The organism is Saccharopolyspora thermophila (genome assembly GCF_014646075.1).
Classification (GTDB): Bacteria; Actinomycetota; Actinomycetes; order Mycobacteriales; family Pseudonocardiaceae; genus Saccharopolyspora; species Saccharopolyspora thermophila.
The window spans coordinates 228782-342985 of record NZ_BMMT01000002.1 but is presented as its reverse complement, the minus strand read 5'-3'; the positions used below and the strand labels follow the sequence as shown (position 1 = coordinate 342985).

Annotated in this window: 110 protein-coding genes and 2 riboswitches (2 of these 112 only partly in view); of the genes, 41 read left to right on the top strand and 69 right to left on the bottom strand. The window is 71.3% G+C overall.

Annotated features, from left to right (window positions below):
• Nucleotides 1-1134, top strand: the 3' portion of a protein-coding gene (locus IEY17_RS05025; RefSeq protein ID WP_229679849.1) for an MFS transporter. Its footprint begins 210 nt before the window's first position; 1134 of the gene's 1344 nt are visible here — the last part of the coding sequence; its start codon lies off the left edge, out of view; it ends in the stop codon at nt 1132-1134.
• A 55-nt stretch (nt 1135-1189) separates the two neighbouring features.
• On the opposite strand, the gene IEY17_RS05020 is transcribed toward IEY17_RS05025, so the two are convergent.
• The 4 genes from IEY17_RS05020 to mraZ all read right to left on the bottom strand — a co-directional run bounded on the left by IEY17_RS05020 (nt 1190) and on the right by mraZ (nt 5405).
• The gene (locus IEY17_RS05020; RefSeq protein WP_188985922.1) at nt 1190-3037 is read right to left on the bottom strand and encodes a peptidoglycan D,D-transpeptidase FtsI family protein; all 1848 of its coding nucleotides are present in this window, start codon (nt 3035-3037) and stop codon (nt 1190-1192) included.
• The gene (gene ftsL / locus IEY17_RS05015; RefSeq protein ID WP_188985920.1) at nt 3037-3714 is read right to left on the bottom strand and encodes a cell division protein FtsL; all 678 of its coding nucleotides are present in this window, start codon (nt 3712-3714) and stop codon (nt 3037-3039) included. Before ftsL ends, IEY17_RS05020 begins: the two co-directional genes overlap by 1 nt.
• The gene (rsmH, locus tag IEY17_RS05010; protein WP_188985918.1) at nt 3711-4724 is read right to left on the bottom strand and encodes a 16S rRNA (cytosine(1402)-N(4))-methyltransferase RsmH; all 1014 of its coding nucleotides are present in this window, start codon (nt 4722-4724) and stop codon (nt 3711-3713) included. The genes ftsL and rsmH overlap by 4 nt, the downstream gene beginning before the upstream one ends.
• A gap of 249 nt (nt 4725-4973) precedes the next feature.
• On the bottom strand, nt 4974-5405 hold the full coding sequence (mraZ, locus tag IEY17_RS05005; RefSeq protein WP_188985916.1) for a division/cell wall cluster transcriptional repressor MraZ: 432 nt from the start codon (nt 5403-5405) through the stop codon (nt 4974-4976).
• Nucleotides 5406-5960: 555 nt separating this feature from the next.
• On the opposite strand from mraZ, the gene IEY17_RS05000 reads away from it, so the two are divergent.
• Genes IEY17_RS05000 through IEY17_RS04990 form a run of 3 tightly spaced genes read left to right on the top strand, consistent with a single transcriptional unit; the run spans nt 5961 to nt 10482 of the window.
• The gene (locus IEY17_RS05000; protein ID WP_188985914.1) at nt 5961-6980 is read left to right on the top strand and encodes an AAA family ATPase; all 1020 of its coding nucleotides are present in this window, start codon (nt 5961-5963) and stop codon (nt 6978-6980) included.
• A gap of 2 nt (nt 6981-6982) precedes the next feature.
• Nucleotides 6983-8236, top strand: coding sequence for a DUF58 domain-containing protein (locus tag IEY17_RS04995; RefSeq protein WP_188985912.1), 1254 nt, complete (start codon nt 6983-6985; stop codon nt 8234-8236).
• Nucleotides 8233-10482: a transglutaminase TgpA family protein gene (locus IEY17_RS04990; protein WP_188985910.1), complete on the top strand. Its 2250-nt coding sequence runs from the start codon at nt 8233-8235 to the stop codon at nt 10480-10482. Before IEY17_RS04995 ends, IEY17_RS04990 begins: the two co-directional genes overlap by 4 nt.
• Before the next feature lie 138 nt (nt 10483-10620).
• Here IEY17_RS04990 and IEY17_RS04985 read toward each other — a convergent pair whose 3' ends face one another.
• On the bottom strand, nt 10621-11022 hold the full coding sequence (locus IEY17_RS04985) for a DUF3040 domain-containing protein (RefSeq protein WP_188985908.1): 402 nt from the start codon (nt 11020-11022) through the stop codon (nt 10621-10623).
• A 249-nt stretch (nt 11023-11271) separates the two neighbouring features.
• On the bottom strand, nt 11272-12003 hold the full coding sequence (locus tag IEY17_RS04980; protein ID WP_188985906.1) for a class I SAM-dependent methyltransferase: 732 nt from the start codon (nt 12001-12003) through the stop codon (nt 11272-11274).
• A 189-nt stretch (nt 12004-12192) separates the two neighbouring features.
• Here IEY17_RS04980 and IEY17_RS04975 point away from each other — a divergent pair, with 189 nt between their 5' ends.
• Genes IEY17_RS04975 through IEY17_RS04965 form a run of 3 tightly spaced genes read left to right on the top strand, consistent with a single transcriptional unit; the run spans nt 12193 to nt 14448 of the window.
• Nucleotides 12193-13026 carry a ParA family protein gene (locus tag IEY17_RS04975; protein WP_188985903.1) on the top strand — a complete coding sequence of 278 codons (834 nt, stop codon included), beginning with the start codon at nt 12193-12195 and terminating at the stop codon, nt 13024-13026.
• A complete protein-coding gene (locus IEY17_RS04970) occupies nt 13023-13661 on the top strand; it encodes a LysE family translocator (RefSeq protein ID WP_188985902.1) in 639 nt (212 codons plus the stop codon). The genes IEY17_RS04975 and IEY17_RS04970 overlap by 4 nt, the downstream gene beginning before the upstream one ends.
• A 7-nt stretch (nt 13662-13668) precedes the next feature.
• Nucleotides 13669-14448 carry a DNA-formamidopyrimidine glycosylase family protein gene (locus tag IEY17_RS04965; protein ID WP_188986292.1) on the top strand — a complete coding sequence of 260 codons (780 nt, stop codon included), beginning with the start codon at nt 13669-13671 and terminating at the stop codon, nt 14446-14448.
• A gap of 26 nt (nt 14449-14474) precedes the next feature.
• On the opposite strand, the gene IEY17_RS04960 is transcribed toward IEY17_RS04965, so the two are convergent.
• The 7 genes from IEY17_RS04960 to rimO all read right to left on the bottom strand — a co-directional run bounded on the left by IEY17_RS04960 (nt 14475) and on the right by rimO (nt 21076).
• Nucleotides 14475-15749, bottom strand: a complete 1275-nt coding sequence (locus tag IEY17_RS04960) for a uracil-xanthine permease family protein (RefSeq protein ID WP_188985900.1) — start codon at nt 15747-15749, stop codon at nt 14475-14477.
• A 158-nt stretch (nt 15750-15907) separates the two neighbouring features.
• Complete coding sequence (pspM, locus tag IEY17_RS04955) at nt 15908-16771, bottom strand: phage shock envelope stress response protein PspM (RefSeq protein ID WP_229679848.1); 864 nt, start codon at nt 16769-16771, stop codon at nt 15908-15910.
• A complete protein-coding gene (locus IEY17_RS04950; RefSeq protein WP_188985898.1) occupies nt 16768-17586 on the bottom strand; it encodes a PspA/IM30 family protein in 819 nt (272 codons plus the stop codon). Before IEY17_RS04950 ends, pspM begins: the two co-directional genes overlap by 4 nt.
• A gap of 299 nt (nt 17587-17885) precedes the next feature.
• Complete coding sequence (locus IEY17_RS04945) at nt 17886-18356, bottom strand: helix-turn-helix domain-containing protein (protein WP_188985896.1); 471 nt, start codon at nt 18354-18356, stop codon at nt 17886-17888.
• Nucleotides 18357-18540: 184 nt separating this feature from the next.
• Nucleotides 18541-19005 (bottom strand): CinA family protein, encoded by a 465-nt coding sequence (locus tag IEY17_RS04940; protein WP_188986290.1) that lies wholly within the window; start codon nt 19003-19005, stop codon nt 18541-18543.
• A gap of 23 nt (nt 19006-19028) precedes the next feature.
• The gene (pgsA, locus tag IEY17_RS04935) at nt 19029-19643 is read right to left on the bottom strand and encodes a CDP-diacylglycerol--glycerol-3-phosphate 3-phosphatidyltransferase (protein ID WP_188985894.1); all 615 of its coding nucleotides are present in this window, start codon (nt 19641-19643) and stop codon (nt 19029-19031) included.
• Nucleotides 19640-21076 (bottom strand): 30S ribosomal protein S12 methylthiotransferase RimO, encoded by a 1437-nt coding sequence (gene rimO / locus IEY17_RS04930; protein WP_188985892.1) that lies wholly within the window; start codon nt 21074-21076, stop codon nt 19640-19642. Before rimO ends, pgsA begins: the two co-directional genes overlap by 4 nt.
• A 216-nt stretch (nt 21077-21292) precedes the next feature.
• On the opposite strand from rimO, the gene IEY17_RS04925 reads away from it, so the two are divergent.
• The 3 genes from IEY17_RS04925 to IEY17_RS04915 all read left to right on the top strand — a co-directional run bounded on the left by IEY17_RS04925 (nt 21293) and on the right by IEY17_RS04915 (nt 23891).
• Nucleotides 21293-21808, top strand: a complete 516-nt coding sequence (locus IEY17_RS04925) for an amino-acid N-acetyltransferase (RefSeq protein WP_188985889.1) — start codon at nt 21293-21295, stop codon at nt 21806-21808.
• 158 nt (nt 21809-21966) lie between these two features.
• Entirely contained in the window at nt 21967-22536 is a 570-nt protein-coding gene (locus IEY17_RS04920) for a phospholipase (protein ID WP_188985887.1), read from the top strand.
• A 110-nt stretch (nt 22537-22646) separates the two neighbouring features.
• Nucleotides 22647-23891, top strand: coding sequence for an alpha-hydroxy acid oxidase (locus IEY17_RS04915; protein WP_188985885.1), 1245 nt, complete (start codon nt 22647-22649; stop codon nt 23889-23891).
• A 110-nt stretch (nt 23892-24001) separates the two neighbouring features.
• Here the strand turns inward: IEY17_RS04915 and IEY17_RS04910 are convergent, their stop codons facing one another.
• Together IEY17_RS04910 and IEY17_RS04905 are read right to left on the bottom strand one after the other, a co-directional pair.
• Nucleotides 24002-25276 (bottom strand): sialidase family protein, encoded by a 1275-nt coding sequence (locus IEY17_RS04910; protein ID WP_188985883.1) that lies wholly within the window; start codon nt 25274-25276, stop codon nt 24002-24004.
• A 218-nt stretch (nt 25277-25494) separates the two neighbouring features.
• The gene (locus tag IEY17_RS04905; protein WP_188985881.1) at nt 25495-27954 is read right to left on the bottom strand and encodes a DNA translocase FtsK; all 2460 of its coding nucleotides are present in this window, start codon (nt 27952-27954) and stop codon (nt 25495-25497) included.
• Between the two features lie 213 nt (nt 27955-28167).
• Between IEY17_RS04905 and IEY17_RS04900 the strand changes: the two genes are divergently transcribed.
• The 3 genes from IEY17_RS04900 (at nt 28168) to IEY17_RS04890 (ending at nt 31511) form a co-directional block, all read left to right on the top strand.
• A complete protein-coding gene (locus tag IEY17_RS04900) occupies nt 28168-28923 on the top strand; it encodes a lysophospholipid acyltransferase family protein (RefSeq protein WP_229679878.1) in 756 nt (251 codons plus the stop codon).
• 132 nt (nt 28924-29055) lie between these two features.
• Entirely contained in the window at nt 29056-29715 is a 660-nt protein-coding gene (locus IEY17_RS04895; protein ID WP_188985878.1) for an HNH endonuclease family protein, read from the top strand.
• Nucleotides 29716-29957: 242 nt separating this feature from the next.
• Nucleotides 29958-31511 (top strand): alpha/beta hydrolase, encoded by a 1554-nt coding sequence (locus tag IEY17_RS04890; protein ID WP_188986288.1) that lies wholly within the window; start codon nt 29958-29960, stop codon nt 31509-31511.
• 54 nt (nt 31512-31565) lie between these two features.
• Here IEY17_RS04890 and IEY17_RS04885 read toward each other — a convergent pair whose 3' ends face one another.
• On the bottom strand, nt 31566-33239 hold the full coding sequence (locus tag IEY17_RS04885) for a hypothetical protein (RefSeq protein WP_188985876.1): 1674 nt from the start codon (nt 33237-33239) through the stop codon (nt 31566-31568).
• 290 nt (nt 33240-33529) lie between these two features.
• Nucleotides 33530-35089 carry a class I SAM-dependent DNA methyltransferase gene (locus IEY17_RS04880; protein WP_188985874.1) on the bottom strand — a complete coding sequence of 520 codons (1560 nt, stop codon included), beginning with the start codon at nt 35087-35089 and terminating at the stop codon, nt 33530-33532.
• A 238-nt stretch (nt 35090-35327) separates the two neighbouring features.
• On the opposite strand from IEY17_RS04880, the gene IEY17_RS04875 reads away from it, so the two are divergent.
• From IEY17_RS04875 to IEY17_RS04835, 9 genes are read left to right on the top strand one after another with little or no spacing between them, the layout of a single operon-like run.
• Nucleotides 35328-35654 (top strand): hypothetical protein, encoded by a 327-nt coding sequence (locus IEY17_RS04875; protein ID WP_188985871.1) that lies wholly within the window; start codon nt 35328-35330, stop codon nt 35652-35654.
• A gap of 10 nt (nt 35655-35664) precedes the next feature.
• Nucleotides 35665-36258, top strand: coding sequence for a DUF3558 domain-containing protein (locus IEY17_RS04870; RefSeq protein WP_229679877.1), 594 nt, complete (start codon nt 35665-35667; stop codon nt 36256-36258).
• A 20-nt stretch (nt 36259-36278) separates the two neighbouring features.
• On the top strand, nt 36279-36860 hold the full coding sequence (locus tag IEY17_RS04865; RefSeq protein ID WP_188985867.1) for a DUF3558 domain-containing protein: 582 nt from the start codon (nt 36279-36281) through the stop codon (nt 36858-36860).
• A 20-nt stretch (nt 36861-36880) separates the two neighbouring features.
• The gene (locus IEY17_RS04860) at nt 36881-37462 is read left to right on the top strand and encodes a DUF3558 domain-containing protein (protein ID WP_188985865.1); all 582 of its coding nucleotides are present in this window, start codon (nt 36881-36883) and stop codon (nt 37460-37462) included.
• Between the two features lie 21 nt (nt 37463-37483).
• A complete protein-coding gene (locus IEY17_RS04855; RefSeq protein ID WP_188985863.1) occupies nt 37484-37993 on the top strand; it encodes a hypothetical protein in 510 nt (169 codons plus the stop codon).
• A 33-nt stretch (nt 37994-38026) separates the two neighbouring features.
• Entirely contained in the window at nt 38027-38353 is a 327-nt protein-coding gene (locus tag IEY17_RS04850) for a hypothetical protein (RefSeq protein ID WP_188985861.1), read from the top strand.
• A 10-nt stretch (nt 38354-38363) separates the two neighbouring features.
• A complete protein-coding gene (locus IEY17_RS04845) occupies nt 38364-38954 on the top strand; it encodes a DUF3558 domain-containing protein (protein WP_229679876.1) in 591 nt (196 codons plus the stop codon).
• Nucleotides 38955-38975: 21 nt separating this feature from the next.
• Entirely contained in the window at nt 38976-40268 is a 1293-nt protein-coding gene (locus IEY17_RS04840) for a hypothetical protein (RefSeq protein ID WP_229679847.1), read from the top strand.
• A 2-nt stretch (nt 40269-40270) separates the two neighbouring features.
• A complete protein-coding gene (locus IEY17_RS04835) occupies nt 40271-41095 on the top strand; it encodes an ESX secretion-associated protein EspG (protein WP_188985857.1) in 825 nt (274 codons plus the stop codon).
• A 176-nt stretch (nt 41096-41271) separates the two neighbouring features.
• On the opposite strand, the gene IEY17_RS04830 is transcribed toward IEY17_RS04835, so the two are convergent.
• The gene (locus tag IEY17_RS04830; protein ID WP_188985855.1) at nt 41272-41508 is read right to left on the bottom strand and encodes a hypothetical protein; all 237 of its coding nucleotides are present in this window, start codon (nt 41506-41508) and stop codon (nt 41272-41274) included.
• A gap of 322 nt (nt 41509-41830) precedes the next feature.
• On the opposite strand from IEY17_RS04830, the gene IEY17_RS04825 reads away from it, so the two are divergent.
• The 5 genes from IEY17_RS04825 (at nt 41831) to IEY17_RS25930 (ending at nt 44229) form a co-directional block, all read left to right on the top strand.
• A complete protein-coding gene (locus tag IEY17_RS04825) occupies nt 41831-42691 on the top strand; it encodes a helix-turn-helix domain-containing protein (protein ID WP_188985853.1) in 861 nt (286 codons plus the stop codon).
• Between the two features lie 15 nt (nt 42692-42706).
• The gene (locus IEY17_RS04820; RefSeq protein ID WP_188985851.1) at nt 42707-42904 is read left to right on the top strand and encodes a DUF397 domain-containing protein; all 198 of its coding nucleotides are present in this window, start codon (nt 42707-42709) and stop codon (nt 42902-42904) included.
• A gap of 228 nt (nt 42905-43132) precedes the next feature.
• Nucleotides 43133-43330, top strand: a complete 198-nt coding sequence (locus IEY17_RS04815) for a DUF397 domain-containing protein (RefSeq protein WP_188985849.1) — start codon at nt 43133-43135, stop codon at nt 43328-43330.
• A gap of 11 nt (nt 43331-43341) precedes the next feature.
• Nucleotides 43342-43890 (top strand): DUF5753 domain-containing protein, encoded by a 549-nt coding sequence (locus tag IEY17_RS04810; protein ID WP_188985847.1) that lies wholly within the window; start codon nt 43342-43344, stop codon nt 43888-43890.
• A gap of 15 nt (nt 43891-43905) precedes the next feature.
• Nucleotides 43906-44229, top strand: coding sequence for a DUF397 domain-containing protein (locus IEY17_RS25930; RefSeq protein WP_188985845.1), 324 nt, complete (start codon nt 43906-43908; stop codon nt 44227-44229).
• On the opposite strand, the gene IEY17_RS04800 is transcribed toward IEY17_RS25930, so the two are convergent.
• The 8 genes from IEY17_RS04800 to thyX form a co-directional block, all read right to left on the bottom strand.
• Nucleotides 44126-45556: a restriction endonuclease subunit S gene (locus IEY17_RS04800; protein WP_188985843.1), complete on the bottom strand. Its 1431-nt coding sequence runs from the start codon at nt 45554-45556 to the stop codon at nt 44126-44128. The genes IEY17_RS25930 and IEY17_RS04800 overlap by 104 nt on opposite strands.
• Nucleotides 45553-49125, bottom strand: a complete 3573-nt coding sequence (locus IEY17_RS04795) for a DEAD/DEAH box helicase family protein (protein WP_188985841.1) — start codon at nt 49123-49125, stop codon at nt 45553-45555. The genes IEY17_RS04800 and IEY17_RS04795 overlap by 4 nt, the downstream gene beginning before the upstream one ends.
• A 175-nt stretch (nt 49126-49300) precedes the next feature.
• A complete protein-coding gene (locus IEY17_RS04790; RefSeq protein ID WP_188986314.1) occupies nt 49301-49597 on the bottom strand; it encodes a hypothetical protein in 297 nt (98 codons plus the stop codon).
• Nucleotides 49598-49826: 229 nt separating this feature from the next.
• Complete coding sequence (locus IEY17_RS04785) at nt 49827-51512, bottom strand: ribonuclease J (RefSeq protein WP_188986286.1); 1686 nt, start codon at nt 51510-51512, stop codon at nt 49827-49829.
• Nucleotides 51513-51558: 46 nt separating this feature from the next.
• Nucleotides 51559-52491, bottom strand: coding sequence for a 4-hydroxy-tetrahydrodipicolinate synthase (gene dapA / locus IEY17_RS04780; RefSeq protein WP_188985839.1), 933 nt, complete (start codon nt 52489-52491; stop codon nt 51559-51561).
• A gap of 148 nt (nt 52492-52639) precedes the next feature.
• A complete protein-coding gene (locus IEY17_RS04775) occupies nt 52640-53266 on the bottom strand; it encodes a TIGR03085 family metal-binding protein (protein WP_188985837.1) in 627 nt (208 codons plus the stop codon).
• 37 nt (nt 53267-53303) lie between these two features.
• The gene (locus IEY17_RS04770; RefSeq protein WP_229679846.1) at nt 53304-54758 is read right to left on the bottom strand and encodes a serine/threonine-protein kinase; all 1455 of its coding nucleotides are present in this window, start codon (nt 54756-54758) and stop codon (nt 53304-53306) included.
• Between the two features lie 131 nt (nt 54759-54889).
• Nucleotides 54890-55642, bottom strand: coding sequence for an FAD-dependent thymidylate synthase (thyX, locus tag IEY17_RS04765; protein ID WP_188985835.1), 753 nt, complete (start codon nt 55640-55642; stop codon nt 54890-54892).
• Nucleotides 55643-55805: 163 nt separating this feature from the next.
• Here thyX and IEY17_RS04760 point away from each other — a divergent pair, with 163 nt between their 5' ends.
• On the top strand, nt 55806-56375 hold the full coding sequence (locus IEY17_RS04760; RefSeq protein ID WP_188985833.1) for a toxin-antitoxin system HicB family antitoxin: 570 nt from the start codon (nt 55806-55808) through the stop codon (nt 56373-56375).
• Nucleotides 56376-56390: 15 nt separating this feature from the next.
• Nucleotides 56391-57362 (top strand): DUF4097 family beta strand repeat-containing protein, encoded by a 972-nt coding sequence (locus tag IEY17_RS04755; protein WP_188985831.1) that lies wholly within the window; start codon nt 56391-56393, stop codon nt 57360-57362.
• A 253-nt stretch (nt 57363-57615) separates the two neighbouring features.
• On the opposite strand, the gene IEY17_RS04750 is transcribed toward IEY17_RS04755, so the two are convergent.
• A complete protein-coding gene (locus IEY17_RS04750; protein WP_188985829.1) occupies nt 57616-58833 on the bottom strand; it encodes a winged helix-turn-helix domain-containing protein in 1218 nt (405 codons plus the stop codon).
• A gap of 76 nt (nt 58834-58909) precedes the next feature.
• Here IEY17_RS04750 and IEY17_RS04745 point away from each other — a divergent pair, with 76 nt between their 5' ends.
• Entirely contained in the window at nt 58910-59470 is a 561-nt protein-coding gene (locus tag IEY17_RS04745) for a GNAT family N-acetyltransferase (protein ID WP_188985827.1), read from the top strand.
• A gap of 94 nt (nt 59471-59564) precedes the next feature.
• Nucleotides 59565-60053, top strand: coding sequence for a VTT domain-containing protein (locus IEY17_RS04740; protein WP_229679845.1), 489 nt, complete (start codon nt 59565-59567; stop codon nt 60051-60053).
• Nucleotides 60054-60205: 152 nt separating this feature from the next.
• Here the strand turns inward: IEY17_RS04740 and IEY17_RS04735 are convergent, their stop codons facing one another.
• The 15 genes from IEY17_RS04735 to IEY17_RS04665 form a co-directional block, all read right to left on the bottom strand.
• Nucleotides 60206-60421, bottom strand: a complete 216-nt coding sequence (locus IEY17_RS04735) for a hypothetical protein (protein WP_188985825.1) — start codon at nt 60419-60421, stop codon at nt 60206-60208.
• 19 nt (nt 60422-60440) lie between these two features.
• Nucleotides 60441-60632 carry a hypothetical protein gene (locus IEY17_RS04730; protein ID WP_188986313.1) on the bottom strand — a complete coding sequence of 64 codons (192 nt, stop codon included), beginning with the start codon at nt 60630-60632 and terminating at the stop codon, nt 60441-60443.
• A gap of 73 nt (nt 60633-60705) precedes the next feature.
• Complete coding sequence (locus tag IEY17_RS04725; protein WP_188985823.1) at nt 60706-61941, bottom strand: YeeE/YedE family protein; 1236 nt, start codon at nt 61939-61941, stop codon at nt 60706-60708.
• A gap of 16 nt (nt 61942-61957) precedes the next feature.
• Complete coding sequence (locus tag IEY17_RS04720) at nt 61958-63604, bottom strand: hypothetical protein (protein ID WP_188985821.1); 1647 nt, start codon at nt 63602-63604, stop codon at nt 61958-61960.
• Between the two features lie 74 nt (nt 63605-63678).
• Nucleotides 63679-65499: a selenium-binding family protein gene (locus IEY17_RS04715; RefSeq protein ID WP_229679844.1), complete on the bottom strand. Its 1821-nt coding sequence runs from the start codon at nt 65497-65499 to the stop codon at nt 63679-63681.
• A 592-nt stretch (nt 65500-66091) separates the two neighbouring features.
• The gene (locus IEY17_RS04710) at nt 66092-66568 is read right to left on the bottom strand and encodes a hypothetical protein (RefSeq protein WP_188985819.1); all 477 of its coding nucleotides are present in this window, start codon (nt 66566-66568) and stop codon (nt 66092-66094) included.
• A 1-nt stretch (nt 66569) separates the two neighbouring features.
• Entirely contained in the window at nt 66570-67322 is a 753-nt protein-coding gene (gene dapB / locus IEY17_RS04705; protein WP_188985817.1) for a 4-hydroxy-tetrahydrodipicolinate reductase, read from the bottom strand.
• Between the two features lie 103 nt (nt 67323-67425).
• Complete coding sequence (locus IEY17_RS04700) at nt 67426-68769, bottom strand: M16 family metallopeptidase (protein WP_188985815.1); 1344 nt, start codon at nt 68767-68769, stop codon at nt 67426-67428.
• Nucleotides 68770-68860: 91 nt separating this feature from the next.
• Nucleotides 68861-71113, bottom strand: coding sequence for a polyribonucleotide nucleotidyltransferase (locus tag IEY17_RS04695; RefSeq protein ID WP_188985813.1), 2253 nt, complete (start codon nt 71111-71113; stop codon nt 68861-68863).
• 222 nt (nt 71114-71335) lie between these two features.
• Nucleotides 71336-71605 (bottom strand): 30S ribosomal protein S15, encoded by a 270-nt coding sequence (gene rpsO, locus IEY17_RS04690; RefSeq protein WP_188985811.1) that lies wholly within the window; start codon nt 71603-71605, stop codon nt 71336-71338.
• A 158-nt stretch (nt 71606-71763) separates the two neighbouring features.
• A complete protein-coding gene (thpR, locus tag IEY17_RS04685) occupies nt 71764-72339 on the bottom strand; it encodes an RNA 2',3'-cyclic phosphodiesterase (protein ID WP_188985809.1) in 576 nt (191 codons plus the stop codon).
• A gap of 88 nt (nt 72340-72427) precedes the next feature.
• On the bottom strand, nt 72428-72919 hold the full coding sequence (locus tag IEY17_RS04680; RefSeq protein WP_188985807.1) for a helix-turn-helix domain-containing protein: 492 nt from the start codon (nt 72917-72919) through the stop codon (nt 72428-72430).
• A 170-nt stretch (nt 72920-73089) separates the two neighbouring features.
• Complete coding sequence (locus IEY17_RS04675; protein WP_188985804.1) at nt 73090-74076, bottom strand: bifunctional riboflavin kinase/FAD synthetase; 987 nt, start codon at nt 74074-74076, stop codon at nt 73090-73092.
• Between the two features lie 81 nt (nt 74077-74157).
• Nucleotides 74158-75066: a tRNA pseudouridine(55) synthase TruB gene (gene truB, locus IEY17_RS04670; RefSeq protein ID WP_188985803.1), complete on the bottom strand. Its 909-nt coding sequence runs from the start codon at nt 75064-75066 to the stop codon at nt 74158-74160.
• A gap of 80 nt (nt 75067-75146) precedes the next feature.
• On the bottom strand, nt 75147-76475 hold the full coding sequence (locus IEY17_RS04665) for an MATE family efflux transporter (RefSeq protein WP_188986282.1): 1329 nt from the start codon (nt 76473-76475) through the stop codon (nt 75147-75149).
• A 66-nt stretch (nt 76476-76541) separates the two neighbouring features.
• Between IEY17_RS04665 and IEY17_RS04660 the strand changes: the two genes are divergently transcribed.
• The gene (locus IEY17_RS04660; protein WP_188985801.1) at nt 76542-77069 is read left to right on the top strand and encodes a CGNR zinc finger domain-containing protein; all 528 of its coding nucleotides are present in this window, start codon (nt 76542-76544) and stop codon (nt 77067-77069) included.
• 69 nt (nt 77070-77138) lie between these two features.
• Here IEY17_RS04660 and IEY17_RS04655 read toward each other — a convergent pair whose 3' ends face one another.
• From IEY17_RS04655 to rimP, 7 genes are all read right to left on the bottom strand, one after another.
• Nucleotides 77139-78167, bottom strand: a complete 1029-nt coding sequence (locus IEY17_RS04655; RefSeq protein WP_188985799.1) for a DHH family phosphoesterase — start codon at nt 78165-78167, stop codon at nt 77139-77141.
• 71 nt (nt 78168-78238) lie between these two features.
• Nucleotides 78239-78739 (bottom strand): 30S ribosome-binding factor RbfA, encoded by a 501-nt coding sequence (rbfA, locus tag IEY17_RS04650; RefSeq protein WP_188985797.1) that lies wholly within the window; start codon nt 78737-78739, stop codon nt 78239-78241.
• 101 nt (nt 78740-78840) lie between these two features.
• A complete protein-coding gene (locus tag IEY17_RS04645) occupies nt 78841-79134 on the bottom strand; it encodes a DUF503 domain-containing protein (protein WP_188985795.1) in 294 nt (97 codons plus the stop codon).
• A 67-nt stretch (nt 79135-79201) separates the two neighbouring features.
• Nucleotides 79202-82084, bottom strand: a complete 2883-nt coding sequence (infB, locus tag IEY17_RS04640) for a translation initiation factor IF-2 (RefSeq protein ID WP_229679843.1) — start codon at nt 82082-82084, stop codon at nt 79202-79204.
• 92 nt (nt 82085-82176) lie between these two features.
• Entirely contained in the window at nt 82177-82452 is a 276-nt protein-coding gene (locus IEY17_RS04635; protein ID WP_229679842.1) for a DUF448 domain-containing protein, read from the bottom strand.
• Between the two features lie 149 nt (nt 82453-82601).
• On the bottom strand, nt 82602-83675 hold the full coding sequence (gene nusA, locus IEY17_RS04630) for a transcription termination factor NusA (protein WP_188985789.1): 1074 nt from the start codon (nt 83673-83675) through the stop codon (nt 82602-82604).
• Complete coding sequence (gene rimP / locus IEY17_RS04625) at nt 83672-84229, bottom strand: ribosome maturation factor RimP (RefSeq protein WP_188985787.1); 558 nt, start codon at nt 84227-84229, stop codon at nt 83672-83674. The genes nusA and rimP overlap by 4 nt, the downstream gene beginning before the upstream one ends.
• A 264-nt stretch (nt 84230-84493) precedes the next feature.
• On the opposite strand from rimP, the gene IEY17_RS04620 reads away from it, so the two are divergent.
• Nucleotides 84494-84979, top strand: coding sequence for a hypothetical protein (locus tag IEY17_RS04620; RefSeq protein WP_188985785.1), 486 nt, complete (start codon nt 84494-84496; stop codon nt 84977-84979).
• Nucleotides 84976-85422, top strand: coding sequence for a ferritin-like domain-containing protein (locus tag IEY17_RS04615; RefSeq protein ID WP_188985783.1), 447 nt, complete (start codon nt 84976-84978; stop codon nt 85420-85422). The genes IEY17_RS04620 and IEY17_RS04615 overlap by 4 nt, the downstream gene beginning before the upstream one ends.
• A 69-nt stretch (nt 85423-85491) precedes the next feature.
• Here IEY17_RS04615 and IEY17_RS04610 read toward each other — a convergent pair whose 3' ends face one another.
• Both IEY17_RS04610 and IEY17_RS04605 read right to left on the bottom strand, forming a co-directional pair.
• The gene (locus tag IEY17_RS04610) at nt 85492-86286 is read right to left on the bottom strand and encodes a hypothetical protein (protein WP_229679841.1); all 795 of its coding nucleotides are present in this window, start codon (nt 86284-86286) and stop codon (nt 85492-85494) included.
• Between the two features lie 80 nt (nt 86287-86366).
• Nucleotides 86367-86960 carry an aminotransferase class V-fold PLP-dependent enzyme gene (locus tag IEY17_RS04605; protein ID WP_188985782.1) on the bottom strand — a complete coding sequence of 198 codons (594 nt, stop codon included), beginning with the start codon at nt 86958-86960 and terminating at the stop codon, nt 86367-86369.
• A 57-nt stretch (nt 86961-87017) separates the two neighbouring features.
• Here IEY17_RS04605 and IEY17_RS04600 point away from each other — a divergent pair, with 57 nt between their 5' ends.
• Genes IEY17_RS04600 through IEY17_RS04590 form a run of 3 tightly spaced genes read left to right on the top strand, consistent with a single transcriptional unit; the run spans nt 87018 to nt 89540 of the window.
• Nucleotides 87018-87428, top strand: a complete 411-nt coding sequence (locus tag IEY17_RS04600; protein ID WP_188985780.1) for a secondary thiamine-phosphate synthase enzyme YjbQ — start codon at nt 87018-87020, stop codon at nt 87426-87428.
• A gap of 47 nt (nt 87429-87475) precedes the next feature.
• Nucleotides 87476-88762, top strand: a complete 1287-nt coding sequence (locus IEY17_RS04595; protein ID WP_229679840.1) for an MFS transporter — start codon at nt 87476-87478, stop codon at nt 88760-88762.
• Nucleotides 88763-88793: 31 nt separating this feature from the next.
• On the top strand, nt 88794-89540 hold the full coding sequence (locus IEY17_RS04590) for an HAD family hydrolase (RefSeq protein WP_188985778.1): 747 nt from the start codon (nt 88794-88796) through the stop codon (nt 89538-89540).
• Between the two features lie 86 nt (nt 89541-89626).
• On the opposite strand, the gene IEY17_RS04585 is transcribed toward IEY17_RS04590, so the two are convergent.
• Nucleotides 89627-91372: a proline--tRNA ligase gene (locus tag IEY17_RS04585; protein ID WP_188985776.1), complete on the bottom strand. Its 1746-nt coding sequence runs from the start codon at nt 91370-91372 to the stop codon at nt 89627-89629.
• 293 nt (nt 91373-91665) lie between these two features.
• Between IEY17_RS04585 and IEY17_RS04580 the strand changes: the two genes are divergently transcribed.
• Together IEY17_RS04580 and yaaA are read left to right on the top strand one after the other, a co-directional pair.
• A complete protein-coding gene (locus IEY17_RS04580; protein WP_188985774.1) occupies nt 91666-92964 on the top strand; it encodes a cytochrome P450 in 1299 nt (432 codons plus the stop codon).
• A 167-nt stretch (nt 92965-93131) separates the two neighbouring features.
• A complete protein-coding gene (gene yaaA / locus IEY17_RS04575; protein WP_188985772.1) occupies nt 93132-93875 on the top strand; it encodes a peroxide stress protein YaaA in 744 nt (247 codons plus the stop codon).
• Nucleotides 93876-93949: 74 nt separating this feature from the next.
• Here the strand turns inward: yaaA and cobA are convergent, their stop codons facing one another.
• From cobA to IEY17_RS04555, 4 genes are read right to left on the bottom strand one after another with little or no spacing between them, the layout of a single operon-like run.
• Nucleotides 93950-95164 carry a uroporphyrinogen-III C-methyltransferase gene (gene cobA, locus IEY17_RS04570; RefSeq protein WP_188985770.1) on the bottom strand — a complete coding sequence of 405 codons (1215 nt, stop codon included), beginning with the start codon at nt 95162-95164 and terminating at the stop codon, nt 93950-93952.
• Entirely contained in the window at nt 95145-96050 is a 906-nt protein-coding gene (locus IEY17_RS04565; RefSeq protein WP_188985768.1) for a sirohydrochlorin chelatase, read from the bottom strand. The genes cobA and IEY17_RS04565 overlap by 20 nt, the downstream gene beginning before the upstream one ends.
• Nucleotides 96047-96658, bottom strand: a complete 612-nt coding sequence (locus IEY17_RS04560; protein WP_188986279.1) for a precorrin-8X methylmutase — start codon at nt 96656-96658, stop codon at nt 96047-96049. The genes IEY17_RS04565 and IEY17_RS04560 overlap by 4 nt, the downstream gene beginning before the upstream one ends.
• A gap of 35 nt (nt 96659-96693) precedes the next feature.
• Nucleotides 96694-97746, bottom strand: a complete 1053-nt coding sequence (locus IEY17_RS04555) for a HoxN/HupN/NixA family nickel/cobalt transporter (RefSeq protein ID WP_188985766.1) — start codon at nt 97744-97746, stop codon at nt 96694-96696.
• Between the two features lie 78 nt (nt 97747-97824).
• Nucleotides 97825-97948, bottom strand: a riboswitch (cobalamin riboswitch).
• A 191-nt stretch (nt 97949-98139) separates the two neighbouring features.
• On the opposite strand from IEY17_RS04555, the gene IEY17_RS04550 reads away from it, so the two are divergent.
• Complete coding sequence (locus tag IEY17_RS04550) at nt 98140-98409, top strand: DUF1876 domain-containing protein (protein ID WP_188985764.1); 270 nt, start codon at nt 98140-98142, stop codon at nt 98407-98409.
• 83 nt (nt 98410-98492) lie between these two features.
• On the opposite strand, the gene IEY17_RS04545 is transcribed toward IEY17_RS04550, so the two are convergent.
• The 13 genes from IEY17_RS04545 to IEY17_RS04480 all read right to left on the bottom strand — a co-directional run bounded on the left by IEY17_RS04545 (nt 98493) and on the right by IEY17_RS04480 (nt 113802).
• A complete protein-coding gene (locus IEY17_RS04545) occupies nt 98493-99062 on the bottom strand; it encodes a sensor histidine kinase (protein WP_188985762.1) in 570 nt (189 codons plus the stop codon).
• Nucleotides 99063-99270: 208 nt separating this feature from the next.
• Nucleotides 99271-100704 carry a pyridoxal-dependent decarboxylase gene (locus tag IEY17_RS04540; protein ID WP_188986278.1) on the bottom strand — a complete coding sequence of 478 codons (1434 nt, stop codon included), beginning with the start codon at nt 100702-100704 and terminating at the stop codon, nt 99271-99273.
• An 84-nt stretch (nt 100705-100788) separates the two neighbouring features.
• Nucleotides 100789-100971: a DUF362 domain-containing protein gene (locus tag IEY17_RS04535; RefSeq protein WP_188985760.1), complete on the bottom strand. Its 183-nt coding sequence runs from the start codon at nt 100969-100971 to the stop codon at nt 100789-100791.
• Nucleotides 100961-102718: a precorrin-3B C(17)-methyltransferase gene (gene cobJ / locus IEY17_RS04530; RefSeq protein ID WP_188985758.1), complete on the bottom strand. Its 1758-nt coding sequence runs from the start codon at nt 102716-102718 to the stop codon at nt 100961-100963. The genes IEY17_RS04535 and cobJ overlap by 11 nt, the downstream gene beginning before the upstream one ends.
• A gap of 70 nt (nt 102719-102788) precedes the next feature.
• A complete protein-coding gene (cbiE, locus tag IEY17_RS04525; protein ID WP_188985756.1) occupies nt 102789-103991 on the bottom strand; it encodes a precorrin-6y C5,15-methyltransferase (decarboxylating) subunit CbiE in 1203 nt (400 codons plus the stop codon).
• Complete coding sequence (locus IEY17_RS04520; protein WP_188985754.1) at nt 103976-105139, bottom strand: cobalt-precorrin-5B (C(1))-methyltransferase; 1164 nt, start codon at nt 105137-105139, stop codon at nt 103976-103978. The genes cbiE and IEY17_RS04520 overlap by 16 nt, the downstream gene beginning before the upstream one ends.
• A complete protein-coding gene (gene cobM, locus IEY17_RS04510) occupies nt 105123-106544 on the bottom strand; it encodes a precorrin-4 C(11)-methyltransferase (RefSeq protein WP_229679839.1) in 1422 nt (473 codons plus the stop codon). Before cobM ends, IEY17_RS04520 begins: the two co-directional genes overlap by 17 nt.
• Nucleotides 106538-107275 carry a precorrin-2 C(20)-methyltransferase gene (gene cobI / locus IEY17_RS04505; RefSeq protein ID WP_188985750.1) on the bottom strand — a complete coding sequence of 246 codons (738 nt, stop codon included), beginning with the start codon at nt 107273-107275 and terminating at the stop codon, nt 106538-106540. Before cobI ends, cobM begins: the two co-directional genes overlap by 7 nt.
• On the bottom strand, nt 107272-108624 hold the full coding sequence (locus IEY17_RS04500) for a cobyrinic acid a,c-diamide synthase CobB (protein WP_188985748.1): 1353 nt from the start codon (nt 108622-108624) through the stop codon (nt 107272-107274). The genes cobI and IEY17_RS04500 overlap by 4 nt, the downstream gene beginning before the upstream one ends.
• The gene (gene cobO, locus IEY17_RS04495) at nt 108618-109232 is read right to left on the bottom strand and encodes a cob(I)yrinic acid a,c-diamide adenosyltransferase (protein WP_188985745.1); all 615 of its coding nucleotides are present in this window, start codon (nt 109230-109232) and stop codon (nt 108618-108620) included. Before cobO ends, IEY17_RS04500 begins: the two co-directional genes overlap by 7 nt.
• Before the next feature lie 771 nt (nt 109233-110003).
• Entirely contained in the window at nt 110004-112013 is a 2010-nt protein-coding gene (locus IEY17_RS04490; protein WP_188985743.1) for a putative cobaltochelatase, read from the bottom strand.
• Nucleotides 112014-112068: 55 nt separating this feature from the next.
• Nucleotides 112069-112195: riboswitch (cobalamin riboswitch) on the bottom strand.
• 233 nt (nt 112196-112428) lie between these two features.
• Nucleotides 112429-112896: a GNAT family N-acetyltransferase gene (locus IEY17_RS04485; protein ID WP_229679838.1), complete on the bottom strand. Its 468-nt coding sequence runs from the start codon at nt 112894-112896 to the stop codon at nt 112429-112431.
• Between the two features lie 81 nt (nt 112897-112977).
• The gene (locus tag IEY17_RS04480; RefSeq protein ID WP_188985739.1) at nt 112978-113802 is read right to left on the bottom strand and encodes a S1 family peptidase; all 825 of its coding nucleotides are present in this window, start codon (nt 113800-113802) and stop codon (nt 112978-112980) included.
• Nucleotides 113803-114085: 283 nt separating this feature from the next.
• Between IEY17_RS04480 and IEY17_RS04475 the strand changes: the two genes are divergently transcribed.
• On the top strand, nt 114086-114204 hold the 5' portion of the coding sequence (locus IEY17_RS04475; protein ID WP_188985737.1) for a LysE family translocator. The gene runs 508 nt beyond the window's last position; the window shows 119 of its 627 coding nt (coding positions 1-119); the start codon lies at nt 114086-114088; the stop codon falls past the right edge of the window.

The window sequence follows — 114204 nt, the reverse complement described above, 5'->3', positions numbered from 1 at the left end:
GCGCTCTTCGAGGTGCCCAGCAACCTGATCATGCAGCGCGTCGGCGCCCGCTGGTGGATGTGCCGGATCATGGTCACCTGGGGCCTGATCTCGGCCGCGCTGGCGCTGGTGAACAGCGAGGTCCTGTTCTACGTCCTGCGCTTCCTGCTCGGCGTGGCCGAGGCCGGCTTCTTCCCGGGCGTCATCCTGTTCATCACCTACTGGGTGCCGCACGCCTACCGGGCCCGGTGCAACGCGCTGTTCTACTTCGGCATCCCGCTCGCCTCGGTACTCGGCGGGCCGCTGTCCGGCATGCTGCTGGAACTCGACGGCGTGGGCGGCATCCTGGGCTGGCAGTGGATGTTCGCCGTGGAGGGCCTGATCGCCTGCGTCGTCGGCGTGTGGGCGTTCTTCTACCTGGACAACAAGCCCGCCGACGCGAAGTGGCTGTCGCCGGAGCAGCGCACCGCCCTGCAGTCGGCGGTGGACCAGGAGGCCGCGGCCAAGCAGGCGCACAGCCCGCACCGGTTGTGGTCGGCGCTGGTGGACCCGCGGGTGCTGTACTTCTGCCTGATCTACTTCCTCATCCAGTGCAGCGTCTACGGCATGACCTTCTACCTGCCCACGCAGGTGGCCGAGGCGGTCGGCAGCAAGGTCGGCCTGCTGGTCGGTCTGGTCACGGCCATCCCGTGGACGGTGGCGCTGCTGGTGAACATCGCGGTGTCCACCGGAGCCGACCGGCTCGCGCAGCCCGACAAGCGGTTCGTCGCGGCGGCCTGCGTCGCGGGCGGCTCGGTCGGCATCGCGGCCTCGGCGTACTTCAGCAGCCCGGTCCTGGCGATCGCCGGGCTCGCGGTCGCGGCCGCGGGCTACATCTCGGTCCAGCCGGTGTTCTGGACGTTCCCGGCGGCGTACCTGACGGGCACCGCAGCGGCAGCGGGGACCGGCCTGATCAACTCCCTGGGCAACCTCGGCGGTTTCGTGGCGCCGGTGGCGAAGAACTGGATCGAGACCACCTTCCGCTCGAACACCGCGGGCCTGTACCTGCTGGCGTGCTGCGGCCTCGGCGCGGCGGTGCTGTTCCTCCTACTCGCCCGCTTCCGGGCCCCCGCGGAGCAGATCAGCACCCCGAAGGAAACCGAGGGCGTCGCCTGACGCAGCTGCGGCCCCGGCAAGGTCACCGGGGCTGCTCGGCTCGGTCGAAGGCAGGTCAACCTGCCTGGAGGAGCTGGAACGGAGCCTGCTCCTTGGACAGCGGGATCTGGTAACGCTGGGTCAGAAAGGCCGCGATGTCGTGGAACAGCGGGGCCGCGCTGTAGGCCTCCCTGGTGCCCGACGACGGCGCGTCCAGCATCAGACCCACCACGAACCTCGGGTTGTCCGCGGGAACAATCCCGGCGAACGTGATCCAGTACACCGACTGGCTGTAGCACTTACAGGTCGGGTCGATCTGCTGCGCCGTACCCGTCTTGCCCGAGATCTGGTAGCCCGCCAGCGCCGCATCCGCCCCGGTGCCGCGGTTCGGCTGCGGCGCGTTCTGCACCACCGAGCGCAGCATGTCCCGCACCGTGCGCGCCGTTTCGGGGCTGACCACTCGCACGCCCTCCGGGCGCGGCCGCTCGATCCGGGTGCCGTCCGGCCGGATCTCCGCCGCGATGACCCGCGGTGGCACCCGCACACCGTCGTTGGCGATGGCCTGGTACATGCCCGCCATCTGCAGCACCGTCATCGACAGCCCCTGCCCGATCGGCAGGTTCGCGAACGTCGACCCCGACCACTTCTCCGGCGGCGGCAGGCTGCCGGGGCTCTCGCCGGGCAGCCCGATCCCGGTCCGCTGGCCCAGCCCGAACCTGCGGGCCAGGTCGTAGAACCGCTGCTCGCCGAGCTGCTGCGCGACCATCAGGGTGCCGACGTTGGACGACTTGCCCAGCACCCCGGTGAAGGTGAGCGGGATCGTGCCGTGGTTCCAGGCGTCTCCGACGGTCCGGTCGGCGACCCTGATGCTGCCGGGCACCTGCAGCACCGTGTCCGGCCGCACCAGACCGTCCTCGATCGCGCCCGCAGCGGTGATCACTTTGCCCACCGAACCCGGCTCGTACGGCGTGGTCACCGCCGGGTTGCCGGTGTTCTCGCTCCACGACCCACGCGGGTCGAAGGTCTTGTCGTTGGCCAGCGCGTAGACCTCACCGGTCTTGGCGTCCAGCACCACCGCGCTCGCGCTCTTCGCACCGGCCCTGCGGGCGTAGTCGCCGAGCTTGCGCTGCACCATGAACTGCAGGTCCGAGTCGATGGTCAGTTGCACGTCCGAGCCCGGCACCGCGGGTTCCAGTTCGCGTTCCGTACCCGGGATGACCAGGTCCGAGCCCAGCGCGGTGTCGGACACCCGCTGCCCGTCCCTGCCCGCCAGCACCGAATCCAACGCGCTCTCCAGGTGCATCAGGCCCCGGATGCGCTTCTCGTCCATCCGCCAGTTGGCGACGCCGATGATGTTCGCGCCCAGGTTGCCCGCCGGGTACTCGCGGGTGGCCCGGTACTCGGCGCCGATCTGCGGGTACTTCTCGGTGATCTGCCGCGCCCTGCCGGGATCGATCGGCGGACCGAAGTAGGTGAACTTGGCGTTGCTGAACAGCGCGTTGAGCACGTCCTGCTCGCTGATCACCCCGGGCAGCAGCTGCGCGATGTACCGCGCGATCTCCTGCTTGTACTGGGCGGAGGTGGGTTTTTTCGGGTCCTTGGCGTGCGCCTCGTCGAACTCCCTGGTGAGGTACTGCGGGTTCGCATAGAGCTGCCGGGCCTCGCTGCTGAACGCCAGCACGTTTCCCGAGCGGTCCACGATGGACCCGCGTTCGGCCGGGATGGGTTCCCGGGTGGCGCGCTGCTTCTCGGCCCGCTCGGACAGCGCGCGCGCCTCGAAGCCCTGCAGCTGGATGAGCTTGCCGCCGGTGATCACCAGCGCGATCACCAGCAGCAACCGGCCGACGAGCAGTCGCCGGTTGCTGCCGGCCACGTTGGTGCGCGCGGTGCGGCCCCGGATGAGCCTGGTCGGACGGCGGGCCATCAACGGCGCTCCGGAGCGTCCGCGGCGGGCTGCTCCGGCGCGCGGGCCTGGCCCTCCGGCGGCTGGGCCCCAGAATTCGGCGCCGACGGTGGGGCGGCCGGGGTCTGCGGTGCCCTGGCCTTCTCCGGCTCACCCACGACGGCCACCGAGCCGTCCGGCTGCGGGACCAGGTGCGCCGGGATAGGGGCGGGCACCATGCCCAGCTCCTGCTCGGCGCGGCGCTGGATCTCCGGCGTGGAGTTCATCGAGCTGACCTCGCGCAGCAGCTGCTCCTTGCGCTCGGTCAGCACGGTGAGGTCCGACTCGCCCTGCTGCAGCCGGTAGCTGCCGCTGACCGCGGCGATGGACAGCCACAGCGTCGCCGCCAGGCCGGTGGCCAGCACGGTCATCACCATGACCACCTGCGGCAGCCGGGCCTGCGACACCCTCTCCTGCAGCTGCCTGGCCTTCGCCTTCGGCTTGGCCGTCGTGACCTTGCGCTCGTCGACCAGCTGCCGCTGCTGGCGCGGTCGCCGACCGGACGGCTCGCGCAGCGACCGCTCGCGCCGCTCCTCGCGCCGCGCATAGGCGCGCTCCGCCGCGGCCGAGCGCTGCCGCGGCTTGTCCGCGCCCTTGGTCGACTTCTGGGCGGCCTGCTGCGACCGCGCCGCCGTCTTGGCTCGTGGGGGTGCTGTCACCGTCGCCTCCCTCGCCTCGGCGCTGACGTGTCTCCCCGGCTGATCCGCTCGGCGGCGCGCAGCCGCACCGACGCGGCCCTGGGGTTGGCTTCGATCTCCTGCTCGCCGGCCAGCTCCGCGCCCCGGGTGAGCAACCGGAACTCCGGTCCGTGGCCGGGCAGCTCGACCGGCAAATCGACCGGGGTGCGGGACTTCGACCGCTCGGCCAAGGCCCGCTTGACCATCCGGTCCTCCAACGAGTGATAGGACAGGACCACCACTCGCCCACCCACCGCCAGCGAGTCCAGTGCGGCGGGCAGCGCCCGCTCCAGCACGTCGAGTTCGGCGTTGACCTCGATGCGCAGGGCCTGGAAAGTGCGCTTGGCCGGGTGTCCGCCGGTGCGCCGGCTGGCCGCGGGAACCGTGTCGTAGAGCAGCTGCACCAGGCGCGCGCTGGTGGTGAACGGTTCCTTGCGCCGCGCCCGGACGATGGCCGCGGCGATCTTGGCCGCGAACTTCTCCTCGCCGTAGGTGCGCAGCACGCGCGTCAGTTCCTCGGTGCTGTAGGTGTTGAGCACGTCCGCGGCGGTGCGCGGGGAGCTCGGGTCCATGCGCATGTCCAGCGGTGCGTCGTGCGCGTAGGCGAAGCCGCGTGCGGTCTCGTCCAGCTGCAGCGAGGACACGCCGAGGTCGAACAACGCGGCGTCCACCGTGGACAGACCGAGGTCCGCCAGCACCTCGGCCCACCGGTCATAGACGGTGTGCACCAGGTGGATCCGCGAGGAGTAGGGCGCCAACCGCTCCCCGGCCAGCCGCAGGGCGTCGGGGTCACGGTCCAGGCCGACCAGGGTCAGCCCGGGATACGCGGCCAGCATCGCCTCGGAGTGGCCGCCCATGCCCAGCGTGGCGTCGACGACCACCGCGCCCTCCCGCGACAACGCGGGACCGAGCAGTTCCAGGGTGCGGTCGAGCAGCACCGGCACGTGCCGGTCGCGGGCGGAGCCGCCCTCGTCCTGCCGCTGGTCGGCCACGGCGGTCCCTCCCTCCCTCCCTCCCGCGTGCCGTCGTGAATCAGTCCACAACCGGCGCGCGCGGGCCCACAGGCCCGCCCGCGGCGATCTTCGGTATTGCCCCCCGATCCCGGATCTCGTCAGGTCCCCGCCCGCCCGTCGCGTCCTGGTACCGGGGAAGATGCACCAGGCGAGCGATAGCCGAGCGGACCGAGGCCTCACGAAACCCGGGCTGCTGCCGTCAACCCGCGCCCCGCCGTCCGCGGGACGTCAGAACACCCCCGGCAACACCTCCTCCCGCGCCTGCGCGTAGCTCTCCTCGTGCTCGTCGAGGTAGCTCTGCCACCGGTCGGCGTCCCAGATCTCCAGCCGGTTGATCGCGCCGATGACCACGCACTCCTTGGTGAGCCCGGCGTAGCGCCGCAGCTCCGCCGCGATCGAGATCCGACCCTGCCCGTCCGGCCGCTGCTCGTCAGTGCCGGCGAACAGGTACCGCTGGTAGGCACGGACCGCCTCGTTGGTGAACGGCGCCTCGGCGACCTTGCGCGCCATCTGCTCGAACTCCGCGCGCGGGAAGACGTAGAGGCAGTGGTCCTGTCCCTTGGTGACCATCAACCCCCCTGCGAGTGCTTCCCGGTACTTCGCCGGCAGCGTCAGGCGCCCCTTGTCGTCGAGCTTCGGGTGGTGGGTGCCGAGGAACATCCCGGTCCACCTCCCCCCGGCCCGGACCGCCCGGCCGGCGTCCCGGGTCCACACCCCGATGCCCGCGCGAGCCGTGCCCGTCCAGAGCTGAGCCCGTCGAGGGCGGTGCCCATCAAGGGTGGCGGGACCCCCGTTCGCCCCACCTGGCCCCACAGTACCCCACTTCGCTCCACGGTCAACACGAACCGCCCCGGTTCCCCCGGCGGTGAAAGCGGTGTTTGCGCAGGTAGTGACGCGTGGGCGGGAAGTGGGGCGAATCGGCGCGGCGACCTTGATCAACCCGGCGGGGCACGCCGTTATGCTCGGGGCCCGTTGCACCCGACCCGACCCGCGCCGCCGGGGTGGGGCGGAGTGGGGCCAGGTCGACGCGGGTGTCCCGCGGGGCACCGCCGGTTTGGCACACTGCACGTGCACGCTGTGGCCAGGTGGGCCGCCGCTCGCGCGCGTCGGCGCGGACGTCGCAACCGCCCGTCGGCCGCAGACCTTGGAGGCTTGCATGAGCGGCCGTTCCGGCGAACCGACCGCAGTGTGCCGCAGCAACACGCAGGAGGTGGCGTGACGCCCGAAGTTCAGCTCTCCGGCACGGCCGGCACCGCCGCGGACGTCCGCGACACGCCGAGCATCGACGAGCTGCACGACACCATCCAGCGCATCGCGGCCAACGTCGAGCAGGTCCTGGTCGGCAAACCCGAGGTGGTGCGCGTGGCACTGGTCACCATGCTCGCCGAGGGGCACCTGCTGCTGGAGGACGTGCCCGGGGTCGGCAAGACCTCGCTGGCCAAGGCTCTGGCCCGGTCCATCGACTGCACCGTCAGCCGCATCCAGTTCACGCCCGACCTGCTGCCCAGCGACATCACCGGGGTGTCCATCTACAACCGGCAGTCCGAGAGCTTCGAGTTCCGGCCCGGCCCGGTGTTCGCCAACATCATCGTCGGCGACGAGATCAACCGGGCCTCCCCGAAGACCCAGTCGGCGCTGCTGGAGTGCATGGAGGAGAACCAGGTCACCGTCGACGGCGAGACCTACCCGCTGCGGGCGCCGTTCATGGTCATCGCCACCCAGAACCCGATCGAGATGGAGGGCACCTACGCCCTGCCGGAGGCGCAGCGGGACCGCTTCACCACCCGGGTGTCGATCGGCTACCCGGACGCCAAGGCCGAGTTGGCCATGGTCGACGAGCACGCCGGGCACGACCCGCTGCGCGACCTGCGCCCGGTCGCCAACGCGGCCGAGGTGCAGGAGCTGCTGCGCGCGGTGCGCCAGGTGCACCTGTCCACCAGGATCCGCCGCTACGTGATTGACCTGGTCACCGCCACCCGCCAGCTGCCCGAGCTGCGGCTGGGCGCCTCGCCCCGGTCGACGCTGCAGCTGGTGCGGGCCGCCCGCGCGCAGGCCGCCCTGTCGGGGCGGCGGTTCGTCATCCCGGACGACGTGCAGGCCATCGCCATCCCGGTGCTGGCGCACCGCCTGGTGCTGACCAGCGAGGCCCGCGCGGCGCGGCGTTCGGCAACCGACCTGGTGCGGCAGTTGCTGACCCGCATCCCGGTGCCCCGCGGCGACAGCGAACGCGGGTAGCCGTGCTCTCCGGACTGACCATCCGCGGGCGCTGCCTGGTGGCGGCGGGCGTGGCCGCCGGTGCCTGCGCGCTGGTGCTCGACGAGCGGGACCTGCTACGGGTGGCGGCTTTCGTGGTGGCGCTGCCGCTGCTGGCGCTGCTGCTGTCCAGCCGGGCGCGGTTCGGCATCGCGGCCCGGCGCGAGGTGGTGCCGCAGCGCATCCCGGTCGGCGGGCAGTCGATCGTGCGGGTGCACGTCTCGGGTGGTGGGCGGCTGCCGGTCGGCGGCCTGGTGCTGGAGGACAACGCCCCCCACGCGCTCGGTGGCCGCCCCCGGTTCCGGTTGGGTTCGGTGCGTCGGCACGGCGGCACGATGCTGGCGTACCCGGTGCGGCCCACGTTGCGCGGTATCCACCACATCGGCCCGCTGCGGACCTGGATCGGCGACCCGTTCGGGCTTTCCGAGTTCGAGCGGGAACTGGCCGGGCGCAGCCGCCTGGTCGCGGTGCCCGAGGTCGTCGCCCTGTCCGGGCTGCCCGCGGGCTGCGGGCTGGGCACCGGCGAGGACGGCACCACCCGGCTGCGGGCCGGGCACGGCGAGGACGACGTGATGGTGCGGCAGTACCGGTACGGCGACGACATCCGGCGGGTGCACTGGAAGTCCACCGCGCGCCGTGACGAGCTGATGGTGCGGGTGGAGGAACGGCCCTGGCACGGCGGGGTGACCGTGCTGCTTGACCGGCGTTCGGCGGCGCACCGCGGCAGCGGGGCGCGCAGCAGCGTGGAGTGGGCGGTCTCGGCGGTGGCCAGCATCTGCCTGCACCTGCACCGGCACGGGCAGCAGGTCCGGCTGGTCACCGAGGACGGCCAGGTGCTGGCCGGGGGCGCCGGTCCGGCCGACGGCGCCCGCAACGACGACGCGGTGCTGGACGCGTTGGCGGCCGTGCGCACCTCCCCGCAGCGCGACCTGGAGTGCAGCCGCGACCCGGGCGGCGGCCACGAGCTGATCGCCGTGCTGGGCGAGACGACCGGCGCCGCCGTCGCCGAGCTCACCAAGCTGCGCCCGCAGGAGTCCCGCAGCCTCGCGCTGCTGCTCGACGTGCGCGCCTGGAACGGCGAGGCCAGCGGGGGGGTCGACCCGGCGCAGACCGCCCGCCGGTTGCGGGCGGCCGGGTGGACCGTGGCCATCGCCGACGGCCCGCGCGCGTCCGTCGCCGAGGTCTGGCGCCAGCTGTGCCGGGAGACCACCGCACCCGAATCGGAGGTGCTGCCGTGACCGAGCACCGGACCGGCACCTCGATCGACACCTCGCTGGTCGTCACCGCCGCGGGCGCGCTGGCGGTCCTGTGCTCGGCGACGGCGTTCTCCGGGGTGCTCGCCGGCGCCGGCTGGGCGTTCCCCGCGGTGTGCACGGTGCTCGCCGTCGCGGCCGCGGGTGTGCTCGGGCGCCGACTGCGATGGCCACCGGCGCTGACGGTGTTCGCCCAGCTCATGACGCTGCTGGTGGTCCTGGCGGCGTTGTTCGCCGACCAGGCCGTGCTGGGTGTGCTGCCCGGTCCCGCGGCGGTCGGCGAACTCGGTGAGCTGCTGGCCAGGGCCGGTGAGGTGGTGCGCACGGGCGTACCGCCGGTCCCCGCCGAGCCCGCTCTCCAGACGCTGCTGTGCCTGGGGCTGGGCCTGGTGGCGGTGGTCGTGGACGTGATCGCGGTGGCCCTGCGCAGCCCCGCGGTGACCGGCCTGGTGCTGCTGTGCGTGTTCGCGATCCCCGCGTCGCTGGCCAACGACATGCTGCCGTGGTGGAGCTTCACCGCCGGAGCGCTCGGCTACGCCCTGCTGCTGGCCTGCGGCGGGCAGCACCGCAGGTGGCGACAGCACGAGGACCGCAGCCAGGTGGCGCACACGCTCTTCGGCCGCACCACCGCCGCAGTCGCCGGCATGGCGGGGGTGATCGCGCTGGTCACCGGCGCGGCGTTCACCGGCGTGGGCACCGAGGGCCGGTTGCCGGGCGCGGTACCGGAGGAGTTCGGCGGCACCGACGGCATCGGGCTGCAGCCGTTCACCTCGCTGCGCGGCCAGCTCAACCGGGACCGGGTCGTCGAGCTGTTCCGGGTCCGCGGCCTGCAGCAGGACACCTACCTGCGCGCGATGACGCTGCGCAGGTTCAACCCGCAGCGCGGCTGGGAGCTGGAGGGCCTGACCCAGGGAGTGCCCACCAACGCCCCGCTGCCTCTGCCGGAGGGCACCACCATCGGCTCGGGCGTCACACAGCAGGTGCAGATCGAACCGATCGGCTACCGCGACCCGTGGCTGCCGGTGTTCGGGGTGCCACTCGCGGTCGGCGGGATGGGCGAGAACTACCGCTACGACCCGGCCGCCGGCATCGTGTTCACCCAGACCAACCAGGAGAGCCGCCCGTACAGCGAGCGGCTACTCGTGCCGAACCCCACGCCGGACCAGCTGCGCACCGCGCAGGGGCCGCTGGGGATCGCTCCCGAGTACCTGGACACCGACGGCATCCCGCCGCGCGTTGCGGAACTGGCCCGGCAGCTGACCGCGGACGCGCCCACCGCGTTCGACAAGGCCGTCGCGCTCAACCGGTACTTCACCGATCCCGCCAACGGCTTCCGCTACGACCTGGAGACCGCCCCGGCGACCAGTAGTGACGCGCTGTCGGACTTCCTGTTCCGCGGCAGGCGCGGCTTCTGCGAGCAGTTCGCCTCGTCGATGGCGGTGCTGCTGCGCGCGGTGGGCATCCCGTCGCGGGTGGCCATCGGCTTCACCCCCGGCTACCGGGACGGCGACGAGCGGGTGATCACCACCGAGGACGCGCACGCGTGGGTCGAGGCGTACTTCCCGGGCTGGGGCTGGCAGACCTTCGACCCGACCCCGCTGGACGACGGCCGCACCGCGCTGCCGGAGTTCCTGGACAACGAGCTGAACCCGGTTCGGCCGCTGGCGCCGCCTCCCGGCCAGACCAGCGCCCCGACGCCGTCCGAGGCGGGCCCGGTGGTCGGTGCGGACCGGCCGGCCGACGCGGACGCCGGGGGCATGCCGCAGGCACCGCGCGGCGAGGCGAGCAGCGGTCCGTGGCCGGTCGTGGTCAGCGTGCTGGTGGTGGTGCTGGCGCTGCTGGCGAGCCCGGCGGTGGTGCGCGAGGTGCGGCGTCGACAGCGGTTGCGCGCTGTTGCCACCGGGGCGGAAGGTGCGGCGAGCCTGGCCTGGCGCGAGGTGATGGACGAGTTCGAGGATCGCGGGGCGCAGCTCGGGGTGGCCGACACGGTTCGCAAGGTGGCGACCGGGCTCATCGAGCACCACGGGCTGGACGCGGACGGCGCCCGCGCGCTGCGGGAGCTGGTGGTGGCGGTCGAGCGGGAGTGGTATGCCCCGCCGGGCCATGCCACGGACGCGGACCTGCCGAAGACCCTGGACGAGGTGCTGAACAGCATCCGCCGCTCGGCCCCGCTGGACTGGCGCGCCCGGCTGTTCCCGCGCTCGGTCCTGCGCCTGGTGCCGACCACCTGACCCACCGCCCGCGGACGGGTGCGGGATTCCGGGGAGATCGAAGTGGTGGCGCGCGGACCACGACGGCGGTACCCGGTCACACCCCGCGCAGCCGAAATCGCCGCCAGACCAGGCTGGCGGCGATCGCTGTGTTTGTTCCTACTGCTCGAAGCGCTTGCGGAAGCGCTCCTCCATCCGCTGGGCGAACGAGCCCCGCTCAGCACCGCGGTTCCACCTCGGCCGCTCGCCGCTCTCCGGCATCGACTCGAAGTCGTCCCCGCCACGCATCGCGGACAGGACGATCACTGCTCCGCCGAACATCACGAGGAAGCCAACCACGCTCATGACGGGGATGTCAGCCGGCCGTAGCGCCGGGATCACCGCACCGATGACCAGCAGGGCCAGCCCCAGCGCGAAGACGGCGACGCCCTGCAGACGTCGACGCCTCGAGGGGCGTTGCAGTCGTCCTCCACGCACCGTGGAGACGAACTTCGGGTCCTCGGCGTAGAGCGCGCGCTCGATTTGTTCGAGCTGTCGCTGCTCGTGCTCGGAGAGTGGCATGACTCCTCCTCCGGCACAGGTCTCTCGGTGGCGCCGGAGACCCGGTGGGCTGATGCCCACCCAGGTTGGGGACCGGCGAACGCTTGGGGGCGTCACCACTGAGGATACGGTTCCGGCGACGCGACGACTACCCAGTCCCGGCACCGGGACTTGCGAGGTTACCGACATCATCCCCTCGGGGCAGTGATCGCTGCCGCGTTCCGGCCCAACCGGCACCGCCGAACCGCCTCGCCCGCTGGTCGCCGGTGGTCAGGCGGGGACGCGGCCGATGGCGTGCAGGCGTGTCGCGATGTCGCGCAGCGGCGGCCGCTGGGCCGCCACCCGCTCCAGCTCGCCCATCGCGTCGGCCGCCCTCGGGTTGGCGTCCAGCACCGAGCCGGGCACGAGATCGCTGAGCACGGCCTGGCCCTGCACGAGTTCCACGGTCAGCCCGGCCGCGGTCAGCACCTGCCGCAGGCCGTCGGTGTCGAACCGGCGCTGCAGCGTGTCGGAGGTGCCCGCCAGCCGCCCGTCCGGGGCCCGCACCAGTTCCAGTGCCTCGGCCACGCGCCCGGCCAGCGCCCAGGCCAGGACGGCGGCGTAGCGGTTGGCCACCAGCACGGACACCGCGCCGCCCGGGGCGGTGACCGCGACCATCGCCGCGAGCGCCGCCTCGACATCGTCGACGACCTCCAGCAGGCCGTGCGCGAGCACCAGGTCCGCGCCGCCCGCCGGGCTGAGCGCCGACAGCGCGTCGGTGTCGCCCTGCAGCGGCGTGATCCGGTCGGCGACACCGGCGTCCACCGCGCGGCGCTGCAGCGTGGCCAGCGCGTTGGGGCTCGGGTCGACGACGGTCACCGAGCAGCCCGCGGAGGCCAGCGGCACCGCCCACACCCCGCTTCCCCCGCCCACGTCGAGGACCCGCGGCGGGCGCCCGGCACGCCGCTGCCGGGCGTCGGCGAGTTCGGTTTCCAGCACGTGGTGGACGGCGTCTGGTCTCATGGGTAGCAGCGTAGGAGAACGCCTGGACCGCTTCGCTCGCCGGTGCGGGGGCGAACACCGGCTGGGGGGAACGCGCGTCGGCCTGGCCGAGCTCCACACGCGCCGCCGTGAACGGGATTCGGTGGTGTGCGGATCAAGATTTGTCCGCCAGCACACCTCTCGGGCCCGCCGGTTCCGTAGGCTACGAGCGTGCAGACGGTGGCAGTGCTGAGTCTCAAGGGCGGCGTGGGCAAGACGACCGTGGTGCTCGGTCTCGCCTCGGCCGCCATGCGCCGAGGGGTTCGGACGCTCGTCGTCGACCTCGACCCGCAGTGCAACGCGACCGCGTGCCTGGAGCCGGAGCCGACCAGCAAGGGGCTCAGCGACGTGCTCGCCGACCCCCGGCCCGCGGTGCTGCGCGCCGCGGTGACGGGCAGCTCCTGGGGCGAGGAGGTCGACGTCCTGGTGGGTTCGGAGGACGCCGAGAACCACAACGGGCACCACCCGGACGGCAGGCACCTGTCCCGCCTCACCGAAGCACTGTCCGAACTGGATGGACTGACCGCCGAGGGCGAGCTGCCCTACCAGCTGGTGCTGCTGGACTGCCCGCCGTCGTTGGGGCGGCTGACCCGCTCCGCGCTGATCGCCGCCGACCGGGCGCTGCTGGTCACCGAGCCGACCATCTTCGCCGTCTCCGGGGTGCAGCGCGCCTTCGAGGCCGTGCATGCCGAACGGGAGTCCAACAATCCGCGCCTGCAACCGCTCGGCGTCGTGGTCAACCGGGTCCGGCCGCGCTCGCACGAGCACCAGTTCCGCATCGACGAACTGCGTGACATCTTCGGGCCGCTGGTGATGCCGGTGGCGCTGCCGGACCGGCTGGCCGTGCAGCAGGCGCAGGGCGCGTGCATGCCGATCCACCAGTGGGGTACCCCCGGCGCGCGCGAGGTGGCGTTGGCGTTCAACCTGATCCTGGCCCGGACGCTGCGCGCCGGGCGGTCCCGCCACTCCGAGAGCGACGACGAACTGCTGGACGGTGCCGAATGACCATCGCGGCCTTCTCCGCGTTCGCGCTGGTGGCGCTGATCGGCGTGCTGACCCCCGGCCTGGACACCATGCTCGTCCTGCGGCACTCGCTGCTCGGCGGACGCCGCGCCGGGGTGGCCACCTTTCTCGGCATCAACCTCGGCTGCCTGGTGTGGGGCACCGCCAGCGTCGCCGGGCTGACCGCGCTGCTGACCGCGTCGCAGCTGGCCTACGACGTCGTTCGGGTGGCGGGCGCGGCCTACCTGCTGTGGCTCGGCGGGTCGGCGCTGTGGAAGTCGTTGCGGCGCAACCAGGATTGGGACGTCGACCAGGCGCCGGGGAACCCGGCGCGGCTGACCACGTGGACGGCGTTGCGGGCCGGGGTGACCACCAACCTGCTCAACCCCAAGGTGGGTGTGTTGTACGTCAGCCTGCTGCCCCAGTTCCTGCCGCCCGGCCCGGCCGCGTTCGCCTGGGGCCCGCTGCTGGTGGCCACGCACATCTCGCTCGGCCTGCTGTGGTCGACGGCGCTGGTGTGGTTGGCGGATCGGGCCCGCGCGCTGTTCCAGCGGCAGCGGGTGCGGGCCTGGCTGGACCGGGTGACCGCGACGGTGCTGGTCGCGCTCGGGCTCAAGCTGGCGGTCGAGGGGCGGTGATCCGGCCCTGCCCGAAGGCGACACCGTCTTCCTCACCTGCCACCGGCTGCACGAGGCGCTCGCCGGGCAGGTGCTGACCCGCGGCGAACTGCGTCACCCGAGACTGTCCACTCTGGACCTCGTGGGGCGCTCGGTGCGGGCGGTGCGCCCGGTCGGCAAGCACCTGCTGATCCGCTTCGACGACGACCACACCCTGCACAACCACCTGCGGATGGACGGTGCCTGGCACCTCTACTCCCCCGGCGCCCGCTGGCGGCGACCGGCGCACCAGGTGCGCGCGGTGCTGGCCACTGCGGAGCGGGTGGCGGTCGGGTTCAACCTGCACGACCTGGCCTGGCTGCCGACCTCGGCGGAGTCCCGGCTGGTCGGCCACCTTGGCCCCGACGTGCTCGACCCGGAGTGGGGCGCCGAGCACGAGGCCGAGGCCGTGCGGCGGCTGACCGCCGACCCGGGCCGGGAGATCGGCCGCGCGCTGCTGGACCAGTCGGTGCTGGCCGGTGTCGGCAACCTCTACCAGACCGAGGTGTGTTTCCTGTTGGGACGGTCGCCGTGGACACCGGTCGCGGAGGTGGACGCGGTCCGCGCGGTGCGGCTGTGCCGGGAACTGCTGCTGCGCAACGCCTGGCATCCCGAGCAGTCCACGACGACGAGCCTCCGGCGCGGCACCGAGCACTGGGTGTACGGCCGTCGGACCTGCCTGCGCTGCGGCGGCCCGGTCAGCCGCGGTTGCCTGGGCAGCGGCCTCGAGTCCCGGGTGGCCTACCACTGCCACCACTGCCAACCCTGACCCGGCAGATTCGGCAATCCCGGGGTTCAGCGGGGGGTGGTGTTGCGGGCGTCGGCGAGGCGGCGCAGGAGCGGGTAGACCAGCACGATGCCCACCGAGCCCCACACCATGCCCGTGACACGGAGCGCGCCCACCGTGAGCGTGAGATCGCCGACGCCGGCGATCACCGCCGTCCCCAGCACCACCAGGTTCACCGGGTCGGCGAAGTCGACCCGCGCCTCCAGCCAGATCCGCACCCCGACCAGCGCGAGCAACCCGAACAGCACCAGCGTCGCGCCGCCGAGCACGCCGAGCGGAACGGTGTTGATCAACGCCCCCAGCTTCGGCGAGAACGACAGCACGATCGCGGCCACCGCGGCCACCAGGCACGCCGCCGTCGAGTACACGCGGGTGGCGGCCATGACACCGATGTTGGCCGCGTAGCTGCTCAGCGCCGACCCGCCGGCCGAGCCGGACAGCGCGGTGGCCAGCCCGCCGCCGATCAGCGCGTCGCCGACGTGCGGGTCGAGGTCCCGGCCGCTCATCGCGGCGACCGCCTTCAGATGCGCGACGTGCTCGGCGACCAGCACGATCACCAGCGGCAGCACGAACGGCATGACCGAGATGTGCACCTGCGGGCTGATCAGCTGCGGGACCCCGAACCAGGGGGCGGCGTGCAGCTCCGCGACGCGCTCGGGGACCAGATCACCGGCCAGCGCGGCGTAGACCCAGCCGACGACCACGCCGATCAGCACCGCCGCCCGCCCGGCCATCCCCCGGCTGACGACCGTCAGCAGCACGACGGTGACCAGCGTCAACGCGGCGGGCACCCGCTGCTGATCGAACGACGACACCGACTGCGGGGCCAGACTGAGGCCGATCATGAGCACGATCGCGCCGGTGACCACGGGTGGCATCGCCGACTCCAACAGCCGCACGCCCAGCGCCTTGACCGCGACGCCCACGGCGAGCACCACGAGACCCACGACCATGACACCACCGAGCAGCGCCGCCGGACTGGCGCCCGCTTCGTCGGCGGCCGCGCCGAGCGGCACCACGAACGCCACCGACGCCCCCAGGTAGCTGGGCACCCGGTTGCGGGTGAGCAGCAGGAACAGCAGCGTGCCGAGCCCGGAGAGCAGCAGCGTGGTCGTGACGGGAAAGCCGGTGAGCAGCGGCACCAGCGTCGTGGTGCCGAACATCGCCAGCAGGTGCTGGATCCCGAAGCCGATGGTCAGCGGCCAGCTCAACCGCTCCTCGGAGGCGACGACGGCATCGTGCACCAGGCGTCGACCGTTGCCGTGCACGGTCCACAACGCCACATCGTCCTCCCCCGAGCGGCCCAGTCAGGTGACACTGCGCCACGGCATGTGATGACGGGGGGAAGGTTACTATTTCGCATCACACAATCAAGCCAACGGCTCACTCGCTCGACGAAACCTTGACTACCAGCGGTGATGTCGCGCTCCGGCGTGTCGCGTCAGGCCGGGTCGGACCGCCGCTGCGGTGGTTCGGAGGTCGCGCCCGGCCCGAACAACTCCCGCAACCCAGCCGCGAGTCCGGCGAGCCGGTCCGTCGCGTCCTGCAGCAGGTGTTTCTGCTCCGGCGCACCGCTGGCGGCCACCGCGCGCCCGGCCGCGGCCACCAGCGCGCCGTACCCGTCCACGCCTTCGTCGAGCTCCTCGCGCAGCCGCTGCACGTCCGCCCGCAGCGCGGCCTTGTCCGCCACCGGCGCGTGCGGGATCGCCGCCTCCACGGCGACCAGCCGCTGTGCGAGGAGCCGCAGCTGCGCGGCGGTACTGTCCGCAATGCCGCGCGCGTCGGCCGCGGCGCTGCCCGCGCCCACCGCGGTGAGCTGCGCCAGCGCTCCGTGCAGGCTCCGCTCGGCGTCGCGCAGCCGCACCATCGGCTGCCGCGCCGCAGAGCCCTGCGGGGGCAACGTCACCGGTTCCGGGGCCGGATCGGGCAGGGGTGTCTTCTTGAGCCGCCGGTACCTCAGCCCGGCGCTGACCGCGCCCACACCGGTGAGCACGGCCAGACCACTGAGGCCGAACGTGGTCACGTCCTGCAGGAGCAGGCCCGCCTCGCCGCCCCACTGCCACAGGGTCGACACGGACGCCGAGGTGACGGCTCCGGCGCCGAAGACGCCGGCGGTGGCCGCGGTGCCGGTCGCGGTGCGCTTGGCGCGCCTGCGCTGACGCAGCAGCCGGGCGCGCGGGTCCCGCCAGGCCGCGAGCTTGCGGCGCACCTCGGCGAGGACCGGCCCGCGGAGCTGGTCGAGCGCGACCTCGCCCAGCTTCACCAGCTCCTGCCTGCGCGACGGCTTCACCGCGGGCTCGCTCACTGGCCGGCTTGCGGATTCTGCTGTTGCGGCTTGGTGGCGCTCTCCGAGCCACCGGTGATCTGCTGCTGCTGGCCGCCGGTCACCTGCTGCTGGCTGGTGCCCATCGAGGCCCGCAGCTGAGCGAGCCGGTTGACACCGGCCGCGTCGATGGCCGCCTGCTGCACCTCGAGCAGCCGGCCCTGGACGCTGTTCTGGGCCAGCTCGGCCTCACCGAGGGCCGTGGTGTAGCGGCGTTCGATCTTGTCCCGGACCTCTTCCAGGGACGGCGTGTTGCCGGGCGCGGCGATCTCGGTCATCTGCCGCAGCGACGCCGAGACCTGCTCCTGCATCTTGGCCTGCTCCAGCTGGCTGAGCAGCTTGGTGCGCTCGGCGATCTTCTGCTGCAGGATCTGCGCGTTGCGCTCGACGGCCTTCTTGGCCTGCTCGGCGGCGCCCAGCGACTGGTCGTGCAGAGTCTTGAGGTCCTCCACCGCCTGCTCGGCGGTGACCAGCTGACTGGCCAGCTGGGTGGCGGTCTCCTCGTACCTCTGGGCGGTGGCCTCGTCGCCGTTGGCGCGCGCCTGGTCGGCCATGACCAGGGCCTGCTTGGCCGACGCCTGCAGCTTCTCCACCTCGCCGAGCTGGCGGTTGAGCTTCATTTCCAGCTGCCGCTGGTTGCCGATCACGGCGGCGGCCTGCTGGGAGAGGGCCTGGTGCTGGCGTTGCGCCTCCTCGATGGCCTGCTGGATCTGTACCTTCGGGTCGGCGTGCTCGTCGACCTTGGACGAGAACGACGCCATCAGGTACTTCCAAGCCTTCACGAACGGGTTGGCCATCTCCTCCGCCTGCCTTCTTCTGCTGCTCGGCTTGCCCCAATCGCCAACACAACGCACCAGGCGTGTCGGCTGGTTCCATCGTGTCAGGTAGTCGTTCCGGCTTCCACCAAACACGGGAGATCTCCGGGATTAACCCCGAGTCACACCGGAAATCGAACCAGGGCCCCGGGCCCGGGCCCGCAGCGGGTCCCGAGCGAGGACGGGGAGCGTGCCCGTACCCGGACACGCTCCCCGTCCTCGCTCGTCAGAGCCTGGTCGTTGAGCTGACACCTACGCTCAATGGATTCGAAGGCAGCCTCTCAGGCGGCCACCACCACGTTGCCCTTACGCACCGGGGCGCTGATGCGCTGGCTGAGCATCGGCTGCAGCCGGTCCGCGCGAGCCCGCGGTTCCGCCGCCGCCCCGTTGTCGGCTCCGGTCAACTGCTGCTGGGCGAGCTCGGACTCGGACAGCTCGGTACCGATCAGGCTGGGCACCAGCTGGCCGCCGTCCACCTCGCCGGCGGCGGGCTGCTCGACCACCGAGGGCGCCACCATCGTCTCGTCGAGGTCACCGGCCACGGTCACCAGCAGTTCCGGTAGCGGCAGGTCCAGGGCGTCGCAGATCGAGGCGAGCAGCTCGCTGGACGCCTCCTTGCGACCCCGCTCGACCTCGGAGAGGTATCCAAGGCTCACCCGGGCAGCGCGCGAGACGTCCCGCAAGGTGCGAGACTGTGCGGTCCGGGCGCGGCGCAGCCGTTCACCGACCGCCTCCCGCAACAATACGGTCATCGCGCGCCTCCCTTCCTTCGTCGCCTACCGCGTGCACGACGCGTGAACATCCTCTACGTTACTCACCCGCGGGCCCGAACGAGAACGATCGACGACAAGTCCGCCGAGGGCGAACGCAAGATCATCGACCGACCCCGATCCGGGGGCGTGCGCGTTCCATCCCAGCGCACAGCGGTCCTCGCGGTCAACGCAGTAGGTCGGCGAAGTGTTCCAGCGCCACCCGAACGGCCGCAGCCCGCACGGAGTAGCGATCGCCGTCCAGCCGCACCGAGCGCACCTCCACCCCACCCGGACCGGCGAATCCGAGGTGCACTGTGCCCGGCATCACACCGTCCTGCGGGTCGGGGCCCGCGACCCCGGTGAGCCCGAGGCCCCAGTGCGCTCCGCACCGACGACGCGCCCCGTCGGCCAGCATCTCGGCGACCCGCGGGTGCACGGCCCCATGCTGGGCCAGCAGGTCGCGGTCGACACCGGCGAGTTCGGCCTTGAGGTCGGTGGCGTACACCACGAGACCACCGCGCACGACGTCGCTGGCCCCGGGCACGTCGGTCAGCGCGGCAGCCACCAGGCCCGCGGTCAGCGATTCGGCCGTCGCCACCGTCTCCCCGCGCCGCCGCAGGGCGTCCAGCAGGGCGGCGACGGCCGACATCGGCAGCCCGACCAGTTCCGGGATCACGCCTGGCCCTTCGCCCGCCCGGCCGCGCGCAGCCGCAGCGCCCGCACGACGTAGTCGAGCCCGGTGCCGACGGTGGCGATCAGCGCGGCGCCCATGACCAGCCAGCGCACCGGTTCGGCCCACCCGCCCAGCGGCATCAGGTAGAGGCCGACGGCCACCGCCTGCAGCAACGTCTTGACCTTGCCGCCGTAGCTGGCCGCGATCACGCCGTGCCGGATCACCCAGAACCGCAGCGCGGTGATCGCCAGCTCGCGACCGATGATCACCCAGGTGATCCACCAGGCCAGGTCGCCGAGCAGGCTGAGGCCGATGAGCGCGGCGCCGGTCAGCGCCTTGTCCGCGATCGGGTCGGCGACCTTGCCGAAGTCGGTGACCAGGCCGCGCCGCCGCGCCAGGGCGCCGTCGATGCGGTCGGTGATCGAGGCCAGCACGAACACCCCGGTGGCGATCCAGCGCCACAGCGGGTCATGGCCGTCCGCCCAGAACAGCGCGACCAGAAACACCGGCACGAGCGCCAACCGCGACACCGTGAGCACGTTGGCGATGTTGACCAGCGGGACGCTCTCGGGCCGCGCCGCCGCGGAGTTCGGTGCCGTGCCGTCGGGCGTCATGGTTGCTCCCCGGAACGGTCCTCGGCGGGCGTGCCGTCGACCCGGCGCACCACGAGGTCCACGCCCTCGCTGGCGACCACCCGGCAGCGCAGCACATCGCCCACCCCGACCTCTCCAGGATCAGTGACGACACACTCTCCGTCCACCTCCGGTCCCTGGTGGTCGGCGCGACCAGTGCACTCGCCGTCCTCGACGCGCTCGACGAGCACCCGGACCTCGGTGCCGACGCGGTCCTCGGCGCGCTGCGCGACCAGTTCCTCGGCCAGCGCGGAGATCTGCGCCACGCGCTCGGCGATGGTGTCCTCGTCGAGCTTGCCGTCGAAGCCGGCGGCCTCGGTGCCGTCCTCGTCCGAGTAGCCGAACACGCCGATGGCGTCCAGCCGGGCACGGGTGAGGAAGTCCTGCAGCTCGGCGAAGTCGTCCTCGGTCTCGCCGGGGAAGCCGACGATGACGTTGCTGCGGATGCCCGCCTGCGGGGCCAGCTCGCGGATCTGCTCGATCAGCGCCAGGAACGACTCGGTGGACCCGAAGCGGCGCATCCGCCGCAGCACCGGTTCGCTGGAGTGCTGGAACGACAGGTCGAAGTACTGGGCCACGCCGGGTGTGGTGGCGATGGCGCGCACCAGGCCGGGCCGGGTCTCGGCGGGCTGCAGGTAGGACACCCGGACCCGCTCGACGCCCTCGATGGCCGCCAGTTTCGGCAGCAGCACCTCCAGCGCGCGGGGGTCGGCCAGGTCCTTGCCGTAGGAGGTGGAGTTCTCGCTGACCAGGAACAACTCCTTGGCGCCCTGCTCGGCGAGCCACGCGGCCTCGCCGAGGACCTCCTCCGGAGGGCGGGACAGGAAGGAGCCGCGGAAGGACGGGATGGCGCAGAAGGAGCAGCGTCGGTCACAGCCGGACGCCAGCTTCAGCGCGGCGACCGGGGAGTCGTCGAGCCGGCGGCGCGCTGTCGTGCGGGCCCCCGGGACCCAGCCGTGGCCGGGCACCGCGACCTCGGCTGCCGCGGCGGGCCGGGCGACCGGCGTGATCGGCAGCATGGTGCGGCGGTCCTGCGGCTGGTGCGCCTGGATGGTGCGGCCCGCGAGGACGTCGTCGAGGCGGTCGGCGAGCTGCGGGTAGTGGTCGAAGCCCAGCACCGCGTCGGCTTCGGGCAGATGCTCGGCGAGCTCGGCGCCGTAGCGCTCGGCCATGCAGCCGACCGCGACCACCTTCGCGCCGGTGTCGGCGGCGGCGAGCAGGGTGTCGACGGAGTCCTTCTTGGCCGACTCGACGAAGCCGCAGGTGTTGACGACGACGACATCGGCCTCGTCGGCGTCGACGAGTTCCCAGCCGCGGTCGTGCAGGGTGCCGGCGAGCTCCTCGGAGTCGACCTCGTTGCGCGCGCAACCGAGCGTGACCATGGCGACTCGGCGGTGATTCTGCTCGGTTGACATGCGACGAGCCTAACGGGCCGGGTCCGGCGGGCTGCGCACGAGCCCGCCACCCTCGGACGTGCGGTGGCCGGGATTACCGTGGATCACGATCAGGCTTACCTAACGTGACAGTCAAGGGACCCGGAGACGGCGACGTCCGCGCGATCACGTCACTGATCGACCACCATGCCGGAAATCCGCATGCCCGCCCAGCCAGGGCGACGCTACGATGCTTGCATGCATGATTATGCGTCATCAACGATAACGATTCGGCGGGCTCGGGTGGCCGACGTGCCGGCCATCAAGTCCCTCGTCGACACCTACGCCGGCGAGGTGCTGCTCGCCAAGGACCTGGTGACGCTGTACGAGGACGTCCAGGAGTTCTGGGTCGCCGAACTGGACGGCCGGGTCGTCGGCTGCGGCGCCCTGCACGTGCTCTGGGAGGACCTCGCCGAGATCCGCACCGTCGCCGTCGACCCGGCGGTCAGGGGCCGCGGCATCGGTCACCGGCTGGTGCGACAGCTGATCGAACTGGCCCGCGAGCTCGGCCTGCTCCGGGTCTTCGTGCTGACCTTCGAGACCGAGTTCTTCGGCCGCCACGGCTTCCGGACCATCGACGGCGCACCGGTGAGCCCGGAGGTCTATGAGGAGATGCGCCGCTCGGTCGACGCGGGCGTGGCGGAGTTCCTCGACCTGGCCAACATCAAGCCGAACACCCTCGGCAACACCCGGATGCTGCTCGACCTCGCCTGACGGCGGTGGACGCGGCTCACCGACAGCGAGCTGTTGCCCCGGATGGTTGAAGGGCTTGTCCACCGTTCTCGTGCACCGTCCACAAGTACCCCACACGCCCCTCCAGCACCCGATATAACACGGGGAGTTGATCCGCTTCGGGTTCGAGGAGTCGCATCGTGGAACACAGCTCAGGGCGCCGTGGGTTCGTCGTCACCGCCGCCGCCACCGGGGCGTTGTTGCTGACCGCAGGGACCGCGTACGCCGACCTCAGCCCGGCCCAGCTGCGCACCGTCACCGACACCTACCTCTTCCAGCTGTCCCTCGACTCCTTCAGCGAGACCCGCGAGCGGCAGCCCTACGCCGACCAGCTGGACTGGTCCTCCGACGGCTGCTCGATGTCGCCGGACGAACCGCTCGGTTTCCAGTTCCGCCCCAGCTGCCAGCGGCACGACTTCGGCTACCGCAACTACAAGAAGCAGCAGCGGTTCACCGAGCAGACCCGAAAGCAGATCGACGACAACTTCCGCGCCGACCTGTACTCCGCCTGCGGCAGCGACCTGGCCTGCCGCGCCACCGCGAACATCTACTACTTCGCGGTCCGGGAGTTCGGCGGCGTCGCCAGCTCCACCGGGCAGGCCATCGACCTGGCCCAGATCAAGCCGATCCTCAGCAGCGCGGGAGACCTGCTGGAGTGGCGCGCGGTCAACGCCAGGGGCGAGGTGGTGGAGGTCGGCTCCGCCGGCTGAGCCCGGACCGCGAGAAGGGGCGTGCCCACGGGCGTGCCTCTTTTTGTGTGACCCGCCGCGCCGCGGCGGTACTGTTCCATGCGCACGGCTGCAGAAGGGAGTCCGCACCGATGGTGAAGCGGCAACTGCCCCGCTGGTCCGAACTCCGCCCCCTGCTGCGGGTCAAGCCCCCGCAGCTCGACCCGACCGCGCGGCGGCTGTCCGCCGCTCACTCCATCGCCGACCTGCGCGCCATCGCCCGCCGCCGCACGCCCCGCGCCGTGTTTGACTACACCGACGGCGCGGCGGAGGCCGAGATCAGCCTGCGGCGAGCCCGGCAGGCGTTCCGGGACGTCGAGTTCCGCCCCTCGGTGCTGCGCGATGTGTCCGAAGTGGACACAACAACGGTGGTGCTGGGCAAGCCTTCCGCGCTGCCCTTCTCGTTCGCCCCGACGGGGTTCACGCGCATGATGCATCACGAGGGCGAAACCGCCGTGGCGCGCGTCGCCGCCCGCGCGGGCATCCCCTACGCCCTGTCCACGATGGGCACCACCTCGATCGAGGACCTGGCGGCGGTGGCGCCCGGTTCCCGCAGGTGGTTCCAGCTCTATTTGTGGCGCGACCGCGAAGCCAGCGAGGCGCTGGTGCGACGCGCGCACGACGCCCGGTACGAGGCGCTGATGCTCACCGTGGACACGCCGGTCGGCGGTGCCCGGCTCCGCGACGCCCGCAACGGCCTGACGATCCCGCCGGAGCTGACGCTGCGCACGATCCTGGACGCGGCGATGCACCCGGCGTGGTGGTTCAACCTGCTCACCACCGAGCCGCTGTCGTTCGCCTCCTTCCGGCACTGGCCGGGCACGGCACACGATTTGATCAACGCCATGTTCGACCCGTCGCTCAACGACACCGACCTGGTGTGGCTGCGGGAGTTGTGGCGCGGCCCGCTGCTGGTCAAGGGCATCCAGAACGTCGACGACGCCCGGCGGGTCGTCGAGCTCGGCGCCGACGGCGTGGTGCTGTCCAACCACGGGGGCCGCCAGCTCGACCGCGCGCCGACCATGCTGGAACTGCTGCCGCGGGTGCGCGAGGCCATCGGCGACCGCGCCGAGATCATGCTGGACAGCGGCATCACCAGCGGCGCCGACGTGGTGGCCGCGATCGCCCTCGGCGCGGACTCGTGCCTGGTCGGCCGCGCCTACCTCTACGGCCTGATGGCCGGCGGCGAGCGGGGTGTGCAACGTGCGTTGGACATTCTCCGCGCCGAGGTGGTCCGCACCCTCCAGCTCCTCGGTGTGCACGCGATCAGCGACCTCGACACCACCCACGCCGCGCTCCGCCGACACTGCGTCCACACGGACCCGCCGACGGCGTGAGCGGACTCCGGCTCGGCGCCCAGGGAGTTTCCACGTTCGCCTGAACTTGGGAACCGGGCCGAAGACAATCCGCGCAGCGCAAGGGAATCCCCGGCAGAAGACCGTCGGCGTCAGCGACCGGGCCGGGGGTCCATGGGCCGCACGTCGTGCGTCGTCGCCGCAGTACCGGCGTCGATCTGGCCTGTGGCGTAGAACGCCTCGCACGGACCGCCGATGTACTTCTCGAAGTCCGTGGTGATGTGCACGACCGAGCGGCCGTCCCGCGTCGGCAGCATGGTCGGGCTGAAGTTCCGGCACACGCTGCCCTGGTTGTAGCTGATCTGCACCGGCGACGGGAACTCCCGCCACCCGCGCGCCAGGTCGGACGGGTTGTCGTTGACCATGAGCGTCCGTCCGTTGCCTGGCGCCCAGCCGCCGTTGTCATTGGCCAGCATCTGGTACGCCAGCAGCAGCCGCCCGTTCGGGCCCGGCCCGGGCGCCCACGCGATCGTCGGCGTGCCCAGCGGCTGCCCACCGGTCTCCGAGAGGATCTCGGTGCCCAGGTCGTACGGGTCGCCGAAGTCCCAGCCGTCCGGCGAGGTGCGCATCCACACCGTGCAGATGTGCACCGGGTCGTAGTTGCAGACCTCGTAGACCATCACGTACGTGCCGTCTGGCAGCTGCCGGACCCCGGGCATCCCGGGACGCACGTAGAAGTCGTCGTTCTTCACCGTGTCCCGCAGGTCGGTCCAGGTCAGGCCGTCCTTCGACCGCACCTGCACGATCTTCTGGTCGTGCTGGGGGTCCCCGTCGTCGGAGTAGAACGCCACCAAGTCGCCCTGCTTCGACACGGTGAACTCGGGCTCCCACACGCCCGGCCCCACCGGGGCCTGCACGATCGTGGACACAAAGCTCCAGGTGCGGCCCTGGTCGTCGCTGCGCCACACCCGGATGCTGCTGCGCCGCTCCGCCGCGTCCGCGCCGACGCCGGCCGTTCCCGCCCACAGCAGCGTGCCGGCGGGCATGTCCCCGATGCGCTGCGGCAGTTCGTACAGCGTCGAGCAGCACATACCCTTCTCGTCCGCGCCCTCCGGATCGCGGATCTCACCGACCTGCTGGAAGGTGGCGCCGTCGTCGCGGCTTTCGTAGATGACCGCGAATCCCGCCCGATCCGCGTAGGTCGTCATGCTGGCCATGATTCGACCGTTGGCGGCACCGGAATGCTGCAACCGCACCATCCGCGGATAACTGCTGCCGCCGGTCCGCAGTAGTTCGCCCTTCTCCACATCGGACGTTCCGATATCCGGTGGTGGCGCCGGGTTTCCGGCGACGGACTGCTGGGAAGCGACCAGCGCCGACACCGACAACAACGCCAGCAGCCAGGCTCGGGCCTTCCGGAGGACCATGCGCGAAACCCCTCGCGTCGCAGGCGGATGAACCGTCAGCGGGCGGGAGAATATCGCAGGAATCCCGAAAATCGACCCGTCTTGCGATTCCGTTCAGCGCACATCGCGAGGCGCAGACGGAGTAGTGCGAGAAAAAGCTCCGAGTCAACCGGGAAAATGTCGGTGAAAACGTGGAGAACGAAGGCGTCCCCGCGACCGGAAGACCGCGGGGACGTGCCTCACTCGTCGTCGGCCGGTCCGCCGCGGATCGCCAGCAGCGTGGCCTCCAGCTCATCAGGCTTGACCAGCACCTCGCGCGCCTTGGAACCCTCCGAGGGCCCCACCACGCCGCGCGACTCCAGCAGGTCCATCAACCGACCGGCCTTGGCGAACCCCACGCGCAGCTTGCGCTGCAGCATCGAGGTGGACCCGAACTGGCTGGTGATCACGAGCTCCGCGGCCTGCAGCAGCACGTCGAGGTCGTCGCCGATGTCGGCGTCGATCTCCTTCTTCTCCCCCGGTTTGGCCGCCGTGACGCCGTCGGTGTACTCCGGGTCGGCCTGCTCCTTGGTGAACGCGACGATGCGGTGGATCTCCTCGTCGGAGACGAACGAGCCCTGCACCCGGACCGGGCGCGAGGCGCCCATCGGCAGGTACAGCGCGTCACCCATGCCGATCAGCTTCTCCGCGCCCGGCTGGTCGAGGATGACCCGCGAGTCGGTCAGCGACGACGTGGCGAACGCCAGCCGCGACGGCACGTTCGTCTTGATCAGGCCGGTCACCACGTCCACCGAGGGCCGCTGGGTGGCCAGCACCAGGTGGATGCCGGCGGCCCGCGCCTTCTGCGTGATCCGCACGATGGCGTCCTCGACATCCCGCGGCGCGGTCATCATCAGATCCGCCAGCTCGTCGACGATGGCCAGGATGTACGGGTAGGGCCGGTACTCCCGCTCGCTGCCCAGCGGGGTGGTGATCTCGCCGGAGCGGACCTTGCGGTTGAAGTCGTCGATGTGGCGCACCCGGTTGGCCTGCATGTCCTGGTAGCGCTGCTCCATCTCCTCCACCAGCCAGGCCAGCGCGGCGGCGGCCTTCTTCGGCTGGGTGATGATGGGCGTGATCAGGTGCGGAATGCCCTCATACGGCGTCAGCTCCACCATCTTCGGATCGATCAGGATCATCCTGACCTCCTGCGGGGTGGCCCGCGCCAGCAGCGACACCAGCATGGCGTTGACGAAGCTGGACTTACCGGAGCCGGTGGAGCCGGCCACCAGCAGGTGCGGCATCTTCGCGAGGTTCGCGGTGACCATGTGGCCCTCGATGTCCTTGCCGAGGCCCATCACCAGCGGGTGGGTGTCCCTGGTCGCCTCCGCGGAGCGCAGCACGTCGCCGAGCCGCACCATCTCGCGGTCGCTGTTGGGAACCTCGATGCCGACCGCGGACTTGCCCGGGATGGGTGCCAGCAGCCGGACGTTGTCGGTGGCCGCCGCGTAGGCGATGTTCTTGGTCAGCGCGGTGATCTTCTCGACCTTCACGCCGGGGCCGAGCTCGACCTCGTAGCGGGTCACCGTGGGGCCGCGGGTGAAGCCGGTGACCTGCGCGTCGATGTTGAACTGCTCCAGCACCGCGGTGATCGCCTCGATCATGGCGTCGTTGGCGCGGCTGCGGCTCTTGGGCGGGTCTCCGTCGGCGAGCAGGTCCAGCGGCGGCAGTTTGTAGTCGCCCTCGACGCTGCGGCTGATCCGCGGCTTGGTGCTCTTCTTCGGCTTGTCCTCGACGGGCTTGGCGGGCACCGCCGCAGCCTTGGGCCGGGCCGGTTGCGGCTGGGGCGGCACGTCGTCCAGCGACAGCTGGCGCTCCTCGTCGGCCATCGCGGCCTGGCGGCGCCGGGACGGGCGGCGCAGCTTCACCGTCGACGGCTCGGCGGCGACCTCCGCGGGCTCGGCCACCGACGCCTCCGCCTCGCGCTGGCCGAGCTCGCGCAGCCGCGAGCCGACCTCGCGGACCGGGGTGCCGGTCAGCACGAGCAGCCCGAACAGGCCGATCAGCACCAGCACCGGGACGGCCACCCAGCCGGTGAGGCCATGCGCGAGCGGGCCACCGGCGACGAATCCGAGCGCACCTCCGGCCTGGGCCCAGGCTTCCGGGTCGAGTGGGGAACCCGAGAGGATGTGCAGGATCCCGAGAGTGCTGAGCACCAGCAGCAGCGTCCCGATGACCACCCGCGGCTTGGCCTCCGCGGTGGCCTCGGTGCGCATCAGGAGCACGGCGGTGACCAGCAGGACCACCGGCAGCACCACCGCAGCCATGCCGATGACCGAGCGCAGGGCCCAGTCGAACCAGTGCCCAACCGGTCCCCCGGCGCGCCACCAGACCCCGGCGGCCGCGACGACGGCGGTGGCCAGGTAGATCAGCGCCAGGCCGTCCCGCCGGTGCGCGGGGTCGAGTTCCCTGGTCCTGCCGACCGCCCGCACCACACCGCCGATGCCGCGGGCGAGTCCGCTCGCGGTCGTCGCCCTCGACGTGCGCTTCGACCTGCGCGGGGCGTGCGTGGATCCCGGGCGCGGCTTGGCACTCCCGCTGCTCTTCCGGGTGGTGCCCGACTTACCCGAGCCGCGACTCCGGGCAGCGGCGCCGTTACTCTTGGTTGCGCTTTTGCCGCGCGTCGAGCCACGTCCCCCATTCGATGTCCGGCTCGCCATACCCCACACGGTATCCGCACCCGCCTCTCCGCTCACACCAGCCACGGAGGTTCACTGGCGAGGCGCATTTTCCGGCGTTCCGCGCCAACCAGGGCGGTGCGCATGAGATCCTCGACCGTCATGGTCGCCCTGCCTTCCGGACCGCACGAGCCGACACGCCGAACCAACCGCGAGGAGCTGTTCCACGACGCGCCGCGGTTCTGGCGCGCCCTGATGCGCGTCGACCAGGCCGTCATCGCCCTCACCGGCCGCCTCGAGGTCACCGGCGACGTCCCCGACGAGCTGCGCGGCCGGCCACTGGTGCTGGCGGCCAACCACATCGGCAACATCGACGCGCTGGTGCTGATCGCGGCCTGCCGGAAGCTGCGCCTCGCACCGCGCTTCCTGGCCACCGGCGGGCTGTTCGACACGCCGGTGCTGGGCCACGTGCTGCGCGCGTGCGGGCACGTGCGCGTGGACCGCGGCAAGAGCAACGCCGGGGAGGCACTGGGCCGGGCGGTGGACGCGCTGGCTGGTGCCCGGCACCCGGTGCTGATGTACCCGGAGGGCCGCATCACGTTGGAACCGGAGATGTGGCCGGAGCGCGGCAAGACCGGCGTGGCCCGGATCGCCCTGGCCGCGCGGGCCGCGGTGGTGCCGATCAGCCAGTGGGGCGCGCACGAGGCGATGTGCTACGGCATGGTGCGCGTGGAAAGCGCCCGCGACCTGTGGATCCTGCTGTCCTCCTGGCTGCGCGCACTGCTGCGCCGACCGGTGCTCAAGGTGCACTTCGGCGCCCCGGTCGACCTCAGCGATCTATCCGCCGACCGGGTGGGTGACGCGGCGCGGGCGCGGGATCGCATCATGCGCGCGATCACGGCCGGCCTGACGCCCCTGCGCGCCGGTGAACCCGACGCACCGCGCCATCAGGACCCAACCCGCCCGGCCACCGACAAACGCAGCCCCTGGCGGCCGAACAGCCCCGGCTGACTGCGCCGGACACCGCGGCTTTCGCCGCCGTTGTTCAACTCCAGGTAGCGATGTGGTCACGCAGAGCCCGCTTCTGTGACATCGTCACTGATGATGGTGGGGTTTCCGTTCCTCGTTGACCGGAAGGCTGCCATGCGATTACCCAGCGCCACCATCCGCAGGTTCCCGTTCCTCCTTTCCTTCGCCCTCGCCCCGGTCGTGGCCTTCTCGGTCGCGACCGCGCCGACGGCTCTCGCGTTCCCGCCCGACGTCCCCGGCAAGGCCCAGGTCCAGTCCGAGCTCAACGCCCTCACCGTGCGCTCGGAAGGGTCCATGACCGGCTACTCGCGGGACAAGTTCCCGCACTGGAGCACCGTCTCGGGCTCGTGCAACACCCGCGAAACCGTGCTCAAACGCGACGGCAGCAACGTCTCGGTGGGCTCGGACTGCTATCCCACGTCCGGCAGCTGGTACAGCTACTACGACGGCGTCACCAGGACCTCACCCTCGCAGATCAGCATCGACCACATCGTGCCGCTGGCCGAGGCGTGGCGCTCCGGCGCGAGCAGTTGGACGACCTCGAAGCGGGAGGCGTTCGCCAACGACATCACCGGCCCGCAGCTGATCGCGGTGACCACCGAGATCAACAGCGCGAAGGGCGACCAGGACCCGGCGTCCTGGAAGCCGCCGCGCGCCAGCTCGCACTGCGGCTATGCGAAGTTCTGGATCCACACCAAGTACCGCTGGGACCTGACCCTGCAGTCCGCCGAGAAGACAGCGCTGCAGAGCATGCTCAACACCTGCTCGTACTGAGGCGTCGCCGTACCGGGTGCGCGACCCGGCGTCGTGCACCCGGCGTCCCACCAACGGGCAACGGAGGGCACTCGGGCGGGTGAGCGCCGACCACCGACGAGAGTCGCCCAGGGAGACCATTTCTCGCCAATCGAGCAACCCGTCTGCGGATCGTCCCTTTTACTGTCCACATTGCTCGCCTTTGGACGGTGCGTCCAACTGGACAGACGGGGACAATCGTGAGGAAATTCGTCACTGCGGCGATGGCGGTCGGTCTGCTGGTCGTCCTGTCACCGGCCATCGGGGCCGCCGCCGCGCCGACACCGGAGTTCCAGCCGCAACCCATCCAATGGGGACAGTGCGCGGACGAGGCCCTGCAGCAGGCCGGGGCGGAGTGCGGGATGGTGGACGTCCCGCTGGACTACGCCGACCCGGACGGGGAGAAGGTGTCGCTCGCGGTGTCGCGCGTCCGGCACACCGTGCCCGACGACCAGTACCAGGGCGTCATGCTGGTGAACCCCGGCGGCCCCGGCGGGTCGGGACTGGTGCTGTCCATGCTGGGGGCCTACGTGCCGAAGGGCGCCGGCGCGGCGTATGACTGGATCGGCTTCGACCCGCGCGGCGTCGGATCCAGTCGGCCCGCGATCTCGTGCGACCCGAACTACTTCTCCTACGACCGCCCGCACTACGTGCCCACCACACCGGAGCTGGAGCGGACGTGGCTGGACCGCTCCGAGGGCTACGCGCGGGCCTGCGGCAACACCGGCAAGCTCCTCGAGCACATCAAGACCACCGACGTCGTCGAGGACATGGAGAGCATCCGCAAGGCGCTGGGCGTCGAGCAGATCAACTACTACGGGTTCTCCTACGGCACCTACCTCGGCCAGGTCTACGGCACCCTGCACCCGGATCGGATGCGCCGGGTCGTGATGGACGGCGTGGTCAACGTCAACGACGTCTGGTATCAGGCGAATCTGAACCAGGACGTGGCCTTCGACCGCAACATCAAGATCTTCTTCGACTGGATCGCGACATACGACTCGGTCTACCACCTCGGCACCACCGGCGCTGACGTGGAGAAACTGTTCTACGACCAGCTGGCCCGGCTCGACCGGCACCCGGCCGGCGGGGTCATCGGCTCCGACGAGTGGACCGACCTGTTTCTGACCGCGGGTTACACGCAGGCCGGATGGGAGGCGCGGGCCAAGGCGTTCTCCGATTGGGTGCACCACGGCGACTGGCAGACGCTGAAGACGATCTACGACAGCGCCAACACCCCCGGTGACGACAACAGCTTCGCCGTCTACCTCTCGGTCCAGTGCACCGACGTCCAGTGGCCGACAAGCTGGACGCAGTGGCGCAAGGACAACTGGGCGGTGTACGCCAAGGCACCGTTCGAGACCTGGGCGAACGCCTGGTACAACGCGCCGTGCCTGTTCTGGCCGGCGAAGGCGGGCAAGCCGGTCGACGTCGACGGCAGCCGCGTGGACAGCGCCCTGCTGATCAGCGAGGAGCTGGACGCCGCCACGCCGTTCCCAGGTGCCCTGGAGGCCCGCAAGCGCTTCCCGAACGCCAGCCTGATCAGCCTGCCCGGCGGCACGACGCACTCGGGTTCGCTGAGCGGCAACGCCTGCCTGGACAACCAGATCGCGGACTACCTGGCCACCGGCAAACTCCCGGCCCGCCAGCCGGGCGACGGCCCGGACACCACGTGCGAGCCGCTGCCGCAGCCGGTCCCCCAGGGCCTGGCCACGGCGACCGCCCGTCCGCACCAACCGGAGGTCCTGCAGAAGGCCCTCGAATCCAACTGGCACTGACCCGACGAGCGCAAAGGGCTGGTCTCCCACGCCGAGCCCAGCCCTTTCGCGTGGTCAGTTCGTCATCCTGCTCTTCAGGTGAGCTCCGATGTAGCCGACGTAGATCTTGCCGGTCCGCCGCGTGGCGTCGAAGTAGTGCATCCGCGGGCTGACCATGCCGAACTTCGCGATTCGGAAATGCGCGCCCATGAAGACGCGGCCGCTCGGGTCCACCTCGATCGGAACCGGGAAAGTCCGGATTCCCGCAAGTTTGACGTTGTTGCGAACGTCCGCCGTTTCGTCGCGAGCGTGTTGGTGGGCGGGATATCCTCGGCAGTCGTCCGGCAGGTTTCGCAGGTAGCCGTCGACATCGCGATTGCAACGCCCCTCCGCCGATGCCTTCGCATAGTCCTCGAGCGCCAGGAGCGCATCCCACGTCCTGCCTGCCCAGATGCCCATCCGGTCGTTTTCTTCCAGGTCGAGGGCGTGCGCGGGGTCGCCGGTGAAGATCACGTGTCGCAGCTCCGCGATCCCGGTCAGCACGTCATCGAAGGAGTCCGGCAGTTCGTCCGCTTCTGAGTGCGCTGGGTGCGACCACGCGTCCTCCCAGCGCTGTGCCTTGCGGAGCAACCCCCGGAGGTGCCTGTTCGTGGCCACTTCCTTGACGAGCTCGGCACGAGCCTCGGCCAGCTCCAGGGTCTCGTCGTCCAGCTGCTCGCTCACCTCATCCAGCGATCGCTGCAGTTCGGCGTTGCGCTCCTCCAGTTCCGCGAGCCTTTGGGACAGGGCTTGCCGATTCACCTGTTCACGCTGTCCGAGACGGGCGAACGCGATGAACTCACGCAACCGGTTTGGTGTGAGTTCGGGCTCGCCGAGTTCGTCCCGCAGCAGACGGAGGAGCTGCAGATCCGCTGCCTTGACCACCAGACCGGGCGTTCGCTGGATCGCCGGTGCCACCGCGCCCACGGCGGTGGGTTCGGCTCCGTCCCCGACGAGGAGAACGTTGAGCTGCTTTTCGAACAGCCGGTCGAGTCGCGTTGCGGCGCTGGGCAATCGGGTCTCAATCGCCACGTCACGTGCACGCCAACCCAACAACCTGGTCAGGCGGGGCTGCTTGTCCTCGACGATGCGCCCGGTGCTGAGCACCCGATGACGCAGCGCGTCGGCCGCATCGCCCGGCACCGCGCCCGGCAGGAAAGTCCGCATGGTCCCGGGCCGAACCTGGTGAGTGTCGCCCATAGCGCGGCGGAAGAGTTCGGTCGCTTCGGGGTCGAGGACATAACCGGAACCGATTCCCACGGTCTCTTCGAGCAGCTTCGCGATGAGGTCGAACCAAGGCGTCTTCGGGAGGGACTCCTCACTGCCCGCGACGTAGACAGGCCCTCGCCGCCTGGCATCGCGCACGACGTCCACCAGCTCGTGCGCCTCCTCACCCGAGATCTGGCGCGGACGAACGTCCAGTCGCGCGGTGCTGTCGTACGCGGGAAGGACGGTCAGCAGGCCCCGCGCCAGTCGCGGCGTCGCGGTCCACTGGCGTCGCTGGCGCGGCTCTTCGCCCTCGGGTGCGAGGACCTCGGGATTGACCACGTCCAACCACAGCAGCGCGAAGGCATCGTCACCAGGGATGCGAGCGGTCAGCTGGGTTGTCCAGGTACCGGTGTCCTGCTGCTCCGTGATGCGAACCCGGAGCGCGTAGGAGCCGTCCTGCCCTGTGGTTTCCAGCATGGTGCCGTCGACGCCCTCGGCCAAACGTGACGGTCGACCTGGTTTCAGGGCGTCACTGTCATACCGTTTGGACCGCAACCAGGAGTGCAGCTGCTGTCTGGTGAGTTCGAGGATGTCCTCCTTGCCCTACGCAACCTGGAAAACGCTGCGATAGCCCAGCATGCGGCTCCTTACCGCTCTCGACCAGCAGGGAATTCCCGGAGTTCGACCGACGGGTGACTCCGGGCCCAGGTATCACAGCAGGGCGTACGTTGCTGGCGTGTCGAAGTGATCAGCCTGCGACCGACTGTCACGCCAGGAGAGCAACGCCGGCGTCAGTCCGCGTCGGTCTCCTTGGAGGGCGCGCCCAGTGCCTCGGCGACGGCGGCGAACTCCGACAGCGCCGCCTGCAGGTCTTCGACGATCTCGGCCGCGATGACCTCCGGCGGCAGCAGCGAGTCGCTGTCCTCGGCGGACTCGTCTTTGACCCAGCCGATCAGGTCCAGGTTGACCTTGTCCCGTGCGATGAGTTCCTCGTAGTCGAAGACCTTGACCCGGTCGTTGGGCTTGCGGTCCTCGGGCCGGTCCGCGGACAGATACCACTCGACGAAGTCGTCGAGGTGCTCGGCGCGCAGCGCCTTGGTCTTGAGCGTGAAGTGCTGGTTGGTGCGGAAGTCGTAGACGGCGAGCTTGCTGGTCAGCGGCTGGTTTATCCCGGCGGGCGGCTTCGCGTCGAAGAAGAGCACGTTGGCCTTGACCCCGCCCGCGTAGAAGATGCCCGTGGGCAGCCGCAACAGCGTGTGCACGTCATAGTCGCGCAGCAGGCTCCGCCGAACGGTTTCGCCCGCCCCGCCCTCGAAGAGCACGTTGTCCGGGACGACCACCGCGGCGCGACCGGGAATGTCGAGCTGCTTGGCGATGTGCTGGACGAAGTTGAGCTGCTTGTTGGTGGTGGTGACCCAGAAGTCCTCGCGCTTGTACGCCACGTCCTCACGGGTGGCCCTGCCGTCCTCGTTGACCACGGTGATCGAGGACTTCTTGCCGAACGGCGGGTTGGCCAGCACCAGGCTCGCCGTGCGTCCCTTCCTGGCGAGCGCGTCTTCCACCGCGATGGCGGGTTCCTCTTCCCAGGAACCGATGCCGTGCAGCAGCAGGTTCATCGCCGCGAGGCGTGCGGTTCCCTGGACCAGCTCGGTGCCCCAGATGTTGCTGGCGATCTGGCGGAGCTTCTCCCGCTCGCGCTCCCGCTCGTGATCCGGCGCATCCAGATTCACGTAGTGGTCGACGATGTATGCGTGCGCGGCGAGCAGGAAGCCACCGGTGCCGCAGGCCGGATCGGTGATCGTGTCCTGCATGGTCGGGCGGGTGCACCGGACCATGGCGTCGATCAACGGGCGCGGGGTGAAGTACTGCCCGGCGCCCGACTTGGTGTCCGCCGCGCCCCGGGACAACAGCTGCTCGTAGGCGTCACCGTTGACATCGGTGCCGTGGATCAACCAGGTCTCCCGGCCGATCAGGTCCTTGACCAACCTGGCCAGGTTCGCCGCGTTCTGGATCTTGTTCTGCGCCTTGCCGAAGATCAGGTTGTGCGGCGTACCGGCAGGCTGTTCACCCAGGTCAGCGAGCAGTTGCTCATACCGGCGCTTGAGTTCCGGCCCCTCCTGGTCCTTCAGCTCGGACCAGCCGCGTCCGTGCCACTTTTCTCCCCGGGGGAGGAGATTCTGCGGGACGAACGGATCGCTCTGCTTCTCGTCAGCGATCTTGAGGTAGAGCAGGAAGGTGAGCTGCTCGACGTAGTCGATCGTCGACACGCCCTCGTCCCGCAGGACGTTGCAGTAGCTCCACAGCTTGTCGACCAGCCGACGAGTCTCGGCCTGGTTCCCAGCAGCGCTCACCGTGCTCCCTCACTGACCTACGCCTGACCCAGGCACTCTACCGACCGCCCCGGACACAACTTCCCGGAACGGCTCCGATACGCACTGCGACATCCAGGTGAACGGCGGAGCACCTGGCCACATCGGGAGAGTGATCGTCGCCATAGTGGCAGTTGAGCCCATTGTCCCCTGATCGCACTTGGTGATCACGAACAATGGATCAGCAACCAGACGTGTCACGACGAGGGGGAACGCAGGCATGACCGGGTACGGCGTCGATCCTGACGCCCTGGAAAGCGCCATCAAGAAGCTCGAGGAGATCCGGAAGAACATCGAGGCCCTCATGAAGCAGGCCGGGGAGGTAACGCCTGGCGAGCTCACTGCCAACGACGCATACACCAACAAGGCACGTAAGGCGATTCAGGACCGCGCGACCGGGGAACATGGGTCCTTGCGCGTGGCCACTCGAGAGCTCTCTGCGAAGCTGACCGAGAAGATCGACGCTTACAAGGCAACCCTGGAGGAGTACCGGCGCAACGACGACGCGGCAGCGGCGGGCGTGAGTCGGCTACGAGACGAGGCATGATCGAGGCGTGATGGTGAGGACGAACGTGCTCAAACGAAGCAGGGTGCTCGCTGCCGGGGTCGTGTTGACCGGCGCATTGGCCGCGTGCACGGGTGGCGGTCCGACCGGTGACGAAGCGCCGCAGAGTTCCCAGCGGACACAGGCGCAGACGGGCCCCGAGATCAGCGACCCCAGGTCTCCCTTCGCTGTCGAGCTGTGCGCCTTGCTGCCCGCTGATGCCGCGACGTCGCTGGGACTCGAGCCAACCGGCGAGGTCGACGACAGCCCGAAGATTTCACCGGACTCAGCAGATTCGTGTGTCTGGCGGACCCCGGACGGGCACAACTCGGTTTCTCTCGCACCGATCAAGGATCGGTCGATCCAGGAGTACTACGACAACAAGTCGGCGTTCAGCGACTACCAAGAGTTGACCATCGCTGGGCATCCGGCGGTGCGGGCAAACCAGGGCGATCCGGCGAAGGACGGGTTCTGCGCCGTGTTCGCGGCGGTTTCGGAGCGAGAAATGCTCTATGCCTTCGCCAGCGACAACAGCTTGACCGATCCCTGCGGCCTCGCCCAAAAGGCCCTCGAAGCCTCCATCCCAACACTGCCCGCCGCGAAATAACTGAATCTTGGAGGACAAAGGTGAGCCACTCGCGAAGCAGGGTGCTCGCTGCCGGGGTCGTGTTGACCGGCGCATTGGCCGCGTGCACGGGTGGCGGTCCGACCGGTGACGAAGCGCCGCAGAGTTCCCAGCGGACACAGGCGCAGACGGGCCCCGAGATCAGCGACCCCAGGTCTCCCTTCGCTGTCGAGCTGTGCGCCTTGCTGCCCGCTGATGCCGCGACGTCGCTGGGACTCGAACCAACGGGCAAGGTCGACGACAGCCCGAAGATTTCACCGGACACATCAGATTCGTGCGTCTGGCGCAGCGCGGACAGACACACCTCGGTTTCTCTCGCACCGATCAAGGATCGGTCGATCCAGGTGTACTACGACAACAAGTCGGCGTTCAGTGACTACCAAGAGTTGACCATTGCCGGGTATCCGGCGGTGCGGGCAAACCAGGGCGATCCGGCGAAGGACGGGTTCTGCGTCGTGTTCGCGGCGGTTTCGGAGCGGGATATGCTCTTTGCCTTCACCCATGATATCAGCAAGACCGATCCCTGCGGCCTCGCCCAGAAGGCCCTCGAAGCCTCCATCCCAACCTTGCCGCCCGCGAAATAACTGAATCTTGGAGGACAAAGGTGAGCCACTCGCGAAGCGGAGTGCTCGCTGCCGGGGTCGTGTTGACCGGCGCATTGGCCGCGTGCACGGGTGGCGGTCCGACCGGTGACGAAGCGCCGCAGAGTTCCCAGCGGACACAGGCGCAGACGGGCCCCGAGATCAGCGACCCCAGGTCTCCCTTCGCTGTCGAGCTGTGCGCCTTGCTGCCCGCTGATGCCGCGACGTCGCTGGGACTCGAACCAACCGGCGAGGTCGACGACAGCCCGAAGATTTCACCGGACACATCAGATTCGTGCGTCTGGCGCAGCGCGGACAGACACACCTCGGTTTCTCTCGCACCGATCAAGGATCGGTCGATCCAGGAGTACTACGACAACAAGTCGGCGTTCAGCGACTACCAAGAGTTGACCATCGCTGGGCATCCGGCGGTGCGGGCAAACCAGGGCGATCCGGCGAAGGACGGGTTCTGCGCCGTGTTCGCGGCGGTTTCGGAGCGAGAAATGCTCTATGCCTTCGCCAGCGACAACAGCTTGACCGATCCCTGCGGCCTCGCCCAAAAGGCCCTCGAAGCCTCCATCCCAACACTGCCCGCCGCGAAATAACTGAAATTGGGGGACAACAGAATGCCGGATTTCGTGTGCTACGCGAGTAGCGCCAGGGAGTACCGCAAGCAGATGGGTGGTTCCGGGAACGCCACCGCCCTTCCGGCGCCGACCGACCAGGGTATCGCCAAGTGGGAGAACGTGGGCAAGGCGTTCGACCAGATGGTCACCGACATCGAGGACGCACTCCGCGCAGCCGAGGCCGCGCACGAGGGACGAGCCGCTGACGCCGCGAACGCCTCAATCGCACAGATCAAGCCTTTCGCCGAGGAAGCAGCGAACACCTCGCGCGGGGTCAAAGCCGCGCTCCAGGAGCAGGCTTCCTACCAGCGAGAGGCGTTCGATGCGTTGCCCGCGGAGGGCGACACGCTGCCAAGCGGACAGGAGGCGATCCTGGATCCGCCGCAGAAGGGGTGGGTCGAGGAATGGGGGCTGGACTCCAACCCCATCACCAGCTGGATGAGCGACTACGAGGAGCGCCAGCAGGCGTACATCGACACCAACCAGCGATCACCGATAATGGATCAGTGACCAGGCGTGTCACGCCGGGAGGGGACACAGGACATGACAGGGTACGTTGTCGACCCAGCTGCGCCGGAGAACGCGATCAAAAAGCTCGAGGACATCCGCGACGACTCGCAGGCTTTACTTCGCCAGGCGAGCGAGGTTACCCCCGGTGAGCTCGTAGCTAACGACAGCTACACGACCAAAGCCCGGAAGGCAATCCAGGAGCGCGCTACCGGCCAGGAAGGTTCACTGCGGGCAGCTGCCGAAGCACTGGAGAAGAAGCTCACAGAGAAAATCGAGGAGTACAAGGCAGCACTCGACGAGTACCGGCGATCCGACGAAGCCGCCAGTGCTGGCGTGAGTCGAGTCGAGCGAGAGGCATGATCGAGGCGTGATGACGAGGACAAGCGTGCGTAACCGGTCAGTCGGCCTGGCGACTGGCATTGCGATGGCGGTCAGTCTGACTGCATGTTCCGGGAGCGGTGCCGACACGGAGCCGACCACACAACCGACACAGGCCCACGCTAGCCCGGAGATCAATAACCCAAAGGACGCATCCCGGGCCGAACTGTGCCAGCTACTCCCTGCCGACGCGGCACAGTCGTTGGGGCTCAACGCCACCGGCGAAAAGGAAGACACTCCCAAGATCGACCCGAATATCTCCGATGCCTGTTGGTGGCGGGCGTCGGACGGATCCGGAGCCGGCGTCGCCCTGTCCGTGATCAATGGCTCTATCACCGAGTACCAGAGGAACAAGACGCTTTTCACGGACTACCAGGAGCTGGATATTGCGGGCCATCCGGCTGTGAGGGGCAACAGGGGCACCCCGCTCGAAGACGGTTACTGCGATTTGTACCTGGCCACGTCCGACCACCAGATCCTGCACGCCCACTCCAACATCAACGCCGACGGCAAGACCGATCCCTGCGGCCTCGCCCAAAAGGCCCTCGAAGCCTCCATCCCAACACTGCCCGCCGCGAAATAACTGAAATTGGGGGACAACAGAATGCCGGATTTCGTGTGCTACGCGAGTAGCGCCAGGGAGTACCGCAAGCAGATGGGTGGTTCCGGGGACGCCACCGCCCTTCCGGCGCCGACCGACCAGGGTATCGCCAAGTGGGAGAACGTGGGCAAGGCGTTCGACCAGATGGTCACCGACATCGAGGACGCACTCCGCGCGGCCGAGGCCGCGCACGAGGGACGAGCCGCTGACGCCGCGAACGCCTCAATCGCACAGATCAAGCCTTTCGCCGAGGAAGCAGCGAACACCTCGCGCGGGGTCAAAGCCGCGCTCCAGGAGCAGGCTTCCTACCAGCGAGAGGCGTTCGATGCGTTGCCTGCGGAGGGCGACACGCTGCCAAGCGGACAGGAGGCGATCCTGGATCCACCGCAGAAGGGGTGGGTCGAGGAATGGGGGCTGGACTCCAACCCCATCACCAGCTGGATGAGCGACTACGAGGAGCGCCAGCAGGCGTACATCGACACCAACCAGCAGGCCAACCAGGCGATGGAGCGTTACCGCGCCCAGACCGAGGGCGTCATCGCGCGGCTGCCCGAGTTCAAGCCCGCTGACCAGACGCCGCCTCCGCCGCCACCGCAGCCGCAGCAGCCGACCTCGACGACGAGTGGTTACCCGTCGTCGAGCAGCCACTCGTCGTCCAGCAGTAGCAGCAGCGGACTGTCCACTTCGGTCAGTCCAGCGGGCACGTCGTCGGCGTGGGCTGCGACGCCGAGCCACACCCCGACCTACACGCCACCGTCTCCGCCTCCGGCTCCAGCGACGGCTCCGGCGCCGTCGACTCCGTCGTGGGCCGCTCCGGGAATGCTGCCGCCGGGTGTGGTGCGCGGCCCGGATGGCACGCTGTACCGGCAGAACCCGCAGACCGGTGCGTGGGAGCGGCAGAACCCCTACAACGGCCGCTGGGCACCATCGCCGAACGGCGGCCCCGGTGGGGCTCGCGGTGGCGCCGCAGGTCTGGGCATGCGGGGCGGTGTTGGTGGCATGGGCCGCGGAATGGGCCCGGGGCCCCAGCTCGGTGCCGGTGGTCGCGTCGGCGTCGGCGGCCTCACGGGTGGCCCTGGCGCTGGTGGCTCCGCGACTGCGGCAGGTGCCGGGGCGCGTGGTGGCGCGGCTGGCGCGATGGGCGGTGCGGGTGCCGCTGGGCGCGGCCAGCAGAAGCAGGAGGACCAGGAGCACGAGCGCCCCAGCTGGCTCGTGGAGGACGAGGACGTGTTCACCAACGACATGCAGCGCGTCGCGCCGGCGGTCTTCGGTGACACCTCGACCGAGGAGCGGTGAGCGTGGCAGGGCGTTCCGTCAACCTGCCTCCCGCCGCGGCGAGCTACCTGTGCACTCGTTTCGAGCTGCAACTTCACCCTCTGCTGCGGGTGGGCTGGCTGCCCGTCGACGCCACCGAGGACAACCGCAGGGAGGCGGCTGAACTCGGCCGCGGGCAGCTGGCCGGGCAGGGTCTGCTCGAACACGACGATGTGCACCCGTTCGTGGAGGACGCGGTGCACCTGCTCGCCCGCCCGCCGCTGGCGGTGGGTGTCGCGGTCAACTCGCGGGATGGCGAGAGTTTCAACGCGGTTCTCGTCGAACAGGGCCGCAGCACCATCGAGGCGTACCAGGCCGATGGCGACTCCGCGGATGACCTGCGGGACATCCGCATCAGGCGCCACGAGTACGGCGGTCCTGCCGGCAACGCCGTCAACCTGCTCGGCCGGATCACTGCCGCCGAGGGCATTTCGGTGTCGGTTCCCTACGAGCAGTTGGACCGGGCCGGCAGGCGCATGGGTGCGGGCGAGACCAGCCTGCTGTCGGCACTGGGCGCCAACGGGATCCGCGGCAACGACGCCAAAACGCTGGCCCAGGCGTTCACCGCGAAGCGCACGATGGACGGCCTGTTCACCATCCGCGCCTACGACCAGAAGGTGCGGCGCACCCGAACGCTGCCGTTCAACCTGCAGTTCTTCGCCACCGAGGCGGGCTGCTACCTGGCGCAGCGCAAGCCCGGCCGCGACGGGCGCGAGTGGTACACCCTCGCCCCGGCCGACGGCCGCAAGCTCACCGCCGCCATCGACGAGATGATCAAGGTGATCACCCGGCCGACCGCCCCGGTCTGATTCCCGAATTTGCCTGAAATTGGGAACTTTCCAGGTTCCAAGTTCACCTAAAGTTGGGAAATTCCCCCTTTCGGGAAGGTGCGGCCGGTCGGCGTGTGTCGGGAGGGGAGGCGCCGCCGACCGGCCGCTGCGGTCCGATGCCAGTTGGGGGGAAGCAACGGCATCGAACCGGGTCTTCATCGCGGTCTTTCGCCGCGCTGCTCGCGGATGAGAATCCCGTTGCACTCCAAGCAGGTCGGCGCGGTGCACCAGTCCACCTCGCTCGGCTTGGCCATCGCCACATCCCTGCCGCACACCGTCGTGTCGGCCGGCTGGCTCTCCCAGCGACGGCCGCGGAACGCGTGCCGCGCGAACGCACCGGTCTCCGGATTCGGCGTCGGAAGCCAGTAGTGACGCCGGATCTCACCGCTCATCCCGGTCACCACAGGTCTCCGCACTGTCGACGGATCTCGCGCGTCACCCGCCGAGCCCGACTCCGCGCCCGCCACACCTGCACAGCAGGCAGGTCCCGCACGACCGCCACCCACGGCAACACCGCCACCAAAGCCATGAGCAGCAACAACAGGGTTTGCTCGACTGTATCCCTCGGTCCCATCTCGTGACTCCCATCCTCGGACCTGCCTGCAGAAAGGCTAAAACCGCAAATGCAGATTAGATAGTCGCTCGATAGAGTCATTCCCAGGCAGATGCGGCTGATGAATACTGCTCACGACGGATCCCGACCGGAGGCAACGGATGGCAACCCCGACAGTGCGACGGCTCCAGCTGGGCAACGAACTTCGCCACGCGCGCCTGAAAGCAGGACGCGAACAGGCAGAAGCAGCGAAAGAGCTGGACTGCGCAGACAGCAAGATCAGCCGCTTGGAACTTGGTCAGGGCGGCATCAGCAAGGGAGACCTCAAGCTTCTGCTGGAGTTCTACGGCGTCGACCCGGACGACGTGCCGTGGATGTTCGAGTTGGCGCGCACCCGGAGCACCCGCGGACGGTGGAACGGCTACCGCGCAGTGTTCCCGGAATGGTTCCGGATGTACGTCGACCTGGAGACCGACGCCGACAACATCCGGCAGGTCAAGGCCGAAATCATCCCAGGTCTTCTCCAGACCGAGGCGTACATGCGCGCACTGCACACGTCCTCAGTCCGCCGCAACGACGAGGAAGTGGACGCCCTCGTCGCGTCGCGGCAAGAACGGCAGCAGCTCTTGACCCGTGACAAGCCGCCGACCTTGTCCTTCATCTTGTCCGAGTCGTGTTTGCGCAGGAAGATCGGCGACGCCGCCGTCATGCGCGAACAGCTTGGCCACATGGCCGACGTCGCGCTGCACACAAACGTCTCGATCCAGGTCATGCCCTTCGATGCGGCGACCTCGACAGGCGGGATCTCCTTCAACTTCACGCTGTTGCAGATCCCTTCGCATGGCATCGCAGCGGATCTTGAGTTCGTCTACATCGAGAGCTTCGACGACGCCCGCTACCTCGACGTGAAAGACGCGGTGTCGGCATACGCAACCCTGTGGGATCGTCTTCAAGCAGCCGCACTCTGCCCGAAAGAGTCGCTGGATCTCATACGATCGGTGTGTCAGCAGTACTCGGAGTGAACGCGAGGACCCACCATGGTCGAACGACATGTCCTGGCCAACGCGACGTGGTTCAAGAGCAGCTACAGCCCGACGCAGGACGAATGTGTCGAGGTGGCGATGGTTCCGGGCGCCGTGGGCGTCCGCGACACCAAGGACCGCGCCGGCGGCACGCTCGTCTTCGACAGCACCGCCTGGGCCAACTTCCTGACCCGCCTCAAGGCAGGACACTGACCCAACAAGGTTGCCCGGCCCGGCCGGAGCCGGGCAACCTCACAACCCCAGATCCAGCGCCCCCTGCGTCCCCTGCCCAACGGCCTCCGGCAACGGCCGCTTGACGCTGTCGCTGCCTACAACAAGCAGTGGAACAGGCTTCAGGCTGCCGCTCTATCTCCGAAGGAGTCGCTGGATCTCATACGATCGGTGCGTCAGCAGTACTCGGAGTGAACGCGAGGTCGCACCATGATCGAACGACGTGTCCTGGCGGATGCGGCGTGGTTCAAGAGCAGCTACAGCGCGACACAGGACGCATGCGTCGAAGTTGCCATGGTTCCGGGGGTCGTGGGCGTCCGCGACACCAAGAACCGCGACGGCGGCACACTCGTCTTCACCAGCACCGTCTGGGCCAACTTCCTGACCCGCCTCAAGGCAGGACACTAACCCAGCCGAGGTTGCCCGGCCGGAGGGGTCGATCGTCGGCGCCGGCGCGGCCTTCGCCGGCCGAGTGCCGAGTCTTCGGCGCACTCTCCCGCTCAGCCCGAATCCGCTCCAACAGCGAGGACATCGACGCGAACGTCGAAGCACGGCAGGAGCGACAGGCCATCCTCACCCGTGCCAAACCGGCTACGGCGTCGTTCATCCTGTCCGAGTCGTGCCTCCGGCGGCGGGTCGGCACGGCGGAGATCATGCGTGAGCAGCTCGACCACCTGTCGGAGATGGCGTTGCAGCAAAACGTCAACCTTCAGATCCTGCCGTTCGACGTAGAGACGCCTGGTGGTGCGATGTCCTTCGACTTTACGATGCTTCGCATCCCGTCGGATGGCATCGCCGCTGATCTGGAGTTCGTCTTCGTCGAATGCCTCGACGATGCCCGCTATCTGGACGACAAGCATGCGGTGTCGACCTACAACAAGCTGTGGGGCCAACTTCAGGCAGCCGCACTTTCCCCGAAAAAGTCGCTGAACGTCATACGATCGGTGCGTCAGCAGTACTCGGAATGAACGCGAGGTCGCACCATGATCGAACGACGTGTCCTGGCGGATGCGGCGTGGTTCAAGAGCAGCTACAGCGCGACACAGGACGCATGCGTCGAAGTTGCCATGGTTCCGGGGGTCGTGGGCGTCCGCGACACCAAGAACCGCGACGGCGGCACACTCGTCTTCACCAGCACCGCCTGGGCCACCTCAAGACAGGACACTAACCCAACAGAGGTTGCCCGGCCGGGGCCGGGCAACCTCACAACCCCAGATCCAGCGCCCCCTGCGTCCCCTGCCCGACAGCCTCCGGCAACGGCCGCGTGGGATCGATCTCGGGCGCTGGCGCGGCCTTCGCCGGCCTAGTCTTCCGCCCCCGCCGAGTCTTCGGCGCACTCTCCCGCTCAGCCCGAATCCGCTCCAACAGAACGGAAGCAGGCTCATCAGCCGGGTCCTGCGCCACCAACCGCCCGGCAAACGCCTCCCGCAACAAAGCCCGACGAAGATGATCGGCTCGACGTCCAGCCTTGGCCAGGTCTTCCGTCAAACGCTCCAGGTCAGCTAGTCGATCATGCACCCGCTGGATTATCTCTTTCTGCTCCGCCAACGGAGGGATCGGAAACTCAACCTTCTTGAACCGCCCCGCAGAAAGATGAGCAATGTTCGTGGTAATGCGCATATCACGCAGATAGCGCCGCGAATGCATGTGGCGACGAAAAACCAATAAGGCCCATTCCGGGTCAACACCAGGGCCACACCTGAACCGGAGGAGACTATTCGTGAACGCCACCTCCGCCGGTTCACCGCGATACATCGCGGGCCTCCCCAGCAGCTCCGGAGATTGCCCTTCATTCAGCAGAATGTCACCCACTGAAAGACGGAACTTTTCGAAAATTTCCGGAGGGAAGTCCATCTCCATCAGGTCAGAAGTGTCGATCCTGTCTTCGAAGACATTGGCGACACGCAGATAGGGACGCATGTTCGGCCCAGAGTGCCAGTCCGGATGGCGTTGCCTGCCCAGTTCGACCGAACCCGCCTCGCCCACCGTTGCCTGCCGCCAATGCGAAGGGCCAGGCACCGGAACGGCATGGCAAAGCACCTGTTTGATCAAGATGCGGCTCCGCCGCAGAGCCGCCTGTAACAGCTGCTCCCCCACCTCCACGCGGGAGAGGTGGTCTTCGAGGGCGGCGACGATGCGGCGCTGCTCCGCCAACGGCGGCAGGGGAATCTCTACCTTTTTTAGCTTTGACACGCTGAGCGTCATCAATCCACTTGTCGAACCCGCGACAGCGCGAAGCTGATCGGCCACTTGGGGAGAATTCCAGACAAGCTCAAGATACCGCGCGTCGAGGAGCCGAGCATTTGGGCGAAGCCGGATTAGGTGGTTCTGGTGCACCGCGTTTGGAATTTCACGACGCCACCTCGCCGCACGACCGATATGTCCCGGACTACCATTTCCTTCGACCACCAGAAGGTCCCCCTCACACAGGGAGTACCTTTCCAGCTCACCGTCAAACAGCTCGATCTCATGGACTTCACTGAGATCAAGCCGCCCGCGCAGAACATTCGCTACCCGAAGAAAGGGGTAAGCATTGTTGGCTGGGCGCCGCTTCTGCTGTTTTTGGATACCACCTTGGATTTCGGTCACGTCACCGATCAGTGTCCAGGCCCAGCCGGTGGGTAGGTCTGTCACGCGCTCAGCTCCCGGTTCAGGTCTTCGAGGATGGCTATCGCCTGGTCGCGGCCGAATGCTTCGGCGAATCCGTAGCTTCCGCCTCGCCCGGTGAATGGTACGTCGTTGAGGTCTTCGGGTTCGAAGGTGACGTTGCTGGCGATGGTGGCCACCACCTGGTCCAGCCACCACCGCTGGTCGGCGGTGAACCGCACGCCCTGCTGTTCCTGGCGGGCCAGCCAGCCCGCGAAGCGCTCCTCGACGATGCTGCGGTACGGCCGCACCTGCTCGTCCAGCCCCAGCTCGTGGCGCAGGATGCCGATGAAGTCGGCGACCCCGGCGGTGGCCCCGTTGCGCGCGGCGGCCTTGCCGAGCTTGTCGTAGGCGTCCAGCAACCGCTCGGGTGTCCAGTTGCGCGGCGGCCTGGCCAGTTTCTTGGCGAGATCGTTGAGCTTCGCGAACACCTCGCGCGGGTTGCGCCGCTCCCGGAACGCGATCTCGAAAGCGGCGATCTCGCTCGCGTGCGTGTTCAGGTAGTCGCGGAACGACTCGACCGTCTGCCGCGCGCGTTCCTCCGCCGTGAGGCCCCGGCTGGTCGTGATCTCGTCGGTGCTCACCTCGTCGATCACCATGTCGTGCGCACGACGCACCTGGACGATCCGCTCCCGCAGCTGCGGGTTCTCCGCGAGCGGTCGGATTGCGTTCTCCTCCAGCTCCCGCACCGCCTGCTCCCCGGCCGCCGGGTCACCGCCGGCGGCCTGCATCGCCTGTTCCCGCACCTCCTCGCGACGGTCCGGGTCGACGGCGTCGTGCAGGGCGCGGGCAATGTCCTGCAACGGCTGGCCGCCCAGCTCCGCCAACTCCTGCTTGTCGTCGTCGTTCAGATCCCGGTTCAGCTTCGACAGGCGTGCGGCCAAGGTGGCGATCTCGTCGGTCTCCAAGCTCAACGAACCGGCCTTCTGCAACAACTTCTGCAGACTGATCTGCCGTTCGCTGAACCGCTCCAACGGCCGGGTCTCCGGCCGCGCGGTTTCGGTGACGCCCACCGCGTCAACGATCACGAAGTGTGTCTTGGCCTGCGCGTCCGGAGTCACCCGCTTCAGCTCCGCGGGATCGACCGTCCGCGCACCCCGCCCCTTCATCTGCTCGAACAGCGACCACGTCCCCGGCTCGCGCAGGAAGAACACACACTCCAGCGGCCGGACGTCCGTCCCGGTGGAGATCATGTCGACCGTGACCGCGATCCTCGGCAGCCGCGCATTCCGGAACGCCTGCAACCGGTCCTTCGCCTTCGGCGCCAGGTAGGTGATCTTCTGACAGAACTCGTCGCCCTCGGCGAACACCTGTCGCACCGTCCGCACGATCTCCTCGGCATGTTCGTCGGACCGCGCGAAGATCAGCGTCTTGGGCACGTACTCGCGCCGACCACACACCGCGGGCGGGAAGATGTGGGTGAACAGCTTGTCGCGGAACTCCTGGATCACCGTACGCAGCCGGTCCGTGGAGATGACCTTCCGCCCCTCCTGCCTGCCGGTGTAGATGAGGTCGTCCTCCAGATCCTCCATCCGCTCCCGGCGGGTCTTGGTGTCCCGCACCGGAACCACCGTGCCCGCCTTGATCGTCGAGCCCTGCTCGCCGATTTTCGTCTTGATCTGGTAGACCTCGAACGGCACGTTGACCTCGTCGATCACCGACCGGTCGAACGGGTACTCGCTGACCAGGTTCCGCTCGAAGAACCCGTAGGTTTCCGGGACCGGCGTGGCGGTGAGCCCCACGAGGAACGCGTCGAAGTACTCCAGCACCGCGCGCCAGCGGCCGTAGATCGACCGGTGACACTCATCAACCACGATCAGATCGAATGTTTCCGGAGGGATGTCGCGGTTGTACTCGACCTCCGCGGGCCCCGTCAGCTGCTCGTCCAGTTCGCGGTCGTCGCCGGCCTCCGGCACCTGCCGCCCGGTCAGTCTCAACCACATCCGCTGGATCGTCGAGACCACCACGCTCGTGGAATCCAGCACCATCGAACCGGACAGCCAGTCCACGTTGTACTGCTCCCGGAACTTCCGGCCGGTGTCCGGCGTCGTGAAGTTCTTGAACTCCGCCTCCGCCTGGTCGCCCAGGCTCGTGCGATCCACCAGGAACAGGATCCGCTTGCCCCGGGCGTGTTGCAGGAAGCGGTAGCCGAAGCTGGCGGCCGTGTAGGTCTTGCCCGCGCCGGTCGCCATCTGGATCAACGCACGCGGATCGTTGCGCGCCCACGACTTCTCCAGACCCTGGATCGCCTCGAACTGCGCGTCACGCAGCCTGGAGCTGTCCAGCGGAACCTCCGGCAACCGCTGCAACGCCGCCCGCAGGGTCGGGGTCTCCGGGTTCTCGTCGGCCCGCTGCATCCACGCCTCGATGGTCCGGGGCTGGTGCACCGCGAAAACGCGGCGGCTGCGCGGCTTCGGGTCCAGCTCGTTGCGGAACCGCGTCTCATTGCCGTCCGTGACGTACTGGAACGGCAGGACTCCCTTGCGCCACGCCCTGCGTTGCTGGTCCTCGGTGAGCGCCGCGGCGTACAGCCATGCCTGTGCCTGTGCGGCGCTGAGGTCCTCGCCCTCGCGTTTCGCCTCGATCACACCCACCAGCTTCGTGCGCACGTAGAGGAAGTAGTCGGCAAAACCCGCGCGCGTGTGCACTTCCTTGACCGCCACCCCCAGCGCGGCGAACGGATTCCGATCGGTGTGGTCCTGCACGGCCCACCCGGCCGCCCGCAGCGTGTCGTCGAGCCGCTGCCGCACCTGCGCCTCGGTCAGCGGCGGCGCACACGCCCGCCGGGACCGGCGCAGGAAGTCCTCGCGCTCCCGCGCGGAAACCTCCGCGACCTCGGCGGCCTCGCGCTCGGCGACCAACTGCTTGACGTAGTCGTCGAGTTCGGTGGCACGCTGCCGCCACTGCTCCTGCTCAGCGCTGACTCGCGCCAGTTCCTCCTCGACCCGGCGACGTGCCGACTCGGCGCCGTGCAAGGACGACTGCGCGTCTCCCAGCTCCATGTGCAGATCGACGAGCTGCCGCTCGTACTCGCTGATCTTGGCGTTGAGTTCGGCCATGGCTGCTCGGTCTGCCGCGGAGACCGGCTCCGGCACCACGGCCGGACGCGGCGGCGGCTGGAACGCCCGGGGGGTGCGATCGTCGGTTTCCGCCCGATGCCGCCATCCGGCCAGCTCGAAGCACACGCGAACCGCGTCCATCACCTTGTCGCGCTCGGCGTAGTACTCGTGCGCTGCCGTGTTGCCCAGTTCGCGCAGCTGGTGCAGCATGTCGCACTTGGCCTTGTCCAACGCCCCGTTGTCGGCCAGCGCGTGGATCCGCCCGTTGAAGTTGTCCTTCTTGGTGAACCTGATCCCGGCCCGCGCGCACGCCCATTTCGTGATCACCTCACCGAACTGCCGCGCTCGGACACCGGACAGCGACGGCTCGGTGTACAGGTGGTACTCGGCGCTGGCGCCCAGGAACCCCAGCAGCGGATCGGTGTCGGCCAGAAACCTGAAGTTCGGCGACTTGTCCACCAATGCCTTCAGCTCAACGCGGCGATCCGCCCTGGCCATCGCGTTCCTTCCCCAGTCAAGTGAACGAGAACAGAGCAACGTAGCAAATTGATCACTGAGCGTACAAGTAGCGCGGCGTCAGATCACTGTCACCCCCTGTCGAGGGACCCAACGCGGCAGAAGGGCCGGTCTCCCGCGGGAGACCGGCCCTTCTGGTGTGACCGAGCGGTTGGTGTCAGCTTTCGATGATCGGGGCGTTGATCGCGGTGGTCGAGCCCGCCGCCGGGGCCGGCAGCGTGTGGTAGTAACCCGGGGTGGCCGCGTAGTAACCCGGCCACCACCAGCCCGGACCGGTCGCGCCCAGCACCGCCGCGTTGGTGCCCGTCACCTGGACGGGGGCCAGGCTGACGTTGTTGTCGTTGGCGATGTTGATGCCGTCGTTGTCGTAGCTGTCGGCGAAAGCCGGGGAACCAATGGCCATCGTCGCGGCTGCGGCAGCAGCGACACCGAAGAGTCGAACGGAAGTAAGCACCTTGAAAAACCCCTCAATGTCCCGACTGGTGTTCGCCGGCTCGACGAGTTCCGCGTCGGGGCGAAAGCCCGTCGGGCCGGTGCTTCTCACCCTTGCAGCAGACCGCTGAGCGGGCCTGCTGTGTCCCTCCAACGTGATCCACAGATCACCCTGCGACCGGGATGATCACGACCAGTGATCGAAATAAGCGAACAAAAAGGACAAGTTTTTCGCTCGGGTGAGCGAGGGGTCAGGAGCCGACCGGCAGCACGTTCGGCACGATCATCGGCCGCCGCCGGTAGGTCTCGGCCACCCAGCGGCCCACCACGCGGCGCACCGCCTGCGCGATCCGGTGGGTGTCGGTGATGCCCTCCGCCTCGGTGCGGGCCAGCTCCATCTCCACCAGCGGCACCACGTCGTCCAGCGCCTTCGGGTCGTCGGAGAAACCCCGCCCGGAGATCGTCGGCGACGACACGGCCCGCCCGGTGGCCGCCTCCACCGCCACCGTGATGGCGATGAACCCGCCCTCGCCCAACACCAACCGGTCGGACAGCGTCGACTCGCCCACGTCGCCGACCGACAGCCCGTCGACGTAGACGTGCCCCACCTCGAACCGGCCGGCGATGCTGGCGATGCCGTCCAGCAGATCCACCACGACGCCGTCCTCGGCGATCACCACACGATCCGCGGGCACCCCGGTCAACCGCGCCAGCTCCGCGTTCGCCCGCAGGTGCCGCCACTCGCCGTGCACCGGCATCACGTTGCTCGGCCGCACCGCGTTGTACAGGTACAGCAGCTCCCCGGCCGACGCGTGCCCGGAGACGTGCACCTTCGCGTGCCCCTGGTGCACCACCGTCGCGCCCAGCCGGACCAGGCCGTTGACCACGCCGAACACCGCGGTCTCGTTGCCCGGGATCAGCGAGCTCGCCAGCACCACCGTGTCACCCGCACGGATGCGGATCTGCTTGTGCTCGCCGCGCGCCATCCGGGACAGCGCCGACAGCGGCTCGCCCTGCGACCCCGTCGAGACGAACGCGACCATGTGCTCGGGCATCGCCAGCGCCTCGTCCAGGTCCACCAGCAGGCCCTCCGGCACGTTGAGCATGCTCAGTTCCGCGGCGATGCCCATGTTGCGCACCATGGAACGCCCGACGAAGCACACCTTGCGGCCGTGCGCCTGGGCGACGTCAAGGACCTGCTGCACGCGGTGCACGTGGCTGGCGAAGCAGGCCACGATGACCCGCTGCGTGGCCCTGCCGATCACCCGGTCCAGCACCGGGCCGATCTCGCGCTCCGGCGTGACGAACCCCGGCACCTCCGCGTTCGTGGAGTCGACCAGGAACAGGTCCACGCCCTCGTCACCCAGCCGGGAGAACCCGGCCAGGTCGGTCAGCCGGCCGTCCAGCGGCAGCTGGTCCAGCTTGATGTCACCGGTGTGCAGCACGATCCCGGCCGGGGTGCGGATGGCCACCGCCAGCGCATCCGGAATCGAGTGGTTGACCGCGAAGAACTCCAGATCGAAGGCGCCGTGCGTGCTGCGCTGCCCCTCGGCCACCTCGATCAGCACCGGGTCGAGCCGGTGCTCCCGGCACTTCGCGGCCAGCAGCGCCAGCGTGAACCTCGACCCCACCACCGGCAGGTCGGGCCGCAACCGCAGCAGGAACGGCACCGCCCCGATGTGGTCCTCGTGACCGTGCGTGAGCACCAGGGCGTCGATGTCGTCCAACCGGTTCTCGATGGGGGCGAAGTCCGGCAGGATCAGGTCGACGCCCGGTGCGTCGTCCTCGGGGAACAGCACCCCGCAGTCCACGATCAGCAGGCGGCCGTCGAACTCGAACACCGTCATGTTCCGGCCGACCTCGCCGATCCCGCCGAGCGCCACGACGCGCAGCCCACCCTCGGCCAACGGGGGCGGTGGCGCCGACGAAACCGGCATCACCGGGTGGCACTCGCTGGCTGTCGCCTTTGCGCTCAACGCTGGTTCACCTCTGTGCGGCGTCCGGATTGACCAGTACCAATCCAGCATCCCACAGGTCGCTGGTGATCAGTCGCACCTGCTCCTCGGTCGCCGCCGGCAGCGGCAACCGCGGGTTGCCCGTCTCGTAGCCGCACAACCGCAGCGCGGTCTTGGAGAAGATCACGCCGCCGACGACGTTCATCGACCGGTACACCGGCAGCAGTCCAGTGTGGATCTCGCGCGCCGTGGTGACGTCCCCGGCCTCGTGGGCGTCCAGCATCCGCCGCAGCCGATCACCCACCACGTGCCCGATCACGCTGACGAAACCGACCGCACCCACCGACAGCCACGGCAGGTTCAGCGGGTCCTCGCCGGAGTAGTAGGCCAGCCCGGTGCTGGCCATGACCTCACTGCCGGCCAGCAGGTCGTGCTTGGAGTCCTTGACCGCCCTGATCCGCGGGTGCTCGGCGAGGCGCTTGAGCGTGTCGACCTGGATCGGCACCACGGACCGCGGCGGGATGTCGTAGAGCATCACCGGCAGCTCGGTGGCGTCCGCGACGGTCCAGAAGTGCTGGAACAGCCCCTCCTGCGGCGGGCGCGAGTAGTACGGGGTCACCACCAGCAGGCCGTGCGCGCCCGCCCGCTCGGCGGTCCGCGCCAGCTCCACGGAGTGCTCGGTGTTGTTCGTCCCGGCACCGGCCACCACGGTCGCCCGGTCCCCGACCGCCTCGACCACGGCGCGCAGCAGCTGCTCCTTCTCGTGGTCGCTGGTCGTGGGGCTCTCGCCGGTGGTCCCGTTGACCACCAGCCCGTCGTTGCCGACTTTGTCGACCAGGTAGGTCGCCAGCTCCTGCGCCAGCTTCAGATCGAGCTTCCCGCTCTCGTCGAACGGCGTGACCATGGCGGTCAGGACGCGGCCGAACGGGCGGCCCTCGGAGGCAGTGGGACAGACGGTCATGCCCCTGACGCTACCTGGTGACCGCCCTGCTCAGAGCGCCCGGCCAGGTCTGTTGTGCAACGGCGGAAACCACACCGGCGCATCCCGGTTCCAGCGGTGTTTCTTCCGGCCCGCCAAGCGGTTTGCGAGTGAGTTTCCGCGTGCGGAGCTAGAACGACCGGCGCAGGTCCTCCACCGCCAGCACGTCGGCCTCGTTGCCGTCGAACGTGACCTTCGCGGCACGGCGGCTGAAGGCGTGCAGGATCAGCTCGCTGGGCTCGCCGAGGATGCGCACGGTGCGCGGTCCCCGCTTGGCCGCGATCTCGGTGCCGTCCGGGCGGCGCAGCACGACGCCCACCGGGCTGCGCCCGTAGAACACCTTCGCCATCCGCGACAGGGACTTCCACAGCGCGTCCTCGCGCTGCGGGTCGGTGGGCCGCGGTTGCCAGTCCGGCTGGGCGCGCCGCACGTCCTCGTGGTGCACGTAGAACTCGGCGGCGTTCACCGCCTCGTCCACCCCGCTCAGGCCCAGCGGGTTCCACTTCGGCGGCCCCTGCCGGATCCGGTCGACCAGCTCCGCCCAGCTCAGCTCCCGCAGCTCGTTCTCGATCCGCTCGCTGCGCTGGGCCAACGCCTTGACCAGGCGGCCGGCAAACGCGTCCGGCCGGCGCTCGCGCACCACCAGGTGCACCGCGAGGTCACGGGTCGTCCACCCCTCGCACAACGTCGGCGCGTCCGGGCCGACCTGCTCGAGCAGACCGCACAACTGCTGGCGTTCATCGCTGGCGACACCCATACGACCACTCTAGCCACTGCCGATGAACGGGGCGTGATCACTTCGTCGCCGAGGTCCGCAGCTGCCCGCCGTCCGCGCCGTACAGCACGCAGTAGACGTTCTGGGTGCCGGTGTCGTTGTCGGAGTCGCTGTCGCTCCTGCTGTTGCGGTAGTCGTTCCAGGACTGCTCCGAGGGGATCAGCGCGACATACCGCAGTGCGGTCTGCTTGCCCGGCGCGACGACCTCGTCCGAGGCGAAGTAGACCGAGCAGTAGCCCTCGGCGTAGCGGGCCAGCAGGTCCCGGCCGGGGTAGGCGATGTCGTAGTCGCCGGAACCGAACACCGAATCGGACGCGTAGACCTCGAAGTCGTGCGGGTCCGAGCAGGACACGCCCTGGTCGAGGCGCTCGCCGCTGGCCACCTCGCCGTTGCCGCAGTCCTTGCCGTCGAGGTCGAAGGTCTCGATGTCCCCGCCGCGGCCGATCATCAGGGTCGGCTCCATCGCGCTCGGCGCACCGCCACCCAGCGCCAGCCGCCCGGTCAGCAGACCCGCGACGAACAGCACCACGGCGGCGACCGCGGCTGCGATGATCCACCCGCGCTTCGGCGCGTGGGCGACGCGGGTGGGCGGGCCCACCGGCTGGGTGTGCTCGAAAGTGCCGCCGGCGGGGCCACTGTCCAGCAGCGCGCGGATCTGCGGCGCGGTGAACCGGGCCCGCGGGTCCGCGATGAGCAGCCCGGTGATCACCGTCCCGATGATGCCGTGCGCCCGGGACAACCGCGGCGTCTCGGTGAGCACCGCGTTCAGCGTGGCCGCCGTGGTCTGCCGCTCGAACGGCATCCAGCCCTCGACCGCGAAGAAGAGCGTGGCACCCAGCGACCACAGGTCGCTGGCCGGGGTCGCGTCGGCCCCCCGCAGGCGCTCCGGGGCCATGAACGACGGCGAGCCGACGATCGCGCCGCTGGTGGTCAACCGCGGGTCGTCGAGGGTCTGGGCGATGCCGAAGTCGGTCAGTTTGACCCGCCCGTCGGCCACCATGATGTTGCTCGGCTTGACGTCGCGGTGCACGATCCCGGCCGCGTGCGCGGCCTCGAGGGCGGAGAGGACCTGCCGGAGCAGGTCGACCGCCTGCTCCGGCCGCAGCGGGCCGTGCTGGGCGACGTGCTCGGTGAGCGTGACCGCCGGCACGAGCTCCATCACGATGTAGGTCGTGCCGTTCTCGGCCAGCACGTCGTGCACCGTGACCACCGCGGGGTCGTTGAGGCGTCCCGCGGTGCGCGCCTCGCGGAGCACGCGCTCCTCGTAGACCCGCCGCTCGGTCGGCGGGACCCCGTCGGGCAGGTGGAGCTCCTTGATCGCGACCTCGCGACCGATCACCTGGTCCCAGGCGCGCCAGACAATGCCCATGCCGCCGCGGCCGAGCTCCTGCAGCACCTGGTACCGGCCGCCGATCACCCGGCTCTGCGAACCGGGCCCGACTTGTTCCACCACCTCGCCGTCCTCCACGACCATCGACGCACGCGATCGCGCAGCGCACATGCTTCCGGATCGCCGATCATCCAATCAGATGACTTCGGCGGGCACTTGGACTCCGCAGAAGCACGGTCGGTTGCATCGGCGACCCGGACAAACGACGGTCGGGCTCAGCCCTCCGTGACGAACGGGCTGGACGCCACCTCGGTGCCGTCCCTGAGCGCGGTGATCTCGAAGTCGCCGAAGACGTTCGGCGCCACCTTCTGCAGCTGGCGCAGGCACTCCACGGCCAGCGCGCGGATCTCCACGTCGGCGTGCTCGGAGGCGCGCATCGCGATGAAGTGCCGCCAGGCGCGGTAGTTGCCGGTGACCACGATCCGGGTCTCGGTGGCGTTGGGCAGCACCGCGCGGGCGGCCTGCCGGGCCTGCTTGCGGCGCAGCGTGGCCCTGGGCTCGTCGGCGAACTTCTCCTCCAGCGCGGCCAGCAGTTCGGTGTAGGCGGCGACGCTGGCCTCGGCGGCCTTGACGAACTTCTCGTGCAGCTCCGGGTCCGCGGCGATGACGTCGGGCTCGACCATCGCGGCGTCGCGCTCGGGCACGTACCGCTGGGACAGCTGCGAGTAGGAGAAGTGGCGGTGCCGGATCAGCTCGTGGGTCAGCGAGCGGGAGATCCCGGACAGGTAGAACGACACCGTGCCGTGCTCCAGCACGGACAGGTGGCCGACCTCCAGGATGTGCCGCAGGTAGCCCGCGTTGGTGGCGGTGGCCGGGTTCGGCTTGCGCCACGACTGGTAGCACGCGCGACCGGCGAACTCGGCCAGCGCCTGGCCGCCGTCGGCGTCGGTCGACCAGTCCACGTCCTCCGGCGGGAAGAACTCGGTCTTGCCGATCAGCTGCACTTTCGGCCGCACGATCTCGGTCACGACGGGCGGACCCCTTTCCTGCTCTCACCGACGGCCGATGACCGCCGCGGACGACTCCCCTGTGTGCGTTCGAGCGTAACCGGCGGGCCCGACGAGATCCCATGACGCCAGATGACACCATCAGGTCATTGCGTGATGTCATCCGTAGCGTCATAGTGGCGTCATGGATCTGAGCCCCTACATCGACCAACTTCGCCAGGACCTGACCTCGGCGGCCTCCGCCGGCGACGACCAGACCCGGCAGACCGCCGCGGTCCTGGCCAGCGCCATGGAACCGGCCGCCCGCCTGGCGATCATGAACGCGCTGTCCGACCTGGCCGCGGAGGTGACGACCCAGCTGGACGGCCAGGTCGTCGACATCCGCCTGGCCGGGCGCGACGTGCGGGTGGTGGTCAGCGGTGAGGCCACCACGTCGGCGGCGGAGGACGAGTCCGAACCACCTCCGCCACCACCACCGAGCGGCGAGAGCGGCGACATCAGCCGCATCACGCTGCGCCTGCTGGACGAGATCAAGACCCAGGCCGAGCAGGCCGCGGCGTCGCAGGGCGTGTCGTTGAACACCTGGGTCGCGCAGGCGGTGCAGGGCGCCCTGCACATGGGACGCCCGCGCGGCCCGTGGGACCACCCCCGTCACGGGCGCCCGGGGCGCGGCTGGGGACCGCCCGGCGGCGGACCGCGCGGCCGGTGGCGCGGCGAGCCGGGTTCGCGCGTGCACGGCTGGGTGCAGGGCTGAAAGGCGGTGCGCACGATGACGAACGACGAGGCCACGGGCCCCGGCCCGAGCGAACCCGAGAACTGGCGCGGCGCGGAGGACGGGCTGGCGGAACTGGTGCGCAGCCAGGACTTCGACACACCGGGACCGATCCGGATCGACATCGGCAACAGCCTCGGCCCGGTCGTGGTGGAGCTGGCCGAGACCGCGACCACGCACGTCGAGGTCCGGCACGACCCCTCATCCGCCGGGCCTGACTGGCGCAGCGGGCTGACCGGCCTGCTGAGCTGGGTCAGCGAGCAGTTCAGCGAGGCAGGCATCCGCTCGGGTGTCGAGGACCGCGGGCGGGAACCGGCCGCCGAGGCGGTGCACCGGACGCGCATCGACCTGACCGGGAACCGGCTCGCCGTGCGCCCGCCGGCGACGGCGCCGCTGCGCAGCGTGCCGCTGTCGGTCAAGGTCCGCGCCCCGCAGGACTCCGAGGTGGGGGTGCACACCAGTTCCGGCGAGGTCACCGTCACCGGGCAGGCCGGGCGGGTGAGCATCCAGGCCGGCTCCGGCGGAGTGTCGGTTGAGCGGGCCACCGACCGGGCCACGGTCCGGTCCGGCGCCGGTCAGTTGCGGCTGGGCACGATGGCCGGCGGGGTGCACGCCCGCAGCGGCAGCGGGGACATCGAGATCAGCGCGATCCAGGCGGCGTCGTCGGTGGCCACCGGTAGCGGCAACGTCTGGCTCGGCGCGGTGTCCGACGACGTGCTGGTGCGGTCCGGCAGCGGCGACCTGACAATCGCCGACGCCTTGGCCGGGCAGCTCGAACTGATCACCGGGTCCGGGGAGATCCAGGTGTCGGTGCACCGCGGTGTCGCCGCAGAGGTGGACCTCACCTCCTCGACCGGCACGGCGAGCAGCGATCTCGTGGTGTCCGACAAAGCGCCGGAGCAGGAGCCCGGGCTACGGATCTTCGGCCGGACCGGGACGGGGGACGCGGTGCTGACGTCGGCCACCTGAGCGCAGACCGGTGCCGGATGGGGTGGCGAATCGGCGGCCGGCGACGGGCGGGCGCAGCGGGTGCCGGGTGCCGATGGATCGGGGAGCGCAGTCCGACCCATCGGTACCCGGAGTGCCTCGCCGACTCCCCGTGGCGGTTGGTGTGCGACCCGCTCGCCAACACGGGGATGCCGATGGTGCTCTGGGCGTTGCGCGACGAGCCGTCGCGCCCGGTGGACCTGCGGCGGCGCCTCGGCGGCATCCGGAGGAAGGGCTAGCTGATCACCGACCGCAGCGCCGTGGCCAGGTCGCCCCGTTCGCCGACGGCCACGCCGTCCAGGCCGAGCCAGCCCGCCATGTCGTGCAGGGCCCCGGCGAGTTCCGGCAGCACATCGGCCGCGTCGCGGCCGGGTTCGAGGAACGCGCCGGGCACGCGCAGCACACCGGCCGCGCGGTCGGCCTTCAGGTCGACGCGGGCCACGAGGTCCCCGTCCAGCAGGAACGGGAAAACGTAATAGCCGTACTGGCGCTTGGGTTCGGGCACGTAGATCTCGATGCGGTACCGGAAGTCGAACAGCCGTTCCGTGCGGGACCGCTCCCAGATCAGCGGGTCGAACGGGCACAGCAGCGCCCGCCCGGTGATCTTGCGTGGCACCCGCGCGCCGACGTGCCGGTAGGCAGGCTGCCGCCAGCCGTGCACCGTGACCGGTTCGAGCACGCCGTCCTCGACGAGCTCGGCCACCGCCTGCCGGGAGCGGGCCGGGCTGAGCCGGTAGTAGTCGCGCAGGTCGGGTTCGGTGGCGACGCCGAGCGCCTGCGCGGAACGCTCGACGAGCGCGCGGATGGCGTCCTCATCTTCGGGTTCGTGCGCCAGCACGTGCGCGGGCAGGACACGTTCGGGCAGGTCGTAGAGGCGTTCGAAGGAACGCCGGGTGGCGGTGGTCAGCTGGCCCATGGCGAACAGCAGCTCGCAGACGCGTTTGGTGTCGCTCCGGTTCCACCACGGCCCGCTGCCCCGGCGTTCGCCGCCGCCGAGCTCCCGTTCCAGCGCCCCGGCGCCGATCGGGCCCAGCTCCTTGACGGCGGCCAGCACGTCGTCGACCAGTTGCGGCACCCGCTCCAGCAGCTCGCGGCTGCGCCGCCGCCACGCCCCGCCGTACTCGCGCATGCGCCAGCGCAGCAGCGGCCAGTCCTCGACGGGGATGAGCGACGCCTCGTGCGCCCAGTACTCGACGAGCAGCCGCGGCTGTCGCGCCCGGTGCGACCAGGCGGCGGTGTCGACGAGGTCCGGGGAGTAGGCACCGAGCCTGCTGAACAGCGGCATGTAGTGGGCGCGGACGGCCACGTTGACGGAGTCGAGCTGCAGCAGCTTGGTGCGCGACAGGACGCGTTGCAGGTGACGGCGGGTGACCTCGCCCCGCGGTGGCGGGTCGGCGAAGCCTTGGGCGGCCAGGGCGAGTCGACGTGCGGTGTCGCGGCTCATGGTCTGCACGCGCGAAAGCGTGCCAGCCGCCCCTGACAACGCAGGGGCCGGTTCGGTGACCGTCCGGGCACGTTAGGTTGGCGCCATGGCCGATGCCGACGTGCGGGTCGCGGTGCCCGAGGACGCAGCGGAGATCACCCGCATCCAGTTGACCACGTGGCGCACCGCGTATGCCGAGCTGCTGCCCGCCGAGGTGCTCGACGGGCTGGACAGCGAGGCCACCGAGCGGCAGTGGTACGAGACGCTGACCTCCGGGCCGGCCGCGGTGCTGGTGGCGACCGAGGGCCCGTGGGTCGTGGGGTTCTGCGCGGCCGGGCCCGCTCCGGAGGCGGAGGCCGCGGCGGCCGACGGCGCGGTACCGTCCGACCTGGCCGAGGTGGCGCTGGTGAGCGCACTGCTGGTGGAGCCGCGGTGGGGCCGCCGCGGACACGGTGGGCGGCTGCTGGGGGCAATGGCGCAGCGGCTGGCCGCGCAGGGCGCCACGCGCGGCATCACCTGGGTCCCGGAGGCCGACACCGCGTCGATGGCGTTCTTCCGCAGCGCGGGGTGGGCGCCGGACGGCACGGTCCGCACGCTGGACGCCGGTGGTCGCCCGTTGCGGGAACTCCGGTTGTCCGGCCCGATGGGACTGTCGTGGGCGAACTGACGATGAACACCGGCGCCGTTCGCTCCTCCTCAGTGCGGCCGGGTTGCTAGCCTCTCGCCCACTGGGGACCGAACGCGCTTTGCGGGGAGCAATCGTGCTGACCGTGATCGGACTGCTGTCCACCACCTTCGGTGTGTCGGTGGCGTCCGCGCTGCTGCCGCTGATCAGCGTCGAGCTGTTCGCGGTCGGCCTGGTGCTCAAGGAGCCGGAGATCCCGTGGTGGCTGCTGGCCGTGGTGATCGCGACGGGACAGATCGGCGGCAAGCTGCTGCACTACTACGCCGCGCGCGGCGTGATCCGGCTGCCGCGGTTGTTCCGGCGCAAGAGCGAGGCGGAGCGTAAGGGACGGTGGCGCGGCTGGTTGGAGACGTTCCGGGTGAGCTGCCGGAAACGTCCGGTGTGGACGGGTGCGGTGTTGCTGGTCAGCGCGGTGGCGAGCCTGCCGCCGTTCGCCGCCGTCGCGGTGGTGGCCGGGTGGGCGAAGGTGCCGCTGGCCACGTTCGTGATCACCGGATTCGTCGGCCGGTTCGTCCGTTTTGGGGCGTTGGCGATCGCGCCGGGGATCGTGGTCGCCTGGCTTTGATCAGAACACGGACCAGCCCGGATGGGCGCCCACATTGAGGCAAGTTTGGGAGGCCCTGGGCGCGGGTGGGTGGTTGGTGTGGATTGTCCGGGCGAGCGGCGAGCGCCGGGAGGTGGGTCCGGGACCGGTGGGGCGGTCCCGGACCCACGAGGTCACAGCAGGCGCCGCGGGGCCCCGGTGATCGAGTCGAGCAGCCCGAAAACCGGTACGCCCAGCGGGGCGAACGTCCACTTGTTGTGCAACCCGCTGGTGTCGGGTTCGTCGACCACCGCGACGTCGTCGGGCGGCGCGGCCAGGGCGGCCGGGCCCGCACCGAGCAGGGCCGCCGCGGCCAGCACTGTTGCGGTCAGGGCACGGGTCGTGCGCATGGGTGGGGTTCCTTCCGGTTCAGCCGCCGAGGAGGTCGAAGACCGGCTGCAGCAGTTGGGTGGGCAGTTGCACGGTCGGGCCGAGCACCGGGCCGAGGTCGACCCCGGGCAGGACCCAGATCGGCACGGCGTTGGCGACTCCGCTGGTGAGCAGGCAGGCGACGAGAACGCTCGCGGCCGTGGCGGCGATGCGTGCCGGGGATCGCGTCATGGCTTCTCTCCTGTGTCCGGTAGGGGCGGCCACCCCGGCGACCGGGGCGGCGTCTGTTCTTCCTGCCGACGCGTCAGCACACCGCGTCGGACGGCTTGGGGTTGGTGAGGCCGAACAGCGGGCGGAGCGCCACTCCGGCGTAGGTGCCGGCGATGGCCGTCGCGCCCCACAGCCAGCCGTGCAGGCTGAACGAGGCCACGCCCGAGAAGTAGGCGCCGATGTTGCACCCGCCGGCGAGGCGCGCGCCGAAACCCATGAGCACCCCGCCGAGCACCGCCCCGACAGCCAGCCGCCATGGGATGCGGCGGTGCAGGGTGAACGCGCCGGCGAGGGCGGCGGCGATGAGGGCGCCGATCATGATCCCGAAGTCCATGACGGAGATCCGGTCGGTGAGCACCGGTGCGGCCAGCTTCGCGGCGTTCTCGGGTGTGCTCCACAACGGCGTGCCGGAGATGTCGACGCCGATCCAGCCGAGGATCTTGGCGCCCCACAGGCCGAAGGCCGACGTGATGCCCCACGGGTGGCCGGAGACGAACAGCGTCAGCGCGTTGAGGCCGGCGAGCAGCAGGGCACCGGCCCACAGCGGCCAGGAACCGCGCAGCGCGCGCAGCAGGCCGTGCTCGGTGGGTGGTGGTTCGATCGGCGGTGGGTTCCGGCGGCGTTCGACGAGCAGCGACGCGCCCGCGACGGCACCGATCACGGCGAGCGAGATGAGCACCGCGCCGGGGTAGCCGAGCGGGGTGTCGGCGAGGGACACGGTGGGGCCGAGGCGCTGCACCGCCTTGATCCAGTCGGCGACGAAAGCGCTGGCCACCGACCCCACGATGAAGCCGCCGAGGGTGAACAGGATGGCGGTCTGGCCGCTGCCCACGGCGAACAGCGTCCCGGAGGCGCACGATCCACCGACCTGCATGCCGACGCCGAACAGGAACGCGCCGAGCACGACGCCGAGCCCGGCGGGTGCCACGGTTGCTTCCGGGGTGCCGGAAAGGCTGACGCCGCTGCCGAGCACCACGGCGAACAGCACGCAGGCGACGGCCAGCATCAGCATGTGGGCGCGGATGGCGCGTCCCTGACCGACGGCGACCAGCTGCCGCCACGCCGAGGTGAAGCCGAATCGCGAATGGAACAGCACGATGCCCAGCGCGAGTCCGACCGCGTACAGGGTGGTGAGCTTCCACCCGGCGACGTGGTGCACGGCCAGGCCGACCGCGACGGCGATGACGAGCCCGATGGCGACCACGCCGCGTTGGGCGGGCGGTGCCTGCGGTGGGGACACCGCGGGGCGGGGCAAGTCCACAACGGACATGAGCACTCCTGGGTTGTCAGAGGGGGTCGGAGATGGCGACGATCGTGCCTTCGGGGATCCACTGGCCGGCGGTGCTGTCGTGCTGGTGGTTGGCCATCTGCATCACGTCGACCTGCGCGGAGGCGTAGATCGTGACCTCGCCGCCGGGTGCTGCGCCGCGTGCGGCGAGCCACCGGCGGAACCCGGCCGGCGACGGTGGCTCGCCGAAGGTGGCGGCCAGGTCCATGCCGTAGGAGAGGGCCTGCCGGTCGCGTGGGTCGAACCGCAGCGGCAGGGAGGCACCGGCGACCGCGTTGACCACCGGGCCGTGCAGCAGCCAGGGGGCCAGGTGCACGCCGTAGGTGTAGCCCCGGCCGCGGTTGGTGGCGTCGAGGACCTCGACCGCCCGGGACCAGCCGGCGACCAGGACGAGTGCGCCGCCCGGGTCGTCGCGGACAGGCAGACCGCGTTGCTGCGCCTGGGAGAGCACGACGTCCGCGGCGGCGCGGGAGCGAGGTGCATCGTCGCCGACGACGGTGACGGCGGGTGTGTGGCGCGAGGCGAGATAGTCGACGAGCTTGCGCAGCGCATCCTCGTCCTCTGTGGACAGTGAGGCCGCCGGGCACCGGTCCAACGGTGACGCGGCTGCGGCCACGATGCCGCCCAGCGCGGCGCTGGCGCACTCCGGGCCGTCGGCGCCGGCGGCGTCCGGCAGCGGCGGGAGTGTTCCGGTGTCGACGTCCACGCTCCCCTGCTCGGCACCGCGGCGGACGAGGAGTTCGCTGCGGCCGGGCGGAAGGTCGACTTCCGCCCAGGTACCGGACGCACCCGGTCGCGGCACGGCCCGGGCGAGCCTGCCGCCGGATTCGACGACGACGTCCAGTCCCGCGCTGTCCGGGAAGTGCACCAGGTTCCTGCCGGGCCGGTGCGGGCTCACCAGCACCGGAGTGCCCGCGGCCTGCGTCAGCCGGGCGACTCCCGGCACCGGGAGCTCGGGCGGGTGCGGGATGCCGGGCAGCACGGACCACGCCACCACCACGGCCAGCACGCCGATTGCACCCGTGCGGAATGCCCGCTGGGGATTGTGGAGCACCACCACGAGCACCAGCACGGCCAGGGACGCGACGACGGCCCCGACGAGGACGAATCCGTGCGCGCTGCCCCACAGGCGCCGGTCGAACAGGCCGCTGAGCAGCAGCTGCCCGATCGCCGCCCCGGCCAGCGCCAACGCGGCGGTCAGGGCCACCGGGCCCGGCCGCAGGCCGCTGCCGTCGCGCCACGACGTCGCTGACGCGGCGCCGAACCACACCACGGCCACCGCGGCGAAGACCGTGTCGAGGAAGAACACCAGGGAGGTGTGCCCGAGCGCGGCTTCCGCGATGAGCAGCAGGGTCAGGGCGAACCCGAGGTACGCCGCGGCGGTCCGCCAGCGCACCGCGACGGGGATCGCCAGGGCGAGCACCGCGTGCGCCACGGCGAATCCGGGGTTGATGTCGAGCACCACCGCGGAGATCCCGCTGACCGCGGCGGACATCCCGCCCGCGGCCCAGGCGAGCCACCGCGGCACCGTCGCGCCGGCGCGCAGCAGCCCGATCCCGGCGATCAGCGCCGTGCTGGTCAGCAGCAGCACCCGCAGCGCCAGCGCCAGGTGGTCCACACCGGACACTCCGGTGTGGGAGTGCATGGTTTCCATCGCAACTCGCGTTCCGAGGTCGGTGCGGACCGCAGTTCCGGCGGGAACTGCGGTCCGCGCAGCGGCTACCTGACGTCGGCGTCGGCGACGACGAACAGCTCCGAGTGCGGCTTGGCGTTGCCGAACTGCCCGTGCGGCCAGGACCGCCGGTTGAAGTTCACCCCCACCTCGCCGGTCACCTCGTCGCGGAAGGTGTCGTCGACCCGCACCGTCCCGTCGCGGCCCAGGCGCACGATGTTGACCTTGTGGTCACCGTCCAAACCGGACCGCGCCACGAAGTAGTTCGACACCGCGAGCCGCTGCGGCTGCTGGGTCTCGTGGTAGTACCCGTCCGGGCCCAGCACGAAGTTGTCGTAGGCGCCCCAGTGCGGCCCCTGCCCCGGCTTGCCCGGGTTGATCGGCGTCGCCCCGGCCAGCGTCGGGCAGTCGGCTTCCGCCCCGCCGTGCTGGGCCTCCTCCAGGGTGTCGATGTTGCACTGGTAGTCGGTGCCGGCCTCGACCAGCTTGCTGATGTCGAGCACGTAGACACCGCCGGTGGTGCCGGGGTCGTCCGGCCCGAAGGTGCCGGGCTGGCGGCCGACGATCGCCCGGTACAGCAGCCGGTCGTCCGGGCTGGTCTGGATCCAGCCGCCGTTGGAGCTGCCGCCGTTGCGGTCGTTGGCCGGGTCGAAGCCCGGGTTGGCGGCGCCGTCGTCGAAGACCTGCCGCCAGTGCGGTTCGGCAGCGGTGATGTCCGGTGTGTAGAACACCGCGCCGCCCTGCATGGTCTGCGCGAAGGCGCCCTTGTGGCCGGGCAGGTTGGTGACCGTGACCTCCATGACCGCGCGGCTTTCCTGGTGCAGCGGGTCGGACGGGTCGGAGCGCGGCCCGTTGGGCAGGTAGGACACCGACTTCAGTTTCGGGTGGTTGCGGTCGGAGATGTCCCAGGTGCGCACCGTCGGGCGCCGCAGGTACGGCGACGGCGCCTTGACCGGGTCCAGGATGATGTTGCGCGGTTCGGCGTAGTCCGAGGTCACCAGCGTGTTCAGGTCCTCGCGGGCCTGGATGCCGTGCGGGTTGGCGCAGGTCGCCTCGCCGAGGCGGGGCAGGTTCGCGCACAGCTTCTCGTTGTCGCCGCCCGGTGTGGCCGCCGGGGACTGCGAGAGCACCCTGGCGTTCTCGTCGAAGCGCACCACCTCGCCGGGGCTGCCGGCGAAGCCGTTGCCGACGTGCACCGAGCCGTCGTCGTACCGGTAGGGGCCGGGTGCGACCGGGCCGCCCATGTAGGTGGCGTAGGCGGTGCCGTCCTTGAGCACCCAGTACGCGTCGGGCACCGAGCCGCCGGCGGTCTGCGTCGGCAGGCTGATGCCCTTGAGCTTGACGTTCGGCAGTTCGGTGACGTCGAAGGCGTAGGTGACGGCGCCGAACAGCGCGCCCGCGTAGATGGTGTCGCCCTTGTGCCACACGTACTGCATGTGGTGCGGCTCGTTCTCCACCAGCGGCCCGACGGTGACGGTGTTGACGACCTGCCCGTAGCCCGGGGATCCGGGAGTCGCGTCGATGACCGCGAGGAAGTCCGGGCCGGGTGCGGCGTTGGTGACCTTGCCGAACCCGCCGCCGAGCGAGCCCGGCAGGTTGCGCACGTCCGGCACGGCGGTGTCGGCGATGTTCTCGTCACCGGCCCACACCACGAGCCATTCCTTGCGTTTGCCGTCGGACTGCGACTTCTCCAGTGCGCTGCGCACGACGTGGTTGGTGACGGAGTATTCCTTGCCGTCGGCGCCCTTGATCGACTGGGTGGACACGTCGACGTCCGCGTACGCGTCCGGGACGGGTAGCGTCACCGCACCGACGGCGAGCAGCACCGCTGCCAGCCCGGTCGGCACGCTGCGGAATCTTTTCTTCATGCGTGCTCCGAGTGGACGATTCCGGTTTGGTGGCACGACGAAATCCGGTGACGATCCGAAACTGCGCAGATTTCACCGGGCGTACCAGGAGGAAAATCGACAGAACCGCCGAATTCGGTTCTGCGCGTGGGAAACCGCGGACCGCGTGCATGTCGCACCGCGCCGGGACGGCCGACGGGCCGGCGCGACTGCGCGGGGCCGACCCGCGCGATTTCCCGGGAAAGTCAGTGCCTGTCGTCGATCGCGGCGTGGCCGCTGAGCCGACCTGCGGACGGTGACCACCGGCGGGTTCTCAGCCGTCGCCTAACGAGAACAGCCGGGGATCGGCAGGCGGTGTCCGCGATTCCGCCGGGTGAGCCGCAGCCCGGGTTCGAGAACAGGCTCCTCAGTGGATGTGACAGAGCGCGCTGGCGTGCTGCACGTAGTCCACGTGCAGGCGAGCCACGAGGATGCTCGACATGGCAGCAATGATCAGGAATCGCGGGGGTGCTGTCAACGGGCCGACCACGTGGTGGGATCAGCCGAACCGCGACCACCGAAAGCGCAGCACCCTCGCACGGTCACCACGGTAGGCCGCGTGCGGGAATCCCGGCTACTTTCCCGATTCTTCGCGTTCCAGCTCGATGGCCCGGCGCATCGCCTTGCGGCCGCGGTTGCGGTCACCGGCAAGGTCGTATGCCTGGGCGAGCGCGAACCAGCGGCGCCAGTCCCGCGGCGCGGCCTCCAGTTCGGCCTGTTTCTCGTCGAACCACGCGTCGGCGGCGTCCCGTTCGACGCGCCCGGACGGCCGCCGCGGCAGGTGCGAGACGTCCGGCAGCGCGCCCTCGTCGTGCAGGCGGCGCGCCAACCGCTCCGTGCTGGCCCCGAACCGCAGCTGGTCGACCACCAGCACGGCGCCGAGCAGCGGCAACACGAAGATCGCCGCGCCAAGCGCGATGAACACCGGCTGGCCGCTGGTGATCATGGTGACCGCGCGGCTGCCCATGAGCACCAGGTACACCAGCAGCGCGGCGGCGACCACGAACGCCGTGGTCCGCGGGGTCACCGCCCTGCGCCCGTGCTCGGCCACCTCAGATCCCCAGCAGCGCGTCGAGGCCCACGGTCAGCCCGGGGCGGGAGCCGACCTCGCGGATGGACAGCAGCACGCCCGGCATGAACGAGCGGCGGTCGTAGGAGTCGTGGCGGATGGTGAGGGTTTCGCCTTCGGTGCCGAACAGCACCTCCTGGTGCGCGACGAGACCGGTCATGCGCACCGAGTGCACCCGCACGCCGTCGACGTCGGCACCGCGCGCGCCGTCGAGCTCCTTGGTGGTGGCGTCCGGCACCGCGCCGAGGCCCGCGGCGGCTCGCGCCTGCGCGACCACCTGAGCGGTGCGCGCGGCGGTCCCGGACGGGGCGTCGGCCTTCTTCGGGTGGTGCAGCTCGACGATCTCCACGGATTCGAAGAACTTCGCGGCCAGTTCGGCGAACCGCATCGACAGCACCGCACCGATCGCGAAGTTGGGCGCCACCAGCACCCCGACCTCCGGCCGGTCGGCCAGCCAGCCGCGCACCCGGTCCAGCTCGGGGGTGCCCAGACCGCTGGTGCCGACCACCACGTGGATGCCGTGCTCGACGCAGAACCGGATGTTGTCCAGCACCGCGTCGGGGTGGGTGAGGTCGACCGCGACCTGGGCGCCGCCGTCGACCAGGCCGGTGAGGGGGTCCTCGCGGTTGATCGCGGCGACCAGTTCGGTGTCAGGGGCCTCGCCGACGGCGCGCACCGCCTCGGACCCCATCCGCCCGCGGGCACCGAGCACACCGACCTTGATCGGGTTGTTCACGTGCGCACTACCTTTCCACGCCGACTGCCGAACCACACCGAGTCTAGGCAGCGGTCCCTTTCCCGAGGTGAAGGGCTCCCGCACCGCGCCCCGTCGGAAGTCCTCAGACGCCGTCGGGGAGGTCCGCCGGGGAGGCGTAGGGGCCCACGACCGCCGTCGTGAGCGGGCGGCGCAGCAGATCCGCCGCGAGGTCCGCGACGTCCCGCGGGGTCACCGCGTCGATCCGCGCCAGGGTTTCCTCGACGGTGTAGTGCCGCCCGTAGTTCAGCTCGACCTTGCCGATCCGGCTCATCCGCGAGGCGCTGTCCTCCAGGCCCAGCACCAGCCCGCCGCGCAGCTGGCCGCGCCCGCGCTCCACCTCGTCCTCGGTCAGCCCGTGGGCGGCCACCTCGGCCAGCACGCCGCGGATCACCCGCGCCACCTCGCCCAGCCGCTCCGGGGCGCACCCGGCGTACACCGAGAACGTCCCGGCATCGGCGTAGGCGGTGGTGGTCGAGTACACCGAGTAGGCCAGCCCGCGCCGCTCCCGGATCTCCTGGAACAGCCGCGAACTCATGCCGCCACCCAGCGCCGCATTGAGCACGCCGAGCGCGAAGCGCCGGTCGTCGTGCCGGTCGTAGCCGCGGCAGCCCAGCAGCAGGTGCGCCTGTTCGGTGTCGTCGGTGTGCAGCGCCAGCGGTTTCTGCCGCGGCAGCCGGGCGCGGCCGGTGCGCGGCGGGGCGGGCGGCACGGCACCGTCCAGGCGGTCGCCGAGCGCCTTGCGGACCAGCCGCAGCACACGGCCGTGCTCGACGTTGCCGGCGGCGGCGATGACCATCTTCGGCATCGCGTAGCTGCGCCGGTAGAAGCCGTGGACCCGCGCGCGGGTCATGCCGGTGATGGACTCCTCGGTGCCCAGCACCGACCGGCCGAGCGGGTGGTCACCGAGCACGGCGGAGGCGAACAGCTCGTGCAGCAGGTCCTCGGGGTCGTCGTCGCGCATCGCGATCTCCTCCAGGACCACGCTGCGCTCGATGTCCACATCGGACGGGGTGTTGACGGCGTCGAAGACGACGTCGCACAGCATGTCGACGGCCAGCGGCAGGTCCCGGTCCAGCACGTGCGCGTAGTAGCAGGTGTGCTCCTTGGACGTGAAGGCGTTGAGCTCCCCGCCGACCGCGTCGATCTCCTGCGCGATGTCCACCGCGGTGCGCTTGACGGTTCCCTTGAACAACAGGTGTTCCAGGTAGTGCGCGGCGCCCGCCTGCGGTCGCGTCTCGTCGCGGGAACCCACCCCCACCCAGATCCCGACGGAGGCCGAACGCACCCCGGGGACGGGTTCGGTGACGACCCGCAGTCCACCGGGGAGCACCGTGCGGCGCACCGTGACGTCACCGCTGCGGCCGAGCACCCGGGTGGTTCCGGGACGTTGCAGGTGCCCGGCACGTTTCTGGTTCTGCTGCTTCATGTCCCTTGATCTCGTCAGCGCGGTTGGTGCCACTGACGACGATACGGCCCGCCCCGGACAGCCGGGGCGGGCCGCACTCGTCACCGCCGGGTCACTGCGCCGGCGTCTCGGCCTCCGGCTTGGTCTCGCCCTCGGCCTTCTTCTCGTCCTCCTCGTTGACCAGCACCAGGCTGATCTTGCCGCGGCTGTCGATGTCGGCGATCTCCACGCGCAGCTTGTCGCCGACGTTGACCACGTCCTCGACCTTGCCGATGCGCTTGCCGTTGCCCAGCTTGGAGATGTGCACCAGGCCGTCCTTGCCCGGCAGCAGCGAGACGAACGCACCAAACGCCGCGGTCTTGACCACGGTGCCCAGGAACCGCTCGCCGATCTTCGGCAGCTGCGGGTTGGCGATGGCGTTGATCTTCTCGATCGCGGCCGCCGCGGACGGGCCGTCGGCCGCGCCGACGTAGATGGTGCCGTCGTCCTCGATGGTGATCTCCGCGCCGGTCTCCTCGGTGATCGAGTTGATCATCTTGCCCTTCGGGCCGATGACCTCGCCGATCTTGTCCACCGGGATGCTGATGGAGGTCACCCGCGGGGCGTGCGGGCTCATCTCGTCGGGCTTGCCGATCGCCTCGGCCATCACGTCGAGGATGGTCAGCCGCGCGTCCCGCGCCTGGCCCAGCGCCTGGGCCAGCACCTCGGACGGGATGCCGTCCAGCTTGGTGTCCAGCTGCAGGGCGGTCACGAACTCCTTGGTGCCGGCCACCTTGAAGTCCATGTCGCCGTAGGCGTCCTCGGCGCCGAGGATGTCGGTCAGCGCCACGTAGTGGGTCCTGCCGTCGATCTCGTCGGAGACCAGACCCATCGCAATGCCCGCGACCGGGGCCTTCAGCGGCACACCGGCGTTGAGCAGCGACAGCGTCGAGGCGCACACCGAGCCCATCGAGGTGGAGCCGTTGGAGCCCAGCGCCTCGGACACCTGCCGGATGGCGTACGGGAACTCCTCGCGCGAGGGCAGCACCGGCACCAGCGCGCGCTCGGCCAGCGCGCCGTGGCCGATCTCGCGCCGCTTCGGGCTGCCCACCCGGCCGGTCTCACCGGTCGAGTACGGCGGGAAGTTGTAGTGGTGCATGTACCGCTTCGTCGTCTCCGGCGACAACGAGTCGATGGTCTGCTCCAGCCGCAGCATGTTCAGCGTGGACACGCCCAGGATCTGGGTCTCGCCGCGTTCGAACAGGGCCGAGCCGTGGGCCCGCGGGACCACGCCGACCTCGGCGGACAGGCTGCGGATGTCGGTGAGCCCGCGGCCGTCGATGCGGACCTGGTCGCGGATGATCCGCTGCCGCACCAGCTTCTTGGTCAGCGCGCGGAACGCGGCACCGATCTCCTTCTCGCGGCCCTCGAACTGCTCGCCCTCGCCGATGCCGACCCGCTCCAGCACCGCGGCCTTGATCTCGTCGAGGCGGTTCTCCCGCTCCTGCTTGCCGGCGATCTTCAGCGCCTCGGCCAGGTCGGCGGCGGCGATCTGCTCGACGGCGGCGTAGGCGTCCTCGGCGTAGGCCGGGAACACCGGGAACTCCTGGGCGGCCTTGCCCGCGGCCTGCGCGAGCTGCTGCTGGGCCTGGCACAGGATCCGGATGAACGGCTTGGCGGCCTCGAGGCCCTCGGCCACGACCTCCTCGGTCGGGGCCTGCGCCCCGCCGGCGACCAGCGAGACGGTGTTCTCGGTGGCCTCGGCCTCGACCATCATGATCGCCACGTCGTCGCCGACGATACGGCCCGCGACGACCATGTCGAACACGGCGCGCTCCAGCTGCTCGTAGGTGGGGAAGGCCACCCACTGGCCGTCGATCAGCGCCATCCGGGTGCCGCCGATCGGGCCGGAGAACGGCAGACCGGAAAGCTGGGTGGACGCCGACGCGGCGTTGATCGCCAGCACGTCGTAGAGGTCGCCGGGCGCCAGGCTCAGCACGGTGACGACGATCTGGACCTCGTTGCGCAGGCCGTCCACGAACGACGGGCGCAGCGGCCGGTCGATCAGCCGGCAGGTCAGGATCGCGTCGGTGGAGGGCCGGCCCTCGCGGCGGAAGAACGAGCCGGGGATGCGGCCCGCGGCGTACATCCGCTCCTCGACGTCCACGGTCAGCGGGAAGAAGTCGAAGTGCTCCTTCGGCTGCTTGGACGCCGTGGTCGCGGACAGCAGCATGGTCTCGTCGTCGAGGTAGGCGACGACGCTGCCGGCGGCCTGCTTGGCCAGGCGGCCGGTCTCGAAGCGGACGGTACGGGTGCCGAACGCGCCGTTGTCCAGTACGGCGGTCGACTCGTACACGCCCTCGTCGATCGACTGAGGTTCAGTCAAGGTTGGCTCCTCATCATCATGAGGGCCCGCGGCGAAGCATCCGGGTCGTGGTCCGACGAGGCCGGTCATCGATCGAAACCCCCGGGGTCCGTCTCATGCATCGACGTGCCCGGCGGCCACTACCGAGGACCGGCGGACGCTTGCCCGTGCCTGTCCGCGAGCGCTCTTCGGTTCTTCATGCACCGAGGGGAGCGGCCCGCTGGCCACTCCCCTCGGCGTTGGTCAACGACGCAGACCGAGTCGCTGGATCAGCGACCGGTAGCGTTCGACGTCCACCTTGGTCAGGTAGTTGAGCAGACGGCGGCGGCGACCCACCATCAGCAGCAGACCACGACGCGAGTGGTGGTCGTGCTTGTGCTGCTTGAGGTGCTCGGTCAGGCCGATGATCCGCCTGGTCAGCAGGGCCACCTGGGCCTCCGGCGAACCGGTGTCGCCTTCCTTGAGGCCGTACTCGGCCAGGATCTGCTTCTTCTCTTCAGTGGACAACGCCACGGGTTGACTCTCCTTTGACGTCCCGTGTCAGCGACGCCCGGCCTGCGCTTCCGCGCGGGCCGGGTGGCTGGCCGGTGCCACCACCGACCGGACGACGGCCACCACGGACTGCAGCCGTCCCACCGGCCAGGATAACAGGGAGAGCTGCTACCACCGGGTTACCCCGGCGCCGCGCGCGTCACCGCCACCCGGTGCACGGTGCGGTACTCCCGCCCGCCTTCCCGCAGGTCACTGCGCACCACGGTGAGCTCGTGCGCCTGCCACCACGGTCCCGCGTACCCGGCGAACAGGGCGGGCAACCGCTTCCGGTCGGCGCGCCCGGCGACCCAGCGGGCGATGGTCAGGTGCGCCCGGTAACCGCGCGGGTCTCCCCCGGCGGCGCGCACCAGCGACCGCAGCGCCGCGTCGTCCCGCTCGCCCTGCGGCTCCACGCCGATCCACAGCACGCCGCGGAACGTGCCGCCGCCGGCGAGTCGCAGCCGCGGCGGGGCCGGGTCGGACGTCGACGCCAGGACCCTGGCCATCCGGCGGTCCAGGCGCTCGGCCACGTGCTGCTGGTCGGCGTCGTCGCCGTGGAAGCACAGTGTCAGGTGCCAGCGCTCGGCTGGGGTGAACCGGAACTTCCGCAGTCCGGCGGTCGCCTCGGCCACCGCGCCGGCGTCGAGGCGGTCGACGGCCGACGACAGGTGCCGCAGGGCCTCCGGCGACGGCCACAACGCGGTGAACAGGCGCATCACCACCTCCTGCCGCCGGCTGCGGCTCGCGGTGTCCGGCCGCGGTTCACGGGGCCACTGTGCCACCGAAGCCCGGCGGGAGCAGACGTCAGTGGTCCTTGTCGCCGTTGGCGGCGCGGCGCAGCAGTTCCGCCAGCGCCGGGTAGCGGTCCTCCAGCAGCGCCGCCGCACCCTCCAGCTCGCTGGGCCTGGCGACCTCCCGCAGCACCGGCCAGGCCGCCTCCTCGCCGTTGGCGGTTTGCATCACCGGCAGGTTGTCCCGCCCCACCGCGGGCCGTGAGTTGCGCACGTCCTCCAGCGCCTGCCGGAGGGCGTCCGACTCGCCCGCCGCGACGCCGGGGATGAGCACCTTGCGCTCCAGCATCACCAGCCGGGCCAGCACCGACGGGTTGCCGATCTTGGCGCGGCGACCGCTCATCACCTGGCTGAGCATCGGGGCGCTGATGCCGAGCACCTCGGCGAGCTGGGCCTGCGAGATGCGGAACGCGACGACGAGTCGGCGCACCCGGTCGCCCAGCGGCTCGCCGTACCACTGCCGCTGCAGTGCCAGGTTGCGCTGGACGTTGCTGCTCTCCGCCACCTTCGCTCCCCCTGTGTCGGCGCCGACGCGACCCCGCGCGGCAGCTGATCCGACTTTGAATCTTGCCAGGTCACCCACCGAACGCGGACGAATATTCGAAAACCGTTGCACTCGTCGTGGGCCGTTGTGCGGACGAGGTTGCTCCGTTGGCGCGGGTGGGGTGCCGGTGCTCATCGGTCGACCCCGAGGATCTGCCGGGTTTCGGCCACGTCCTGGTGCATCTGGTCGATCAGCGCCTGGACCGTGTCGAAGCGCTCCATCGAGCGCAGCCGCTGCACGAAGTCCAGGTCGACGTGCTCACCGTAGAAGTCCGCGTCGACGTCGAGCACGTAGGACTCGACGGTGCGCTCGGTGCCGGAGAAGGTCGGGTTGCTGCCCACCGACACGGCCGCCGGCAGGGTCCGGCCCGGTTGCGCCGAGCCGCGGCGGCGGTGCGTGAACCAGCAGGCGTAGACGCCGTCGGCGGGGATCGCCGCGTGCGGCGGGGTGGACAGGTTCGCGGTGGGGAAGCCGAGTTCCTTGCCGCCGCGACCGGCGCCGCGGACCACGATGCCCTCCAGCCGGTGGGGGCGGCCCAGTGCGGAGGCCGCCGCGACGACGTCACCGGCGTCGATGCAGGAGCGGATGTAGGTGGAGGAGAAGGTGACGGACCTGCCGTCGGGGTCGTCGGCCCGCCGCACCGGCCCGGACACCAGCGAGTCGGAGGCGACCTCGAAGCCGAACCGCTCGCCGAGCTTGGCGAGCAGCTCGATGTTGCCGGCGGCCTTGTGCCCGAAGGTGAAGTTCTCGCCGACCACGATCTCGGCCGCGTGCAGCTTCTCGACCAGGAAGGTGTGGACGAACTCCTCGGCCGGGATGCGGGAGAGCTCGCGGGTGAAGGGCACCACACAGAACACGTCGACGCCGAGCTGCTCGACCAGTTCGGCCCGCCGCCGCAGGGTGGTCAGCTGCGCGGGGTGGCTGCCGGGCCGCACCACCTCGGCGGGGTGCGGGTCGAAGGTCATCAGCACGCAGGGCACGCCGCGACGCCGGGCCTGCTGCACGGCGTGTGTGATGAGCTGCTGGTGGCCCCGGTGCACCCCGTCGAAGACCCCGATGGTGACCACGCACCGGCCCCAGCCACCGGGAAGTTGCTCCAAACCACGCCATCGCTGCACGACCAGGAAGCCTACTGCGCGGCCACCACGCGGGCGGCACACCACCGCCTGTGCCGCAGCTCACGGCGATCCGTGCCCCGCTCAGCTCGCCGGGGTGATCACGAACACCGGTTTGGCGGTCCGGCCGCGGTCGCGGACCAGGGCGACCGCGCGGCCTTCGGGGTCGAACATCCCGTAGGTGCCCTCGACCCCGGCCGCGGGCACGACCTGCCCGTGCGAGAGGGCGCGGGCGATGGCGGCGTCGACGGTGCGGCGCGGGAACGCCGCGGCCACCGCCTCGTCCAGTCCCATCGACAGGCCCGGCTCCGCCGCCAGCTGCTCCAGGGTCCGCGCGGTGGCCAGCCCGAACGGGCCGACGCGGGTGCGGCGGAGCTCGGCGAGGTGCCCGCCGACGCCGAGCCCGGCGCCCAGGTCCCTGGCCAGCGCCCGCACGTAGGTCCCCGAGGAGCACTCGACGAGCACGTCCAGGTCGGTCGTGCGCTCGGTCCGGCGCAGCGCGAGGATGTCGAAGCGCGACACCGTGACCGGCCGGGCGGCCAGTTCGACGGTCTCCCCGGAACGCGCCATCTCGTAGGCGCGGCGGCCGTTGACCTTGATCGCGCTCACCGCGCTGGGCACCTGCTGGATGTCCCCGGTCAGCTCGGCGACCCCGCCCCGGATGGCGTCCTCCGGCACCGCCGAGGCGTCCACTTCGGACAGCACCTCGCCCTCGGCGTCGTCGGTGGTGGTCGTCGCGCCCAGCCGGATCGTGGCCAGGTAGCTCTTGGTGTCCAGGGCGAGGTGGCCGAGCAGCTTGGTGGCCCGCTCCAGGCCGAGCACCAGCACCCCGGTGGCCATCGGGTCGAGGGTTCCGGCGTGCCCCACGCGCCGGGTGCCCATGATGCGGCGGACCCGCGAGACGACGTCGTGCGACGTCATCCCCGCTGGTTTGTCGACGATCAGCAGGCCGGGTTCGACGGGTGTGTGTGCTTGTCGGGAGTGCTCGGACACGGCGCACCATCATCCCGGACGGGCTTAAGGCCGGATCGCCAGGGGGCGCGGGAGCACAAGCCACCCGGGGTTCGGCCGCCTCAGCCGACGGTGGTTTCGGCGCGGGTGGCGCCCACGACCGCCCAGCGGCCGGAGCGGGCCCGCAGCAGCAGCGTCACCAGGCGCAGCAGCATGAACAGGCTCAACCCCGTCCAGATGCCCGCCAGGCCCCAGCCGAAGGCCAGCGACAGCCAGATCAACGGCAGGTAGCCGACCGCCGCGCTCAGCAACGTCGCGGTGCGCAGGTACGCCGCGTCGCCCGCGCCGAGGAACACCCCGTCCAGCGCGAACACCACCCCGGCCACCGGCTGCAGCAGGACGAAGAACCACCAGGCGTGCGGGATCTCCGCCAGCACCGCGCCGTCGGTGGTGAACAGCGCGGGCAGCGGCCCGGCCAGGGCGGCGAACACCGCGCCCAGAACGACCCCGAACACCAGCCCGTACCAGGTGACCTGCCGGGCGATGCCCTTCGCGCGCCGCGCCGACCCGCCGCCGAGCGCCGCGCCGACCAGCGACTGCGCCGCGATCGCCAGCGAGTCCAGCACCAGCGCCAGGAACGTCCACAACTGCCACACCACCTGGTGGGCGGCGGCGGCTTCCGCGCCGGTGCGCGCGGCGACCGAGGTCGCCGACACGAAGCACGCCTGGAAGGCGAGGGTGCGCAGCACCAGGTCACGGCCGAGGCCGAGCTGAGCGCGCATCCTGGCCGGTTCCGGCTTCAGCGGCGCCCGCTCGACGACCAGCGCCCGGACGAACAGCGCGGCGGCGATGGTCTGCCCGACCAGGTTGGCCACCGCCGAGCCCTCCAGGCCCCAGCCGAGCGGATGGACCAGCACCGGGCACAGCACGGCCGACACGACGTTGCCGACCAGGACGTACCGCAGCGGCCGCGCGGTGTCCTGCACGCCGCGCATCCAGCCGTTCCCGGCCATCGTGACCAGCACCATCGGCGCCCCGCACAGGGCGATGCGCAGCCAGGTGGCGGCGGCGTCGGCGATCGGCCCCGGCCCGGCGAGCAGGTCGGCCACCGGTACCGCCGCCAGTTGGGCCAGCAGCAGGAGGACCACGCCGACGGTCAGGCCCAGCCAGGTTGCCTGCACGCCCTCGGCGACCGCGTCCTCGCGACGGCCCGCGCCGTGCAGGCGGGCGGTGCGCGCCGTGGTGCCGTAGGTAAGGAAGGTCAGCTGGGTGGAGACCAGGGTGAACAGCGTGCCGCCGAGCGCCAGACCGGCCAGCGGGACCGCGCCGAGGTGCCCGACGACCGCGGTGTCGACGAGCACGTACAGCGGTTCGGCGGCGAGCACACCGAGCGCCGGGACCGCGAGGCCCAGCAGCCGACGTGGCGCCACGCGTTCCTCCGGTTCGGACACCCCGTCCCCCAAGTAAGCTATGATCGATCGTTTCGCCCCTGACAGGATAGCGGGTAAGGAGCGCATATGGACAGCGCTGATTACACGGCGGTGGCGCTCCGACTCGCCAACGCCGACCTGAGCAGCCTGACCGCGGTCCGCGCCGCACTGCACGACGAGCCGTGGTGGGCCGACCGGCTGCACGAATCCGACCTGGCCGTGCTGCGCGAGGTCGGCGCCGGTCTGCGCCGCGCGCTGGACGCCCTTCTCGCCGACGACGGCGACACCGCGCTCGTTGAGATCAACAACCTGCTGGCCGCGCACCCGCCGCGGCCCCGCCTGTCCGGGCACGGCGGCCGCGACGGCGCCCCGAACTGGCACGTCCACGTGGCGGGACCGGACGCCCCGGCGGTCGACGAGGTCGCGGCGGCAGCCGCCTGGGGCCTGGCGCAGGGCGTCGTCCAGCACGGCACCACCCGCTGGGGGCGCTGCCAGGCCGAAAGCTGCGACACCTACTTCCTGGACACCTCGACCAACCAGGCGAAGCGCTTCTGCTCACCCCGCTGCGCGAACCGCATGCACGTGGCGGCCTTCCGGGCCCGCCGCCGCAGCTGACCCCACCCGGTGCGGCGCCACGCCTGACCAGCTCCGCAGGCGCACCTGGAGAAACCCGGGTCCGGTGCGTCAGGGCAACAGGGGTGCCTTGTCCAGGGCGCTGCGGATGTCGGCCAGGATGTCCTCCGCCGCGCCCTGCGCCGTGAAACCCGACGCCAGGCGGTGACCCCCGCCACCGCACAGCTCCGCCGCGTGACCGACGTCCATCCGGCCGTCCGCGCGCAGCGACACCGACCAGTGCTGCGGCGCCGTCTCCTTGAGCACCGCCGCGACCTCGGCCTCGCTGGTCGTGCGCACCACGTCGATGACGCTGTCGACGTCCTCGCTGCGCAGGCCCTCCGAGTCGGCCAACCGCACCGTCGCGTGCACCAGCCCCAGCCCCTGCGCCGCCTCCGGCTCCAGGTGGGCCGCGCCCAGCACGTCCGACAGCATCCGCATCCAGCGGAACGGGTGCGTGTCCAGCAGCGGACGCGTCGTCGCCTCCGGGTCGACGCCCGCCTCCAGCAGCCGCGCGGCAACCCGGTGTGTCGAGGCGCTGGCGTGCCGGAACGAGCGGGTGTCGGTCACCAGCCCCGCGTACAGGCACCGCGCGATCGGCAGGTCCAGCTCCGCACCCAGCTCGTCGAGCAGGCGCAGCACGATCATCACCGTCGCCTCGGCGGTCTCGTCCACCACGTGCAGCGTGCCGTAGCGGGTGTTGGAGACGTGGTGGTCGATGACGATCACGTCCCCACCAGCGGCGATGGTGGCACCGACGCGGTCGGCGAGCCGCCCGAGCCGCTGCAGGCTGCCGGTGTCGCACACCACCAGCGTCGGCGGCGCCGCGGGCACCGCGTCGGCCGGCACCACCAGGCCGTCGTGGTCCAGGTCACGCAACGACAGCGGCGGCTGGTCGGGCATGCCGAACGCGACTCGCACCGCACAGCCCCGCCGCCGCAGCGCCCGGCCCAGCCCCAGGGCGCTGCCGAGCGCGTCAGCATCCGGGTTGACGTGCGCGAACAACGTCACGTCCGAGGCCGCGGACAACACCCGCGCAGCCTCGGCCACAACCGGGGCGAGCGCGTCGCCGCCACCCCCGGTATCAGGTTGCCCGCGCACAGGTTCACCTCCACGCCATCGGTGGCCCGGACGACCACCGATGCCCAACGCACCCGATGCTGCGCTGCGACTCAACCACTCTGTGGCCCACCACGCACATCGGCGTCCGCGGAGACCTCCGGTTCCACACCGTCGGTGCCCGGCTCGTCATTGTTGGTGCTGGTGCGGTACGGGTCGGCGTCCCCGGCGGGCACCGCGCCGGAGGCCAGCCGGGCGACCTCCTCGTCGGCCTCCCTGGCCTTGGCGAGCAGTTCCTCCAACCGCCGCGCGTTGTCCGGCACCGTGTCGGCGACGAACGTCAGCGTCGGGGTGAACCGGACTCCGGTCTGCTGCCCAACCCGCGACCGCAGCACCCCGGTGGCGCTGGCCAGTGCGGCGGCCGTCGACGCGTAGTCCGCCTCGTCGCCGAAGACGGTGTAGTAGACAGTGGCGTCCCGCAGGTCGGGGGTGACCCGGGCGTCGGTGATCGTCACCATCGCCAGCCGCGGATCCTTCACCTCGTACTCCAGCCCGGACGCCACGATCTGGGCGATGCGCTTGGCCAACCTGCGGGCGCGCGCCGTATCAGCCACGGCGCACCTCCTTCACCAGAAAGCTTCGATTTCTTGTGCGCGGCGTTGCACCGCTCGCCGTGGGTGCGCGGTCGGCGGCGCACGCCCACACGGCCACGGGACTAGTCCTCGGGCCCCAGCATGCGCTGCCGAGCCGACAGCAGGTCGAGCTCGGGGCGCGCGGCGACCAGCCGCTCGCACGCCTCCAGCACCTCGCGCACGTGCCCGGCGGTGCCGGACACCGCAGCAACCCCCAACAGCGCCCGGCGGTGCAGGTCCTGGTTCCCGGCCTCGGAAACCGCGACCTCGTAGCGACGCCGCAGCTCGGCCAGCACCGGCCGCACGACAGCGCGCTTCTGCTTCAGGGAGTGGACGTCGCCGAGCAGCACGTCCAGTTCGAGCACACCCACGTACATGTGTTCCTCAAGCCGGGGCCGACCGCCGTGCAGGGGGCCGCCGTGGCGACCCCCTGCGCGACCAGACTCACTCGCGCGGCTTCTCGCGCATCTCGTAGGGCTCGATCACGTCGCCGACCTTGATGTCGTTGTACGACCCCAGGGTCAGACCGCACTCGAAGCCCTCGCGGACCTCGTTGGCGTCGTCCTTGAACCGGCGCAGCGAGTTGATGCTGAGGTTCTCGGCGACCACCACGTTGTCGCGCAGCAGACGCGCCTTGGCGTTGCGCCTGATGACGCCCTCGGTGACCATGCAGCCCGCGATGGTGCCGACCCGGGAGGACCGGAAGATCTCGCGGACCTCGGCCTTGCCGAGCTGCACCTCCTCGTACTCGGGCTTGAGCATGCCCTTGAGGGCCTGCTCGATGTCCTCGATCGCCCGGTAGATCACCGAGTAGTACCGGATCTCCACGCCCTCGCGGTTGGCGACCTCGGCCGCCTTGCCCTCGGCCCGGACGTTGAAGCCCAGGACGATGGTGTTCTCCGCGGTGGCGAGGTTGATGTCGGACTCGGTGATGCCACCGACGCCACGGTGGATCACCCGCAGCTCGACGTCGTCGCCGACCTCGATCTTCATCAGGGACTCCTCGAGCGCCTCGACGGTACCCGAGTTGTCACCCTTGATGATCAGGTTGAGCTGGCTGGTGTCCTTGAGCACCTTGTCCAGGTCCTCGAGGCTGACCCGCTTGCGCTTGGCCGCGTTCTGCGCCTCGCGGATGCGGGCCCCGCGGCGGTCGGCGATCTGCCGGGCCACCCGGTCCTCGTCGACCACCAGGAACGTGTCGCCCGCGCCCGGCACCGACGTGAAGCCGATGACCTGCACCGGCCGCGACGGCAGCGCCTCCGGCACGTCCTCGTCGTTCTCGTTGATCATCCGCCGGACGCGCCCGTAGGCGTCGCCGGCGACCACCGAATCGCCGACCCGCAGCGTGCCGCGCTGCACCAGCACCGTGGCCACCGGACCGCGACCGCGGTCCAGGTGCGCCTCGATCGCCACGCCCTGCGCCGGCAGGTTCGGGTTGGCCCGCAGGTCCAGGGTGGCGTCCGCGGTGAGCAGGATCGCCTCCAGCAGGCTGTCGATGTTGGTGCCCTGCTTGGCGGAGATGTCGACGAACATGGTGTCGCCGCCGTACTCCTCGGCCACCAGGTTGTACTCGGTCAGCTGCTGGCGGATCTTGGCCGGGTTGGCGCCCTCGACGTCGATCTTGTTGACCGCGACCACGATCGGCACCCCCGCCGCCTGGGCGTGGTTGATCGCCTCCACCGTCTGCGGCATGACGCCGTCGTCGGCCGCCACCACCAGCACGGCGATGTCGGTCGACTTGGCACCACGGGCACGCATCGCGGTGAACGCCTCGTGCCCCGGGGTGTCGATGAAGGTGATCGGCCGCTCGACACCCTCCAGCTCGGTGACGACCTGGTAGGCGCCGATGTGCTGGGTGATGCCGCCGGCCTCGCCCGCCTGGACGTTGGTCTTGCGGATCGTGTCCAGCAGCCGCGTCTTGCCGTGGTCGACGTGACCCATGACGGTCACCACCGGCGGCCGCGGCACCAGCTCCTCGTCGGAGCTGCCCGGGTCGCCGAAGCTGATGTCGAACGACTCCAGCAGCTCCCGGTCCTCGTCCTCCGGCGAGACCATCTCGACCTGGTAGTTCATCTCCTGGCCGAGGAGCTCCAGCACCTCGTCGGACACCGACTGGGTCGCGGTCACCATCTCGCCGAGGTGGAACATCGCCTGCACCAGCGAGGCCGGGTTGGCGTTGATCTTCTCGGCGAAGTCGGTCAGCGAGGCACCGCGGCGCAGACGCACGGTCTCGCCGTTGCCGCGCGGGAGGCGGACGCCGCCGACCGACGGCGCCTGCATGTTCTCCATGTACTCCTGGCGCTTCTGCCGCTTGGACTTGCGGCCGCGCTTGGCCGGACCGCCGGGACGGCCGAAGGCACCGGCCGTACCGCCGCGACCACCGGGACCGCCCGGACGGCCACCGCCGCCGGGACGCCCGCGGAAGCCACCGGCCGGGGCGCCGCTGGGCGCACCGCCGCCACCGCGGAAGCCGCCGCCCCCACCGGGACGACCGCCGCCGCGACCACCACCGCCGGGGCCACCGCGACCGCCGCGGCCACCGCCGCCGGGACCACCGCCGCTGCGCGGGGGCCGGGGCGGCATCATGCCCGGGTTCGGGCGCGGCGGCATCATGCCCGGGTTCGGACGCGGCGCGCCGCCCTCACCGCGGGGCGCACCGCTGCCGGCGGCCGGGGCCGTACCGGCACCCTGCTGACCGCCGCCCTGACGCTGACCGCCGGGACGCCCCGGGCCCTGACCACCCGGGCGGCCGCCCGGGCCGGGACGCGGCGCGCGCTGCTGCGGGGCACCGCTGCCGACGCCGAACGGGTTGTTGCCGACGCGCGGCGGACGCGGGCCCGGCTTGGGGGCCTGCGGCCGTGGCGGCACGACGCCCGTGTCGCCGTTGCCACCCGGCTTCGGACCGGGCTTGGGGCCCGGCTTGGGGGGCTGCGGCCGCGGCGCGGCCTTGGCGGCCGGCGCCTGCTCGGCGGGCTTGGTTTCCGGTGCGGGCTTGGGGCCCGGCTTGGGACCCGGCTTCGGACCGGGCTTGGGGCGTTCGGCCGCCGGGGGCTCCGGGCGCGGGCCCGGCTTCGGGCCGGGCTTGGGCGCGCCGGTGTCGCCACGCGCCGGGCGCGGCTCCGCCGGGGCGGGCTTGCCGCTGCCGTTGGCCTGCTTCGGCGCCGCCGGCTTGGCGAACGCATCGCGCAGCCTGCGCGCCACCGGGGCCTCCACGGTGGAGGACGCAGACTTGACGTACTCGCCCTGCTCGGCGAGCTTGTTCAGTACTTCCTTGCTGGTAACACCGAGCTCTTTGGCGAGCTCATGTACGCGGGCCTTGCCTGCCACTGCTCTCCTCATCTGGGTGAGGCCGGGCGGCAGTCCCGCTCGACCTCGTCCTATCGCCGATGCGCGTTCATGGCTTCAGCTTCACGGCTGATTCATGACGGGTCGACCTGCTTTCCTTCAGTTGCCTGGCGCGGAACGCGTTCCGCGTCGGTCATGTCGTGAGCCACCGGCTGCGGTTGCCCGGCCAGGTGCTCCTGGACGGCTGAGGTGTCGAGAGATCCCGGCACACGGAGTGCACGCGGAAACGCCCGGCGCCGCTCGGCCAGACGCAGACACGCCGGATCGGGATGCAACCACGCTCCCCGGCCCGGTCGCCGGCGTCGTGGATCGGGAACGGCGGCGGGACCAGCCCGGCCGACCTCAGCCACCACACGCAGCAGCTCGGAGCACGACGTCCGGGTACGACAACCCACGCAGGTACGCACCGGCCCGCGGCTGGCGCCGCATTCACCGGACACACTGCTGCGGATTGCTGCTCCCCTCGCGTCGAACCTCTTGTGATTCTAACCCGACGACCTCACTCGGCCGAACCCGCGGTCGGCAGTCCGCCCACCGCCGGGTCCAGACCAGCCGCCGACGCGGGCGGCTGGGCCGGACCCTGGCCAGTCGGCGCGCTCGGGTCGGCATCGCTGCGGATGTCGATCCGCCACCCGGTCAACCGGGCGGCCAACCGGGCGTTCTGGCCTTCCTTGCCGATCGCCAGCGACAGCTGGAAATCAGGCACGACCACCCGCGCGGTCCTGGTGCGCTCGTCGACGACCTCCACCGAGACTACCTTGGCCGGCGACAGCGCGTTGCCGACGAACGTCGCCGGGTCGTCGGAGTAGTCGATGATGTCGATCTTCTCGCCGCCGAGCTCGCTCATCACGTTGCGCACCCGCGCCCCCATCGGACCGATGCAGGCGCCCTTGGCGTTGACCCCGCTGACCGTCGACCGGACCGCGATCTTGGACCGGTGCCCGGCCTCGCGGGCCACCGCCGGGATCTCCACGGTGCCGTCGGCGATCTCGGGCACCTCCAGCGCGAACAGCCGCCGGACCAGGTTCGGGTGCGTGCGCGACAGCGTGATCTGCGGTCCCCGCGCACTCCGTGAAACGCCGACGACGTAGCACTTGATCCGGGTGCCGTGCTCGTAGTTCTCCCCGGGCACCTGCTCCGCGGCCGGAATCACGCCCTCGCTGTCGCCGACCTGCACGACGACCATGCCGCGCGAGTTCGCGCGGGCGTCGCGCTGGATGACGCCGCCGAGGATCTCGCCCTCCTTGGTCGAGAACTCGCCGAAGGTCCGCTCGTGCTCGGCGTCGCGCAGCCGCTGGAGGATGACCTGGCGCGCGGTCGTCGCCGCGATGCGGCCGAAGCCCTCCGGCGTGTCGTCCCATTCCTCCTGCACGCTGCCGTCCGGGGCCAAGGTGTGGGCGATGACGCGCACGACACCGGTCTTGCGGTCCACCTCCACCCGCGCGTGCGGCTGGTGCCCCTCGGTGTGGCGGTATGCGGTGAGCAGTGCCGATTCGATCGCTTCCAGGACCGTCTCGAACGGGATGTCCTTGTCGCGTTCGATCGCCCGCAGCGCCGCGATGTCGACGTTCACCTCGACTCCTCCGTGTCTTCCCGGTCGTCCCCCTGCTGGGAAACGCCGCTCGCAGCCCGCTCCAGCTTGGCCAAGTCCTCCGCGGGTGGCTGCTGGAACTCCACCTCGACCACCGCGCGTTCGACATCACAGTAGGCCACCCGGCGGAGTTCGCCGCCGACCAGCACCGTGACCCCTTCATCATCCGCGCTGCCGACCCGGGCCACCAACTTCTGGCCGTCGACCAGGCGGATTTTGACCAGCCGGTAGCGCGCCCGCCGCCAGTGCCGCGGGAGGGTCAGCGGGCGGTCCACGCCCGGCGAGGTGACCTCCAGCGTGTAGGAACCGGCCAGGACGTGCTCGTGCGCGTCCAGCACCTCCGACACGGCGCGGCTGACGTCGGAGATCTCGTCGAGGCCGACCCCGTCGTCGGAGTCGATAACGACCTTGATCAGCCGGCGGCGACCGGCCTGCTGCACGTCGAACTGCTCCAGGTCGAAGCCCTTGCGGGCGACGGCCTCGGCCACGACGGGCTCCAGCTGCGCGGCGATGGCACCACGCGGCGGGCTGGACACGTTGGCACTCCTACGTCTCGATCGGGGTCTGGTTCGCCGCCGGGCGGCCGGTGGCGCCCGGGGTTGCCCGCGGCCAGTGCCGCACGTGCCCGGCCGCGGTCGCCCAGGGTATCGCGTCCACCCGCACCCGAGCGCGGCATGGGAGCCCAACGATCGGCGGAATGCGCCGCCGACCGCGTGCCGGATCGGCCGGGATGGCCTATGGGCGGTGCTGGTGCGGGGCGCGCGGCGGGCCGACCATGATCGCTGGCAGGATAGGACGCCGTGGAATCCCCCTCGCGAGCCCGGCTGGTGGGGCGGCGCAGCGTGCTGCGGCTGTTCGCGGCCGCGCCGGCGGTCGCCGCGCTGACCGCGGCGTGCAGCTCGACGCCCGAACCCGATCCGCTGGTGGCACTGGCCACCGCGGCGAAGTCCGACGCACAGCTGGCGAGGGCGATCGCCCAGGCGCACCCCAGGCTGGCGGCGGCCGCTCGCGAGGTCGCCGCGGCCCGCACCGCGCACGCCGAGGCGCTGCAGCGGGAGATCGACCGCGTCAACCCCCGCGACCCGCAGGACCCGCCGTCGGTTCCCGAACCCGGCCCGCAGACCGCCCCGCACAGCGCGAACGCGGCGGCGAACGCCCTGCTCGAAGCGCTGCGCGTTGCGCAGGAGAACGCGGCGCAGCTGGTGCCCGGGCTGTCCGACTACCGGGCGGGGCTGGTCGGGTCGGTGTCGGCGAGCTGCGCGTGCCTGCGGGAGGTGCTCGGATGACGGAGCTTTCGGACGAGGCCGCCATCGCGCTGCGCAGCGCGGTCAGCGCGGAGCAGGCGGCGCTGTGGGTCTACGGGTTGGCCACCGCGTTCGCGGGCTACGACCGCGTGCTCACCGCGATCAGCGACGCCGAGAAGCAGCACCGCAGGCTGCGCGACGCGGCGGAGCGGGTGATCCGCGACGCCGGGCAGACCCCGCCGCCGGCGCAGCCCGCCTACGACGTCGGGGAACCGGTGCGCGACCGGAGATCGGCGATCGCGCTGCTGATCAGGGCCGAGAACGACTGCCAGGTCGGCTGGCGGTCGGTGCTGGAGAACAGCCAGGACCCGACGCTGCGGGTCACCGCCCTCGACGGGTTGACGACCGCCGCGACGCGGGCCACCCGGTGGCGGCTCACCATCGGCCAGCAGCCCGCCGCCCAGCACTTCCCCGGCCAGCCCTGACCGTGCTGCCCGGGCCCGTGGTAAAGCCGCTTCCCGCTCGTCCGGGTTCCGGGGAACGAGCCGGGCGGCTCACTGCGGGGAGCGGTCCTGGGGCCAGCCGAGCTTGAGCGCCTCGTTGGTCACGTCCAGCAGCGCTGGGTCCTTGTTCGGCGTGGATTTGTCGAAGTACGCCGAGTCGCCGATCACCACGAGCCGGTCCTGACGGCCGGAGGCGTAGGCGTCGTCGTCCAGTTTCGGCATGCCCTTCGTGCCGTCGCGGCCGTCGTCGACCAGATCGCGGATGTTGCCGGTGCCGTCCTTGGTGGTCAGCTCGTTGAGCCGCTGCGCGCTGGCCGCGTCCGGCATGAGCACGGTGATCACCGAGGTCAGCACGCGGTCGCCGTTGGGCAGCCGGGTGCTGTAGAGGGCCCGGGTGAGGTGTTCGCACTCCTGGTTCCGGAAGTACTCCCTGATCCGGTTTGTGGACACCTGCTGGCAGCCCTGGAACCCCTCTTCGCGGCGGATCGGGGTGAAGTCATAGCGCATCGGCGGGGCGGGGGGCGGGGCGTCGGCCTCGTCGTCGGCGGGCTTGAGCCACAGCCAGATCAGGCCGGACAGCACCGAGATCGCCAGCAGGCCGAGCCCGCGCAGGGCCCAGCCCATCGGCGTGATGCGCCTGCCGCTCGGCGGCGGCACCGGGGCCTGTCGGGCCGTCGGCGGGTTGGTGCGCGGCGGGGGCGGCGGCGGTGCCGCCGGGGCCTGGTGGGGCGGGGGCGCGAAGGCCGGTCGGGTTGGTTCCTCCGCTGCGCGATCCGGCCTGATCAGCGAGTTGTCGCGACGCAGCGGGGTGGTTTCGCGCTGCGTGTTCGCTTGTGCTCCCGTCATCTGTTCGGGCACACCCTGTCGGTCCGGCACGGGCACCAACGGTAGCGCCTGCTGATTACAAGACGGACACTCCGGGACGGTCAGCGCAGCGCACGCACCGCGCGTTCGACGTCGGACGCGGTGTTGTACAGGTGGAACGACAACCGAGCCCGGCCCGCCCGCGCGGCGCAGGCGATCCCGGCGGCGGTGAGCTTCGACACGGCGTCGGGCACCGGCACCGAGACGATCGCCGACCCCGCCGGGGGCAGGCCCAGCTCGGCGCGGAACGCGTCGGCCAACCCGGTGCAGTGCTCGGCCACCGCGGCCAGGTCCAGCCCGCTCAGCCAGTCCATCGAGACGGCGGCCCCGACCTGCGCCAGCCAGGTTGGCGACAGGTCGAGCGCGCGGGCGTCGCCGGCCAACCGCAGGGGCAGCCCGTAGGTGCTGTCCCACGGGTCCTCGCCCGCGTACCAGTTGACGTTGTTGGGCCGCAGCGGCGGCGCGTCCGGGTGGATCGCGAGCCAGGCCGCTCCGCGGGGCGCCAGCACGAAGTCGGCGGGCCCGTCCTGCCCGCGGCCCCAGCGCGCCACCGACTCCGCCACGGCCCGGGCCGCGTCCGCGGGCGGGATGCCGATGCTGGCGGTGTTCAGGTACCCGTCCGGGACGTCGAAGGTCCTGCCGAATGCTTCGCGCACGCACGCATCCTCGCACCGGCCGAGCCGGGTGCGGAACGGCTGCCTACGGTGGGTGTCATGCACAGCGAGGAGATCGAGATCCGGACCGGCAGCACCGAGGTCGTCCACGACCTGGGCGCCGAGATTGACCGCTTCCTGCGCTCGGTCGACGCCGCCGACGGCCTGCTGCACGTGTGGGTGCCGCACGCGACGGCGGGCCTGGCGATCATCGAGACCGGTGCGGGCAGCGACGACGACCTGCTCGCCGCGCTGCGGGACCTGCTGCCGGCGGACGACCGCTGGCGGCACCGGCACGGCTCGCGCGGGCACGGCCGGGACCACGTGCTGCCCGCGTTCGTCCCGCCGTACGCGTCGGTGCCGGTGCTGGACGGCCGGCTGGCGCTGGGCACGTGGCAGTCGGTGTGCCTGGTGGACACCAATGTGGACAACCCCGTCCGCCGCGTCCGGTTGAGCTTCCTGCCCGGCTGATCGCGGATCTTGCGCGGGGTGTGGTGGTGCGCGCACCCTGTGCTCTCGTGACGACAACGGTGACGGGTTCGCGACGGCTGGCCCGGGTGGTGTCCGCGGGTGTGGTCGGCACGACCGTCGAGTTCTACGACTTCTTCCTGTACGGCGCGGCGGCGGCCACCGTGTTCGGCCCGGTGTTCTTCCCGCACCGGGACGGGCTGCTCGGCGTGCTGCTGGCGCTGGTGACCTACGCCGTCGGCTTCGCCGCGCGGCCGCTGGGCGGGTTGGTGTTCGGCCACTTCGGGGACCGGGTTGGCCGCAAGAGGCTGCTGGTGGTCAGCCTGCTGCTGATGGGGTCGGCGTCGGTGCTGATCGGTCTGCTGCCGGGCTACCAGCAGATCGGGGTCGTCGCGCCGCTGCTGCTGACGGTGCTGCGGCTGGTGCAGGGGTTCGCGCTGGGCGGGGAGTTCGGCGGCGCGGTGCTGCTGGTCGCCGAGCACGGCCCGCGCGAGCGGCGCGGCTTCTGGACGTCGTGGCCGCAAACCGGCGGGCCGCTGGGCAATCTGCTCGCCACGGCCGCGCTCGCCGCGGTCGCAGCCGGGACGAGCACCGCGGAGTACGCGGCGTGGGGCTGGCGGATCCCGTTCCTGGCGTCGGTCCTGCTGGTCGTCGTGGGCCTGTGGATTCGGTTGCGGGTGGCCGAGTCACCGCTGTTCCAGGCGGTCGCCGAGGATCGGCGGGAGGCGCGGGCCCCCGTGCTCGAGGCGCTGCGGCGGCACCCGCGGGCGGTGTTCGCGGTGTTCGCCGCGCGGGTCGGCGAGAACGCCGCGTTCTACGTCTTCACCATCTTCCTGCTGGTGTACGCGGGCAGCCTCGGCATCCCCACGGCGGTCACCACGGCGGCCGTCACCGTGGGGTCGCTGGCGCAGGCGCTGGCGATGCTCGGCGGTGGCGCGCTGTCCGACCAACTGGGCCGCCGCCCGGTGGCGGTCACCGCCGCCCTCGGGTGTGCGCTGTGGACGGTCATCTTCTTCCCGCTGGTCGCCAGCCGCGAACCGGCGCTGCTGTTCCTCGCGGTGGTGGTCGGGCTGCTGCTGCACGGCACGATGACCGGCGCCCAGTCGGCGTTCTACGCCGAGCTCTTCGGCACCTCGGTCCGCTACTCCGGGGTGTCGCTGGGCTACCAGGCGGCCACGGTCCTGGCGGGCGCGGCGGCGCCGCTGGCGGGCACGGCGCTGCTGCGCGCGACGCACTCGGCGATCCCGGTGGCGATCATGCTGATCTGCTGCCTGGCGCTGACGACGTTGGGCATGGCGGTGGTGACGGAGACCGCCCGCAGCGAGCTCGCGCGGTGACCGCGCGGCGCCGGCCTGGCAGGATGGTGCGGTGGACCGACTCGTGCTGTGGGACATCGACCTCACCCTCGTCGACGCCAGGGGGTTCGGCCCGCGCTGGTACCGGCAGGCGCTGCACGAGGTCACCGGCCGGGCCCTGCGGCGTATGCCGGAGACCGCGGGCCGCACCGAGCTGGCGATCACCACCGACGTGCTCGGCATCCACGGCGTGCCCGCCGACCCGCCCACCGTCGCCGCCATGTTCGCGGCGCTGACCAGCGCCGTCGCCGCGACCCGCGACGAGCTGTCCGAGCGGGGCAGCGCCCTGCCCGGGGCGGCGCGGGCGCTCAGCGCGCTGGCCGCCGAGCCGGGGTTCGTCCAGACGCTGGTGACCGGGAACCTTCCGGAGGTCGCCTTCCACAAGCTCGAGTCGTTCGGCCTGCACCACCACGTCGATTTCGAGATCGGCGGCTACGGCACCAACTCGCTGCACCGGCACGACCTGATCTCCGAGTCGGTCGCGAAGGCGGCCGACCGGCACGCCACGTCGCTGTCGCCCGACTCCGTGGTGGTCGTCGGCGACACCCCGCACGACGTGGCGGGCGCGCTGCGTTTCGGGGCGATCGCGGTGGGGGTCGCGACGGGCCGCAGCAGCGCGGAGGAGCTCCACGCCGCCGGCGCACACGCCGTCCTCCCAAACCTCGCCGACACCGAAGCCGTCCTCGCAACCCTGTCGCAAGCAGGCATTCCCAACTGCAGGCAAAACCGGAAACACCCAAAAACCGGAAACCTCGGATAGGCCGGGGTTCCCGGTCGTGTCCATCGTGGTGGGTGAACGCGCGAAAGGCACCTCCGGGGCGGGAGGTGCCTTTCGGGCGGGATGATTCAGCTGCGGACGACGTCGGTGATGTGCTGGACGGCGTTGTCGACCTCGACCTCGGTGCGCTCACCGGAGCGGCGGTCGCGGACCTCCACCACGCCCCTGGTCAGGCCCTTGCCCACCACCAGGATCGTCGGCACGCCCAGCAGTTCGGCGTCGGCGAACTTCACACCCGGCGACACCGTGCGGTCGTCCAGGATCACCTCCACACCGGCCGTGTCGAGCTCCGCGGCGATGCCCTCCGCGCGCTCCCGGATCGCCTCGTCCTTGCCGGCGATGACCACGTGCACGTCTGCGGGCGCCACCTCGCGCGGCCACACCAGGCCGTGCTCGTCGTGGCTCTGCTCGGCGATCGCCGCCACCAGCCGGGACACCCCGATGCCGTAGGAGCCCATGGTGATCCGCTTCGGCTTGCCGTCCTGTCCCAGGGCGTCCAGCGAGAACGCGTCGGCGTACTTGCGGCCGAGTTGGAAGATGTGGCCGATCTCGATGCCACGCGCGGCGATCAGGGTGCCACGCCCGTCCGGCGACGGGTCGCCCTCGCGGACCTCGGCGGCCTCGATGGTGCCGTCCGGCGTGAAGTCCCGCCCGCACACCAGGTCCAGCACGTGGTGGTCGGTCTTGTCCGCCCCGGTGACCCAGGCCGTGCCCGGCACCACCCGCGGGTCGACGAGGTAGCGCACCCCGTTGTCCTGCAGGGCCTTCGGCCCGATGTAGCCCTTCACCAGGAACGGGTTGGCGGCGAAGTCGGCCTCCTCCAGCAGCGCCACCTCGGCGGGCGCCACCGACGCCTCCAGGCGCTTCATGTCGACCTCGCGGTCACCCGGCACGCCCACGGCCAGCAGCTCCCACTCTTCGGCGCCGGGCTGCCTGGTCTTGACCAGCACGTTCTTCAGCGTGTCGGCCGCGGTGAACGTGCGGTCGGTGTTGGCGTTGAGGAAGTCGACCAGCGACTGGATCGTCGGCGTGTTCGGGGTGTGGTGCACCTCGGCGGGCGGCAGGCCCTCCACGGGCCGCGCGGGCGGCGCGGGAGTGACCACGGCCTCCACGTTCGCGGCGAAGTCCGACTCGGTGCTGCGGACGAAGGTGTCCTCCCCGGTCTCGCTCTCCGCGAGGAACTCCTCCGACGCCGAACCGCCCATCGCCCCGGAGGTGGCCGACACGATCACGTACCGCAGCCCGACCCGGTCGAAGATCCGGATGTAGGCGTCGCGGTGCAGCTGGTAGGAGGCGGTCAGGCCCTCGTCATCGAGGTCGAAGGAGTAGGAGTCCTTCATGACGAACTCGCGACCGCGCAGGATGCCCGCCCGCGGCCGCTCCTCGTCGCGGTACTTGGTCTGGATCTGGTACAGGATGACCGGGTAGTCCTTGTAGGAGCTGTACTCGCCCTTGACGGTGAGCGCGAACAGCTCCTCGTGGGTGGGGCCGAGCAGGTAGTCGGCGCCCTTGCGGTCCTTGAGCCGGAACAGGTTGGGGCCGTACTCGGTCCACCGGTTGGTGGCCTCGTAGGGCTCCTTCGGCAGCAGCGCGGGGAAGTGGATCTCCTGCGCGCCGATGGCGTTCATCTCCTCGCGCACGATCTCCTCGATCCGGCGCAGGACCCGCAGGCCCAGCGGCAGCCAGGAGTAGATGCCGGGCGCGACCCGACGGACGTAGCCGGCGCGGACGAGCAGCTTGTGGCTCGGCACCTCGGCGTCGGCCGGATCCTCGCGCAGCGTACGCAGGAACAACGTCGACATCCTCGTGATCACGGTGCTGGCTCCTCGTCCGGGCTGATTCGTCACCGGCAGGGTATCGAGTGCCCCCGGGCCCACCACCAGCGGATACCCGCAGCGCCCGGCGCCTGCCGGAACGCCCGGCCAACGCGCCCCCACGCATGGTCATCCTCGACCGCGGTCGCGAGCTCTCGGACCCGCCCCCCATGGAGTTCGTGCTGCCCGAACGTCTTCCGCGTGACGAGCGGCCGCTGAGCCGGATGGCCCATTGTCGGGCCGCCCGCCTTGCGGTTACCTCGGGGCGAACACCTTTTGCGGAAGGGGTGTCGATGTCGGCTCAGCAGGCACGCCACGAACACCACCCGTGGGCCGAGCTCGGTCTGCGCGTGCGACTGCTGGCGCAGGGAGCGCTCACCTGGTTCTCCGCCTGGCGCGGCGACGCCCTGGCCCGCACGCTCCGCGCCCCGTGGCGCGACAACCCGTACCCGCTCTACGCGCAGCTGCGCGCGCAGGGTCCGCTGGTCCGCAGCAAGCTGGGCGCACTGGCGTGCACCACGCACGAGCTGTGCGACTCGGTGCTGCGGGACCGGCGGTTCGGCGTGCGCACCAGCGACGGCTCCTACGGCGATCCCTCCGCCGCGGCGGTCGACCTGCAGCTGTCGCTACTGGAGATGGACCCGCCGGACCACTCCCGGCTGCGCAAGCTCGCGGCCCCCGGGTTCCGGCCCCGCCGCCTGGAGAGATACCGGCAGCGCATCGAGGACGTCGCACACGACCTGCTGGACCGGGCCGTCGAGCGCGGGGAGTTCGACCTCGTGCGCGACTTCGCCTCGCCGCTGCCGATCCGGGTGATCTGCGAACTGCTGGGGCTGCCACAACTGGACGCGGAACGCCTGGCGCACCACGGGACGGTGCTGGGCGGTGCGCTCGACGGAATCCGCTCGGTGCGCCACCTGCGGCAGATGCGCGAATCGTTCGCCGAACTCGACGCGCTGTTCGAACGGCTCATCGAGGAGCGCCGCGCCCAGCCGGGCGAGGACGTGGTCAGCGACCTCGTCGCGGCCCTGGAGGAGGGCGAGCTCACCAGCACCGAGCTGGTGCACCTGTGCGACCTGCTGCTGGTGGCGGGCTTCGAGACGACCGTCAACCTGATCGGTAACGGCACGCTGGCGCTGCTCAGGCACCCGCAGCAGTGGGACCTGCTGCGCGACGACCCGACCCTGGCAGCGGCCGTCGTCGAGGAAACGCTGCGCTGGGACCCGCCGGTGCAGATGACCATGCGCATCGCCCACGAACCGGTGGAACTGGCCGGTCGGCGGCTGCGGACGGACACGCCCGTGCTGGTCCTGCTCGCGGCGGCCGGACGGGACCCGGCGGTGCACCCGGACCCGGAGCGGTTCGACATCACCCGCCCGGACCGGGGTGAGCACCTCGCGTTCTCCTCGGGGATCCACTACTGCCTCGGCGCCCCGCTGGCCCGCCTGGAGGCGGAGATCGCCTTTCGGGCCCTGGCAACCCGCCTGCCGGACCTCCGCCGAGCAGGAGCGGCGGTCCGCCGCCCCACCTCGGTGATCCACGGCCTCACCTCCCTCCCGGTCACCACCGGCAGAACCCTCACCCCGACCTGATCTCGGGGGCTTTCGACTTCGAGCATTGGTTGGGTGGGCGTGGCTGGTTTCCTTCGCTTCTCCTTCGATGTAGTGGAACAGCGTTCGACGCCCACGGTCGGTTCGGCCGTGGAACGCCGTCGGGGGCGTGGTGGGGGGCGGGCTCGGGGACCGCTTAGGGTGGTGGGGTGTTGGTTCTGCTTCCTCCTTCGGAGACCAAGGCGACGGGCGGTGCCGGTGCTCCGCTGCAGCTCGACGCTCTGTCATACCCGGAGTTGACCGACACCAGGCGGAAGCTAATCGAGGCACTGTCCACATTGGCCGATGATGTGCCCGCGAGCCTCACCGCGCTCGGGTTGTCCGAGCGGCAGGTCGAGGAGGTGCAGCGCAACGCCGAGTTGTGGGACTCCCCCACCGCCCCGGCGCTGGAGCGCTACACCGGGGTGCTCTACGACGCCCTCGACGTGCGGTCATTGTCGGCCGCGGAGCGCAAGCAGGCCGATGCCCGGCTCGCCGTCGCGTCGGCGCTGTTCGGCGTCGTGCGCGGTACCGACGCGATCCCGGCCTACCGGTTGTCCGGCGGGAACTCACTGCCCGGGCTCGGCACGCTGCGCAGCGTGTGGCGGCCGGTGCTGGAGCCGGTGCTGGCCGAGGTCGACGACCTCGTGGTGGATCTGCGGTCCGGTGCCTACGCCGCGCTGGCCCGCATCCCGAACGCTGTCGAGGTGCGCGTGTTGTCGAAGGACGCCCTGGGTCGGCGCAAGGTCGTCAGCCACCACAACAAGTCCCACAAGGGCAGGCTGGCCCGCGCCCTGGCGCAGTGCCCGGACGAGCCGGAGACCGTGGAGGACCTCATCGACGTCGCCCTCGACGCGGGTCTGCGGGTGGAGCGCGAGGCGGCCCGCAAGCTCTGCGTCGTCGTCGACGCCTGACGCTGCCCAGCCCTCACCGGTTCCGCGTGAACAGCGGCTCAGCACCGCCCACCGGCCGGCGCTGAGCCGCGCGGTCAGTCCTCCTTCAGGCCCGCCACCGGGCCGATGACGATCACGGCCGGCGGCTTGATGCCGTGGCTGCGGACGTCGTCGGCGACCGCGGCGAGCGTGGTGCGCAGCGACCGCTGGGTGCTCGTGGTGCCCTCCTGGACCACCGCGACCGGGGTGTCGCCGGGGCGGCCGTTTCTGACCAGCACCTCGGCGAAGGCCGCGATGCGCTGCACCGCCATCAGCAGCACCAGCGTGCCGCGCAGGCGGGCCAGCACCGACCAGTCCACCAGCGACCGCTCGTCGTCCGGGGCGACGTGGCCGGAGACGACCACCACCTCGTGCGCCACACCCCGGTGCGTCACCGGCACGCCGGCCACGGCGGGCGCGGCGAACGCGCTGGTCACACCGGGCACGACGGTGACGGGCACGCCCGCTTCCGCGCAGGCCAGCAGTTCCTCGAAACCGCGGCCGAAGACGTAGGGGTCGCCGCCCTTGAGCCGGACCACGAACCTGCCCGCCCGGGCGTTGTCGATCAACGTGCGGTTGATGACCTCCTGGTTGGCCGCCCGCCCGTAGGGAATCTTGGACGCGTCGACGACCTCGACGTGCGGCCCCAGTTCCTCGAGCAGTTCACGCGGCGCCAGGTGGTCGGTGATGACCACGTCGGCCTTGGCGAGCAGCCGCCGCCCGCGCACCGTGATGAGGTCCGGTGCGCCGGGGCCACCGCCGATCAGCGCCACCCCGGGCGCCGGGGGTTCGGCGTGCTCGTCGACCACGCCCGCCTGCAGCGCCTCCAGCAGCGCGTCGCGGACCGCCGCGCTGCGCCGCGGCATGCCGCCCGCGAGCACGCCGAGCAGCAGCCCGTCGTGCTCGGCGACCGCGGGTGTCACCGCGCTGCCCTCGGTGGCGCGGTCGGACCGGACGCAGAACACCCGCCGGCGCTCCGCTTCCGCACCGACCGCGGCGTTGACCGCGGCGTCGGAGGTGGCGGCCACGGCGTACCAGGCGCCTTCGAGGTCACCGTCGCGGTAGCCGCGGCGGCTCCAGGTGATCTCCCCGGCCGCGGCCAGGGCCTCCACCGCCGGGGTCGCGGCGGGCGCGATCACCTCGACGTCCGCCCCGGCGCTGATCAGGCGGGGCAGTCGCCGCTGCGCGACGGTGCCCGCGCCGATCACCACGACTCGACGTCCGGTGAGGTCGAGCCCGGCGAGGTAGTGCTTATCGGGTTGAGTGGCCATGTGCGTGTCCGTGTCCGTGACCGTGCCCGGTCGGATCGTCGGGGTGGTGGTGCGGTGTCTGCGGTGCGCCCAGCTTGTCCTCGAACCCCGGCAGCAGCACCCGATAGGCGCAGGTGTCGCAGTTCATCCGGATGTCGCCGTGCAGCGCCTCGTGGTAGCGCTCCACGACGAGGTCCGCCAGGGCATCGCAGTCTCCCAGGTATCCGGCGACGCGGACGTCGATGTCCGGCGCGGAGCTCGCGTACTCGCGGGCTTGCGCGACCACGCGTTGCGGCAGCACGCCGTCGAACAGGAAGTACGGGGCGACCACGATGCGCTTCGCGCCGAGCCTGCGGGCCCGCTCCAGCCCACCGGGTACGTCCGGCGGTGCCAGGGAGATGAACGCGGTCTCAACCGTGTCGAAACCGCAGGTCTCCTGCAAGAGCCGTGAGACCTTGCACACTTCGGCGTTGGCGTCCGGGTCGGTGGAACCGCGGCCGACGAGCACGACCGCGGTGTCGGCCCACTGCTCGCGCGGCACCACGGCGTCGATCCGCTCGGCCAGCAGCTCCAGCAGCACCGGGTGCGGCCCGAGGGGACGGCCGTACACGAACGAGGTGCCGGGGTGACGGCGGACCTCCCGCTCCAGGGCTGCCGGGATGTCGCCCTTGCCGTGCCCGGCCGCGACCAGCACCAGCGGCACCGCGGCCATCCGGCGATGCCCGCGCTCGACGAGCCGGGTCCACGCCTCGGTGACCGCGGGCGCGGACAGCTCGATGAACCCGCCCTCGGTGTCGACCCCGGCAGCCGCCATCCGGGCGCGGAGGCGGTCGAGGAAGGCGTGGAACTCGGCCACGCCGCCGTCGTCCACCGTGCCGTGGCCCACGACGAGCAGCGGTTCGGTCACCGGTCACCTCCAGGTTCTGCCCAGTAGAGCAGGGCGTTGATCACGGCCGCGGCGATCGCCGCACCGCCGCGTTCGGTCAGGGTGCTCGCGGCCGGTAGGCCGCTTCGGCGCAGGGCGGCCTTGGCGTCGACGGCACCGACGAAGCCGACCGGGACGCCGACGACGAGCGCGGGCCGGACCTGCCCGGCCGCGGCGAGACGGACCAGCTCGAACAGCGCGGTCGGGGCGTTGCCGATGGCCCACACCGCGCCGTCGGGGTGCGCCTCGGCGGCCAGCCGGATGCCGGCGGCGGAGCGGGTCAGCCCGGCGTCCGCGGCGAGTTCGGCGACGCCGGGGCGGTCGAGGCCGACCTCGGCGGGGCGGGCGGTGATCCCGGCGGCGACCATGCGCACGTCGGTGATCAGTGGGGCGTCGGCGAGCAGCGCCGCGCGGCCCGCGCGCAACGCCGCCTCGTCGGCGGCGACCTCACCGGTCCAGGTGGGGTCGGCGGTGGTGTGCACGACGCGTTCGACGACCGCTCTGGTCAACGGCGGGAAGTGCGCGAAGTCGGCCCGGGACCGCATGATGCGGTAGGACTCGGTTTCGATCGGGTGCACGGCACGCCGCATCGGGCCGCCCTTTTCCCCTGTTGTCGTACTGCCGCTCACCTGACCTCCGGTTCCCCGCGGGTGGTGAGCTTCCACCACAGGGCCGCGCCGCCCCACACGGCGAGGAACAGCCCGAGTGTGAGGTAGCCGAGCAGCTCGAAGTGCTCGTCCAGCGCGGCGACACCATCCAGAATGGACACACCGTGCTCGGCCAGTAGTCCACTCAGGACGACGAACGCGACGACCGCGGCCAGGCCGACGGTCAGCGCGGTGGTGATGATGTTCACCCACAGCCGCCGGATCGGCCGGGCCAACGACCAGGTGTAGGCCCGCGACATCAGCATCCCGTCCACACTGTCCACTGTGCACATTCCGGCGGCGAACAGCAGCGGCAGGCTGAGCACCGCGATCGCCGACAGCCGCTCGGTCGGCGAGACCATGGCGAGCACGGTGATCTCGGTCGCGGTCTGCATGCCCAGCCCGAACAGCAGGCCGATGCCGAACAGGTGCCAGGACCGCCCCACCGCGCGCATCCGACCGCGCAGCAGGCGCGCGAGCAGCCCGCGCCGCCCCAGCACCAGTTCCACCTCGGCCTCGTCCACGGCGCACCGCCGGACCCGCCGCAACAGCCGCAGGGCGTCCCGCAACACCAGGGCGTTCAACACGGACAGGGTGCTCAGCACCGCGATGACCACCATGTCGACGACCGTGGCGACCTGCACCCCGGCCTGCTCGGCCCACTCCTGCGCCGCGGGCCCGGCGACGAGGGCGACCGCCAGGGCCAGGAACAGCACCACGCTGGCATGGCCCAGCGCGAACCACATGCCGGTCGACACCGGGCGGCGACCGCGCTGCATCAGCAGCCGCGTGGCGTCGTCGATCACCGCGACGTGATCCGCGTCGAATCCGTGGCGCAGGCCCAGCAGGTACGCCGTGGTGCCCGCGGCGGCGAGACCGCCCGCCACGCCGAACTCGTCCTGTTGCAGCAGGTAGGCGCCCCACCCCGCCAGGTGCAGCACGCCCACCGCGGCCAGCACGACCGCTGCTTTCCGGCGCTCCGCGGCGCCCCAGCCGGTCTGCGCCCGGCCTGCTTCGGCATCCCAAGACATGGGATCTCCGACCTCCTGGGTTCTCCCGCCCGAGGGGCTCGGTGTCCGCGCGCCGCGGCGCGGCGCGGGGCCGACGCGCAGTGTCCTGACTCCCGGATCGACGTGGTCACCCCTGCCTTCCAGCCTTTCGGCCGTGGCGTGCGGTGGGGGCCACTCCCCGGTCACAGTGGCGGGACCGTCCCGGACTCACACCGGGTTCCTGCCCTGTCGGCCGACGTATCCTCGCCTGCCCCGCAGTCCTTGGTCAAACCCGGTGAGTGTGATCACCAACCGGCGCGCGGCGGTCCGAACCGGTCACCCGAGACAACTCGGACGGGTGAAGTCGGCCCTTCCGCTGCCGCCGCGGCGCGGCGCATCCTGGGGCTAGGCCAGCCGGTACGGGAGGCGATCACCATGAACGAGACGCACACGATCACGCTGAACATGCAGGTCATGGAGGCGGGCGCGAAGACCACCGCGGACGTCGGCTTCACCACCCCGTCCGGTCAGCAGATGCACGGACACGGCACGGCGCGGCGCCACCCGGACGACCCCGAGGTACCGCAGATCGGCGACGAGATCGCGATCGCGCGCGCCCTGTTCGAACTGGCGCACAAGCTGCTGGACCACGCGGCGCGCGACATCGGCGAGCGCCTGCACCGCCGCGTGCACCTGCCCGCCTGAACGGGCCCGGTTCGGCCGCCGCGGAACCCGCCGCGGCGGCCGCTGGCGCTCCGCTTGGGGTACTCCGGCGGTTTTGTGCGCGCTCAGGCCGTCTCCGGGTAGAACGGGGTCGTCGGCGCGGACAACGCGCACGGGATCTCCATCGTCGCCCGGGTGGGTCCGCCTGGTGGGCTGCTGAGGTGCAGGGTTCCGCCAACGGTACCGAGGCGGCGCCGGATGCCCACCAGTCCGCTGCCCCGGGACTCGTCCGCGCCGCCTCCGCCGTCGTCGGTGACCACAATCTGTAGCGACCGCTGCCGGTGGCCGATCTCGACCCGGATGGTTTCGGCGGCGGCGTGCCTGATCGCGTTCGTGATCAGCTCGCGGGTGGCGACGTAGGCGGCGGCCTCCACCGCCGGCGGGCACCGGCCGGGCAGGTCGACGTCGACGTCGATGTCCACCACCATCTCCAGCGCCAGGGCGCGCACCGCGTCGGCCAGGCCGCGTCCGGTGGGCACGGGAGGCCGAATGTCGCGGACGAGATCGCGGAGCTTGGCGAGGGTGCGACGGGATTCGTCCTTGCCGAACCCGCAGGCGAAGACCAGAGACAGCGCCGCGACCGGCAGGTGCAGCGCCGCCAGCAGGGTCAGCGCCGCACCGCGCCACACGGTCACAGCGCGTCTCCACGCCCAACGTCTCATGCGTCCATTCTCACGAGTCCAGCCATCCTGGACACCGAAGGCAACTCACCGAGAAGGACGGGGAAACCCCACTTCCGCACGGAGCGCAAGGCAAAAACCCAACTATGGGCGAACTCGGAAACCCCGGGCGGGGGAACGCGCGAGTTCAGGCGAAATCGGGCGCGGCGCGGGGGCCGGACCGTCAGGCGGTGAACGCCTCCTGGATGCGTTTCCACGCCGCCCGCACGTGACGCTGTTCCGTCTGCGGCGAGCCGATCGCCACGCGCAGCAGCATCCGACCGTCCACCTTGGTGTGCGTCAGGTACAGCTCGCCGGACTCGTTGAGGGACTCCATGATCGCGAAAATCCGCTCGTCGGCCTCCTCGGTGGACAGCTCCGGGAAGCGCGGACGGAAGCAGACCAACGCGAACGGATGCGGTTCCAGCAGTTCGAAGCGCGGGTCGTCGCGGACCCACGAGGCGAACTCCTGCGCCAGCCCGATCGTGCCGCGGATGTGCTCGCGCAGCCCTTCCGCGCCGTACCAGCGCAGCACCGACCACAGCTTCAGCGAACGGAAGCGGCGGCCCAGCGGCACCTGCCAGTCGCGGTAGTCGATCACCTCGCCCGACGTCGTCGCCGGGTTGCGCAGGTACTCCGGCAGGATCGACAACGCGTCGATCATGGGCGCGCGGTCGGCCATCCACAGCACGCTGCAGTCGAAGTTGGTCAGCAGCCACTTGTGCGGGTTGGTGCAGTAGGAGTCGGCGAACTCGGCCACCCCGTCGTTGATCCACCGCAGCTCCGGGCACACCGCCGCGACGCCCGCGTACGCCGCGTCCACGTGCAGCCACACCCCCCTCGCCCGGCACACCTCGCCGATCGCGCGCACCGGGTCGATCGCCGTCGTCGACGTGGTGCCCACGGTCGCGCACACCATCGTCGGCACCGCCCCGGCGGCCAGGTCCTCGGCGATCAGCGCGGCGAGGTGCGCCGGGTCCATACCGAGGGTGGCTGGGTCGACGTCGACGACGCGGACGTTGTCCGCGCCCACCCCGACCATCCGGGCGGCCCGTTCCAGCGAGGAGTGGGTGTGCGCGGACACGTACAGGGTGTGGCGGCGGGTGATGCCCTCGCGCGCGACCCGGCCGCCGCTGGCCCGGTGCAACGCGGCCAGCGCGGCGACCAGAGCGGCGCTGGAGGCCGAGTCCTGGATGACACCCCCACCGGCGGCGTCGGTGCGGAAGTGCTCGGGCAGCCCCAGCAGTTCGGCGAGCCAGTCGACCACGACGGTCTCCAGCTCGGTGCAGGCCGGGCTGGTCGCCCACACCATGCCCTGCACGCCCAGGCCGCTGGAGAGCAGGTCACCGAGGATGGCCGGACCGGTGGCGTTGGCCGGGAAGTAGGCGAAGAAGTTCGGGTGCTGCCAGTGCGTCACCCCCGGCATCAGCACGGCGTCCAGGTCCCGCAGCACCTGCTCGAACGGCTCGCCGCGCTCCGGCGGGTGCGCGGGCAGCTGCGCCCGCACCTGCCCCGGCCGCACCTGCGACCGGACCGGATGTGACTCGATCCCGGCGTAGTAGTCCGCGATCCAGTCGACGACCTGCCTGCCGAACCGCCGGAACTCCTCCGGCGACATGTGCCCGCTCATCGAACCCAGCTTCCCACGCCCGCCACTCCCCGACCAACGACCCGCGGCTCTCGATCACGCCGCACCGCACCGTCAGGGCGTGAGTTCGATGGCGTCCGCCGGGCAGATCTCCACGCACTCGCCGCAGGACGTGCAGGATTCCCGGAGGACCCGGGGGCGGCCCGGGGCCGGGCGCAGCGCGTGTTGCGGGCAGGTCAGCAGGCAGGCACCGCAGGCCGTGCAGGCCGCCGAGATGGTCAGCGGGTCAGCGGGCATCCGGTGCCATCCAGCGGTAGCCGCGCGGGGTCACCATGCGCTGCCCGATCACCGCGGACTGCGAGGATCCGACGATGACCGTGGTGAACATGTCCACCTCCGCCGGGTCGAAGTCGCCGATCGGGGCGCACCACACGCGCTGGCCCGCGCGGCTGGCCTGGCGGACCGCGCCGACCGGGGTGGTCGCCGGGCGGTGCTCGGCCAGGATCTCCAGGGCCCGGCCCAGCTGCCAGTGCCGCTCCGCCGAACGCGGGTTGTAGAAACACACCACCAGGTCACTCTCGGCCGCCGCGCGGATGCGGCGTTCGATGACCGCCCACGGCGTGTGCAGGTCGGACAGGCTGATCAGGGCGTGGTCGTGGCCGAGCGGCGCGCCGAGCAGGGCCGCCGCGGCCAGTGCGGCGGTCACCCCTGGCACCCCGATGACCTCGATGTCCACGCCCGCCTTCTCCAGCGCCGGGCTCGCCATCGCGTACACCCCGGCGTCACCGGACCCGATCAACGCCACCGCGCGGCCCTGCCGAGCCAGGGCGATCGCCTCGGCGGCCCGCTCCTCCTCAGCCCCGAGCCCGGTGGCGCGCTCCTCCGTGCCCGGGCGCAGCAGGTGGCGCACCTGGTCGAGGTACTGGTCCAGGCCGACGACGACGGACGCGCGGCGCAGCTCTGCCTCGGCGCGCGGCGTGCGCAGGTCCGGGGCTCCGGGACCGATGCCGACGATCGCCAGCCTGCCCCGCGGCCGGATCCGGGCCGCCGCGACGGTCACGTTGTCGCCCTTGATCTTCGGCGCGACCAGCTCGACCGGCGCGCCGTGAGCCAGCTCGGCCGCCGCGTGCAGCGCCGACGCCTCGGCCACGCTGGGCGTGCCGACCTCGGCGCGCACCACCTCGCTCGGGTTCGGGACCGCCACCTCGGCGAGCACCTGCGCCGGGAACGTCAGCAGCGGCAGCTCGTCGCCCCCGGCGGAGTGCCAGAAGCCCAGGTCCTGCACGGCGTGCAGGATGCCTTCCTCGTCCGCCTTGAGATCGACGCTGGCGAACGCGCGGATCGCCCGCGGGTCCAGGCCGTGCTCGCTGTCCAGCCGGGCGAGCGTCTCGGTCACCGCGGTGCGCGACACGCCGCGCGCCGAACCGACGCCCACCACCAGGGTGCGCGGGATCAACCGCAGCACCCAGTCCTCGTCACGGGACTCGGGGCGCCGGTCGTCGATGACCACCGTCCACACCGGGTCCTCGACGTCCGGGCCGACGTTCGGCGGCAGCGCGGGCAGCGGGAAGCCGAGCGGGTTGACCAGGCGGACCGGCGCGCCATCGAGCACGGCCACGCCGCAGCCCGCCAGGTCACCGTCCACAGTGGCGTCGAGCAGGTCGACGAGCTCGTCCAGCGCGGTGGCGCCCGTGCTGTCGGAGGCGGTGGTGACCACCGGCGTGCAGCCGAGCAGGTCGGCGACCTGTTCGGCGAGCGCGTTCGCCCCACCGGCGTGGCCGCCGGTCAGCGCGACGGCGAAGCGCTGCGCCTCGTCGACGCACACCACGCCCGGGTCGGTGTGCTTGTCCCGCAGCAGCGGCGCGACCAGCCGCACGGTGGCGCCGCTGGCCAGGAAGAACACCGCCGCGTCGAGGTGGTCCCAGAGACGGCGGACGGCGGGGCCGATCGGGCCGTCGGCGACCACCGCGTCCGGTCCCAGCCGGGCGGCCAACTCGGCGGCCGCCCGCCGCCCCGCCGCGGTCACCGCGAACAGACCGATCACTGCTGCTCCTCGCTCGTTTTCAGCCGGGCACCGCGCCCGGAACCGTCCACAGTCGCCACGTTCGCCGAGGTCACCACGGCTTCTTGCGGCCCGAGATCAGCACCACCGGGTTGGCCGCCTCCAGGCGCGACGCGCCGTCCGGCAGTTCCGCGAGGCGGGCCGCCGTCAGCTGCACCCCCTCGACCTCGTAGCCCGCCGCGCGCAGCGCGTCGCGGGTCGGGCCGACGCGGTCCAGCGCCGCCAGCGCCACCACCACGCGCGACGCCCCGGCGTGCGCGCACGCCGTCACGACCTCGCTGCCGCCGCCACCGACGAAGATCGCGTCCGGTCGGGGCAGGTTGCGCAGCGCCTGCGGCGCCGCCCCCTCCTCCACCCGCACGTCCACGCCGTGGCTCGCCGCGTTCGTGATCAGCCGCACCACCTGGGCCTCGTCGGACTCCACCGCGATCGTCGCCGCGCCCAGCCGGGCGCACTCCACCGCGACCGAACCGGACCCGGCGCCCACATCCCACACCAGGGTGCCCGGCCGGGGCGCGAGCCTGGCCAGCGCCACCGCGCGCACCTCCGACTTGGTGATCATCCCGTCGCGGTGCGAGAACTCGTCCTCGGACAACGCCCAGCCGGTGGCCGGGGGCACCGGTTCCCCGCCGGCGATCCAGCCGCGCGGCGGCACGTCGTCGAGGTCGGCCAGGCACAGCACGATGTTCGGCTCGTACCAGCTGCGCTTGGCCGCCTCGGCCGGTTCCAGTGTCACCACCGACTCGTTCGGGCCGCCCAGATCCTCGGCGACCACCATGGTGCGCCGCCAGCCGACCAGCCCGGAACCGATCTGCGCGGGCCCGGCCTTCGGCGCGGTCAGCACCACCACGGCCGGTCGCGCCCGGCACACGTTGATCGCCCGCGTCAGGTCGCGGCCGTGCGCGCTGACCACCACGACGTCGTCCCAGGAGCGGCCGACGCGTGCCATCAGCTGCTGCACGCTCGACGTCGACGGCAGCACCGAGCAGCGGATACCGCGCTCGCGCAGCGCCCGCACCGCGCCGAAGAAACCGGGGTCGCCGGAGGCCAGCACGACGCCGTGCTCCTCGCCGGTCAGGGCGGACAACGCGTTCAGCGCCGGTTCCAGCGGCCCGAGTTCGAGCTTGCGCGCGTGCTCGGGCGCGTGCGCCTCGAGGTGCCGCCGACCGCCCACCACCAGCCGCGCCGACGCCAGCACCTCGGCGCTGCCCCTCGGCAGACCGCCACCGTCGACCCCGATCACCGTGACTGCCACGTCACCCACCTCGCCTCGGTGGCCGCCACCACGTGCTCGCCCTGGAAGTCCACCATCGCGACCCGGGCCGGCAACCGGCGGCCACATTCCTCGCTGAACCGCTCCAATACTGCTGCCACCAGCTCGCAGAGCCGGTGCGCACACGCCGGGAGCAGCCCGCTGCCCCGCCACACCTCGTAGGCGCGGCGGGCGGTGGCGGCCTGCTCGATCTCCGCGACCTGCGCGGGGTCCCCGCCGAACTCGGCGGTCAGCCGACCGAGCAGCGCGGTGTCCACCTTGGACCTCGTGTAGTGCGTCATCACCACGCCGGACGCCAGCTTCGTCAGCTTGCCGATCATGCCGACGAACACCACGCCGTCCAGCCCGTGCTCGACCGCGCGGCGCAGCGCCGCCCCGGTGAAGTCACCGACCTCGACGAACGCCACCTCGGGCTCGTCGGGCAGCAGCCGCATCGCGGCCTTCTCGGTGCGCCCGCCGGTGGACAGCACCGCGGTCCGGCCGCCCTGCGCGGCCAGCACCGAGATCGCCTGCTCGACACTGGAGCGCCACGACGCGGTGGAGAACGGGCGCACGATGCCCGTGGTGCCCAGGATGGAGATCCCGCCGTAGATGCCGAGCCGACGGTTGGTGGTCTTGTAGGCCATCTTCTCGCCGCCGGGCACGGTGATCGTGACGTCCGCGCCGCGGTCGCCGATCACCTCGCGCACCGCCGCGGTGATCATCTCGCGAGGCACCGGATTGATCGCCGGACCGCCGACCTCCAGCCCCAGGCCCGGCTTGGTCACCACCCCGACGCCCTCGCCGCCGTGCAGCACCACCTGGCCGTCCCCGCGGGCGGTGACCGTGACGGTCAGCCGCGCGCCGTGGGTGACGTCCGGGTCGTCGCCCGCGTCCTTGACCACGACCGCGGTCGCGGGGTCGGCGCTGCCCGAGTCGACCTGGAACCGCCGGTGGCGGCCGTCCGGGAACGGGATGTCCACCACCGCCGGGAGGTGCCCGGTGACCATCAGCTCCGCCGCGGCCTTGGCCGCCGCGGCGGAGCAGGCGCCGGTGGTGAAGCCGGTGCGCAGCGCCTTCGGCCGCACCTTCGCGGTGCGCGGCAGGTCTGGTTCCCGCAGCTGCGGGCCGTCGTCACTCGCCCTGCTCATCCTGCTTCGCCGGGGACTTGCGCTTCCTGGCCCTGGTGGCGGCGCTCTTGGCCGTGGTGGTCTTCGCGGTCGACGTCCTGGCCCGCTTCGCGGTGGTCGTCTTCGCCGCGGCCGCAGACTTGGTGGTCCGCTTCGCGGGAGTGGCCTTCGCGGTCGCCCGGGTGGTCGAGGTGCGTGCCGCCGAGGTCCGCCGTGTGGTCGCCGCATCGGAGCGAGCGGAACTCCCACCCGATTCGACCGGGTGAGCGTCCTGTTCACCCGGGGCTGCAGCCGGTTCCGCCTGAGCGGAACTTTCGCCTGCCTCAGCGCTGCGCGTGTCCGGAACGCCGGGGGCTTCGGGGACAGTGGGACTTTCGGCCGGGTGAGCGGGGCGCTCAGCGGGAACCGCTGGTGCCGCGACGGCCTCGTCGGTGAACAGCGGGGACTGCGCCGCGTCGACGCGCCGGGCCGGGGTCGAGCGGCTGGTTGTCACCCGCGCCGCGCCGCGCGCCGACTCCTGCCAGTCGCGCACCGCCCACCACGCCACATCGGACTCGCGGACCCGGGCCGGTTCACCGGCGTCGGGCTCGCCGCGGGTGGTGCTCTCCCGGCGGCGGGCCGTGCCCGACCGCTCCCGCAGGGCGCGCCGCGCGGCCGGGTCGGCGCGGCGGTAGGTGTGGAAGTGCCCGGCGTGGTAGAGGCGTGAGCGGGTACCGCTGCTGGTGAGGCTTCTGCCGACGATGAACAGCGTGTGCCGCCACAGCTTGTGCTGCTTGACGGTCTTCTCCAGCTCGGCGAGCGTGGTGCGCAGCAGCAGTTCGTCGGGCCAGGTCACCTTGTAGGCCACCAGCACCGGGGTGTCCTCGGGGTAGCCCCCGGCGCGCAGCTCCTCGACGAGCTGGCCGGTGCGCGCCGCGGAGAGGAACAGCGCCATCGTGGTGCCGTGTTTGGCGAACTCGCGCACCTTCTCGCCTTCGGGCATCGGCGTCTTGCCGCCCTCCAGGCGGGTCAGCACCAGCGACTGGGCGACCTCCGGCACGGTCAGCTCCCGCCCGATGGCCGCCGCGGCGGCGGAGAACGCCGGGACGCCGGGCACGATCTCCACCTCGAGGTTCATCCGGGCGCACGCGTCGTACTGCTCCTGGACCGCGCCCCACAGCGACGGGTCGCCGGAGTGCACGCGGGCGACCTTGAGCTTGTCGCGCTCGGCGCGGCGGTAGATCTCCAGGGCCTGCTCGTGGGTGAGACGGGAGGAGTCGACCAGTTCGGCGTCGGCGCGCGCGTGCTCCCGGATGCATTCCGGGGTGACCAGGCTCGCCGCCCACACCACGATGTCGGCCTCGGCGATGCGCCTGGCACCGCGGACCGTGATCAGGTCGGCCGCGCCGGGCCCAGCGCCGATGAACGAGATCCGGCCAGTCACCATTGTTCTCCTCTTCCGCCTCGGGGTGGAAGTACTACCACAGTGGACAGGTACGGCGCATCGTCCACTTCGGACACTTCGGACAGCGGCAGCACCCGCGCGTCCGGCGTGCCCAGGTGTTCGGCGTACACCGCGCGTTCCAGGGCACCGCTTTCCGCGATCGCGGCGCGCAGCTCGCCGAGCCGCCGGCCGCCTTTGTAGGCCACGACCGTACCGCGTGCCCGCAGCGCCTCCCGCAGGGCGGTCACGTCTCGCATCACGGGAACCACGGTCAGTGACTCGGCGCCCTCGGTGAGCGCCACCCCGGCCTGCGCCGCGGTGGCCTGCATCGCGGTGATCCCGGGCACCGCGGCCAGCTCGACCTCGGGCAGGAGCTCGGCGACCGAGGCGGCCAGGTAGCTGAACGTGGAGTACACCGTGGGATCCCCGAGCGTGGCGAAGACCACGCTGCCGCCGCGCTCGCGCAACCGCTGCGCGACGGTCTCGGCGGCGGCGTCCCAGTGCCGGTGCCGCCGCTCCTGCGGACCGTCGACCGGGTCGGCGAGGGCGAACACCAACCGCTGCACCCGGGCGTCGTCGCCGAGGTGCGCCCGCACCACGGCCTCCGCGCGGCCCTGCTCGTCGGCCGCGAGGACCGGGACGAAAACCGTGCCCGCGGCGCGGATCTCGCGCAGCGCGGCCAGGGTCAGCAGTTCGGGGTCGCCGGGGCCGACCCCGACTCCGACGAGTCTCATCGCGCGCACCTCGCCACGAATCGTTCGACCGCACCGGGTTGCCCGGCGGGATGGGTGTGCAGGTAGGAGGCGTGCACGCCGCCCTGGACGAACCCCTCCCGGGCACCGCGCCAGAACCAGGCCGGCGGCCCGCCGCTGCCGGGTTCCAGTTCGGTGCGGTGGAATTCGTGCCCGCTGACCCGGGTTCCCTCGGCGAACAGCGGGGAATCAGCGGCCGCGACGGCGTCCCGGTAGCCGAGAACCAACCGCGGCGACATCCGCGCCCGCGCGGGCAGCACACCGCACAGCGGGGTACCGTCCAGTTCCTCCGCCAGGTACAGCAGTCCGCCGCACTCGGCCTGGATTGGCGCGCCGGTTGCGGCCAGGGCGCGGATCTCCGCGCGCAGCCGGGTGTTCGCCGAGAGCTCAGCGGCGTGCTGCTCGGGGAAACCGCCGGGCAGCACGAGACCGGCGGTGCCCGCGGGGAGCTTTTCGTCGCGCAGCGGGTCCAGCACTTCGACCTCGGCGCCTGCCGCGCGCAGCAGTTCCTCGTGTTCGGCGTAGCCGAAGGTGAACGCCGGGCCGCCCGCCACCGCGATCAGCGGTCGTCCGCGTGGTGCGACCTCGTCGGCCGGGTTCCAGGTCGGCCCGTCCAGCGGCGGCGCGGAGCGGGCCAACGCCACCACCACGTCCAGGTCCACCCCGGCGGCGACGACGTCGCCCATCGCCTCGACGGCACGGGTCGCGGCGCTGCCGTGCTCGGCGGCGGTGACCAGGCCGAGGTGCCGGGAGGGCACGGCGAGGTCGTCGGTGCGGGGGATGGCGCCCAGCACCGGCAGTCCCGCGTCGTCCGCGGCCTCGCGCAGCACCTGCTCGTGCCGCGACGACCCGACCTGGTTGAGGATCACCCCGGCCACCCGGATCGCCGGCCGGTAGCTGCGGAAGCCGTGCAGCAGGGCCGCCAGGCCGTGGCTCTGGCCGCGGACGTCCACGACCAGCACGACCGGCGCGTCGAGCAGCTGCGCGACGTGCGCGGTGGAGCCGGGGGCGAGCTCGCCGCCGGCTCCGATGCGGCCGTCGAACAGTCCCATCACGCCTTCCACCACCGACAGGTCCGCCCCCGCCGAGCCGTAGCGGAACAGCGGGGCGATGCGCTTCTCGCCGACCAGCACCGGGTCGAGGTTGCGCGCGGCACGTCCGGCGGCGAGCCGGTGGTAGCCGGGGTCGATGTAGTCCGGGCCGACCTTGAACGGCGCCACGCGGGTGCCGCGCCGCCGCAGCGCGGCCAGCAGCCCGGTCGCCACGGTCGTCTTGCCCTGCCCGGACGCGGGCGCCGCCACCACGACCCGCGCGGAGGAACCGGTCACCACTCGATGCCCTTCTGGCCCTTCTGCCCGGCGTCCATCGGGTGCTTGACCTTGGTGGTCTCCATGACCAGATCGGCGGCGTCGACCAGCGCCTGCGGCGCGTGGCGGCCGGTGATCACCACGTGCTGGTACCCGGGGCGGTCGCGCAGCGCGGAGACCACCTCGTCGACGTCAACCCAGCCCCAGTGCAGCGGGTAGGTGAACTCGTCGAGGACGTAGAGGCGGTGGCGCTGCTCGCGGAGACGCCGGGCGATCTCGCGCCAGCCCTCCAGCGCGGCGGCGGCGTGGTCCTCCTCGGTGCCCTTCTTGCGGGCCCACGACCAGCCCTCGCCCATCTTGTGCCACTCGACGGGCCCGCCCTCGCCGGTCTCCTCGTGCACCCGGCCCAGCGCGCGGAACGCGGCCTCCTCGCCGACCCGCCACTTGGCGGACTTGACGAACTGGAACACCCCGATGGACCAGCCCTGGTTCCAGCCGCGCAGCGCGAGCCCGAAGGCGGCGGTCGACTTGCCCTTCATCTCCCCGGTGTGCACCACGATGAGAGGACGGTTCCGCCGCTGGCGGGTGGTCAGCCCGTCAGCGGGCACGGTCGAAGGCTGTCCCTGAGGCATGCCCCGACCCTAACGGACCCACCACGGCCGCCCGGTCACTGAGAGCGGAAGGATCCAATGCACGGAAATGCCCGATTCCGCTGCGCCGCACGGCGATTTCCCGGGGCGCGGAAGGTTGCGCGCCCGTGATCGACACCACCCCGGTGAGGAACGGCCGCGATAAGCGAGATTCCTCCTCATTCGCCGAGATGCGCGAAGCCGACCCGGGAGGCAGTGCTCCCATTCCCGCATTCCGCGGCTCGGAGCGCCCCGCTCGGCGGAATTGCTCCGCGGCGGCGAATCACCACCCGGGAGATCGACCAGAGTGGTCACCTTCACGGCGCTGCCCGGGAGCGGCTCGGCGAACATGGACGGGCGTCCCATCGGAGCCCCGGATGGGGCGTGACCGCGCGGCAGGCACGCTGCTTGCGCGCCGCGGCGGCCGCAGCGCGCCACCGCCACGAGGTCCGGGAACCTCGGCGCTGGAACCGAACCCGGACATTCCGGTCGGCGAAATACGCCCAAACGCGAAGATCGCACAGTGGATGCCCCCATTCGGTGGGATCGTTGCCGAACCGATCCAGTGCGTCCGCCGGAATTCTTGCGGCGAGAAAAGGATTTCTCGAAAAAAGCGCAACAAAGAGCGCCCCGCGCTCAACCGGCCTGGGGGTCACCGGGAGCGCGGGGGCGCCTTGAAAGTCCACCCCTGGGGGTCAGGTGGACGGCAGCTACCGTACCAATTCTGCGTCCGAGTCCAAAGGGAGAACGCAGAATCTCGTAATCAAAACGAGATCAAGCGGCCCGATCGGCATCGCGCGCCGCACGGACCACACCCGCCACGTTGTCCGCGGAAAGCTCCTCCAGCCGCAGGCACGGAGCCCCCAGCGCGGCGGCCAGCTGCCCGGGCAGCCCCAGCCGCACCGGCCCGCTCTCGCAGTCGACCACGACGGAGGCGGCCCCCTCGGCGGCGAGCAGACCGGCCGATCGCAGCGCGTCGTCGACCGCGCGCCGGGACCGCGGCCCGGGCAGTTCCGGATTCACCGGAACGGTGGCTTTTCCGTCGGTCAACACCACGACCAGGGCACGGCGTTGCGGGTCTCGCAGCCGTTCGACCCGCACCACCTTCCGCACCCGCAGCAGGCCGTCGGCCAGCGGCGTGCGGCCGCCGGTGCGCAGCCGCCGCATCCTCGCCGCCGCGATGTCCACAGAGGACGTCGGCGGCAGCACCAGTTCCGCGCCATCGCCGCGGAAGCTGACCACGCCGACCTTGTCCCGCCGCTGGTAGGCGTCGCGCAGCAGCGACAGCACCGCCCCGCTGACCGCGGACATCCGCTCCCGGGCGGCCATCGAACCGGAGGCGTCGACCGCGAACAGCACCAGGTTGCCCTCACGCCCCTCGCGCACCGCGCGCCGCAGGTCATCGCGCCGGAGCACCAGCCCCGGGCCGCTGCGCCCGCGCGCGACCTGGTGCGGGGCGGCCGCGGCGAGCGTGGCCGCGAGGTGCACCCCACTTCCCTCCACAGTGGACGACCGAACGCTCCGGCCGCTGCGCGACCGGGCCCGCGAGCGCCGCCCCGGCGCACCCTCCCCGAGCCCCGGGACCTCCAGCAACCGCGCCCGGAACGCCGGCGTCGGCTCCCCCGACGGCCGGTCGGCGGGCGCCCGACCGGACTCCTCGCTGTGCTCCTCGCCGCCCCCGCCGCTGGGCTCGGTCGGCTCCTCCGGCGGCTGCCCGCCGCCGGGGCCGTCGTCGGGGCCATCCGGCGGCTCGTCGCCGTCGTCGGCCTGCTCCGCGGCCTCGGACAGCGCCTGCTGCAGCTGGTCCTCAGCGATGCCGGGTTCGTCGAACGGGTCGCGGCGCCGCCGGTGCGGCAACGCCAGCCGGGCTGCCGCTGCCACGTCCTGCTCGGCGACCGTCGTGGCACCGCGCCAGGCCGCGTGCGCGACCGCGGTGCGCGCCAGCACCAGGTCCGCCCGCATGCCGTCGACGTCGAAAGCCGCGCACAGCGCGGAGATGCGGCGCAGTTCCGCGTCCGGCAGCACGACCTCGGCGACGCGGTCGCGCGCGGCGGCGATCCGCGCGGCCAGCTCGGCGTCCGCCTCCGCCCACTGCGCGGCGAAACCCACCGGGTCGGCCTCGAAGGCCAGGCGCCGCCGCACGACCTCGGTGCGCGTGGCGACCTCCCGCGACGCCGCGACGTGCACGGTCAACCCGAACCTGTCGAGCAGCTGCGGGCGCAGCTCGCCCTCCTCCGGGTTCATGGTGCCCACCAGCAGGAACGACGCCGCGTGCGAGACCGAGACACCGTCGCGCTCCACGTGCGCGCGGCCCATCGCTGCAGCGTCCAGCAGCAGGTCCACGAGGTGGTCGTGCAGCAGGTTCACCTCGTCGACGTAGAGCACCCCGCGGTGGGCGGCGGCGAGCAGGCCCGGCTGGAAGGCACGGACCCCTTCGGTGAGCGCGCGCTCCAGGTCCAGCGAGCCGACCAACCGGTCCTCGGTGGCGCCCACCGGCAGTTCCACGAGGCGGGCCGGGCGTTGCACCACGGCACCGTCGTGCGGCCCGTCCGGGCACTGCGGGTCGGGGGCGCCCGGGTCGCAGCCGAAGCGGCAGTCCGCCACCACGTCCAGCGACGGCAGCAGCGAGGCCAGCGCCCGCACCACGGTCGACTTCGCGGTGCCCTTCTCGCCCCGCACCAGCACCCCGCCGATGCGCGGGTGCACGGCGTTGAGCAGCAGGGCGAGCCGGAGGTCGTCGTGGCCGACCACGGCGGAGAAGGGGAAGCGCGGGGAAGCGGTCATGCGTGACGTTCCTTCCTCGGGGTTCGGACGCCCCGGTGGCGGGACCAAGGGGCGGCAGTGTCCTGACTCCCGGATCGCCGCGTCCCTCCGGCCTTCCCAGGTCGTCCCCCGGTGGCTCGCGCGGGAGGTCCACTCCCCGGTCACAGTGGCGCCGACCGTGCCGGACTCGCACCGGCTTCCTGGCGCACCCCTTGCGTGCGGATCACGTGCATCGTCGCAGAACGGGATCAGCGAACCAACCGACCACCATCACGACGAGATCCGCACCACGTGTTCGGGAAGGACACGGGGACGTGCGACCGCACCAGACCGTCAGGCAAGCGGCCGCTTTCGCCGGCAACGACGACGAGACCCTACGGCAGAGGTGTCGGCACGCGGCGCGAGCCGGTCGACCCGCCCTCGACAACGACTGCGGCTATCTGGAGATCCGGGGTTCGCGGCGCATGTTGACGTGGGGGATGCCGTCCTCCAGGTACTCGTCGCCAACCTCCTGGAAACCGAAGGAGCGGTAGAACTCCTTGGCGTAGGTCTGCGCGGCGAGCACCACGGGCGAGTGCTGGGCCTCGGCGACGGCAGCATTCATCAGCTTGCGCGCCAGGCCCAGGCCGCGCGCCGCCTTGGCGGTGCAGACCCGGCCGATCCGGTAGGTGCCGTCGGGGTCCTCCAGCAGCCGGAGGTAGCCCAGCACGTGGCCGTCGGCGGAGTCGATCCAGAAGTGCCGGGTGGTCGGTTCGAGGTCGCGACCGTCCAGCTCGGGGTAGGGACACTCCTGCTCGACGACGAACACGTCGACGCGTAGGCGCAGCATCCGGTAGAAGTCGCCGGCGTCGAGGTCCGCGGTGTAGGCGCGGTGGACGGCGGCCGCGAGCGGCTGGAGGGTCACCCTTACCTGGATAGCACAGCACGGTCGCGGCAACCCCATCCAGCAGCGGGGAAGTAGCCGACGCCACGCAGCGGCGGCCCGCTACCGCAGCTGCTGGTCCAGCTCGTCGGCGTAGTTGGCCAGCCGGGTGTACACGCCGGGCGTGTTGGGCCGCCCGCAGCCCGTGCCGTAGGAAACCACACCGATCAGCCGCCCGTCAGCGACCATCGGGCCGCCGGAGTCCCCGGCGCAGGCGTCCCGGCCGCCTTCCGGGATGCCGGCGCAGTACATGCTGTGCGCGTCGAAGTTCGGGTAGGCGGTGCGGCAGGTCTCGTCGCCGACCACCGGCACGTCCACCGACCGCAGGGTGTCCGACGGCGGGCCGGATTCGCTGGTGCGGCCCCAGCCGTAGACGCGACCGACCACGCCCGGCCGGTACGGCGCGGTTTCCCCGCGCCCCACCAGGGGAAGCGGTGGTTGCGGCAGCGGCGCGCGCAGCGTGAGGACCGCCAGGTCGTCACCGCTGGTGTAACCGCGGTAGGCCGGGTGCACCCAGATCCGCTCCACCTCGCTGACCACGCCCTGCTGGGTGCGCAGGTCGGTCCGGCCGGCGATGGCGCGCAGCTCCTCGGGCTGCCGCATCGCGCCGTCGAGCAGGTTGGTCGCGCAGTGCGCGGCGGTGACGACCTTGATCGGGGTGACCAGCGTGCCGCCGCAGAACTGGCGGCCGTGCTCATCGGTCAGCGCCACCACCCACGGGGCCTCGTCGGTCGTGGCCGGCGAACCGTCGAGCACCCGCGCCTCGGGCCATTCGGCCGCGCTGGCCACCCAGGGGTGCACTCCGGCCAGCACGGTCGCCGCGCCGCCGATCGCGAGCCGCCGCAGCGTGCCGCCGCGAGTCGCTCCGGTCTTCCTGCCACGCCCCAACGTCGCCTCCACCGGTCGCCGATCTTGCCGACCGCACACCGTAGCCACGCCGACACCGGAACATCACGAGGCGCAACTCACACGATGGCGGGAAAATCTCTCGTTAAAATGGACATCAGCGGGAAATCTTACGGATCAGGTGGTGTTCAGCCGCTTCTCATCCTTCTCGATCCGGAGCGGCCCCGAAGCGCGCATCGCGACGGTTCCGCGTATTCCGCCTGAACAGGTGACAGATCCACCCCCGATCCAGTGATCACCACTGCCCCGAAGGAGGAACACGCCCGTGCTGCTGGACCTGACCCCGTTGCCCGCCTTCCTGCTTGCCAGCGCGGTGGTGGTCCTCACCCCCGGCGTGGACGCCTTCCTGTTGCTGCGCACCTCGCTGACCGCGGGGCGGCGGGC

Excerpts from the sequence above, each read along its gene's own strand:
- IEY17_RS05020 (WP_188985922.1), bottom strand. The coding sequence starts at position 3,037 with ATGGCCCGCCGTCCGACCAGGCTCATCCGGGGCCGCACCGCGCGCACC.
- mraZ (WP_188985916.1), bottom strand. The coding sequence starts at position 5,405 with ATGTTCCTCGGCACCCACCACCCGAAGCTCGACGACAAGGGGCGCCTG.
- IEY17_RS04985 (WP_188985908.1), bottom strand. The coding sequence starts at position 11,022 with ATGCCACTCTCCGAGCACGAGCAGCGACAGCTCGAACAAATCGAGCGC.
- IEY17_RS04980 (WP_188985906.1), bottom strand. The coding sequence starts at position 12,003 with ATGAGACCAGACGCCGTCCACCACGTGCTGGAAACCGAACTCGCCGAC.
- IEY17_RS04970 (WP_188985902.1), top strand. The coding sequence starts at position 13,023 with ATGACCATCGCGGCCTTCTCCGCGTTCGCGCTGGTGGCGCTGATCGGC.
- IEY17_RS04950 (WP_188985898.1), bottom strand. The coding sequence starts at position 17,586 with ATGGCCAACCCGTTCGTGAAGGCTTGGAAGTACCTGATGGCGTCGTTC.
- IEY17_RS04945 (WP_188985896.1), bottom strand. The coding sequence starts at position 18,356 with ATGACCGTATTGTTGCGGGAGGCGGTCGGTGAACGGCTGCGCCGCGCC.
- IEY17_RS04940 (WP_188986290.1), bottom strand. The coding sequence starts at position 19,005 with ATGTCGGCCGTCGCCGCCCTGCTGGACGCCCTGCGGCGGCGCGGGGAG.
- pgsA (WP_188985894.1), bottom strand. The coding sequence starts at position 19,643 with ATGACGCCCGACGGCACGGCACCGAACTCCGCGGCGGCGCGGCCCGAG.
- rimO (WP_188985892.1), bottom strand. The coding sequence starts at position 21,076 with ATGTCAACCGAGCAGAATCACCGCCGAGTCGCCATGGTCACGCTCGGT.
- IEY17_RS04925 (WP_188985889.1), top strand. The coding sequence starts at position 21,293 with ATGCATGATTATGCGTCATCAACGATAACGATTCGGCGGGCTCGGGTG.
- IEY17_RS04915 (WP_188985885.1), top strand. The coding sequence starts at position 22,647 with ATGGTGAAGCGGCAACTGCCCCGCTGGTCCGAACTCCGCCCCCTGCTG.
- IEY17_RS04910 (WP_188985883.1), bottom strand. The coding sequence starts at position 25,276 with ATGGTCCTCCGGAAGGCCCGAGCCTGGCTGCTGGCGTTGTTGTCGGTG.
- IEY17_RS04905 (WP_188985881.1), bottom strand. The coding sequence starts at position 27,954 with ATGGCGAGCCGGACATCGAATGGGGGACGTGGCTCGACGCGCGGCAAA.
- IEY17_RS04900 (WP_229679878.1), top strand. The coding sequence starts at position 28,168 with ATGCGCGTCGACCAGGCCGTCATCGCCCTCACCGGCCGCCTCGAGGTC.
- IEY17_RS04895 (WP_188985878.1), top strand. The coding sequence starts at position 29,056 with ATGCGATTACCCAGCGCCACCATCCGCAGGTTCCCGTTCCTCCTTTCC.
- IEY17_RS04890 (WP_188986288.1), top strand. The coding sequence starts at position 29,958 with ATGGCGGTCGGTCTGCTGGTCGTCCTGTCACCGGCCATCGGGGCCGCC.
- IEY17_RS04875 (WP_188985871.1), top strand. The coding sequence starts at position 35,328 with ATGACCGGGTACGGCGTCGATCCTGACGCCCTGGAAAGCGCCATCAAG.
- IEY17_RS04870 (WP_229679877.1), top strand. The coding sequence starts at position 35,665 with ATGGTGAGGACGAACGTGCTCAAACGAAGCAGGGTGCTCGCTGCCGGG.
- IEY17_RS04855 (WP_188985863.1), top strand. The coding sequence starts at position 37,484 with ATGCCGGATTTCGTGTGCTACGCGAGTAGCGCCAGGGAGTACCGCAAG.
- IEY17_RS04850 (WP_188985861.1), top strand. The coding sequence starts at position 38,027 with ATGACAGGGTACGTTGTCGACCCAGCTGCGCCGGAGAACGCGATCAAA.
- IEY17_RS04845 (WP_229679876.1), top strand. The coding sequence starts at position 38,364 with ATGACGAGGACAAGCGTGCGTAACCGGTCAGTCGGCCTGGCGACTGGC.
- IEY17_RS04840 (WP_229679847.1), top strand. The coding sequence starts at position 38,976 with ATGCCGGATTTCGTGTGCTACGCGAGTAGCGCCAGGGAGTACCGCAAG.
- IEY17_RS04830 (WP_188985855.1), bottom strand. The coding sequence starts at position 41,508 with ATGAGCGGTGAGATCCGGCGTCACTACTGGCTTCCGACGCCGAATCCG.
- IEY17_RS04825 (WP_188985853.1), top strand. The coding sequence starts at position 41,831 with ATGGCAACCCCGACAGTGCGACGGCTCCAGCTGGGCAACGAACTTCGC.
- IEY17_RS04820 (WP_188985851.1), top strand. The coding sequence starts at position 42,707 with ATGGTCGAACGACATGTCCTGGCCAACGCGACGTGGTTCAAGAGCAGC.
- IEY17_RS04815 (WP_188985849.1), top strand. The coding sequence starts at position 43,133 with ATGATCGAACGACGTGTCCTGGCGGATGCGGCGTGGTTCAAGAGCAGC.
- IEY17_RS25930 (WP_188985845.1), top strand. The coding sequence starts at position 43,906 with ATGATCGAACGACGTGTCCTGGCGGATGCGGCGTGGTTCAAGAGCAGC.
- IEY17_RS04795 (WP_188985841.1), bottom strand. The coding sequence starts at position 49,125 with ATGGCCAGGGCGGATCGCCGCGTTGAGCTGAAGGCATTGGTGGACAAG.
- IEY17_RS04785 (WP_188986286.1), bottom strand. The coding sequence starts at position 51,512 with ATGCCGGTTTCGTCGGCGCCACCGCCCCCGTTGGCCGAGGGTGGGCTG.
- dapA (WP_188985839.1), bottom strand. The coding sequence starts at position 52,491 with ATGACCGTCTGTCCCACTGCCTCCGAGGGCCGCCCGTTCGGCCGCGTC.
- IEY17_RS04775 (WP_188985837.1), bottom strand. The coding sequence starts at position 53,266 with ATGGGTGTCGCCAGCGATGAACGCCAGCAGTTGTGCGGTCTGCTCGAG.
- IEY17_RS04770 (WP_229679846.1), bottom strand. The coding sequence starts at position 54,758 with ATGGTCGTGGAGGACGGCGAGGTGGTGGAACAAGTCGGGCCCGGTTCG.
- IEY17_RS04760 (WP_188985833.1), top strand. The coding sequence starts at position 55,806 with ATGGATCTGAGCCCCTACATCGACCAACTTCGCCAGGACCTGACCTCG.
- IEY17_RS04755 (WP_188985831.1), top strand. The coding sequence starts at position 56,391 with ATGACGAACGACGAGGCCACGGGCCCCGGCCCGAGCGAACCCGAGAAC.
- IEY17_RS04745 (WP_188985827.1), top strand. The coding sequence starts at position 58,910 with ATGGCCGATGCCGACGTGCGGGTCGCGGTGCCCGAGGACGCAGCGGAG.
- IEY17_RS04735 (WP_188985825.1), bottom strand. The coding sequence starts at position 60,421 with ATGCGCACGACCCGTGCCCTGACCGCAACAGTGCTGGCCGCGGCGGCC.
- IEY17_RS04730 (WP_188986313.1), bottom strand. The coding sequence starts at position 60,632 with ATGACGCGATCCCCGGCACGCATCGCCGCCACGGCCGCGAGCGTTCTC.
- IEY17_RS04725 (WP_188985823.1), bottom strand. The coding sequence starts at position 61,941 with ATGTCCGTTGTGGACTTGCCCCGCCCCGCGGTGTCCCCACCGCAGGCA.
- IEY17_RS04720 (WP_188985821.1), bottom strand. The coding sequence starts at position 63,604 with ATGCACTCCCACACCGGAGTGTCCGGTGTGGACCACCTGGCGCTGGCG.
- IEY17_RS04715 (WP_229679844.1), bottom strand. The coding sequence starts at position 65,499 with ATGAAGAAAAGATTCCGCAGCGTGCCGACCGGGCTGGCAGCGGTGCTG.
- IEY17_RS04700 (WP_188985815.1), bottom strand. The coding sequence starts at position 68,769 with ATGAAGCAGCAGAACCAGAAACGTGCCGGGCACCTGCAACGTCCCGGA.
- thpR (WP_188985809.1), bottom strand. The coding sequence starts at position 72,339 with ATGCGCCTGTTCACCGCGTTGTGGCCGTCGCCGGAGGCCCTGCGGCAC.
- IEY17_RS04660 (WP_188985801.1), top strand. The coding sequence starts at position 76,542 with ATGGACAGCGCTGATTACACGGCGGTGGCGCTCCGACTCGCCAACGCC.
- IEY17_RS04645 (WP_188985795.1), bottom strand. The coding sequence starts at position 79,134 with ATGTACGTGGGTGTGCTCGAACTGGACGTGCTGCTCGGCGACGTCCAC.
- IEY17_RS04615 (WP_188985783.1), top strand. The coding sequence starts at position 84,976 with ATGACGGAGCTTTCGGACGAGGCCGCCATCGCGCTGCGCAGCGCGGTC.
- IEY17_RS04610 (WP_229679841.1), bottom strand. The coding sequence starts at position 86,286 with ATGACGGGAGCACAAGCGAACACGCAGCGCGAAACCACCCCGCTGCGT.
- IEY17_RS04600 (WP_188985780.1), top strand. The coding sequence starts at position 87,018 with ATGCACAGCGAGGAGATCGAGATCCGGACCGGCAGCACCGAGGTCGTC.
- IEY17_RS04580 (WP_188985774.1), top strand. The coding sequence starts at position 91,666 with ATGTCGGCTCAGCAGGCACGCCACGAACACCACCCGTGGGCCGAGCTC.
- cobA (WP_188985770.1), bottom strand. The coding sequence starts at position 95,164 with ATGGCCACTCAACCCGATAAGCACTACCTCGCCGGGCTCGACCTCACC.
- IEY17_RS04560 (WP_188986279.1), bottom strand. The coding sequence starts at position 96,658 with ATGCGGCGTGCCGTGCACCCGATCGAAACCGAGTCCTACCGCATCATG.
- IEY17_RS04555 (WP_188985766.1), bottom strand. The coding sequence starts at position 97,746 with ATGTCTTGGGATGCCGAAGCAGGCCGGGCGCAGACCGGCTGGGGCGCC.
- IEY17_RS04550 (WP_188985764.1), top strand. The coding sequence starts at position 98,140 with ATGAACGAGACGCACACGATCACGCTGAACATGCAGGTCATGGAGGCG.
- IEY17_RS04540 (WP_188986278.1), bottom strand. The coding sequence starts at position 100,704 with ATGTCGCCGGAGGAGTTCCGGCGGTTCGGCAGGCAGGTCGTCGACTGG.
- IEY17_RS04535 (WP_188985760.1), bottom strand. The coding sequence starts at position 100,971 with ATGCCCGCTGACCCGCTGACCATCTCGGCGGCCTGCACGGCCTGCGGT.
- IEY17_RS04520 (WP_188985754.1), bottom strand. The coding sequence starts at position 105,139 with ATGAGCAGGGCGAGTGACGACGGCCCGCAGCTGCGGGAACCAGACCTG.
- cobM (WP_229679839.1), bottom strand. The coding sequence starts at position 106,544 with ATGGTGACTGGCCGGATCTCGTTCATCGGCGCTGGGCCCGGCGCGGCC.
- cobI (WP_188985750.1), bottom strand. The coding sequence starts at position 107,275 with ATGAGACTCGTCGGAGTCGGGGTCGGCCCCGGCGACCCCGAACTGCTG.
- cobO (WP_188985745.1), bottom strand. The coding sequence starts at position 109,232 with ATGCCTCAGGGACAGCCTTCGACCGTGCCCGCTGACGGGCTGACCACC.
- IEY17_RS04490 (WP_188985743.1), bottom strand. The coding sequence starts at position 112,013 with ATGACCGCTTCCCCGCGCTTCCCCTTCTCCGCCGTGGTCGGCCACGAC.